Here is a 111,094-nt window from a genome sequence, read left to right as displayed (position 1 = left end):
ACGCACGCCATCCCCCCAGTCATAGGAGTTTAATATGCAGAATGGTCTGAGAACGACGCTTTCGCACCTAGCGTGGAAGCTCGCGCCGGTACACATGCACGATCGATATTTGGCTCATGATAAATTTGCTGAGAGAGAAGAGGACATCATCGGCGACATCGTCGATCCTAATCGTGGGAGCATAGATGTTGGCGCAAACCTTGGCCGCTATACGATCCTGCTTTCGAAACATACTGAGTTTGTCATCGCGTTCGAGCCGCATCTCGAAGTAGCGCGGCTATTGAAGGATCTTGTTCGCCGCAAGGGCATCGACAACGTCACAATTGTCGAGAAGGCCGCATCTTCGGCCGCCGATCAAACGCGCCCTTTCTTCCTTCCCACCGAAGGGACAGGGCACTCAACCCTCGAGCAAACTGCTCAAAACGGTTCAACAGACGTTACCGAAGTTACGACCGCCACGCTCGACCAACTGGCAGGCCATGATGTCGGCTTCGTAAAGATAGACGTCGAAGGCCATGAATACGACGTTCTTTGCGGTGCAAAGCAATTCATCGAGGCGAACTCACCCACGTTCCTAATCGAGATCGAGACGCTCGTCGCTCCTGGCCAAATTGCCCTCATCCGCGAGTTCTTCGAAGAGCGCAATTACGCTGGCTACTATATTTACAAAAATGCGCTTCATCCGATTGACGCGTTCGAGGACCGGCTGCAGGACCGCAAAGCTCTCGACTGGTCACGTTCCCGGCGGGACATGGACTTCGTCAATAATTTCCTTTTCGCCCCAAGAGGACCAGCTTCTGAGCAATTGGCTGAACGCATCGCGACTGGGCTAACCAGGTGAATTAGTTGAAAGCTATCCTGCACTCTAATGTGGACACGGCTCGCCGGAGAGAAGGAATTATTTGATGAGCACCATTTATCCAGTGATCTTGTCGGGTGGTTCGGGGACGCGGCTTTGGCCGCTGTCGCGCTCGATGTATCCGAAGCAATTCATTCGCTTCTTTAATGGTCAGAACACGTCGTTTCTGGGTTCGGCATTGGCGCGCTTGCCGCAGAAGGCCGGTTTCGAGGCGCCGATCCTGCTGTGTAACAACGATCATCGCTTTCTCGTGCGCGAGGAAGTCGACCGCGCCGGCATCGAGCCTAAGGCCATCATTCTTGAACCGATCGCGCGCAATACGGCGCCGGCGATTGCAGTTGCGGCGCTGATCGCGCTGCGTGACGATCCAAATGCGATCCTCGCCGTCATGCCGTCCGATCACGTCATCGGCGACGAGGCGCTCTTTGCGGAGAATATCCGGCGGGCCGCCGCCGTGGCCGAGACGGGCAAGCTCGTTCTCTTCGGCATCACGCCGACGGAGCCCCACACCGGCTACGGCTACATCAAGCGCGGCGCGGCGCTGTCAGGATTTGACGGCGACGCCTTCGAGGTTGCGAGCTTTGCCGAAAAGCCCGACCGCGCCACCGCCGAAGATTATCTGGCTGATGGCTCGTACTTCTGGAACAGCGGCATCTTCGCGCTCAACGCCAAGACGTTCCTCGCCGAGATCGAACGCTACGAACCGGGCATTCTGGACGCCGCGCGCGCGGCGCTCGCGGGCGCCAGCGAAGACCTCGGGTTCCTGCGGCTGGATAAAACGAGCTTTGCGGCCTCGCCAAACATCTCGATCGACTACGCGGTGATGGAGAAGACGAACAAGGCCGCGATCCTGCCGATGGATGTCGGCTGGAACGACGTCGGCTCATGGTCGTCGCTGTGGGATATCGCGCCGCGCGACGACAAGGGCAACTTCATCAAGGGCGAAGCCGTGCTGGAAGATACGTCCGGCTGCTATGTCCACTCCGAGAAGTCGATCGTGTCGACGATCGGGCTCAACGATCTCATCATCGTCAACACACCGGATGCGCTGCTCGTTGCCGACAAGACCCGCACGCAGGACGTTTCGAAAGTCGTGCAGCGGCTGAAGCTGTCGAACCGCAAGGAGCAGGAACAGCACCTGCGGAACTATCGGCCGTGGGGCTACTTCGAGACGCTGAACATCGGGCCGCGGTTCCAGGTCAAGCTGCTGCACGTCAAGCCCGGCGGCAAGCTGTCGATGCAAATGCATCATCATCGCTCCGAGCATTGGATCGTGGTGCAGGGCACGGCGCAGGTTTCGATCGGCGATAAGGAACAGCTCGTTCGCGAGAACGAGAGCGTCTACATTTTCGCGACGCAGTGGCACCGGCTGCAGAACCCCGGCAAGGTTCCCGTCGAGATCATCGAGGTGCAGATCGGGTCCTACCTCGGCGAGGACGACATTCAGCGCACCGACGACATCTACAATCGCCAGCCCGAAGAGACGAGATAAAGAGGGCGCCCACGGCGGCACGCGCAGCCTGAAAGAAGCAGACTGGCGGCTGCTTCCCAGGTCGGCCGGCTACAACGGAGAGAACCGCAGCCGATCAGCCAGTTCATCTAATGAACACGGACTCGTTCGGCTCTAGCCTGACAAGCCATCAGTAATCCCAGAAGAGCGGTACCCATCGAAAGGCATCACCATCTACCGCCACCCGGCCAACGGACGGAAAGGAAAGATGAGTGGCCACCAGCATTGAGCCGGTCTCTGCCAGCTCCCGCAGAAGACGGATGCGGACGCGGGCTGCTTCCTCTGGGTCGTGCTCGAACCCGTTGTGCCAGTCTGGGTGCTCGAACCCAACCGCGAACATGGCGTCGCCAGCAAACATCAGCCGATCGCCGCCAGATGCCAAGCGAACCACGCTGTGTCCGGGAGTGTGGCCGCCAGTGCGATAAACAATTACTCCCGGCGCCACCTCTTGCTCCTCATCGAACCGCTGTAGCTGACCGCTATACTCTTGCACGAACCGTTGGGCAGCCACCCGAAGTGCGTCCGGAAAACCCGGGGGCATCGCGGTACGAGAGAAATCAGGTGACTCCCAGAACGCAATCTCGGCGGCAGCAACATGTATCCGCAGGTCTGGACGCAGTCGGTCCTTCACTCCGTCCACAAGCAGTCCCCCAACGTGGTCCATGTGCATGTGTGTCAGCACCACATCGGTCACGGTCGAAAGATCAATGCCGGCGGCTTCCAGTCGCTTGATCAGTTGCCCCGCGCGCGGCAGGTGCAAGTCCGGATCTGATCCTAGACCCGCGTCGATGAGGATCGTCCTTCCGCCACTGCGGACCACAACCGCGTTCAGCGCCCAGTCGAAAGCATCTGGCGGCAGAAACATTTCTTTCAGCCAGTCAGCCCTGTCTGCTGCCTCGACGTTGGGTCCCAACATTGCCGTCGGTAGCGGGAGCACCCCGTCGCTGATGACAAGTACATCAATGTCGCCGACACGCACAGCATAACGCGAGGGAACAAGCTCTTCGGCAATCCGATTGTCGGATTGCAGTGGATTGTGCAGATTCATTTTAGTCTCCTGAAAGAAATGTGACGTCTTTCGTGAAATGTCGGGCGATGATGAAAGACAAAAGTTCTCCGTTCACGAGATGCGCGTGCGCCGTGTACATGCCGCGCGGTAATTTCTCGTAGATTTGATGCGCGCTTCACTGGAGCAGTTTCGGCGAAGCGGAGCAGGATGACGGCACGTGCAGTCTTTCAATCGCGAGACCTTCAGCGCCGCGCGCTAGAGTTTGCCGATCGCCTGAGAGCCTTTGGCTCCTAAGACGCGTGTCGAACACTTCTCAGTCATCGCCCAGGCGGTGATTGAAAGGCCAAGGATTGCCGGCAGGGTCACCGCAGGAAAGTCCCTAGGAATGACAGAAGCTGAGCAGATGCCAACCGCAACCTCCCAGAAGTGAAAGAGTGCATGCCCGGCGAGCCAGAGTGACGGCGCGGCCCAAAAGACGATCCGGAGATCGGCTCGCGCAACGCCGAGAAAAAACGCGGCGCCGATGAAAACGAAGATCAGTCCGATGTCCCGCACGAAGTGCTGGTTGAAGGGCCCGGTTGTCGTAACGCCTGGCACGGCGAAATACCAATTCTCCGGCGCAACAAGCATGAAGATGCCGTTCGCTATCGCGACAACGCCGAGGGCGACGGCAATGGCAAGAGAAATGATTTTCGGCATATCTATTTGATTTCCATTCGTTGAACGAGACGGAGACGACAATGGAGCGATAACGTTCATGCTGCAGACCGCTGCGCCAACCAATCCGCAAAGCGGACCTGTCCGAGGATCGCGTTGTCGTCGGCCGTCAAGGATTTGTCGTTGAGCTCGGTTCCAAAATAACGAGCATGGACGTCGGCAATCACCCGCCGGCGATCGCCCGTCGCGGAGAGATAGAGACGGCCGATTTCATCGAGTGGGACCTTTTCTGGCCCTGCCACCTCGACGATACCGTTCGCCGGCTTTCCGACAGTAAGATCAGCCAGTGCCCGCGCCACGTCGTCCGAGGCGATGGGTTGCAGAAACGCCGGCGACAAATGAACGTCGTTACCCTTGGTCGCCGATTGGGCGATGGCAGCGACGAATTCGAAGAATTGCGTGGACCGCAATATAGTGAACGGAATTTTGGAGGCCCTGATTAGCGCCTCCTGCGCAACTTTGGCGCGAAGATAACCGCTTTCAGGAAGGCGGTCAGCACCGACGACCGACAACGCCACGTGATGCTCAACTCCGGCCGCAGCCTCCGCGGCCAGAAGATTGCGTCCCGACGTTTCAAAGAATTCAAGAACAGCCTTGTCTTCGAACGACGGCGAATTGGCGACGTCGACGACAACTTGTGCGCCAGACAATGCCCCGGCGAGTCCCTCTCGCGTGATGGTATTAACGCCCGTGTTGGGCGATGCCGCGATGGTTTCGTGTCCTTTCTCCTGAAGATGACGAATAAGTTTCGTCCCGATGAGCCCACTTCCGCCGATGACCACGATTTTCATAAAGGCTCTCCAAATCAAGCGCAGCGCATCCGTCGCTGTCTTTGCGGAGAATGCCGGAACGCGGTCACGACGACTTTGCCGGCACCTTGAAAAAGGCTTGAGTTTCTCTTGAAAATCCGTCCAAGCTCGACTTTGAAGGCAATGCGCCCATTTTCGCAGACCGTGCGTATCAGAGCGTGCGGGAGTTCGCGTTGTGCGGCTTGGATGGAACGCTTACGTGCATTTTCTTTTCAGAGATTGCGTGCTCGATCCGGAGCGGCGGGAATTGACGCGGGCATCGCAAGCCATTGCCCTCGGCCCGCAAGTCTTCGATCTCCTGCTTTTTCTTCTCCGCAACCGTGATCGCGTCGTGAGCAAGGACGACTTGCTCGATACCGTCTGGGCCGGGCGAATTGTTTCGGAATCGACGCTCACCAGCCATATTAATGCCGTCCGCAGGGCAATCGGCGATACCGGAAGCGCTCAGCAGCTCGTGAAGACGATCCCGCGCAAGGGATTTCGCTTTATCGGCGATGTAAGGGAAGCCAATCCGCCGAACGGCTCTACAGCTCCTTCAGCGGATTTTCCGATCGGCTTTCCGCCCTCCGAACTTTCTAATCTCGGCAAACCTTCGATTGCCGTTTTGCCCTTTCAAAGTCTGTGCGGTGACCCCGAACAGGCGTATTTTGCAGATGGCGTCGTCGAAGAGATCATTACAGCCCTGTCGCGCGTGCGTTGGCTGTTCGTGATCGCTCGCAACTCAAGTTTCATTTATCGAGACTGCGCTTTCGATGTTAAGCAAATCGGGAGAGAACTCGGCGTTGGCTATGTACTTGAAGGCAGCATGCGTAAGGCGGCCGACCGCATTCGCATCACCGGCCAGCTCATAGATGCAACGACCGGATCACAACTCTGGGCAGAGCGTTTTGAAGGAACGCTCGACGATATATTCCAGCTTCAGGATCGTATCGCGGCCGGCGTCGCCGGAGCAATCGGCCCGCACGTCGAACTTGCTGAAATCGAACGCGCGAAACGCAAGCCGACGGCCAGCCTCAATGCCTACGATTTATATTTGCGCGGCCTTGCTCATGTGCATCGCGGAACGCGAGAATCAATTGAACTGGCCCTTCCACTCTTCGGAAAAAGCATTGAACTCGACCCCGATTATGCGGTCGCGCACGCAATGGCAGGTTGGTGCTATTTTTGGCGCAAGATCAATGGTTGGTGTGCAGATCGCGATACGGAAATTGCAGAGGGAACACGATTAGCACATAGGGCTGTCGAATTGGGACGCGACGATGCTATCGCTATAACACGCGGCGCCCATGCCTTGGCCCATCTTGCAGGCGATCTGGACGCTGGGATTGCCCTCCTCGACCGCGCGGTATTTCTCAATCCCAATCTTGCCTCGGCTTGGTTTCTCGGCGGCTTCCTGAGAACCTGGCACGGTGAAAGCGAAAGCGCCATCGCGCACTTCGAGCGCGCAATGCGGCTCAGTCCATTGGATCCCGAACTCTATCGTATGCAGGCGGGAATCGGCATGGCGCATCTCTTTGCGGGACGTATAGAGGAAGCGTCTCGCTGGGCGGAGTTATCCTACAGAAACTTGCCGAGTTTTCTCATGGTGATCGGGCTCATCGCAGCAACACGAGCGCTTTCCGGACGGATCGGCGAAGCCCAACAGGCAATGGCTCAGCTTCGGGAGCTGGATCCATCGCTCCGCATTTCAAATTTGAAGGATTGGTTATCCATTCGCCGCCAGCAAGACGTCGATGTCTTCTCAGAGGGCCTACGCATTGCGGGGCTGCCAGAGGTCTAAATCTCATGAGCGCCTAGCATCCCATATTGGACAGTAAGATCGGCTCCTACAGTCGCGAAAGACCCAAGCGACTTTGCAACTCTGGTGCAGAAGCGATTGCGCCTATTACGGCTGGCGATGCTCGCAGCTCAGAAACCTGAACTGGAATTGAAAGGACGTCGGTCGTTGACTTTTTTCGCCATTCGGCAAATTCGGCGGACTAGACGGCTTAGACGGCAATCTCGTGATAGACATCGCGATCGCCAAACACGTTACGGTGCCTAGCTGTTTTCGCCGACGACCGTTCTAAGGCTCCCCCAGAACGAACTACGTGAGGCGCGCGACATCGACTTGCACCGCAGCTGGAAGCGTCAGAACAACGCCAAGGCCGCCCATACCTGATTTTTGCAACTTGATATTGCCGCCATAGAGTTCTGCCAAATCGCGGACGATAGAAAGTCCAAGTCCGGAACCAGCCTCACGGGAGTCCCATCGTTCACCGATTTCGAAAACAACCTCAAATGCCTCAGGCGGAAGCCCTTTTCCATCATCCTCGACATATAAGCTAAAGCATTTGTCAGAAGGCCGCCCATGGCAAGAGATGCGAACATGCGAGTTGGCATGTTTGCACGCGTTATCGACGATATTCGCCAACATCTCGTTCAGGTCTTGTGAATCGCAGGCCACCAATAGCCCCTTCGAAACATCGTCTGATATCTCTATGCCGCTCTCCCGGTACAATCGGTCAAGGGCTCGAGAGACTTCTTCTGCAGCCTTGTGAACTTCAGCTACGGTCCCTGGCACCGAACGCAAAGCGACGGCGCGCGTGCGGGCGATCTGATAGTCAATCTGTGTTTGCATCTTGCGGCACTGAGCCAGTATCGTCGCCGACGATTGCGGCAGTCCTTGTTCATCAATGCGATAAGCCTCATCCACCATAACAGCGAGAGGCGTTTTTAATCCGTGCGCCAAGTTACCCGCTTGCGTCCGGGCTCTCTTAATCAACTCTCCCGTTGACACGAGCAACGCATTGAGGTCGTCCACCAGCGGACGAACTTCCGTGGGGTACGTTCCCTCAAGCCTTTTGGCAGCACCGGTTCGCACATTCGCAAGAGCCGTTCGCAATGCATCCAACGGCTTCAGTGCGTACAAGATCAGAAGCGCGGCGCCAAAGATCATCGAAAGTCCAAACACCGCAAGCGACCACGACAGGATGCCGCGAAATCGAGATACGACGTCATCGACGTGTCGCTGATCCGTCCCGACAATAAAGCGTATCGGACGAGCGCCGGGCGATATTGAGACAGCCCTTTCCGCGATGAGGACAGTCCCAGACGGCCCCGCGACTGCGCTGGTCCGCATTCCAAGGTCTGTCACATCATTAGCTGGAATTGAAAGCTGTTTGCCATTGAGAGAGGCAGACCTTGCGAGAACATCACCTGCCTTCGTGATTTCCCAATAGTAGCCGGACATCGGGATATCGTAGCGAAGATCGCTTAGACCACGCTTGAGCTGTGGCGACCCGGTGAGTTTAAAGTCCGTCAAATGAACAAGTTCGTCGAGGTGCTCATAGATTTCCAAATAAACCTGATTGGTCACATGGCGTTTGAAGATCCCCGAGAGCACGAAGCCCGCCGCAATCATGGCGATGGCAATCCAAAGCGTCGCAGCAACGATCAGCCGGCGTTTCAAACTGGTCATACCGCTTCAATCCATCCGGTAGCCAAGTCCGCGCACTGTCGTAATGACGTTCGGACCAAGCTTCCGCCTCAAGCGGCTAACGTACACCTCAATGGTGTTCGACTCTCGAGTATCCTCCAGAGCATAGAGATGGTCGATGAGCTCGGCCTGCGATACGACGCGGCCGATGCGGTGCATGAAATAAGAGAGCATCTTGAGTTCGCTCGCCGTCAATTCGACAGCTTTACCATCGAGCAGAACGCGACTTGAAGCCGTATCGAGCGAGAGGGCGCCATGGACTATGACCGGGCTTGCAATTCCCGAGGCCCGGCGGATCAACGCCTTGAGCCGTGCCGCGACCTCTGGGATGTGGAAGGGCTTCGTGATGTAATCATCCGCCCCTGCGTTAAGACCGTCGACTTTCTCTGCCCATGTCCCACGTGCCGTGAGAATCAAGATAGGCATCTTGCAATCGCTCGCACGCCAGCGCTTGAGAACGTCGAGACCCTGCATCTGCGGAAGGCCGAGATCGAGTATTGCCGCAGCATACTCATCTTCGATCCCCATAGCGTAGCCATCGCTGCCGTTGTCGGCGCGCTCGACGGTAAATCCCGATCGCCCAAGTCCTGTCACGAGGCGGTCGGCGATCTCGTCATCATCTTCGACTAGCAAAATGCGAATGGGCTTCTCCTGCACATTGCAGAAAAATTAGCACAGTCAGCCTGAAACGAACCTGAAAAAGTGTCGTCAGGTTTGCTGCAGGTTCAATTCAGCTTCTTTTCAGCTCGGCACCGCATGTCTCCGCGCACGGCATCGCCGTGAAAGGATTCATCGATGGACCGAAGAACAGTCCTCTCCCAGATATTTGCATTTATTGCACTTATATCGCCGGTAAGCGTCTACGCAAAGGACGTCCGAATTACCGAAGAGCAGATCCGAAATCTCAATATCCATGTCGAGCCTGCCCAGCCGGCGAGCAGGGAGACGATAGCGATTCTGCCAGGCACCGTCGTTCCTCCTCTGAATTCCCGTCTCGTTGCGGCAGCGCCATTCGCGGGTACGACTACACAGGTGCACGTGCTGCCGGGTCAGCGCGTGAAGAAGGGAGAGCCGCTGATCACGGTTTCCAGTCGTGAGCTACTTGATGCCCAAAGTCAGCTCGCGCAATCTGAGGCCGAATTGCAAACAGCCGAAGCTATCGCACGTCGAAGGCGCGCGCTCGCCGACAAGAATTTCCAGAATCCGACGCTGGCGGATGAAGCCGAAGCACAAGTGGCGAAAGTACGCGCCGTCCTTGACCAGCATAGGCGCGCGACAGCGCTGAACGGAATAATCACTCGCGAGAACGGACAGTACACCATTCCTGCGCCAGCTGACGGTACAGTCGCCGAGACGCTCGTCATGCCCGGTGAAAAAGTCGAGGCGATGGCCGGTGTCGCGACCATCGATACAAGCGACGAGTTGTGGGTGCAGATCCAAGTGCCCGTGGACATCATCGCGCTCGTGAAGCCTGGCGATGTCGTACAGATAATCAACGGGCCAGAGGGCCGGGTCGTTTCCGTCGGAGGCTCTCTCGATCGCGCCACGCGTTCGGCTGTGATGTTCGCGGCGATTCCGGGCAACTCTCACCTCTTCGCCGGCCAGATTGTTTCGGTAGCCATTCAACGCTCAACCGTCTCGGGAGCCGTGAACGTTCCGGCTTCGGCTGTTGTCCGGATCGGCGAACAGGCAGCGGTTTTTGTCCGCAGCCAAGGCGGGTTCGCAGTCGTTCCTGTGCGATTGCGCGGCAAATCCTCGAGCATCGCCACGATCTCAGGTTCGATCACAAGCGACGCCCAGGTCGCGGCAAGCGGACTGCCTCAGCTCGAACGTCTTTCGGCTGGGAACTAAAAGAATGCTTCGCCGTCTTATTGAGTTCTCTCTCACGCAAAGAGCCTTCACTTTGTTGGTGTTCGGCCTCGTCGCCGCGGCGGGAGGCTACGCGTTTCGAACGATCCCAATCGACGCTTTCCCGAACATCTCGCCGGTTCAGGTGAAGATGATTCTCAAAGCACCCGGCATGACGCCGGAAGAAGTCGAGACACGTGTCATCACGCCGATCGAGATGGAACTGCTGGGAATTCCAGGACAGGTCGTTTTGCGATCCGCCGCGAAATACGCCATCGCAGATATCACCCTCGACTTCGCGGACGGGACCGACATCTACTGGGCACGCCAGCAGGTCGCGGAACGCTTGGCGGGAATTCGCGGCGACTTGCCAACAGACGTTACAGGCGGCCTCGCACCGGTCTCAACCCCGCTCTCGGACGTCTTCATGTTCACCATCGAAGGTGGTGACCTATCGCTCGAACAGCGGCGAAGCCTGCTCGATTGGACAATACGTCCGGCGCTTCGAACAATTCCCGGCGTTGCTGACGTCAATGCACTCGGCGGCCTAGTCCGAACGTTCGAAGTCATACCCAATCACGCAGCTTTGGCAGCTTCCGGTCTCGGCGTCTCGGATATCGCTCAGGCCATAGAAGCGAACAATCGCAACGACGGTGCGGGGAGATTGAGCGAAGGCGAGAAAGCGCTTGTCGTACGCGTCCAGGGGGCCGTCCAAACCCCTAAAGATCTTGAGGCGATCATTCTCAAACGCGACGGCAACCGCGTGTTGCGCCTCCGCGATGTCGCGAAAGTTGAGGTGGGCAGCCTGACACGTTACGGTGCCGTAACCGAAGATGGAAAAGGCGAAGCCGTTGAAGGCTTGGTTTTATCGCTGCGCGGCGCTGACGCCAGCGCCATTGTCAAGTCCGTCCGACAACGGCTAGTTGATCTCGGCCCCAGCCTTCCCAAAGGGGCGCGGATCAACGTCTTCTATGACCGCTCCGATCTGATTTCCAGCGCGGTTGGCACCGTCAGGAAAGCTCTAATCGAAGCTACAGTGCTCGTGGTTGTTCTGCTTGTTGCCTTCCTGGGCAGCTTCCGCGCGGCATTCGTCGTCGCAATCACTCTGCCGTTCGCGGCTCTTATGACTTTCGTCATGATGCAGCTGTTTGGCATGTCCGCAAATCTGATGAGCCTCGGCGGCTTGGCGATCGCCATCGGTTTAATCGTAGATGCGGCTGTCGTCGTTGTCGAAAACACAGTCGAGCATTTGCAGCACAACAGAGAACTAGCTAGCGTTCCGAAGCTGCATACCGTCTACCGGGCGGCGAGCGAAGTTGCAGTGCCGGTTGCAGCTGGAATTCTGATTATCTGCCTCGTCTTCTTGCCGCTGCTGTCACTACAGGGACTCGAGGGCAAACTCTTCGGGCCAGTGGCGCTGACAATCATTTTCGCGCTGAGCAGCTCCCTCATCCTGTCATTGACCCTGATCCCGGTTCTTTGCTCGTTGGCACTGAAAGCTGGATCCCACCCCGAGCCGCCGCTCATGCGGCTTTTAAATCGAGGCTATCGCGCGTTGCTGGCTGCCTGCCTCGCCTTCCCGCTGCCGGTCTATCTGATCGCGGCGGCGGGCGTAGGTCTCATCGGAATTGCTTACAGCGCGATCGGAAAATCATTCATGCCGACCATGGATGAGGGAGCGGTGATCATGCAGATCACGAAGCATCCCTCCATCAATCTGAAGGCCAGTATTGAAGGCGACCTTCAGATCCAGCGCGTCCTCAAGGAGAAAGTCCCCGAGATCGAACGCATCGTCGCGCGTGTGGGATCGGACGAGCTGGGCCTCGACCCCATGGGGCTCAATGAGACCGATACCTTCATGGTCTTCAAGCCGAAGAGCGAGTGGCGGGTTCCCGACAAGTCTTGGCTGCTCGAACAGCTTCGCGAGGCGATGGCAAACGTACCGGGCTACGAGTTCGCGTTTACACAGCCGATCGAAATGCGGACCAATGAGATGCTGACGGGTGCACGCGGCGATCTCGCCATCAAGATTTTTGGTCCAGACCTGAAAACACTATCCGATCTTGCTGGTAAAATTCAGGAGACGTTGAGCAAGGTCCCCGGCGCCGCGGAAGTCTCTACGGTCGCTAACGATGCTGTTGACTATCTGAAAATCAATGTCGACCGGCTCCTAACGGGGAGTTCTGGGCTTTCGGCAACGAAGCTGCAAGACGAACTCCGCTCGACACTCGAGGGGACTTCCGCAGGGATCGTCGCGGAGCCCGGGCGTAGAACAAACATTATCATACGCGGCGAACGCGAGGTTCGCGATGCTCCCGAGATCTTCGCTGCAACGCAGCTCGCGACTGGCGACGGCGGCCTCATTCGTGTCGGCGATGTTGCAAAGCTTGAGCGCGTTGCTGGCCCGGTCAAAATCGATCGCGAAAACGCATCTCGGTTTGCCGTTGTTCAGGCTTATGTCACTGGCCGCGATCTCGTTGGGTTCGTTGATGATGCACAACGGGCGGTCGCTGCCCAGGTACAGTTGCCCCAAGGATATTATCTCGTCTGGGGCGGTCAGTTCGAAAATCAGCGGCGCGCCGCCGCCCGTCTGACGATCGTCGTTCCGATAGCCCTAGGGCTCATCTTCGGTGTTCTCTTCGCAACCCTGCGCTCGCTTCGCCAATCGCTCCTTATCCTTGCCAACGTGCCGTTTGCTCTCGTCGGCGGTGTCCTTGCGCTCTGGGTTTCTGGTCAATACCTGTCCGTGCCCGCTTCGGTCGGCTTCATCGCCCTTCTCGGCATAGCCGTTCTGAATGGTTTGGTCCTCGTCACCCATTTCAATGAGCTGCTGGCAGCCGGCGCGAGCGTTGGCGAGGCCGTATATGAAGGCGCTCTTCGGCGGCTTAGGCCCGTGATGATGACAGCCAGCATTGCCGCATTTGGGCTCGTCCCACTGCTGTTTGCGAATGGGCCGGGCTCTGAGATCCAGAAGCCGCTCGCGATCGTCGTCATCGGTGGCCTCGCAACATCGACAGCGCTGACTCTCATTTTACTGCCGATCCTCTTTCGGCGTTTCGGAGCAGCCGGAACACGCTCCACCAATCTCACCGGACAGCTCACATGGACAAATCCCTTTGCAAACTCACGCTCGTCTGCCCGCCCGATGCCATCGACAACATCATCGAACTGATGCTTTCGCGCGATCCGCCCATGCCCGGCTTCACGACATGGGAAGCTGAGGGACATAGCTTTGGTTTCTCCGGCACGACAGTGAACGAGCGCGTGCGCGGCCGTGTCAAAAGACATCTCATAAGCGCTGTTCTCGAGCGTGCCGAGGCCGACGATATTCTGGAAGCCATCGCACAACGAATGCCCATTTTTCATATGCTCTTTTGGATTGAACCCATTGAGCGCTTTGCCCGGCTCCAGCCGCTTGCATCAGCCAACGAGGCTATCCCTAAGAAAGGGAGCAAGCGATGAGCGTCAGCTTTTTTACCGAAACCATCCTGACCCTTGTCGGGCCAGCCCTTTTCGTCGGCGGCGTCTGGGCTCTGGCGGTGTGGGCACTCAATCTACCGGACGCGCAAACACGCCGATTTCATCATCTCCTTTCTCCGCACCGCAGGATTTCGACACCCCCCTGTGATCGATCTTCCACGCCTGAATCCAAATGCAATGTTGCCAAACTAAAGGAACATTAAATATGCGCAGGATCTCTGCTCTACGGTTATTTGCGATAGCCGCCTGTCTTTGCTTCGCCAATGGCAGCTTGGACATGGCAAAAGCTTCAATTGTCGAAACGCTGACGGAAAGGACAACTTCCGAAAAGTTCACTCGCCTTGCAGATGCTCGAAGCTATCGCCACTGCCACAACATCCACACGCGTGTTTACTGCCACAAGGGCGACAGGCTACCCGTGAATTGGCCCCCGCTTTCCGATACGCCGCGCCAAGACCGAATAGGTTCCTCAAACTCGATCGAATTTCCCGCGGCCGTAAAGCAAATGCGAGTGTTGAAATGAGTGAACAGGCAGAACCACGTAAATCGATTGCGTGAATGAAAAACCGCAGCAGCATTGACAGGTGTCAAGCACCGCTTGCAGAAATGCTTTCATACTTTCGGCACCATGCGCACAATCAAATACACATTTTGGATCTTCCTCACGGCGCTGACGGCGTTGTGGATACTCGCCGAGCCCGCGGCATTCACAACGAAAGACTTCTTCGGCCTCCGCTCCCTGATGATGCAATACACGGGCGTTCTCGCCGTCGGATGCATGAGCGTAGCCATGATGCTCTCGCTCCGTCCGCGATGGGTTGAGCCATGGCTCGGCGGTCTCGATAAAATGTACCGTCTCCACAAATGGCTCGGTATTGGCGCATTGGTTCTCGCCATATCACATTGGTTGTGGGCAAAGGGCCCCAAATGGGCCGTAGGCTTCGGACTTCTTGAACGGCCTCTCCGCGGGCCACGACCTCCGGCGGCCAACCAAATCGAACAGATTCTTTTAACACTTCGCCATAACGCCGAGGAACTCGGGGAATGGGCTTTCTATGCGGCAGTGATTCTCATCGCCATCGCCCTAATCCGCAGCATCCCTTACCGTTTCTTCTATCAGACTCATAAACTCCTTGCTCTCACATTTCTCGTGCTCGCGTTCCATTCCGCCGTACTTATCAAATTCTCTTACTGGTCTTCTCCAATCAGTATTGTCACGGCATTATTGATTGTTGGCGGTGTATGGTCAGCTGTCATCGTTCTTCTAAGGCGCATCGGGGTCGGGCGACAGGCGAAGGGCCGCATCACGTCTCTTGAGTATTATCCCGGCGTTCGGGTTCTTGAGACCGAGATCGATGTCCCTTCTGGGTGGGCAGGCCATAAACCAGGCCAATTCGCTTTTGTTGTATCGGATCCCTCTGAAGGCGCGCACCCATACACAATCGCGTCCGCATGGAATGATGCGAACCATCATATCAATTTTATCGTCAAAGAGCTTGGCGATCACACGCGACGGATCAAAGACAAGCTTGTCGTGGGGCAGGAGGTGAGAATTGAAGGTCCATATGGATGCTTTGCTTTCGACGACACCTGCCCGCACCAGATCTGGATCGGCGCAGGTATCGGCATCACACCCTTTATCGCGCGAATGAAATACCTCGCCAAATTGCGCGCCGATGGCCACACGCCTTCACCTCAAAGGATCGATCTCTTTCATCCCACTGCCGATTATGATGAGGTAGCGGAGCGCAAGCTGAGAGCGGATGCAGAGGCTGCCGGCGTGCGCCTGCATTTTCTCGTCGATGCACGCCACGGACGTCTTAGCGGCGACCGCATCCGTGCGGAAGTTCGCGGATGGGCGGCTGCGAGCATCTGGTTTTGTGGACCTGTCGGATTTGGAGAAGTCTTACGCCGGGATTTTGCAGATCATCAATTCCCGATCGAGAAGCGGTTCCACCAAGAACTCTTTACAATGCGTTAGGCATCAAATTCCGGAAGAACAAACCAAACAGTTTCTTTTTCTCGATCAAAAGCACCAACGCTCTCATTGCATTTCGCTCAGGATTTAAAGCGTAACAAATGCTGTCACAAGAAATTTCAAAAGCTGCGAGGGAAATTGCGCAGGCGCTAAAGCGCATCGCCTTCACCAACCCAGCCTACGTCGTTCTTTCATCCGAAGATGGAGAGCATTTAGAACAGCTCATAGGTAATGCAGCTGGCTTCACTAATTTATATGGCGACCGGTATATCTATCGAGTTACCACGATCTCTGGCGTAGAATTTCGCTGGATTTCCAGACATGCAAAAATAATTAAGTCCTGACGAGTTGCAAGGAAAGAGCGCACGTTTGCAATTTCGACTGGGGATTTCGCCTTAGGAACGATCGTTATTATTACTTCCATGGTGCACACTGGCGATCGCGTACAAAATGGCCTGGGACGTCGGTGTCTGTGTATCAACGAACAACACCAATCCCGCTGTGGCGTGACCAAAGTGCAAAAGAAGCAGCGACGGCGGTGATATTCTCACCGCCGTCGACCTAGCGGTCTTTGGTGTTTTCAGAGCACGCGGACCAGAGTGTCCCACCTGCAGTCATCGCCCGATGAAAAAGATTAGCATCCGTCATCGTGCTAAACTTAAATGTCCCTCTCCCGCTCAACGGAAGACCGTCAAGATGGTTATGGCTTCTGTGCGGATTCCACAACGGAACTCCTACTTCGCTTGACGCGCTCGCGGATTGTTTGAAAGAGCACATAAAGCATCGGAATGAGAAAAATGCCGACGATGCTTGCCCCGAGCATTCCTGCGAACACGGGAGTTCCGACATCGCGACGACTGATCATCGCGGCGCCCGTCGCGATAACGAGCGGATAAAGGCCGAGGATGAACGCGATCGACGTCATCATAACGGCACGAAATCTCATCTGGGCTCCCAGCACCGCCGCGTCCTCGATGGTATCGCCGTGCTCTCGACGTTCTTTGGCAAACTCGACAATGAGAATGCCATTTTTCGCGGCAAGTGCGATTAGGACGACGAGGCCGATTTGCGCATAAACGTCGAGGGACAAGCCCGCGATCTTGATACCGAGGAAGGCACCGAGTACGCCAACCGTGACCGACAACAATACCGGCACAGGAATCATCCAACTCTCATAAAGCGCGACCAGGAACAGAAAAGCGAACAGCACCGCAAGCGCCAAGACAATCGCTGTCTGCCCCTGCGCTTGGTGCTCCTGATACGCCGTCCCGGTCCACTCGAAACTATAGCCTGGCGGTAACGTCTTGGCGGAAACCTCCGTCATCGCCTCGAGCGCAGTGCCGGAAGCTACGCCCGGCGCCGGCGAGCCATTGATGGTGGTCGACCTGTAGTTGTTGTAACGACCTATGGTCTGCGGACCGAGAACTGTCGAAACGTTTGCAACTGAGCGCAGCGGTACCATCTGCCCTGTTTTATTGCGAACGAAGATCTTCCAGATAGCTCCGATATTGCTGCGATCGGCAATTTCGCCCTGCAGATTGACCTGCCAGACACGGCCGAAGAGATTGAAGTCGTTGATATAGGTACCGCCCAATGTCGACTGCAGTGCGGAAAAGATGTCGCTGATCTCCAGGCCAAGGGCCTGCGCCTTATCGCGGTCGATATTCAAATAGATCGATGGATTGGATGCCGTGAAGGTCGAGAACACGCGCTGCAATCGCGGATCCTGGTTTGCCGCAGCGATCAGACCTTGCATCACATTGCCCATGGTCGCGGGATCAGCGCCTTCGAGATTTTCGAGCTGATATTCGAAGCCACCGCTCGTCGACAACCCGATGATGGGCGGGACGTTGAATGCAAAGATTTGAGCGCTGCTTATTTGCTGCGCGGCCATCGTCACTTCGCCAATCAATGTCTGCGCTGAATCCTTTGCTGTCTTGCGGTCGGCGAAGGGTTTGAGACGGGCGACCATAAATGCTGAGTTTGGCTGTGCCCCGCTGTCCAGCAAGGAGAAACCAACAATTGCGAGACTATCTTGAATCTGGGGATAGCGCTTGAGAATCGCTTCAGTCTGCTCGACGACTTCCGTGGTTCGATTGACCGAGGCTCCATCCGGTAGCTGGATCATAATGAAGAAGGCCCCCTGGTCTTCCTCTGGCACAAATCCTGTCGGCGTTTCTTTAGCCACGAAGAAGACGGCGGCTGCAGCCGCAGCCACTGCTGCAAGGCTCAAAATCGAAACGCGCACAAGGCGACGAACGACGGCCGTATAGCCATCGCGGACGTGATCGATGCTGCGCAGTACATAAGCCATTGGGCCGCGCTTCTCCGAGCGTCGGAGCACGATGGCACAGAGCGCTGGAGATAGCGTCAAAGCATTGAGCGCCGATATAACCATGGCGGCGGAGATCGTGACGGCAAACTGTCGGAAGAGTTCTCCGGTCAGTCCCGGAATGAAGGCGATGGGCACAAATACCGACAGCAAAACAAGCGTGATGGCAATCACCGGCGCTGTGATCTGCGCCATCGCTTTCTTCGTCGCTTCGGCTGGCGAAAGCTCAGGCTCTTCCTCCATCACGCGTTCCACATTCTCAACCACCACAATCGCGTCGTCGACGACGATGCCGATAGCAAGCACCATTGCGAGAAGCGAAACGGTGTTGGCCGAATAGCCGAGCGCCAGCATAACGGCAAACGCACCAATCAGACTGACGGGAACAGCAATTGCCGGAATAATGGTCGCGCGGGCACTTCCAAGAAACAGGTAGACGACGAGAATGACCAGCACGAATGCTTCGCCGATTGTGCGGATGACTTCATCTATCGTGTCGCTTACAAACTCGGACGTGTCATAGACCACGCGCGTCTTAAGGCCCTCAGGAAAGCTCTTCGACATATCTTCTAGCGCTGCCGTGACGCGGGCCGCCGTTTGAACGGAATTGGCGCCAGGAGACAGATAGATTGCGATTGCCACCGCGGGCTTGCCGTTCAATCGCGAACCGACATCGAGATTCTGCGCTCCAAGCTCGGTCCGAGCAACGTCGCGAACGCGCAAGACCGACCCATCCGGATTGGCGCGGACGACGATATTGCCAAACTGCTCCGGCGTTTCGAGACGTCCTTGGGTCTGCACATTCATCTGGAACTGCTGATCATCCAAAGCCGGCTGAGCACCGATCCGCCCGACAGGTGCCTGAACGTTCTGTGCTTCGATGGCCGATACGATATCGGATGGTTGCAAACCGAGGTTCGTTAGACGCTGCGTGTCGAACCAAATGCGCATTGAGTAATTTTGCGTGCTGAAAAGGCTCGCCTGCCCGACGCCTTCGATCCGCTTCAAGCGATCGAGAACATTGATCGTGGCGTAGTTGGTGATAAAGAGCGGATCCTGTTTACCGCTTTCGGAATAGAGAAATATGAATTGAAGAATAGCCGATGACTGCTTCTGCGCGGTGATGCCTTGCTTCTGAACCTCTTGCGGCAGACGCGACAGCGCAGCTTGCACGCGATTGTTGACGTTCACCGTATCTATGTCCGGGTCTGTCCCGAGCGCGAATGACACCGTCAGATTATAGCTGCCGTCGTTGCCGCTGTTCGACTTCATGTAAAGCATCTTGTCGACGCCGACGATCTGGGATTCGAGCGGCTGGGCGACGGCGGCTTCGACAACGCTGGCGGAGGCACCCGGATAGGTCGTCGAAACTTGCACCTGAGGCGGCACAAGGTCAGGGAACTGCGCGACGGGAATACGCGATATTGCAAGCGCGCCCGCTATCGTGATGACAATGGCGATGACGATCGCCAGCCGAGGCCGGTCGACAAAGATTGCTGAGAACATGGCTTATTGACCATTCGCTTTGATTGGATCGGGCCCGGCAGGCTGCGGGGCGACTTTGAGATTGGGGCGAACGCGCTGGATGCCTTCGGTTACGACCTTTTCCCCTTCACTCAGTCCGGCAGAAATCATCGCGACGGCGGCCGTCGACTGGCCAAGTTGAATTCGCCGCTGGGTTACGACATTGTCAGCGCTGATAACGTAAACGTAATCGCCCTGCTGATCGGACAAGACCGCTGACCTTGGAATTGCCAGAGCGACGACCGGCTCGACGCCCTCGACGAGAGCAGTGACGAATTCTCCATCAATCAACGGGCGAAGCGATTCATTTCCAGACTTGCGAAGCGGATTGGGAATGGTTCCCCGTACCGTGACGGTGTCCGTATTGGTTGCGACCGAAGGATCGACGTAATCAAGCTTCCCTTTTTCAGCGTAGAGAGTGCCGTCCGGCAGGCGGATACGAAGAACAACCGCGTCGAAGCCTCCCTTTGACGCGTACATTCGCCCGAGTTCAAGCAACGTCGGCGATGGGACCGGAAATGTCACATACATTGGGTCTTGGCTGACGATGGTGGTCAGCGTGCCCGAAGTCGGTCCCACGATATTTCCGACCGTGACGGCGATGCGTCCAACCTTACCGTCGATTGGCGATCGGATGGTGGTATAGCCGAGGTTGATCTCGGCCGTCTTTTGCTGCGCTTGGGCGCCGAGCATCTGGGCTTCATAAGATTGCTGCTGTGCGAGCGCACTATCGACGCTCGATTGCTGGCCCGCGGGGCTGGACAAAAGTTTTTTATAGCGCTCCGTGGTCAAAACGGCGTTGCGAAGGAGCGCATGGAATTGATCGACAGATGCCTTCGCGCTTTCAACGGCCGCTTCATAGGGCGGCTTTTCTAGCTGATAAAGAATGTCTCCCTTCTTGACTTCTGTGCCCTCCTTGAACGGCGCTTCCTCAAGTTCCGCAGAAACACGCGCGACGACATTCACCTTATTGACGGCTTCGATGCGCCCGATGAACTCCTGTATTTGCGTGACCGGCTTCTTTTCAGCAACGACATAGCCGACGACCGGCGGACTACCCGGGACCTGCGCAAATACAGGGGAAGCGAGAAAAAAGACGAAGCTTGCCGCCGCAAATTGCTTGGCAAACCTCAATGCTATTGCTGACGTCATTCGTGGTCCTCAATTGTTCGTAGACACAGCTAAATCTCGAGCTTTTGTCTGGGAGATGGGTTGTTCTTCAAGACCCGGCGGCGCCTTCATCCATTTAAAACCGAGGCGTCCCGAGCGATAACCGACATCATAGAGTGCTCGCATGTATTTTTGATCGAACGGCGCCGGACTTTTCATTTCGAAGTTTGCGGGGATAGCTGCGAGATTGAAGTCCATGTGATCGCGCTTGGCGGTCGCATAGATGCGGTAGAGATCGCCGAGGCCTTCGTTCTTGATGAGCGTTGAGATCGAGCGCCCCGTAATGGATAGCGTGTTCGCCTCCACGGGTTGCCACTCGGGACTTATCTTGCCATTTCGGATGATGAAAACCCGTCTGGCCAATGGCTTTGATCCTAGTCCGGCACTTTTGAGCGACAAAGAAGGCGGTGCCACAAACACCTGCTGGGTCACGCCACCATCGACATGCATCTCGTCATACGTCCTGCCGTCCGCACGGACTTGAATGTGCACAGGGGGAAAGACGCCGGGAATAGAGGCGGAGGCCAATAAGACATTCCGAAACAAACCAAGAGCTTCAGGATTATCACTCATCGCAATGCGTCCCATGTCCCAAAGCACTGGACGCTGCGCATCGAGGTTCGTTGTTCCGACCAAGAGGATGCGCCCCTTAGCCCGCTCACGGGCAACTTCACGCAGGAACTTCTTGTCGACATATCTGGCGATAAGACGCGCAAGAGGAGAACTGTCAGCTAAAGCCGGGCCCCCAACCAACCCGGATATGACGTTTTTCGTGAAGATGTCCTGTTGCGTATACTTGGTGAAAATATCTTGGAGCTCAGCATCCTTCCGCCGTCCAAGAAATACGAACGGAGCGATCAGCGCCCCTGCGCTCACACCTGTGACGAGATCGAAATCGGGCCTCGTGCCAGCATCACTCCAGCCAACCAAAAGTCCTGCTCCGAATGCACCATCGTCGGCACCGCCCGATATAGCAGCGATATTGATGACAGGACGTTCGCCCTGACGCGTGCGCGATTGCATGAGGGCTTGCATTTTGGGAGCCTCCGCCCGCACCAGCTGCCGCAGAGATTCCTCAGACGCATCTCCCCAAATGCGAACACCTTCCATTCCACTTAGATGAGCTTCGTCGACTAGCGTCTCTGGAACGGTGATGCGAGGAAGCGTCGCTGCGCAACCAGCATTGAGAAAAGCAAGAAGCATCGCGGCCAAAAGCAACGTAGCGTGCACTACGAACCTGCTCCGGTCACCTTTGCTCTCCCCCCTCGAAAACATCGCCTACCTCAATCGCAATGGTCTTCGAACTCTGGATGGCAGGACCACGTCCCTTGTCCCATACGCCTTCAAGAACACATCGACACCGGCCTTGGCCCGCCGCCGGATCTCTTGGGAAGAGAGGTGAGATTCGACCCCGAAAAGAGCTTTGAGTTCCGTATCCCGACCTACCAGTGCCATAAACTGACCAGCTGCGAGGAAGGGATCGGCCAATTCAAGATTGCCGCTTTGCGCCTGCTCGCGAAGGTATAGCGCCACCGTCTCCTGCGCTCGGAGCGCACCAGCCTCGTAAACGGAAGGACCGAAGTCCGGAAACCGCGTGGTCTCGGTGAGCGTCAAGCGATAGAGGCCAACGAATTTGGGGCGGACCAAGAGATCAAGAGTGTGCTCGGCAAACGCAATTAGTGTCTCGCGAACACTCGTGCGTCGGCTCGACTTTGCCAAGGGCGCCAAGAACTCATCTACGAGATTGTCAATGATGGCGCGAAATAGCGCCTCCTTGCTCTCGAACTGATTGTAGATCGTCTGGCGCGAGACATCAGCCGCCTCAGCGATGATCTCCATGCTAGCGCCGTCGTACCCATACGAGACAAAGAGATCTGCCGCTGCGTCCATGATCGCATCGCGTTTGCTTGCGTGAATTTTTTGTTTTCTGCGCATCTCGGATCAAACCATCAAACAGACGCATGCTTATTTTTTAGATTGGACTGTAAAGTCCAAAATTGTGGCAAAATAGCGAACCCCTTTGCGCCGACGGCCGGCACGTTCAAGCGCACCGCCATCGGCCGCCAGACAATGTGAGCCTCGTTGGAGTGAAGCCGCTAGCGTAGTCCAGAAGCTCCAGCCACAGCGCTTCAACATGTCCTGGACATCGCGGGAAGTGTCCTGCATAGCATCAGGGCGGTACCGCGCGTACAGCAGGCGGGACCTCGACGACCGGTGGATCGGAGCGCCTTATGTAAGGACCGGCGCATAGCGGAATGAGTAGCGCCCTCGCCATTCGCGGATGCCGAGGTTTGCGGAAATTCACAATCGGGAGCACTTGGTGCAGCGACATCTTTCCGCCAGATGCATCTCGAAATATTCCTCGCCGTAATCGTAGGAAAGCTCTTCGCCGGGCGCGATGTCGCGGAGGGCAAAGACATATACGCGACGCTTGTGGATATCGACCTCACAATTCGGCGCGCAGGAGTGGTTGATAAAGCGCGCTGTATTCGCCGGTATGTTCCCGTCGATCATGCTCCTCTCGCTCGTCCAGAAAAGGTATTTTCCGCGATTCTCTTTCATCTGTTTGGCTGTGGCAGGGCGTCCGAGATATTCGACGACGCATGATCCTTTAGGTATGCGTTCCTCAGCGAAAAGACCTCTGCCGCTGAACGACCGGCGGATAGCAAGACGAAAGTGTGCAGGCACGAAGCGTCGCGTCATGGCGGAGGATGCCCTGCTCTGTTTTCTGGCAAGCAGCGCCATATTCCGAGCGTGGGAGTAGCATCAAGCGGAAAGTTGATGTGCCGCATCAATCCCTTGCTGAATCGGCATTTCTGGATTCGTCGATTTCGATGGCAACGTAGGCGCCAAGACCCATGTTCCGCCGCGCCATCCACGGAGGACACGTCTGGGGGATGTCTTGCACACGATGATGAGTTGCAAACCACTGCCGTCCTCGAGGACGCCGAGGATGGTTGCCTTGGTAATGGCATTTGCGGCGAGGCCAAGTAGTTTGGCGGTTCGCGCCTTGACCCACGTGCCGGGTCTGTTGGTGGAGAGGGATTCCTCCTATAGTTATTGATTTTATTTACTTTTTTCCAGCTCCCCGGATTAGTCCACAAATCAGTCCACAAACGAGCGCATGATGCGCACTTATCGCTCCAAATCGAAGGTTGGCCTGTCGCACCGGCATCTCGACATTGCCGCTTTATCCCAAAAGCGGTCATTTTGGTTTCCAAGCAAGTCATCATCACCGGTTACAGCAATGAGGGTACGGGTCTCACCTGGTTCACTATTGGTGTTATGAGATGCGTCGATGAGACTATTCTGCGTGCTCATCACGCCCATGTTTAGTTCTACGCGGCGGACTCGGTGTAGTTTGATGAGCTGAGGAGCGTGCTCGAAAAACAAGGGTATCAGGCACGCTTCGAGAGCCAGTTTTTTTTGGAAAACGTCATATGCTTCGAAGCGACGCTGAAAGCGCCGGCGCCTCCTCGCCATCCTGAACGAAACAAAGGCGATCTCGTAGGAGACGGCGAACATTGATGCGGCGGGAGGAACAAACGCTGGAGTCGACTTCAGCAGGATCTGCTACGAAATCCCGTGCTTCCTGCCAGTCTGATCGGCGCAGCCGTTCCACGCATGCAAACGCTACTGAGGTGTGATCGTTATCGTCAGCGTGTCAGCATAGGGTCCCGCCACCAGTGTTTTGCTGTTGAGCTGGGGGACAACGGACACAGATAGCGTTCCTGACGGAAGGCTCCCGGATGTGGACGCCGGACTGCCTGATTCTTGCGCGCCAGTCGCGGGATTGGTTGCAGTATCGATCGAGGCAGAGGCGCCCGAGAAGCTCGCCGACGCACTGTAATTTATGAAATTCTGGAGACCTGCTGCCGTGCTCGCTGTCGTCACGCCGCCATTCTGTGAGGTGAGCTGCAGTGACGACGGTGTATTGCAGACAGCATTGGCGTAGGACTTGTTGATCACGGCTGTCACCACTTGTCCGCCTGCTGTTATCGGAATCGTGGCGGTGTCTGCAGCGGGGTGAAACACGCCGCCGATAGTGCAGGACTTGGCAACTTGCCCTGTGACGGTGAATGTTTGGCTCGAAACCTGTCCCTGCAAGAGGCCAGCGAGTGTGCTGGAGAAAACGCGAACTGTCAGGTTGTCGAGGTAACTGCCGGCCTGCTGAGGATCGATCGGTTGAGCGAGCGCCCACACTGTTCCTGAGACGGAAAAAGTGGCGATGCTCAAGGTGGACGCGGGAAAATTTAAAAGCAGTGAGTTCGACTGGGCCGGAAGTCCACTGCCGGTGTAAAGCAGACTATTGCCTCCGGAGGACGCCGACTGCAGCGTATACGGCATCGAGGCTAAGCCGCCTGACGTAAGCGCCATCGATGCGGGCAAAGAAGAGCGGTTGAAGGCGACGGCGATCGCGCAGCCGCCGGCGAGGTCTCCCAGTGCGGCGAGATATGTGCCGCTCACAGTGATCGTGAGAGATTGCGGACTTGGCGCATTCGGCGGGGAATACGTTCCCGTGCTGATGCTCAGAGGGCTGACCGAAGAGGAAAGAATTGCGCAGACCGCCTGAGCTTGTTGCGATCCACATGCGCAGGCAATCGCTATCGCGAAGCTAAGAAATGCCGAGCGGGATGTCGCTTTGATTGTCATTTTGGATGGAGCGTTCCCGCTTTGAATAGGCCCTTCGTTCCCGGCGGAACGTCGAGGACAAATGTTGTCGGCGTTCCGTCGGTTTGCATTTCGATAAGCCAGCCTCCAGGCGCTAAACCGTCGGCACCGAAACGTCCGGCCGCATTCGTAAAAATCGTTACGGTTTTCTCGGGGTGATCGAACGATCGCGCGACACCGCTCACCAGCGAAACCGGCTCTCCGTTCGCAAAAACGAGCGTTCCATAGGCCGACACGGAGTAGTCCGAGCCAACTTCGAGGGCGTAACCGGCTTTGAACGGAGCAAATGTATCGAAAGCCGCAGCGCCGAGGCTGTATCCAGCCGGTAAATTATCCGCGTCCACGGGAATGGTGAAAGGCGCATAAGCCGGTAGCGACGTTACCAAGGCCGGTCCCCATTGATCCGCGATCGCCTTGATATTGTCGTTATCGCCGACGGTGATGTCATTGTTCTCTATTGACGGATGAGGATAGACAATCGCGAACGCGTCTCCGGTTATAGGAGCTCCGATAGCGATCTTACCGTCTGCAAAAGCAATCGCCGTACCTACTTGTAAAGATGTTCTCTCTGGTCCCGGCTCAACGTCAAAGTTCGAGTACGAGATGCCTTCAAAGCCGGAATTCTGAATGATCCTTACTTGCCCACGGTTGCCATAATAACCCGCGCTCGCGCTCACGGACGCCTGGGCGTTGTAGTCGCTATGCTGAACATAGACGCTCGTGTCCCAGCGACCGAGGCCGTTGCCCTGGCTGCGATAAGCCGAAACATCAGTCTGTGTATCAATCGAGTCGTAGCCGGCAGTAACACTTGTAAAATCGTCGGGCCTATCAAATAGACGGACGCCGATGCGGAACTCGGGGCTGGGATCGCGCACGCGCTCGAGAGTAGCCAAGAAGGTTTCGTTGGAAACACCGATGGTCAAGCTGCCCGAAAGTGATCGGGTCAGCGGACGGGAGAACGTCACGTCGGCGCCATACCGATCAGTGTTCCAGTCATAGATCGATTGGCCGAATTCTGCGTTGTTGACGAAATGGTAGCGCGCGGAGAGCGCCATGGTCGTCTCGTTGCTGACGGGAGCTGACCACGTCGCGCTGAGGTTCAGCCAATAATTCCATTCGGGAAAGAGAATGCCGGTGTCTGCTGTGTTGATGTCGCCGGGAGAGTGAAAATGAGGACTGCGATACTCGCTCGAGAAGCGAAAGCTTTCACCGCTGGCGGCAAGTAGGCCCGCAAAGTTTACGACGCTCCAGTCCAACCCGAATGCTGCGCCTATTCCGGGCTGTCCTGCCGACATCGCGGTGCGCAGATTTACAAGGCCGATGCTGGTATCGACCAAAGCGCCTGTTCCAGCCATCGCGACGTATTTGTTTGCCTGAATGTCGCCCTCAGCAGTCACTCCGTCGTAGATGCCATAACGAAAATAGCCACTCGCCATGTAAAGGTCTGGAAGGTAATCCCGGCTTTCGTCGCGCAAGTATGATGGTAGCCCTCCTGTGAGGCCCCATTCGCTTTTTCCGCGAGCCAGCAGGCTGGCGTCGAAGAATGCGGTAAATCGTACGGTTCGTTGCAAGCCTGCGTCGTTGGTGATGACGACATCGATATTGTTCGCACCCGTTGCCAATTGAAGATCGCGGAGATTGTATCTTCCTGGGTCCAGGCGGAGCTGTTGTTGAACGATTCCGTTGACGATTATCTCGACTTTGGAGGGCTGATTGATTGTGAAAGAGCCACCTCCTGCTGGTTCCAACGTATCCCCTGGCGTCAGCTTGCGACTGGATTTCTCAAACGAGAAGCCAAGAAGCTCGGGAGACTGCTGAAACCCGATGCCGAGCGGTTCGACATCGCCAAGCTCGGAGCGAATTCGCTCGGCAGGCATATCATAAACCAAGCGGGACATTTGGCGCTTGAAGCCGGGGGTATGCTGATAGGTGCAGATAGCCTGCGTCGGGCAGACGTTGACATCGACGGTTCCCGTCAGCACGCCGCTATTCTCGAACACGAACTGACCAATTCGTACGGCAGAGTTCATTTCTAGCCTGCCGCTTGTATCGCCCCCCTCATGCGCCGGATAGCTCGTCTCCCACTGATGGTCGAGGCTCGCATAGAGGTTCACATAGCCCGACGTGCGAGCCGGCTCGGCAAGCGTTGAGCTCAATGGCGCGCGACGCTGTTTCCCCAAAGAGATATCGGTCGTGGCCAACTGCACAACGCGCGGTTTGAACTGCAGTTCTTGCAAGGAGCGATCAAAACGAATGTCAAACCCAGCCGCTTCCACATCGGTCAGCGCGATAAAGTACCCCTTAGATGGAATGGCAGCCAAATCTTCGCGGGATTTCCCGTCGAGCAGAGTTGCCAGCATCGACATTATCGCGGAGCGGTTGATCAGCAGCGTGTCATCCGGATTAATTCGTATCGCGATGTCGCCCAGTTCTTTTCCATTGGTCGTGAGCGGCACCTCCATATCGATGGCTTTTCCTGTCGAGTTCAGGAGAGAAGAGATGGGCTTCGCGTATTCTACGGCGCCTGCGGTCGTGGCACTCACGGCGAACGTACTACTCAGCATCACTACCAGGGTAATCTGCAGGGGCAGCAGCGATACGTACTGAAATATCCTTTGTCTCTTGCCGGTACTCCGCGAGAATGGGGCTGCCGCAGACATGACGCATGCCTAGCGTCGAGGATCGAATTGAAGTCTGCACTGCACTGAGGTCGCGCCTGGTGGCAGGGGAACGGGCAATACGAAGCGTCGCCGATGGCCAGGCTGTACCAAACCGATACCTATGAACTGCGCGAGTTCACCGCTCGATATTGTGTCAGACCAACTCCCACTCGATACTTGGACAACGGATTTCGGAAATAACGCATGGACGTTCGTCGGGTTTTCCACGGTGATGGCGGGATAACGTCGGCCGCCTTTGTCGGTTACGATGCTGTTGCCGACGACATTCAGCGCGGGCTGGCCTCGCGGAGGAGCGACGTTCACCATGACTCCAACGCTGAAAACCAGTTGGACGTCGTGACGGCTCCCCGAGAGTTTGACTGGAATTTGATTGACGTAGAAAAAGTAACTCTCGCTTTTTTCGAGCAGTGGCTCTCCTAACCATTGAAGACGAAAATTTTGCGTGGCGCCGGGAGGGATCAGCGCTTGCGGGGGCATTACAAGAAACTCGTCACCCGCGTTGGAAAGGTGCGGCACGCCACGTGGATCGAGGTTTGCTCTTTTGACGACGATCTCGACGGGAAGCGGAACTTCGCTGTCGTTGACGACGGTGATCACGCTGCGGCTTAGCCGTCCGGTCGACGACATTTCGATCTGCATCGGTGTAACCGTCATCGCGAAGGACGGCGGGATCCCGCAGAATAGAAAGAAAAGATAGGCAGCAAAGCGCCAGCCGGGAAATCGCATTGAGTGCGCCCTATCATCGTCGTTCGATTTTTTTTACTGAAATGACGCGACTGGAATGCGCTTATTGAGGTGTCAAAAGTACCGTCAGAAGGTCTGAGTATGTCCCGCCAACGAGCGAGGATGAATTGGCTGCTGGATTAATGGTGACTTGGAGGGAGCCGGATCCCGCCGACACGGGTTGTGCCGTCCCGGACTCCGTTCCGGTTGCCGTGGGAATTGTAGCTGTGTCGATGGTCGCCGTCGCGCTGTTCCAGGTCGCTGACGCTTGATAGTCGATAATGTTGGTGTAGCCGGAAGGCGGGGTCGCAGTATTTTTTACGCCACCATTTTGAGACGTCAGTTGGATCGTCGAGGGAGCATTGCAGATTACATTCGCATAGGGCGCGTTAGCCGGAGTGATGGCTCCGGTCACGACATTGCCCGACGCATCAATCGGTATCGTGGCTGTATCGAGAGTGCCGGTCGACGCCCCGTTGATGGTGCAAGCCTTATTGACCGTCGCCGTAATTTGGATTTGCTGTTGCGCGGCCTGGGAAAAGGCCGGGCTAACAGCTGCCATCACCCCAACGGCGAAGACCCAAAATCGGATGGTGAGCATAATTGTCACCTTGAAATGTATAAAAATGCGATTCGATTACCATTAGAGGTTGCGATTGAACGCTTAACGGCGGGTTAATGCCTTTTTTAGGCGGCCCGAAAAGCTATGCCCGACCTTCATATCAACCGCGGTCTTGATGGGATCACAAGTCGTCAAGGGCAGGAGCGGTCTCACGCGATCTGCACTTCATGTCCGCTTTCTCGGCATCACAACGGTATCGATATGACCGCCTTAGGTCAGAAGCGGTAGTTGCCGGAACTCACTGCCACTTCTGCTAATTTTCAGAAGCAGACATAAAGTTCTCGCTCAGGAATTCGTACAATTTCCTAGAAGCGGTTTAGGCCCGTGGGGAGACATGTATGCCAGAGCCGCTTTGCCGAGATAGCGTTCATCGGCGGAGCGCGTCAGCAGGTATTTTCGCAGTTTTTGCGGATGTCTGCTTTGGCTAAAGACCGGCCTTCTGCTTCGTTCTCAATGCAAGCAGATTCCCTTGATAGCTGGCCAGGGCACATAGATGGTCGCAAATCCGGCTAGGGCTAAGGCCATGCCAGCTGCGAACCGCACAGGCCATTTGGCGTTTATCGTGCGCAGGAAGGTCAAACCACTCGCGGCAGCAAAGACAGCCGGTAATGTGCCAAGCCCAAATCCGGTCATGAATAGAAATCCGTGAAGGGCAGAGCCTGTCAGCGAAGAAAAGAATACCGCCCCGTAGAGCATCGGACAGGCATTGAGCCCCCACGCGACGCCTAACACGTATGGTCCGGCCGTTCGCCTCGTTCTGAGTGGCGCAGCGATCGTATCAAACCCTTGGGCGAGGTAAGACACTCCGCGTTCCAGGAAAGAAAGACGTGGCATAGCACCGGCAAGAACAAGCCCCATCCAGATTAGAGAGACGGCGGCGGCCCATTGCATGATCTCGAAGCTTATTCCGCCTCGGCGTGCTGCAAGTCCGGCGCCGATCGCGCCTCCGACTGCGCCTAAGGTTGCGTACGTCGTGATGCGGCCAGCCTGCATGATGGCCAATTGCCGATATCGCTCTTTGGGTGTCGGTGCGTCGAGCAGCAGCAACGCGCCGCACGCTATGCCACCGCACATCGCCGCACAATGAAGAGCGCTCACAAGCCCGAATGCGAACCCCGATATGAGCAGCGACTCAGGCATGGCGGTCCGTAGGTTTTTCCTGCATGGCCGTGTTCGCAGGCTCTCCATCATCCAGGGCGCGCCAACCGGCACCCTCCAGATCTTCGAACTGGCCGTTGCGCAGCGCCCATAAAAAACCGCCAAGTCCCATGAGACCGAGCGTCAATGCTGCCGGTATAAGCCACGCGAGAGATGTCATGCGCTCCTCCTGACTGGCCGCAGACGAAGTTTCTTTGTCCTGAGACGGAGCGCGTTTGTGGTTACGACGATCGACGATGTCGACATAGCGAGCGCAGCGACCAAGGGCGTCACATGTCCGAGCATCGCAATTGGAACGAAGACTGCGTTGTACCCAATCGCGATCGCAAAATTTTGAAAAGCCATTCGGCGTGCCGCCTGCGCAACCTTCAGTGTTTCGATAATCGGGCCCAAGCGATCGCCTTGAAATACGGCATCTGCCGCCGCCTGACTGATATCCATGGCCGAGGCGGGCGACATTGAGGCATATCCCGCCGCCAGTGCGGGGGCATCGTTCAGTCCATCACCAACCATCAGAGTTTTGTGACCATTCGCGCGCAAATCGGCGATGCGCTGAAGCTTCTCGGATGGGCGCAGCGCTCCCTGCCAATCGGTTACTTCGCACGCAGCCGCGGCACGCGCGACGGCTTGCGGCCGGTCGCCTGACAGCAATTCGACGGCATAGCCGGCATCTCGCAGTGTTTTGACCGTCTCACGCGCGTCGGGCCGAATGCGATCGATGAAACGGAAGCCGATCACCGCTTCATCGGCAGACCTATACCAGAGAGAGGCCTCGACATTCTGATTGATAGCGGCGCCGGCCCAATGCGCCGAGCCGAGCCGCTCTTCGTGTCCGTCCCCGACATATGAAAGCCCGGAGCCCGGAACCTCGCGGACGCCCTCGATCGCGTTGATGGCGATCCCGCGGTCACGCGCGGCGCGAACGATGGCTTGCGCATAGGGATGTCGGCTCGCAGCTGCGAGTGAAGCAACGCGAGCCAGAAGGCCAGACTCGATATTCTGGTCGTCGGCCAGCGCGATCTGCTCGAGTGTCAACGTACCCGTCTTGTCGAAGACCACGCTGTCGATTTCGCTCATCCGCTCGAGACCATCGGCCGCCTTCACGATGACGCCGCGACTGAAGAGCCTGCTGATCGCCGCGACCTGAACCGCAGGCACCGCGAGCGCCAACGCGCACGGACACGTTATGATCAACACCGCGATGGCGTGAGTGAGCGAAACTTCCCATCCGCTTCCAAGCATCATCCATATCGTGAACGTCAATAGCCCGAGAACGTGAACGGCTGGTGCGTAGAGCTGAGCCGCCCTGTCGGCGAGCCGCACATAGCGACCGCGGCTTTGCTCGGCCGAGAGCATCAGGCGGCCGATTTCGGCGAGCAACGTGTTCTCATCGGTGACGCTGACACGAATGTGCAAAGTTCCGCCGCCGTTGACGGTGCCGGCGTGAACGTGAGCGCCCAATGTAACGCTCCTGGGTACGGTTTCGCCGGTGATCAAACTCTCGTCGACTTCGCTGACACCTGAGGCAACGATGCCGTCGGCAGGGATACGCTCTCCAGCGGCGACGGCGACGCGCATACCAGGCAAAAGGGTGCGTGCGGGAAGCAAGCGCACCGAGCCGTCTTCGGAAACCACGGTCGCGCTCATGGCACGAAGGCTCAGCAGATTTTCTGCGGCCCCTCTGGCGCGCATGCGCATGCTTTCGTCAAGCGCCCGGCCGATTAAAAGGAAGAAGACGAGTGTCATCGCGGCATCGAAATAGACCTGGTCGGAGCCGCGTATCGTCTGAAATAGGCTCATAGCCGTCGCGAGGATGATACCGAGAGTGATCGGCACATCCATGTTGAGGCGACTGGCGCTCAGGGCCGAGAAAGCCGAGCGAAAAAATGGCTGCCCGGCATAAGCGATGGCCGGCAGGGCTATAAGCGCTGATACCCAATGAAAGAGATCGCGGACCGAGCTGTCCATGTCGGACACTTCGCCCGACCAGACAGATACCGACAGCAACATGATATTGGCCGCCGCGAAGCCTGCAACGCCGAGACGGGGAATGAGCTCGCTCGTTCGCCCTCGCGATGCGGATGTTTCGGCGCCTTCGACAAGCTCCGCGGCTGTGTAGCCTACGGCCTTTAACGCCGCGACGAGATCAGACACATCGGGACTCGAGCCGTCCGTCTGACGGCGGAGAGTGACAGTGACGCGGCGCAGAGCGAGGTTGGCTCGGGACGCTGAAACGCCTCGAACGCTTCTCAGCGCCGTCTCTACGGTGTGGATGCATGTTCCGCAGACGATATCCGGGACAGACAACGTTATCGTCTCGACGTTCGCCGTTGTGTTATCAGCCGGCGCGCGTCGTTGCGGCGATAGTGAATTGATCAGGGCTGCTTCCATAGCCGCACCTTGGATCGATAAACGACGCTACGATGAGCAGCGTCACCCTGGCTGGCGAACAGGGAAATGTCCCAGTTACCTTCGGCCAAATTCGGCAATGTGACCGTGTAGCCTCCCTCCCCCGCCGCGGCGAGAACGAGATTGCGATCCGCGACGTCCGTGGCGGGACGGCCGATGCTTCCGCTGATTTGCAGATCGTCGATGCTGCGTCCCTCGCGATCTTTCAGCGTGACACTGAAGACACCGGTGGCGCTGTCGAATTTTGTTGCTTCCGTCCAACCGAGCTCATCCTGCCGGCGCTCGTCGGCGATGCGCTGGTTGTAACGCAGGCCCGTCCGGTAAGCGTCAGGCGTGTCGCCTCCGAAGGTCGAAATGGCATCGTAGATCATCACGCTGTCGACCGCAGTGACGGTGACAAAGAAGGCGATCATGCCGAAAAGCACGTGCCAGCCATTGATCCCACTTCGTACGGGAAGGGCTTGTTTCATGGCAGCTCGTTTCATGACGGTGGCCCGCTGAACGTCGTTGAACGTGAAGTTGTGTGACCTGTTGCGGTGTCCGTCACAGTAATCGTGATGGGTGTCGAATCTCCTTTGAGTTCTCTCCGTTCCGATGGCTCGATCAAGACGAAGAACTTCACCGCCCGAACCTCCGCGGGTTTGACGTCGATCACTGGGTCCTGTTCGTCGAATTCCACGAACTGGAGCTGGGCTCTCTCAAGACCTAAAACGGAAATTTTGAAATGCCGTGTCGCTTGGAGCTTGTTGGTGATCTTCACCGTATAACCATCGCGCAGACCGCCGTCGCTCAGCGTAACGAACAGCGGATTGCGATCGGGCGCGACGCTTAGCTGTGTATCGGCGCGATTGAGCAGCGACCAGACCATCAGGCCTCCGACTGCAACAATCAGGACCGAATAGAGGATCGTTCGCGGCCGTACGATCCTCCATCCGTCACGAGGACCTTTGGTAGCGTTCGCAAGGTTGGCAGCCGTCGTATAGGCGATCAATCCGCGCGGACGACCCACGCGATCCATGATCTCGTCGCATGCATCTATGCATAGCGCGCATTGAATACACTCGAGCTGCGCACCGTCGCGGATGTCAATGCCCGTCGGACAGACGGCGACGCAAGCCTTGCAGTCGACGCAGTCGCCCCTCCCTTCCCAGCTTTCATCGCGCTTATGTGATCCGCGCGGCTCGCCGCGAACCTCGCGATACGAAATGAAGAGGGAATCGTGATCTAGCATTGCTCCTTGGATGCGTGGCCACGGGCACATGTAGATACAGACCTGCTCCCGCGCAATGCCACCAAGTATATAAGTCGTGAAGGCGAACACGCCGACAAAAGCATATGCTATTGGCGAAGCAGTCCCATGCACGAGCTCGACCGCGAGCGTCGGCGCGTCGCGAAAGTAAAAGACGAAAGCCCCTCCTGTTGCGATAGCAACGAACCCCCAGGTCAGATGCGTCGCCGCTTTCTTCCAGAGCTTTTCGAATGACCAGCCGCTCTGATCGAGACGCAGGCGCGCATTGCGGTCGCCCTGCCAGAACCGCTCGACAGCTATCATCAGATCCGTCCAGACTGTCTGCGGGCAGGCATATCCGCACCACATGCGCCCAGCGATTGCGGTTACAAGAAAAAGCGAGAGGGCCGAGATAACGAGCAGCCCCGTCACATAATAGAATTCCTGCGCCCAGATCTCGATCGGTCCGAACAGCAGGCGCTGATTGGCAAAGTCGAGCAGAAAAGCTTGATTAGGAAGGCCCGGTCCACGATCCCATCTGAACCACGGCAACATGTAATAAACGCCGAGCGTGAGCCCTAAGGCGACCCATTTAATGGCGCGGAATGTGCCGTGCGCTTCCTTCGGATATATCTTTCGATGTGATGCGTAAGCGCTTGTCTTGGACGCGGCAGCTTTCGCGCCGGACGATCCGTTGTCCGTATCAGCTATGGACTTGTTATGCCCACCCATCATCGTCATTTGGGCGCCTCATGGCCCTCTTTCTTATGTTCGGCCTCGCCCTCGTCGTCTTTTTTCGGCTCGGGTTTTCCGCCACCGAGCGAATGGACGTAGAGCGCGACCATCTTGATATCCACGGGATCCACGCGACCGTTCCACGCCGGCATCATGCCGCCACGGCCGGTCTCGATGCTACGCACGACCGCTTGCTGGCTGCTGCCATAAAGCCAGATAGCATCGGTTAGATTCGGCGCACCGACGTCGGTGTTGCCTTTGCTGTCGGTACCGTGACACGCCGCACAGTTGTCTGCGAATAGCGCACCACCTCGCGAGGCGGCCGCGGCATCGACATCAAGATGCGAGAGCGAACGAACATAATTGGCGAGGTCGCTGATCTGAGCTGGCTCGAGGATCTTGTCGAGGCCGAACCGTGGCATAGCCGTATCGTGGGTTTCGGGATCGCCGGACCTTGCGCCGTGCGTAATCGTCTTTTGGATGCTTTCAAGATCGCCGCCCCACAGCCAATCGTCATCGTTGAGATTGGGATACCCAATGGCGCCTTGCGCACCACGACCGTGGCATGGGGCGCAGTTGTCGCCAAAAATCGCGGCGCCGCCATCGCGAGCGAATTCGAATAGCTCGGGATTCTTCTTTATGTCGGCAATCGGCATCGCGGCGATCGCGGCGCGATATTTATCTTGCGCTGCCTTTGCTGACGCGACGTCTTTTGCGACCTCACCGCGCTGGCTGTAACCGAACAACCCCTCCGTATAGCCATTTAGCATCGGCCAAGCCGGATAGACGAGCCAATAACCGAACGCCCAGACGATACACGCGTAGAACGTGTAGAGCCACCACCGGGGTAGCGGCTTGTTGAGCTCCATCAGGTCGCCGTCCCACACGTGTCCCGTGGTTTCGGCGCCGGTTACTTCGTCGATGCGCTTCTCGCTCGCCATGGGCTGTCACTGCTTCTCTAGCTTGTCGTCCTGATCGATTGCTGCTTTCGCCACGCGCTCAAACTTTGCTTTGTTGGACGAGCGAAACGCGTAGACGAAGGCCGCGACGAGAAGAGCCATGAAAATCGCCATCGACACGAGTTGCGAGACGACCTGTGCTTCATCGTAAGTCATGGTCTCACCGCAAGTTGGGCCCGCTGGCGTCGAATTTCGTGAAATCGACAAGCGTGCCGAGCATCTGCAGATAGGCGACGACGGCATCGAGCTCACTCGGCGGAACGTCATCGCCGGGCTGACCGTCGAACCTTCTGACCTGCGCCTTCGGATAGCGTTGAACCAGCATCTTCGCTCCGCTTGTATCGGGAGCGATCTGAGCAAGGACGTCGGCTCTTGCATTGGCGATCATGTCGTCGCTGTAAGGCACCCCGACCTCTTGCAACGTCTTCATGCGAGCGGCGATGTTGTCATAGTTGAGGGGCGTTTTTTCCAGGAACGGATAGCCCGGCATAATGGAAACGGGAACAACCGAGCGCGGATCTCGCATGTGCTCGACGTGCCAAGCGTCGGAATACTTCCCGCCAACGCGGGCGAGGTCCGGACCGTTACGCTTCGATCCCCATTGGAACGGGTGATCGTACATGCTTTCGGCGGCGAGCGAGTAATGGCCGTAACGCTCCATCTCGTCGCGCAAGGAGCGGATCATCTGGCTGTGGCAGTTATAGCAGCCTTCGCGCACGTAGATATCGCGGCCAGCGAGTTCCAACGGCGAATACGGGCGCATGCCTTCAACCTTTTCGATGGTCGACCGCAACATGAAGAGCGGTGCGATTTCGACGATGCCTCCGATAGAGACAACGACCAGCGCACCAATCAAAAGTATGAGGGAGTTCTTCTCGAAAATAGCGTGGTTCATCGTTTGCTCCCGTCACTCAGCCGGCACGGCGACGACGCCGGGACGAAGTTCGGGAGCGGCCGCCACGCCAGGCTGATCCTTGATATCGACGGGTTTGTCGCCTCTGATCGTGCGCCACATATTGTAAGCCATGATCAGGCCCCCGAGCAGGAAGAGCATTCCCCCCGTTGCACGGATCACGTAAGGCCAATGAAGGGCCTCGACCGTTTCGATGAACGAATATTTGAGGAAGCCGAGGTGATCGTAGGCGCGCCACATCAATCCCTGCGTGATGCCGGCAACCCACATCGACGAGATGTAGAGAACGATGCCGATCATCGCGAGCCAGAAGTGCCATTCGACCAAACGCATCGAATAAAGACCCTCGCGCTTCCATAGCCAGGGAACCATGCAATAGACAGCACCGAATGAGATCATGCCGACCCATCCGAGCGCGCCTGAATGCACGTGTCCGATGGTCCAATCCGTGTAATGAGAAAGCGAGTTCACGGCCTTGATCGACATCAGCGGCCCTTCGAATGTCGACATACCGTAGAACGCGACGGAGACGACGAGCAGCCGGATCACGGCGTCGGTCCTAAGACGATCCCAAGCGCCTGAAAGCGTCATCAGGCCGTTGATCATGCCGCCCCATGACGGCATCCACAGCATGATCGAGAACGTCATGCCCAGCGTCTGCGCCCACTCGGGCAGCGCCGTATAGTGAAGATGATGCGGACCGGCCCAGATATAGAGAAAGATCAGCGACCAGAAGTGTACGATCGATAGCCGATAGGAATAGACAGGCCGCTCGGCGCGCTTCGGAATAAAATAATACATGATGCCGAGGAAGCCCGCCGTCAGCAGGAAGCCGACCGCGTTATGCCCGTACCACCACTGTGTCATTGCGCCTTGAACGCCGGGGAACAGCGGATAGCTTTCCGAGCCCAACAGCGAAACCGGCAGCGACAGATTGTTGACGATATGCAGCATCGCGATCGTCACGATGAAGGCGAGATAGAACCAATTGGCGACGTAGATGTGAGGTTCTTGGCGCTTTCTGAGTGTGCCGAGAAACACGAGCAAGTACGTGACCCATACGATCGTCAGCCAGATATCGGCATACCATTCGGGTTCCGCGTATTCCTTTCCCTGCGTGATGCCGAGCACATAGCCCGAGGCGGCTATCACGATGAAGAGCTGATATCCCCAAACGACGAACCAGGGCGCCCATCTGCCGGGAAGCCGCGCGCGGCACGTTCTCTGTACGACATAAAGCGATGTTGCGATCAGCGCGTTGCCGCCGAATGCGAAGATGACGGCGGACGTGTGCACAGGTCTCAGCCGACCGAAATTCGTCCAAGGCAGATCGAGATTGAACGATGGAAAAGCCAGCTGCCATGCAAGGATATCGCCAACGAGAAAGCCTATGACTCCCCAGAACACGCAAGCAATCGTCGCGACACGAATGGGTCCGTCGAAGTAGCCCGAAACTTTTTCTTGTCGAGTGGTCGGGTAAGAAAGGATGTAAAGGGCTGCTGCTGCGCTCGCACCTAGGAGAAAAAGCCCATGCAGACGCATACCGCCATCGACACCGGCAATGGCCAAAATCAATCCAACAATCGCAAAGAGCAGAGCCGCTCCAAGAGCCGGCATGTCGTTGACGCTGGATCTTCCTCCGCCCGCCGTGTTCTCCACGGTTATCCTCCCCGCTTCCGGTCCATTGGACGCGGACGTTATTTTTGACTAGCCCATTTGCTTGATCATTCCTGCGGGATTGAGCTTTGACTTGCGTCAAAGGGGGCGGAGCCCGCTGGCAAGCTGCGTCTAAAAACTTCGCTCAGCGCAGCATCAAGAGTCGATCCTTGCCGGGCGGCACTGGCGGCTCGGTCATCGACAAAACGCGGGCCTATGCTTTGCATCACTAGAGATGCTTATCCTGTGAACCTCTGCGCTTGCCACGCTGACGAAGGTAAGTGTCTGCTGGTGAGCCCTAGTCGGACATGTCAGATCGTGACTTCCATAGCGCAAGCACGGTATGCTCCAATGCTTGGAACCGTTGCGAACCAGCGTCGCACCACTCACGACCTCGAAAACACTCGATGTCCGCAGTGAAGCAAAAAATCGATTGTCGGCGCGCCGGAAAGGCTTCCGCTTTGCCCCCGAAAGCGGAGATCCGTGTTCGTGTGAATGCCCGCTTGGTCGAGCATCAAGTCGATGTCGGCTAATGGGATGTTTTACTCAAGTGCGGTGCAGTATGCACTTGGAGCGCTTCCGTCCGCTTTCCCGGCAAAGAAAACTTGAACGCGGGAGGCTGCTTTATCCCATAAGCAGACTCTGTGGTTCGGTACTCGATGGCAGGAGTTGGCTGGCGGCTACGTCCGGTTTCTGCGCAAAATGTACACACCGGCGATTTGAGAGTTGTTTGGCTCGCACAGCTTCGTCAGAACAGATCATCGCGACCCAGAAGCGAGGCCCGTGATTTGTTCAGCGGCGTCGTTTCGTGCCTTATTGAGTCCCTGCCCCGGAGCCAGCATTGGAGGCGGCCGCGTTGAGGAGGCGAAGCCATCGGGCATTCGCGATGGCGAGCACTGCCGCTAGAACAAACGACGTGATGATCACGCCGATGATGGCGAGGGCGCGAGATCCGCTCTCGATAAGCAATCCGCATCCCACCGAGCAGAGCACCGGGATGTGTGCCAGATAAAGCGGAAACGACATCTCCCCCAACAGCCGGGCAAAACGCGTTGAGAAGTAGCTATTGACTTGCGGGCAAAGTTCGATCGCACTGATCGCAAGGATTGCAGCCGCGCAGTGGGCGTAGATCTGATTAAATTTGCCGAGCCAAGCATAGTCGTGGGAAGCGATACCAGAACATTCTTCATGCTGCAGCGACTGACTTGGGAATCGCCGCACCAGGTTCGCTGAATTTTTCGACCGCAACAACCGACCACACGCTGGTCGACGCCCCGAACACCTATTCGCAATATAATATTTCCGTCCAAGATGTCGCTTCCGCCGAGAGCCATGTGATGTCTTCGGACACGGGCAGCATCACAAGCATCATCACCAGTGCGCTCGGCATCGGTCACCTGCCGTCAAGCGATCAAACGTCCAGCGACCACTCAAGCGATCACCAGTCGTCGCTGCATATCCTGAGTGACGAACTGAACGGAAGCACTCATCACAATCTGCTCGGCTGAGTGTGAGGGGCGCCGCTACCTCGGCGTAGAGGGAATTATGTGATGGCAAGCTCAGTCGGCGGTGTCCAGACGCAGGAAAGCAGTCTCGCGACCGATAGCGAAGGCGCACAATCCGTTGTGTCTTTGCCCGGGCAGGCCCAAATGGGCGGCGGTGAACTCTCAGGCATACATCCTGCGCTTCAGCACCTGCTAAAAATCAAAAGTGAAATCGAGCGAACATTTCGCGGCACGACAATCGTGGGTTCCTGCGTGCCGCCGCCGGAAACAGCAGACCCGTTGGCGCGTTGGCGCGCGACCGCGCGGCGTACATTCGTAACGGTCGCCGTCTTCTCGGTATTCGTCAACGTCCTGATGCTGACAATGCCGATCTATCTCTTCCAGATATCTGATCGCGTGCTGACGAGCCGCAGCCTCGACACGCTGCTTATGCTGTCAGGGCTCGCCCTCGGGCTTCTGGCAACGATGTCGATGCTGGACATTCTCCGCCGCCAAATTCTTGGACGCCTGGCGGCATCCATGGAGACCATTCTGGGCGGTCCTATCCTCGCCAGCATTTTGATGAGCGCGCCCACCGGTGAAGGCGGCAACGTCCAGGCTCTCCGCTCGCTGCATCAGGTGCGTGGCTTCCTCGCAAGTCCGACGATGCTCCTGCTTTTCGATGCACCTCTTTCGCCATTCTATTTCGGCGTCATCTTCCTCATCCATCCCAGCCTCGGTGCGATCGTGCTTATTTCCGGGTTCATACTTTCCGGCATCGCCGTTCTGAACCAGACCGCAACAGCCGGTCCAATGGGAAAAGCTGGCGCATTGGCGTCGAAAGCGGACACGCACGCTGAATCGCTGGCGCGCAATGCGCAGGTCATCAACGCGATGGGCATGCTCAATGAAGGCATCTTGCATTGGGGGCGCGAGCAGGCACAGGCGCTTTCATTACAGCTTAGCGCGCACGACCGAAACTTTTGGATCAGCGGAACGTCGAAATTTGCCCGTCTCGTCACCCAGGTCGCAATTCTGGGCTGGGGCGCGCACCTTGCCCTTTCCGGAGCGCTGACGGGCGGCATGATGATCGCGGCATCGATCATCGCAGGCCGCGCATTGCAGCCGCTCGAAGGAATGATAGAGGGATGGCGTTCGCTCGTGCAGGCACGCGGTGCGTATGCTCGTGTGCGCGCGACCCTTGAAGGGCTTCGAACCGAAAAACCCAAACTTCGTCTCCCCCGCCCCGCAGGCAAGTTGACTGTCGAGCGATTGCTATACATTCCGGCTGGGACCAGGGAGCCCATACTCAACGGCATCAGCTTTGAGGTCATGCCGGGAGAATCCCTGGCGATCGTCGGGCCCGCGGGTTCGGGAAAGTCGACGCTCGCGCGTATTCTCGTCGGCTGCCAGTTTCCGACGGCGGGACGCGTCCGGCTCGACGGCACCGAGCTTCGGAACTGGGATCGACGCCAGTTCGGCGAATACACCGGCTATCTCCCCCAGGAAGTCGAACTCTTTCCGGGATCGATAAAAGAAAACATCTGCCGCCTTCGTACCGATCTGCCGGACAACGACATCTACGAAGCAGCAGCAGCCGCCGGCGTGCACGACATGGTGTGCCAATTGACGGCCGGATACGAGACTGTGCTCGACCGCAACGGAGCGCCGCTCTCCGGCGGACAAAAACAACGCATAGCGCTCGCCCGAGCATTCTTCGGCAACCCGTCCCTGATCGTGCTCGACGAACCGAACTCCAATCTCGATTCCGTCGGCGAGCAAGCCCTTGCCGACAGCATGAAGAAAGCCAAGGCACGGGGCGTCACGATGGTGTTGATCACGCAGCGTCCTGCGCTCTTGAATTCGGTCGACAAAGTTCTCGTGCTGCGCGCCGGCCGGTTAGAAGGTTTCGGATCGCCTCGAGACGTCCTGCATCGCCTTGTGAAGCAAACGGCGTCCTCAGGGCCAACACCACCATGAGCAACCCCGATTTGACCCAGCGCCACGTGTTTCTCGGCTGTCCGAGTATAGATCAATGGCACGTCACCGTGCCGCGTAGCACGCGCATGCCGATTATTGCGGGGCTGGGCATTGTAGCGGTCTGTGCGCTCGGTTTCGGCGCGTGGGCGATGACAGCGCCACTCGACGGAGCAGTCGTTACGACCGGCACATTCGTGGCCGCGGGACAAAACAAGCAAGTCCAGCATCTCGAAGGCGGAATTGTAAGCGAGGTAAAAGTCAAGGAAGGCGATTTGGTCGAGGCGGGCCAGACGCTGGTGCGGCTTGATCCGACGCCAGCAATGGCGAAACTTCGTATGCTGACGCTTAGAAAATATCGCCTGGTAACGACGCAGGCTCGCCTCGAAGCTGAACTCGCCGGCAAGGCGACATTCCAATTGCCCTCAACTGTCACGATCGACCGCAACGATCCCGAAGTTCAAACCATTCTCACGCACCAACAGCTTGAACTCGATGCCCGTCGCGACCGGATGAACTCCGAGGAAGCGGTGCTGCGCAAGGAAATCGCAGGATTGCAAGAAAGCATCTCCGGCTACGAGGCTCAGATCTCCTCGACCAAAAAACGACTGAGCATATTCGGGGAAGAACTGAAGGATAAAAATGCCCTCCTCGACCGCGACCTTATTCGCCGGACGGAAGTCTTCTCGGTTCAGCGCGACGAGGCGGCGTTGAATGGTGAACTGGGCGGACTGATCGGCCGCGTCGCCGACAGTCGCCAGCAGATCGCACGCGCCGAGCAACAGATCGCGTCGATCCGCTCCACGGCAACGCAGAAATCCGTCGAAGAACTGCGCCAGGCCGAATCCGACCTGGACGATATTACGGAGCAGATCAGGTCCGCGACCGACGTCGTACAGCGGACTGACGTTAAAGCCCCTGTCCGCGGGATCGTCGTAAAGCTGAACCAGCATACGCCAGGCGGCGTTGTGCCAGCCGGCGGAACGATCTTAGAACTCTTGCCGGTGAACGATGACCTCATCATCGAAAGCCGGGTCAGTCCCGATCAGGTCGTGCACGTCAAAGAGGGACAGCCGGCAACAGTACGGCTCTCGGCGCTGAATCAGCGCGTCACTCCGATGATCGACGGCCGCGTTGTCTATCTCTCCGCAGATACCATTTCGGACAGGCCTGATCTCGTCACACAAACACCCTCCGTGACCGATCACGGCTCGTTTGTCGTTCGCGTGAAGCTTGATGAAGGAGATGCGGCAAGGAAGCTACCGAACTTCAAGCCAACTCCAGGCATGCCGGTCGACCTCTACATTCGAACCGGCGAACGCACGTTCTTTGACTACATCATGGAGCCAGTGATGGACAGCTTCTCCCGCGCGTTCCGCGAGAAGTGATCGGATTGGGCCCGTTCACTTGCATTCCGAATCCCAGCTGCCCGTGGCCGAAATATCGAATCATGGTGCGGGCTTCAATCAAATCTCAACCGCCATTCTTAATGACGAAGCCGCTCGGCAGAGTACATAGTTTAACCACCAGAGATTCATGACCTTGTCCGACGTCGGGCAGAGAAGTCCCGTTGGACGTTTTGATCTATGCTGGTGCTCTTTTCAGCCCAGGGTTTTATGTCTGAGTTTCGGCGAATGACCGACTTCTCGGGATTCCAAAAACTCTCGGGCGGAACATGACTCCATGACCGCTTTCTCGGCATCGCAGACGTCGGCGGCTCATGCTGCTCCGTCCTGCCCTCTCCAGGTGGAGACGGGGTCTTGGTGGAGAGGGCTGGATTCGAACCAGCGTAGGCGAAGCCAACGGATTTACAGTCCGTCCCCTTTAGCCACTCGGGCACCTCTCCCCGAAGCCGCGTGCCGCGGCCCAGAAATGAAAGCGCCCTGCCAAACGAGGCAGGGCCTTTCGTCGGGTTATCTTCACGACGGCCGCTCCTGTCAATCGGAAAAGCGCCAATGTGCTCTTGCGCCCCCATCCACGGCCGGGCAAAGAACAGTATTTCCCCAGGCGGAAAGAAACGACCGCCTATAGAGTTGAGGCCAAGCCCTGCAGAAACCACGTTTTAACAAGCCGTGGCGCGACAAGAAGCGCCCCAGTGGGTTTGCCTCGCGCGGACCAAATGCGCCATTTCGCGGCAAACCCCAACGCGCCGATGACCGTACCGGCGACGAAGACTTGCCCATACGCCTCTTTGGCCTCCACGCCGTCGAGGCGGCCCTGAAGAATCCCAATCGTCGCATCCTCCGCCTGCTGCTAACGGAAAACGCCGAGCGCCGGATCCGGGAAGCCATTGGCGAAATTAAACCGCCGATCGAACACGTCAGCCCGCGCGACCTGGACAAGCTCCTTGGCGCCGACACCGTCCATCAGGGCGCCGCGCTGGAAACGGAGCCCCTGCCCGAACCCGATTGGCATGATTTGGCTGCATCGGCCAACGGACGCCCGCTCATTGTCCTGGACCAGGTCACCGATCCGCACAATGTCGGAGCGATCCTGAGGTCGTCGGCCGTCTTCGGCGCCAGCGGTCTCGTTATGACGCGCCGTCATAGCCCGCCGCTAAATGGCGTGCTCGCGAAGTCGGCTTCCGGTGCGCTGGAACTCATTCCCGTGGCGCTTGTTGCTAACCTCGCCCGGGCGCTCGATGAGCTGAAAGAGGCCGGCTTTACCATCGTCGGGCTCGACGGCCAGGGTGAGCAGACCATTGAAGCTCTTGATTGGTCGAACCCCACCGCGCTCGTCATGGGATCTGAAGGCAAAGGCCTACGCGAGTTGACACGCAAGACCTGCGATTGCGTGGCGCGCATCACGACAGATGACGCGCTCGCCAGCCTCAACGTCTCCAATGCGGCCGCCATCGCGCTTCACACGGCGCTCCTCGCCCGAAAGCCGGCCTGACAAAAGCAAAGCCCGGAACAGATGTCCCGGGCGCCGCAAACTGTCCTCGTGACGAAACAGCAGACGCTGCTCACCAGTCTCCGCGACGATGGCCGCCATAATGCCGGCGATGCCATTCGACGTGATAGTACCGACGGTTCGGCGCGCCCCAAGCAGCATAATAGGGAGGCAGCTGCAGTCGGGAACGGCGGATTATTGGGCGCCCCCACTCACCTGAGTTGTAGTAGGGATAGTAGCCACGCGGCGAATAGAAGTACGAATAGTAGTCCTCCAGCGCGTCGTTCCGATAATATGGGCGGTCGCGGAGGTCCGGGCTATTGAAAAGATCGAACGCCGATGCCGGCTGCGCAGCCGCAACCCCGGCGGTTGCGATTACGGCGAGCGCCATGAAAGACCTAAAGCGCATTGGCAGAACTCCTGCGTGGTTCCAGTCAGAGCGGAACGATGCCCTGCAAAGGTTCGAGAATCATTGCCAGAGCTTATCTTAAGATCCCGTACGGGGCATCTTGCGATCGTCACCCGGCATCAAAATCTTCCGAGCCGTTACATCTCTGCCAAGGTGCATGAGTACGGACGCCTGCAGAAATGGCGGCGGCGTGCTCGCCGATTCAAATCTGACGGCTCAATACCCCACCAAGCCATAACAAATACCCGCCTCCCGGGGAACTTAAATACCCTTAACGCGTTTAGCTATGTCTTTGGAAAACAGATTACAAACGGAGATTGTCTTGCGCCTTAAAACCATCGCGCTGGTCGCAGCGTTTACTGTAGGCTTGGCCTCGGCTGCATCAGCGATGACTATCACGAAGCCTGCCGGCTTCGCGCCGCTCCCGAACCTGCAACAGGTCGACTACAAGAAAAATAAGCATCACTACGACCGTAGGAAATACCGGGCCGGCCACCGCTATGACAGGGCGCCCTCCAACTGGCATCGTTACAAAAAACGTCCGGGTGATTGGCAACGTCGTGGCTGCATCATCGTTGGCCCGATCTGGTGGTGCCCCTGAGGGTCCACGGAGCGCGAACTAAACCGCTAAGAGATGCGATCGGGAGTGGAAATAATCTCCGCTCCCTTTTTTCATGCTTTCAGGCCACGACCCTCAGTCTCGCGTGGGTAGCCTTCTCTTCATTGCTGCGCTAAACTCGCTGTTTGTTCTTGCGCATGACTGCGCCAGTCGCAGCTGCGCGCATTCCGAAATCATTCGCGCGGTCAGGTGATCAAAAATCAATTGATTTGCAGAACCGCCAGTGGAGGATGTCGAGCATCGCCTCGCCGGTTCTGAGGACGCACGTACATGATCCGGGCCGCCGGTCGCTCCGCCTTCAGTTTGAGGGCCGCTACAAGGGCATCGTCCCCCTCGACGACGACATGCCCAACCTGCCCGTCGTACTTAAAGCCGACTGTGAACTGCATGTGCTCGCCTCCTCTACTTTTGAAAGCCTAGCACGTAAGCGGAGAAGTCGCATCGTCGACTTGCACCCGGCACCCAACCTCCTGTATCAAGCGCCTTCGCTCGGCCTCGTTCGACCTGACAAATACGTGACAAAATCGAGCGTTGAAGTTTCGCTCCGACCTAAATTATTGATTTTCAAACGGCCGCCGGCTTAGCACAGTGGTAGTGCACCTGATTTGTAATCAGGGGGTCGTAGGTTCAAATCCTACAGCCGGCACCATTTATAATCAATGACTTAGCTGCTTCCCAATTTTCATTCTGACTTTCGCGCCTGATAGAACGGCGGCAAAGCGACTTCGGCAGCTTCGCAGACGGACGCTGCGCCGAGGAGCGCAAAGGAACTTGCCAGAAGACGGACAGCGAGCATTGAATTCACCTCGCTGCTATTAGCTGGAGCTTTCAGCATAGAGACTTTCAGCGTTGAGAACTACGAACGCTGACTGCCGCCGATCAGACTTTCCGGCGGTTCTGCAGATCCCTGATCCTTTTGAAAACCTGCAGCGTGTTGACTTCCACCAACGACTTCCCGGCCGTCATGTTGCCGTCGTGCCGGCGGACGAGGAGGACGTCCTCGGACAATTCCAGGATGCGCGCACCCACGAGGCGCGCGCGCGCAAACCACTCGGTGTCCTCGCCGAAGCGCAGGGTGGCGTCGAAGGCACCGGCCTTGTCGAAAGCGCTGCGCCGGTAAAGGCCAGCGCCGATATAGTAGGGGAAGGTCTCCTCCGGCGAGCCGAGATAGGCGTCCTCGGCGCCGTAGCGGACGAGCCGGGCGCGGGCATGGACAGCGTCCAGGTCAGGATCTGCGGCGAGCGCGGCGCCCAGCAGGTGAAGTGCGCCTGGCGTCCATAGATCATCAACGTCGAGGAACGCCACATAGTCACCTGCCGCCGCGGCAAGCCCGCGATTGCGGGCAGCTGACGGCCCGGCATTGGCCTGACGCAGAAGGCGAACATCCACCGGCAATGCCTCGAGCGCCGCCCCGACATCCTCCGTTGAACCGTCGTCGACGACAATGATCTCAAGCTTGCCGATATCCTGGGACACGACGTTTCGGATCGCGTCCGGAAGGAAGTGTGTGCCGTTGAAGACGGGGATGATGACGCTGATGAGCGGCAGCGTCGCGCTGGTGTCGATGCGGCGGGGCGGCATGGCGATCTCCTCGGCGAGCAGCGCCTCAATCGCGGCCGGAACAGCGCCGATATCTCGGCCGAGGCGGATTTCGCAACCGGGAACGGTCTCGACGAGCCGCTCGACGAACGCGTAAGTCTCCCGCCCGGCATGAGGCAATTGCGCGGTCGTCGTAAACACGGCGGCGCGGATCAGCGCGGCCGATGATGTCGGCGCGAAATTCGTCGCGGCGTCGTCGGCAAAGCGCGGCGTGAGGATCGCTTTAATCGGCAGGCGACGCACCAGGCGCGACCCGTGCTCGCCGGCGATCGCAACAACTGCCTTCTCTCCCGGCTTGGCCGCGTCCTGCGCCGCGCGGCCGCCGAAGCTGTCGAAGGCGGCGGCCTTTTCGGCGACCAGTTTGGCCGTGCCATAGAGGCTGTAGGCCATCGGCTCCGGATCGAGCCCGACGACAAGATAGTCGTCGCTCACATAGCGCATACCGGCATCGAGACACGACAGTGCCGTCGTGGACTTGCCGACGCCGCCCCGGCCGCAGATAAGGACGGCGCCGTCTTCCTGACCGACGCAAGCGGCGTGGATGAGTTGCTTGCCCTCTACGAGCATCAGCCAGTGGAACAGGGTGCGCAGCGGCGATGCCTTCGCCCAGTACGGAATCGCGGCAGGATCCTCAACCCAGTAGATCCCTTCGCCGATGGTGGTATCGAGCAAGGCGAGCGCGGATTCGCCCCAGAGGAACGCGCTGCGCACGACGCGGCTGTCATAGCCCCAGATATCGCCACGGTCCGTGAAGGCATCCCGCCCCACGGGCGGCGGCACCATGCGGAGCCCCGTACCCGCGGAGGTCCACAGGCGCAGCGTAGCGCCGGGCTCGTCGGTGGGCGGGATCTCGAGATGAGCAAGCGCCGGCCACAAGGCATCGTACATCGCATTGCCCGCATAGCGGATGCGCACCGGCAGCCCCGCGACGTCCACGAAGCGCTCGATCACGTCGATCCGCTTCTCGGCTTCTCGCGTCAATGAGCTCACGTCTTCAAAGAACCGGCGTTGCTCCGCCTCGCTGCGGCTGCCTCGGTCGGCGGGATGGTGAAGGCGTGAGGAGACGCCGCTCTCGCCGCTGCTTGCGTGGCTACTCATGCAGAGGCTTCCTCCGCTGGCGTCAACCGGCCCGCAGTCAGGTCGTAAACGGCGTCCGCCGTGCCGATGAGAGCCGAGGCATGGCTGATCGTGAGGACGGCCGTATCGGCCGATTCCCGTCGCAGCGTGTCGATGATGGCGGTCACCGCCATGGGGTCGAGGTGATTGGTAGGCTCGTCGAACACCAGCAGCCGTGGCCGCGCCACCAGTGCCGCCGCGATGGCGAGCCTCTGCCCCTGCCCGCCTGAGATTGTTACGCCGCCTTCGCCCACCAGCGTCTCGAGCCCATTTGGAAGACTGCGGACGAAGTCATCGATACCGGCCTTGCGGAGCGCGTCGTCAACATCTTCCGTCGTCGCTTCCGGACGCCCATAGATGATGTTCTCCAGGAGTGTACCGCCGAAAAAATCAGGCCGCTGTGGCACGAAGCCGATCTTCCGACGCAGCGCGGCCAGATCGAGTTCGTCATAGGGGACGCCGTCTGCGGTCAATCGGCCTTCGCTCGGCTTCAGCAGGCCAAGCACCAACTGCACCAACGTGCTCTTTCCCGCCCCGTTGGCGCCGCGGATCGCCACGTGGCGGCCCGGCCGGATCGTCAGGTCTACGCGCCGCAGTATCGGCCGACTGCCTCGCCGGAACGACACGCCTTCTAGCTCGATGCAGCCCTTGAAGGCCGGCAGCGCGGACCCGGCCCGCAGCGCCGGTGCGCTACGCTGGGGTAACTCGCGCAGGCGATCGACCACGTCGCGGATCATAAACACGTCCGGAATTACTGACGCCAGCCGGATGGACTGGCCACTCAGCATCGCCGCTGCGATGTACAGTGCCACGAAGTCACCGACCTTCAGCATGCCATGCTGAATGGCGATGCCGCCGCTGACCAGCAGCACGATGGCGATGACGCTCGTCGCGACGTTTTGGATCTGGTTGTGGATCTCGAAGCCCCGCGACATGCGGGCGCCGCTTTCACGCAGCCCGGCCAGAATGCTTGTCTGTCGATCTAGTTCCCCTTCCTCGAAGGCGCGAATGCGCGTGAGGTCCATGTGGCGCAGAACGAAGTAGATGCCCTTATTGAAGAGCTCGAACTGGGCCTGGAAGGCCTTAAGGTTGCGCTTCAGAAAGGTGTTCGAGAGACGCGTGGTGAACCAAAGCGGCGGCGCCAAAACCAGCAGAATGCCGGTGACCTGCCAGCTCATGCTGGCCATCATCAGGGTCAGCATCATCGCTCCTAGAAGAGCCGGCAGCCCGACCGACAGCACCGCCTGCATGTGGTTCTCGAGCTGCTCCGTGTCGTGGACGATCCGCTTCTGCAGCCGCCCGGGCGCGCTGAAGTCGTGGAACTCGCTTGGCTGATCGTAGAGGCCTGCGATGATCGCCCGGCGAATCTCCATCGTCACGCCGCGCGTCACGGTCAACGTCAAATGGCGCGACAGCAATGACAATGCGCCGCCGGCGAACCGTACCGCCAGCAGCAGAAGCGCCAGCCCCACCAGCAGCGCCGTATGACCTTCGGGGATGGCGTGATCGAAAATGAGCCGGACGATGTGCGGCTGGGCCGGCGCCAGCAGGGCCCCGGCCACAGCGACGGACACGATCGCCAGCAGCGCATTCCAGCTCCCCCGATAATAGGAAGCCATCCAGGCGAATTCGGCCCGCACTCCCGTTCCTCGCCATGATCCGCGCGCCGGTATGTGAGCGGCTTGGGTCGTGGACGCCTCCGTTGCCAAGCCACTCATTCCTTTGCCGGACCTGATATGTGGCGGGTCGCCAGTCGCTTCAGGCCGCGCCGCGGATAGCTGGCCAGGTAGGGCAGCAGGTCACGCTTGTGCGGCAAGTCGGCCCGGTAGCGCATATAGTCTGGAAACTGCGCGATGACTTGGCCGAGCGGCCAGATCCGCATCATGCGGGTGTACTCGATGAACTTCACCCAGCGGCGACCGAATGGGTTCTCTGCAATTGTCGTCGAGTCGCCGAGGAACACGGTGTTCTCGATCTTCTCAAGCAGGCTCGGGCGCAGCGCTTCCAGTTGCGTAAAGGCGTCTTCGGGGATGGCGCAATTGAAGCGACGCTTGAGATAGGCGAGCCCTAACGAGAGGCGATGGGTGAGCCGGCGCTCAATGGCGAAGCGCACGAGTTCGTCCCAGTCCACGCCCGGACTCGAGTCGATGAGCCTCGTCGCATCAGCCACCCAGCGCACCGGCGGTTCCGGGTTGGAGCGCAAGCCATGCAGGATCGTGTGCAGCAGCAGGGCCGTAGCGTCGGGCTGGAGCGTCGTGCACGGGCCGACGATCAGCGGTGTGCTCCGCGCCCAGAACCAGTCGTTCGCAGCTTTTGATCCATCCTCGACCAAGCAATGCCAGTGGAGATCCATCTCCTTGCCGGCCGCGTTCCTGAACGGCATGGAGTGCCTGTAGAGCAGGTCCTCGTCGCGGCAATATCCCAGGCGCGTCCAGCCCTGCGCTTCCACAATGGCCACGGCCCTATGCGACATGCTCGGCGGGACTGCAAAATCGAAATCCCGCATCGGCCGCACGGCAGGAGAGCGATAATACGAGAGGGCGAGCGGCACGCCCTTGATCATCATCGTCGGGATACCTGCGGCCTGCAGGTTCGAGAGCATCGACGCCGCCACATGCACGATGCTTTGCGTCTCGTAGAAGGCGAGGCGATAGATCCCCTTCAGGCGGCCCATCAATGGATGGTCGAGATCGAGACTGCGCAGGCGCTCATACAGGAGCGGCAGCAGCCGGAACGTGCCCCAGTCGAATTCCTTGTCCAGGTCCGTGGCCGCATTCCATTTCTCGAATGTCGCGACCACGTTTTCCTGCGGCCCCAGAGCGATATCGAGAAGCATTTCCTGGCCCTCGGTAGGCCAGACGAATGAGCGGAGTTTGCCCATCACGGCTTATCCCTTATTGCGTGGCCGCTCGCAGCGCGGCGATCGATCGACGCCTTGAGAGCGCGAAGATAGTCGCCCGTCCGCTGCTTTTCTCTGATCACGGTGTTATCACCATGGATGCGTCGTTCCAGGACGACAGGCTCCACGCATGCAATTCGGGCGCCGCTCTCCGCCGCCCTGGCCACCCAGTCGATGGTTTCGCCAATCCGGAACGCCTCGTTGAATAGGCCGATCCGGTCGAAAAAGTCTCGTCGGATCAGCATTGAGCCGGCCAGCCTGGCCTGCAACGGCTCGCCATGGGGCGCGCGGACCCTTCCGTTCGCAGCGTCGACCGAACGGAACTGGCGCACCGCTCCGTAGACCAGGTCGAGCCTGGGATCCGCCAGGAAGGCTGCGAGCCGGCAGTCTAGGCTCTCGGGGGTCCAAAGGTCGTCGCCGTCGAGGAAGGCGACCAGACCGTCGGTTACGGAGGCAATACCGCTATTGCGAGCCGCCGAGATGCCGCCGTTGCTCCGGCAGACCACACTCAGCCTGCCTCCATGGCGCGCGAGCACAGCCTGAGTATCGTCGGTCGATCCGTCATCGACCACTGTCACCGTGTGGGCCGTCGTTGTTTGGGAGAAAACGCTTGCAAGCGTTTCATCCAGGAACCGTCCGACATTATAGCAGGTCACGATCGCATGGATTGGGGGGCGGCCGCGATCCGAGCTCATCATGCCGTCTCTTTGCGCAGGGGCCATCCCGCTTCGCCGACATCATGGATGGGATCGATGAAAAGAAGATCCTGCATGTCCTCGTAGACCGCGAGCTGCGGCGCCTCATAGGCCTTGGCAATGACGACGAGGCTGGCAATAGCCGATGCCTCTTCGGCTGGCTGCTTGCACCGCTGGATCAGTCCGCGGCGATAGAGATCGTCAACGAAGGCCTCAACGTCTTCGGTCACCTTTGCAAGGTCGTGTTCGAACCGATCAGCGATGACCTGTGCTGTCGTCTCGACAGGAACGCCCGCGGACACCAGGCTCCAAACCGCGGCTCCGACATGATCCGCACTGAAATAGGAACCAGTGGTCAGATCCAGCAGAATAGCCTCGCCGTCGATGACTTCGCTGACAATGCGCCCCTCAGTTGGTTGAAAATAAATTGCCATCGAAAATTCTCCAACTCGCAAATTCAAAGGAGACCATTCTCCTATAGAGTTGGGCAACGCAATAAATCTGTGAGCGGATCAGATTGTCTTTTTATGCTTAAAATGATTAAGACTAAGCGTGGTCCGGTCTTGCAGTTATCTCGTTCGGACTGCGCTTCTAAGCTATTGAAACGTCATCACGAGAAGGACGCGCGAATAGTCAGAATGAGCTCTGTTGATATTGGAGTTGCCCCGAATTTGTAATCAGGGGTCGTAGATTCAAATCCTACAGCCGGCACCAATTCCTCGTATTCAATAATAGAAAATGCGGAGATGACATTGGTAGCGTTGATCACCTTGGCGCCGCGCTCGCCCAGCGCTTTTTCCAACGCACAAGGCGCAAGAAGCGAACCTTTGACGACGAGTACTCGCTTTCCCGAAAGTATCGCTTGCATGATCCCCTCTCATGCTGATCAGTTCGATGAGGCTTTGGAGACAATGGCGTCCAAAATCACGCCCAACGTCCCCTGCCCCGCCAGCGGCGACGCCAATAACTCTCAAACAGGCGCGCCGGGCGGACGACGTGGTAGTCGAGGCCGCGGGCCTCGGCGAAAGCGATTGCCGCTCTCAGCGATGTGAAGAATCTGCAGCTTCCAGGAATGCCTAAGCCGATGAGCCAAGCGCTATTGCGCTCAATCTCGAGGCCCCATCCCTTTCCCATCGGAAAGATCCGACACGAGGGACGGCCCGAAAGCCGTCCCTGTCGAGCGGAGATGCCGGCGCCATGTCCTGTCGCCACCGGCATCACGCTCTCAACGGCCGCAACTGAACGGTCGGAGAATGCCACCGCGTTCATCCCTGCCTCTTAGTAGATGATCTACGCGGCTTTCTTCTCGCTGCGCGCCGGCGCGTCGGAACCATTTCCAATCGTGATCGGGATGGACCGAGGCTTCATCGCCTCCGGTAGTTCGCGTTTCAAGGAAATGACGAGCAGCCCATTGTCGAGCTCCGCGCCTGTAACCTCGACGTAATCCGCGAGATCGAATTCGCGGACAAACTGCCGGGCGGCAAGACCTCGGTAAAGGTAAATTTTTTGATCGTCGTTCTTGGCCCCGCCTTTGATCGTTAGGCGATTTTCAGCCTGGACGATCTCAAAATCATCCGCAGAAAAGACAGACACCGCCATTACGATGCGAAATTCATCGACACCGGCTTTTTCAATGTTGTACGGGGGATATCCATCGCCCTGGCGCTGTAACGCCTGGGCCAGAAGATCGGGAATTCGCTCGAACCCGATGCTCGAACGAAACATCGGCGTGAAGTCGAATGTCGCCATAGCTATCCTCCTTCCAGAAGCGACAACCAGAGCAAGGGACGGCCACATCTGGCCCGTCCGAGCGGCGATTTAATTTCGTCGATTGGATCGTTCAAGAGGACAGATAGGAAAATTTTCAAGACTTAGATTGGATGTGCGACCAAGGCGGACCCAGCGTTTTGGCCTGCGGCGGAACATTCCTAAGGCCAATCGAATTTAAGTGCGGAGTGATTTCAATGATCTCACCGGATCTTCATTGCGGATGAGAGAAGGGACAATGTCGATCTCTACCGGAAAATTCTTCAAGACGTTGATTTGCGTACTGTCGCTCTGTTTCTTGCAGGTTTCTTTCGGAAGGGCGGCCGAGACAGCAAGCTTGGATGGTCGCTATTTTATGGTGGTGTGGGCCTATCAGGGGCCGGACGATGATCTGGTGCATGCCCATACATTCATCAGCTTCTATCGCGGAAATGACTTAGCGAAGGGCGTGGTCAGCCCGCTGACAATAAGCTGGCTACCTGCCACGAAAAAGGTACAGCCGTTCGGATCTGAGCGAGGCCATAACTTTTCACTTGCCGAAACTTTGCAAATGGCCTGTCACGCCGGCCGACGTGTCAAGTCATGGGGACCCTACGAGATCACTGCGGAATTATTCGAGAGAGCGAAGATGCGTCTTGCCCTCTTGCAGTCCGGCCGCGTCAGTTATTCGATGATCAACTCGCTTCCGAGATCTATGAACTGCATCACCGCGGCAGGAGACATCACGTCGATGCCGCTTGATACGGGAATTTTGTGGGGCGTTGCAGCGAGCGCGAAAGTCGTCAAGCACCTGTCGCCCTATATCGTGCGGAAAGAGGATGACCTCGAAGATCTTGTTGCGAGATCCAAATCCGAGGCCTGCCCCGGACGGGCAACGGAACTAAGCCATGGGACGATTAATAAATCGATCCCCCAGAGTATCGCCGCAGCACTTGGGCATTGAGCACAATAGTTTGGAGGTAAAAGAGATGGCGACCAGCTCTTTGAGCAAACGAAATTCAACACCAGAGCCCGCGCCGAAGTTCGCGTCGTTCGATGAATTCTGGCCTTATTATCTCAAGGCGCATTCCAAGCCTGAGACGCGCGCGATGCATATGATAGGAACGACGCTCGGCCTTCTTGGCGTCGCCGGATGGCTAAAAACCGGCCGAGGTCGATACCTGGCCGCAGGCATAACTGGTTCATACGCTAGTGCCTGGGCAGGCCACTTCGCCTTTGAGCGAAACAACCCTGCCGCTTTTGAAAATCCACTTTGGTCGCTGGAGGCAGATCTGAAGATGTACGGACTCTGGCTGACTCGCGGCTTGGAAGCAGAGATCAGGCGCGTCGCAGGCAGCAAAGAAAAATCCCCTCGCCAATAGCGCATCGCAGATTTCGAAGAGGACCCGGCGCACACCATCACACGCAACCAAAAGCAAGGCGCTGGCGTTGATGCTCTGCAGCATCGAACGAAAGCTCAAGCATGGATAGTGGTACTCCCCTTCCGGGAAGCGTGCTCGTCGATCTTTACATAAGACTTCGAGATGAGATCGACGGTGGCGAACGAAATCTCGATCCAAACCATAAGCAGCGGGCGAGAATTGTGATGACAATCCTCGCCGCCTCGGAGTCTGTTTTCGACATGGTCGCTCTTGAGGAACGCGTCCGCGCCTCGCTTGCCGACACGCTCAAGCCTCGGCCCTTGGCGGCATAGGTCGCATTACGACCTAGCCGTTCAAACGCGTCCCGAAGGCCTGCGAAAGTCGCTTGCCGGTCTTAGTATTTCTTGCAATCCAACCAGCCGAACATGCGACGGCCAAACGCCTCCGTGCGATACGCGACGCGTTTAACCATCGTCGTCGTCCCGTCGACCGCAGAGTTGAATTCGGATTTCATGTGCTTGTAACCGAGGCAATGAGCTTCTGAGACTGCAGGCAGCGAGACGAGCGCTGCAGCTCCCATTGCGGCGGCGAATAAGGTACGCTTCGACATGCGGGAACTCCTGTTTGCCTTCAACGATAGGTCGAATCTACGCCGAAAAATCAGGACAACACGTGACAACTGAGCGCTTGGTTAGCGCCGCGTGAAATCATCTCATCCGCCACAAGCGTTAATATCGCGTCGGCCACAACGTTCGCGAAAGCACGGCGGGAACTTTGCATTCTTGGCGTTCGTTGGCGAAAAAAGCCGCGCGGATAAAAGCTATGAAGTGGCCGATCATCATTCTGTCGATCATCATAATCGCTGGGGCTATTTTATATTGGCAGCGCCTTGATCTTTCGACGGTGGATGCTGCCAAGCCCGCACCTGCAGAAGCTAATCACTCGTCCCCAGCAAAGGCAGCGCCTGAGCCATATCCGATCAGCCCGACACCTCCTCCACCCGACGCGACGGTAAACACGAAGACGCCGTAACATTCCCTGTCTCGCGGTGGAACATTCGTTTTCCCCCCGGCGTTGCTCGTAGCATGGACGACATGCGTGTGCTCATCGTTATCGTGGTGATATTTGCCGGCATCGCCTTCGATATCGCATTCAATAACGCGGCGGCTCTAAGCTGGGTCGGTGCGCAGCTCGGACTGAATTGAGCTGCAAAAAAGCCGTCCAAACCGCAGCCGGGCGGCTTTGTCGATTTTACAGTGAAATCAAATGGCGAGCTTGCCGGCCTTTGCCGCCGCATAGCGATCGCCGACGACTTTCCAATTTACAACGTTCCACCACGCTTTCAGATATTCCGGGCGCCTGTTCTGATATTTGAGGTAATAGGCGTGCTCCCAAACGTCATTTCCCATCAACACGCGGCCGCCGTCCATAAGTGGCGTATCCTGGTTCGGCTTAGAGACAAGTGCGAGTTTTCCGTCCTTATCGACGGTGACAAAAACCCAACCCGAGCCGAAAACTTTTCCGCCTGCTGCATTGAACTGCGGCTGTAGCTTATCGAGCCCACCGAAATCCCTGTCGATGGCCGCTTTCAGCTCACCATCCGGCCCAGCGCCACCGGGCGGCCCCATGATCTCCCAGAACATGCTGTGATTGGCATGACCGCCACCGTTATTGCGAACGGTCATACGAATGTCTTCCGGCACGTCGCTGAGCTTGACGAGAAGCTCTTCCAGAGGAAGCGACGCAAGCTGCGAATGATCCTTCAGCGCCGCATTCAAATTCTTGACGTAGGCCGCATGATGCTTGTCGTGATGCAGCTCCATGGTTTGCGCGTCGATATTCGGCTCTAACGCTCCGAATGCGTACGGAAGCGGCGGAAGCTTGTACGGTCCACCGGCCCCGGTCGTTTCGGCGAAAGCTTTGACTGTCGCGGATGACGAAACTGCCGCAACAACGGAAACGGCACGCGCCGCCTTAAGAAACGATCGTCGGTCGAGGTTTGTCATGGGAAAATCTCCTGGGCTGATGTCGCTTCGAGGGCATCGCAAGGAGATGTAGAGCCGGATTACAAAATCTCCAGTCAGAAGATCGACAAAACGGCGCAGGTTGGCGCTTAGCGGCCGGCTATTGTCGTTCAATAGCCACAAAAAATGGCAGCCGCCTGTGAAGGCGACTGCCATCCGCGATTTCGGTCCCGCTTGGGATCACGAAGATGCAAGGAACTTGCCTCTCCGCGGATCGGGATCGTTTGCTATTTCTGCGCCAACGGCGAGGCGAGCGAATGCCAGAACGCGGCAAGGTTATCGATATCGGCATCGCTCAGAGGCTTTGCCATTTCCGCCATCGTCGGATTGGTGCGCTCTGTGCCGGCTCGATACGCCTTCAGCGCCGAGACGATATAGTCAGTGTCCTGTCCGGCGAGGCTTGGAATGCCCGGGATCTCGCTGATGCCCTTTTCACCATGACACGCCATGCAGACTTCAGCGCGTTTTCGGCCGGCGGCCAGATCGGCAGCCTGTGCGTACGAAGCAGTTTGAACGATCGCGCATGCAGCCACGATATAGCTGAATACGGCGCGCTGTTTAATCAACGCCATTGTATCCTCCGATCCTAAGCGAGAAACGCGTTGCGAAGCCAGATCGCGACGCCATAAACGAAAAACACGCCAATCCACACAACGAGGACAGCGACGGCCGCGGAGCCAAGCCGATCCACCCGCGGTTCTGCGGTATAGACGCCCTCAACCCGCCCTGCACGGTAGAGCAATGTCAGGTAGTACCCGCCCACCAAGCTGCCGACCCCAAGGATCGTCGAGAAGAAGAGGATCGTTGACGGCCAATCTGCGTGCACCGTGTAAGTGTCGGCGTTGTAGCCGAACGGCTTCAGATACGCGACGCGAATGACCTCACGCCAAATCGCAAGCAGAGCGACCATCACGAGGCCGAGACTGAGCATGGTGTAGCCATGAAGGCGCGGATGCCGTTGCGAGGCGAGCCAAGCCAGGATGACGAGACCAGCCGGGATCAACCATCCGAGCGGCTGTGAACGCAGACCGGTCGAAGCCGGAAGGTCAAATTGCCACCAGACGGCAAGAAGCGCCGAAATGATCGCACCGCGCGACGCGATCTTACGCCCGAGGTCGCGAGCGAACTCGAGGTATTCCCGCGTCTTGTCGCGACGCACCGTTAGATATTCGCTGTAGGCGAGCAGGAAGAGACCGACGGCGGGCGCCGACAGGCTCATGATGAAGAGATAGCGCGCCCACTCGATTGCGTGCAGCTTCGTGCCGCTTGTATCAACGACGCCACCCGGCGCGTACCACGACATCCACTCACCGGGCAGGATGGCCTGATAAGCCAGGACGTGCATGATCAAGCCATCGAGCGCGAAAATCGCCAAGCTCATCACAGCATAGAAGCCGACGTATTGCTTTGCGCCGTCGTGGTTCGCCTCATAAAAAACGAACCAAAGACAATAGCCGACGATCAGCGTGAAGATGAACCCGATCACCCAGGCCGCCGAGAGCACGTTGGACGTGTACCACTGCGGATCATAGATGACCTGGGTGAAGAGCAACGGCGAAACGCCGAGCACGATCAGCAGCGAAACGCTGACCTTTGCGACCTTCGTCATCGCCAGCGATAGCTGCTCCCAGAAGGGACCGGTTGCCCGCCTGAAAAACGCATATACGGCGAGCACACCGGTGCCCATCGTCAACATCACGAACGCGATGTGAAACACCCACGTCGCAACGGCAAGAATTTGAAACACGACGGGTGTCGCAGGCACGCCTGCCGGATCCCGCATCGTGTTTATGACTGTGCCGACATCCATGTCTGCTATTCCTTCTTAGTCTCGGGATTAGGCGCGGCGGCTGCAATCGGCGTCGTATCCTCCTTCAAAGGACCGGCCTTTGCATCCACAGTGGCGATGTAATGAGCGATCGCTCCGATCTCGTCGTCGGGAAGATCGATGCGCGGCATGTAAGGAATGCTGCCGTGCCGTAGCGGTCCCTTAAGGAACGCTGCGATCATGTCTTCATCCGTCGAGCGATGGAATATGTCGGGCAAGCTGCGAAGCGGCGCACCCGGATCCAGCGAATGACAATTCGAGCACGCAATCTTGGTCAGCAGTTCGCCGACCTCTAGCTTGTTGCGGTCAGTAATTTTTCGCAGCCGGTCCGGAATGAACGGATGGACTTTCAAGAAGCCCTTTTCCGCGATGGTATCCACTTCTCCGACGATGCCCTTGCCCGGAACATCGCGGGAGATCACCTGGTCGCCATAGATGTACTGCCCGGCCACGTAGGGCTTGCGCATGCTTTCACGCATGCGTTCCTCCGGCCAGACGCCAACAATGGCGATGAACAGGAATAGCGGTACCGCGACCCAAAGCCGAACCATCTGCGGCCAAAGCATCGCCGAGATGAGATAGACGGCCGTGACCGCCGCAACCCCGATCATGGCGTGGGCATAGACCGGCAGAAGATGCGCCTGCAGCATGACATGCGCATTATTCGGCAGCGTCTGCAAATAGTAGAGGAACATGACGACGGAGAAGAGGCCGCCGATGAGCCCAACGGGCGCAATCAAGCGAACGACACTTGCGCGGAGCGCCTTATCCTTGACGCCCGGGACAACCATCAGGCCGACGATAGCTGCCATGACCAGCATCGAACCTGTTCGCACGCCAAGGTGCGCGAAGAAGTTGATGTTGTAGAAGGCGTCGTTCGTCGAGCCAGTCTGATACCAAGTATCGCTTCCCGGCCACATCATGAACGACAGGATGCCGACGATCAGCAGCATCGTCCCCCAGGACGCCAGAGCAAACGACCACGTCAGCTTGAGATGCGAGATCGGATCAATCTTGCCCACAAGGTAGACCAGCGCGTATGCGCCGATGACCTCGACCGTGAAGAAGACCCACTCCGCTGCCCAGACCCAGACGAAGTTATGAATGAGGCCACTGACCCCGCGAGGGCTCGCGACTGTAATCGCGTACCAGATGCCCGGCCCGGTGATCGACCCGATGATGTAGGAGAAGACCAGAAGAAACAGACCGTAACGCTTGATGAAGTCGAGCAATTGCGGCTGCTTGTCCCGATAGGCTTTCGTCTCTAGCAGCGCGAACAAAAATGCTGCGCCGACGGAAGTGTGGGAGGCAACGACGTGAATGACGCCGATGATCCCCATGACCCATGCCGTGCCGATGTAGGGCACGTAAAAGGTCGGATACATGCCAAGCATGCTGTCCATGAGGGTTTCCTGAATCCTTAAGCTAGTGATTGTTGAGCGCTCGCGTACGAGCCACGTTGATGGCCAAGACTGCGAGGGCGCTTCCCTGTGATTGATGGCGCTTCAAATCATGGGTGGCCCTCGCGCGCCCAGCGCTGCGAAGCGCTGCGCTGGCTCGCGAAATGCGACATTCGCAATCGCCAGACGCTCGCCGGCACTTGAGGCCGGCACGAGATCTCTCGCGCCCGGCGGCTGCAACCCAGAGAGCTTGGCGACACAGCACAGCCCGCAGGCATCGCCGTACGCGCCGACATGCCCGTCCCTGTTCGCTGGCGAGCAGATTGGCGGTAGCGATCCATCGGGCAGGGCGTATGCACTTGCATCGATGGGTGGCCGGACAGGATGCGGCTTGGAAACGCTGACCGAGAACACACACGCCAGCGCATACAGCGCCAACAGCACGCTTCTGGTCGTCTGTGTCTCCGCGCGGCGCCCGATGCCTCCGAACGTCATGGCGCGTACGGCCCTTTGGTAAAGAGTGACCAGCCGAAGGCCATTTCGGTGCTGAGCGGAACGGAATAGCGCCGCAGGCTCTGCCACAATGCATCCGCAAAGCTCGCCCGCTCTGGTGGCGAGAGATCGCGCGCAATCTCTTCGCGCTTTCCTCGAACGGAAAATGCGAGACGGCGGCAACCAAAGTCAGGATCATCGGAACGGATAAGCTTCAGGCCATAACACGCAAGCCGAAGCTCGCGGACGGATTTTCCGAAGGCAAAACGGCGAATGTTGACGGCGCCATCTTCAACGACGATTTCCTCCCGCCGCTCCTGCTGGCAAAGCCGAAACGCCTGGATAGCAAGCACCGCTCCCAATAAATCGATGACGGAAAACATCGCAACCGGCCAGTAACCTCGCATGAGAAACGGCACCTGAAAAATAGCGACCGCTCCGCTAAGCGCGCCGTAGAGCATATAAGCCCCGCGATCGCTTAGACTTTGATTTGGAACAACAACAAACGATACGCGCTCCCGCGCGCAGCCCCTCTGTGACTGCGCATGCGCTGTTGCACATGGCGACGACATGACTGCCTCACAAATGCTGAATCCGATGCGACGCAGCTTTGCAGAGTTGAACTCCACGCCGCCGCGGCCTTAGCAATTAGACATCAGGATAAGGAGGCGCCCGCGAACGGAAGTTCGGCGGCCAATCGGTGCCGACATTGGCGCGATAACCATCAGGCCACGCATCAACGACAAAGCGTTGAGCGACAGATAGCAGCCTGTCGTGCTCGTTGATGAGTCCCGGCGCAGCCGACAACAGACATGCTGCACACGCCGAGCAGGCATGCTTACCGCCCGGCACGCCCTTGCCTCCTCCGCAAACGAAAGGAAGCGAGCCATCAGGCAACGCGTACGCGGCGAGGTCGACATTCGACGCAGGCGTGATCGGTTTATGCGCAAAGCCAAACGTCGCCGCTGCGAGCACATAGAGTGCAAACAGCAATCCGCGCGTCAGGTCATTGCGACGAAGCCCGCCCATGACGGCGACGTTCACAACCCGGTGAGGTTTAAGTCAAGCGCTCAAACGTCGCGACTGCACCGTCAATTTGATCGATTTTGCGAATGAAAATAAACTCGAGATCGCAGCTCGGATTTTGCGAGATCGAAAACGCTAGCCTACGACAATCGTTCGGACAGCAACGGGCCGACATCGCCGCTGTCCGATCGCAAACTTGCCAAGTCACGAAAACTGACACGCGTCAGTATTACTGCGCGTGCTCGTGCTTCATATCAGTGTCGTCCATCTTCATCGTGCCGTCCATTTTCATGGCACCGTGATCTCCGTCACCACTCGTCATTGCACCGATCGATTCCACTTTGTAGGTCACATCGATCGTGCCTGCATTTTTAAAGGTGAGTGAGCCCTTGATGTTGGGTCCCTGAGCAATCGGCGTCTTCAACCCCGTAAACATGAGATGATAGCCACCAGGGCTGAACTTGACCGTCTCGCCGGGCTTGATCTCCAGACCATCCTTCAGCTGACGCATCAGCATCTTGTCGCCGTCCATCTTCATCTCGTGAATTTCGACGTTGCCTGCGCCCTCGAATGTCCCGCCCGTCATCGTATCGGGTTCTTTGCCGGTGTTGGTGATCGTCAGATAACCGACGCCCACCGCGGCGCCAGGTGCCGTCGCGCGCGTCCACGGATGCTTGATCGCAATGCCGTCCTTTTCGAACTTGTGCGCCATTCCGGGCGTGCTGCACGCAACCACAACCGCCAACGCCATAATCAACCGTTTCATGAGTTCTCCAATGCGAATGTAAATGTTTGAGTTTGGACGCGCTGTATCCGCCAGACCCTTAGGGGCAGCGATACGAGGCCGGCACACTTTGGCGACAGTCTTGCGCGCGTAGTGCTTGATGTCTGCCGAACGCTCGGACGCTCAGGCACGCAGCGGTGGCGGACCGCGATTGAGAAGCCGGTCGGGCCGGCGGTCGAGAACGTGCGCCACTGCCGTCTCCGAGACGACGCGCATTGATGTGGCGCGCAGAGGAACATCGAGACCTGGATCGCTTAAAACGCCAAAGTGTAGCGCCGCCAAGCCTGAGCAGATGGGGCAATGCCTCCGAGGGACCGACTTACCGTCGTCGGACCAGGGGGCTGTCCTGGTTCCACTCTGGCCGCAAATGACGATCGCGCCGCCATTGGCTCGCATCGACGTCAGCGCGACAGATGTGATGTGGACCGCTAGAACCCACGCGTTCAAAGCAGCGCCCAGGATGGCAAAGGCGCCGACGAGCACTCGAAACCGCTGGATACGTCGTATCGTCATGCCGCTACTAGCAGCATTTGCGCGCCGATTAATCAATGCCTGGAATACGCCGAGCCGAAAAACCGGACGCATCCACCTGCGATCACTTCGCGCTCCGAGCTGGCCGACGGCCGCCACGAGCCATCGCCAAGCCGCCGGCCGATGCTCCAAAGATAAAGCAGCCGAGCAGGATTCCGAGCGGATTGAAGGTCATATCGGCCCACATCGGCATGATGATCTGCGCCGTGTTAAAAGGCTCAAAGCTGTTGCTGCAAATTTCGAGCGCGGTCGCATCTTCCAGCATCGCGAGATTGATCTGGTCAGCTAACGCGTCGGCCTTCGCGCGCGTGTCGTCCGCCCGCTGAAGCCGCTCCAAAAGCAACTTGGTCGCGGCAAGATATGCGTGCGAGCACTCGTTGAACGGGCTGGCCTCGTCGGAAATGCTTCCCGGCACCAAGCCCCAGAGGCAGTACGCCAACTGCAGGTTAACGAAATTCTGGAGCGTTCGAGCTTCGAGGCTTGGCCGGACTTGGCGGTTCGCAAGGCTCATGATTGCCGACTGATACCGCGTCAGAACGTGCAACTGTCCGTGCGTAAGATTCGGGATCGAGATACCAGAAGTTTTGTCCGTGCTCTTGCGGGTATGGTGCGCCTCTGCCGGGCAAGTGGCCACGAGTATCAGACCGACGGTAGCCAAAAAGACGGACAATCCTGCAGCCCACGATCGGGCATACCGCGACGCTTTCGGGAGCGCGAGCGTGCTAACAATGCAACTGGTCTGAACCACGGCCGATGCCACCTCGTTCGTCACCAGCCGATAGCAACACGCGATAGCAAGAAATGCAACGCGGCCAATTTATTAACGGTGGCTCAAGCCTTTACGCTCACTGCGGCTCCGTCGATTGCGCAAGCGCAAGCAAACGGCGAATATAGTCTTCGACGGCCTGTGGCTCATACGGTTTTTTGAGATGCGGCCCCTCTTCGCAAAGCTTTCCGGCCGCAGCGGATGCGCTCTTGGGAGAACCTGCCATTACGATTTTGGTCTGAGGATGGTTGGTCCGCACCCACCGGGTCAACGCGAACCCATCAAACGCCCCCGAAACATCGACGGCACTGAAAATTACGTCAACCCGAATGCGGCTGCGATCAAGCACAAGCAGCGCTTCATCGCTCGTCGACGCCTCAATGACGCGGTATCCGCACTCACGAAGGTATCCCGCAATCGCCATCCGCACGAGCACGGCACCTTCGACGACGAGAACCGTCGCAAGAGTTTCCTGTTTGGTAGCTTGTTCAATCACTCCCCACTAACGATCGTGGGAATGGCCCTGTTCCGTCTCGGGAAGCAACTTTCGAACGCATTGGATCAACTCGACGAAACGCACCGGTTTCGTAAAACAGGCATCGAATTCGACCGGGCTTCCAGCACGAATTTCCGTCGAAATGAGAACGATTTTGATCGAAGGGAACTGACTGCGTGTCCAGTTGGCCAGCGCTATACCATCGACATTGCCAGGCATGCGAATATCGGTCAACAGCAAGCCGATGTCGTCGACGCTCGACAACAGCGTTATCGCCTCATCCCCGCTGGCGGCTTCGATGACGTTGTATCCGGAATCTCGAAGCTCCTCCGCCAGATGCAGCCGGATAAGAACTTCGTCTTCCACGACCAATATCGAACGCTGTGCCAGGACCTGGCCCTTTCCTGCAGGCGCCGGTTCGATTTTGTGTCTCCCTTCCCCCATGCGACACTAAATGGCTCAGGCCCGTATTAGTTCCCGATCCAGGCCGCTGATCTCCGATTATACGTCGCGCTCCGAAGACGCAAGTCCGCGCCCGCCTTCATTCTCCAAACGTCGGCAATGGAAGACGAGAGCATTGGCAGTGCAGCAAATTTCTGCCTGACGGTCAGACGAGTTCGTGCACGCTGAAACGATTGCCTTCGTCGGTCCATACGCGATCTGCCTGCCAGCCGGCACGTACAGCCAGATCGCGAAATTCCGGGACGGTATACTTGTACGAATTTTCGGTGTGAATGCTCTCGCCTTCGCGAAAACGAAACACCCTTCCGCACACGCGAACGTCTTGCGCACGATCGCTGACGACGTGCATCTCGATCCGGCCCGCAGCCGAATTATAGATGGCACGATGCCTAAATGCGCTCAGATCAAACGTGCCACCAAGCTCGCGGTTGATGCGTGACAGCAAATTCAAATTGAAAGCCGCCGTAACACCTGCATCGTCGTCATAAGCGCGGGTGAGCGTCTGCTCGTCCTTCTTCAGATCGACGCCGATGATCAGCCGTCCGCCCTTGCCCAGAACACGCTTAAAGCCAGCGAGCAGCCCCTCGGCCTCCTCCGGCGCCAAATTGCCAATCGTCGAGCCTGGGAAAAAGCCAACCGCGCGACGCCCGGAAAGATCGCGTGGCAGACCTTTCATCTCGGAAAAATTTGCCACCAGCGGCCGTACTTCGAGCGACGGATAGCGCAGAGCAAGACGCACCACCGCATCTGCCAATGCCGTTTCCGATACGTCGATAGGCACGTAGACGATATCAGCATCGACACAATCCAGCAGGATCTCAGTTTTCAAGCTCGAACCCGAGCCGAATTCGACAAAGAGATTGCCGTCCGAAAAATCGGCCACGAGATCGCAGGCTGCAACCCGGAGAATCTGCGCTTCCGTTCGAGTCGGATAGTATTCGGGAAGACGCGTGATTTCCTCAAACAGCAAGCTCCCCCGCGCGTCGTAGAAATAACGGCACGGAAGCTCCTTTTGAAGGAGCGACAGCCCCTCGATCACCGCACTGGCAAATTCTCCGTCGGCTTTCGAAACGTCTGTCGGCGACCGTTCAAGGGTCGGAATGTAGCGCATCAATCGATCTCCGCTGCCAGGCGCAAGCCGAGGTACTGCCAGCGCTGATGAGGATAGAAGAAATTGCGATAGGTCGGCCGCGAGTGCCCGGCGGGCGTCACGCAGGACGAGCCGCGCAGCACGTGCTGACCGACCATGAACTTGCCGTTGTATTCACCGATCGCTCCCTCTGGAGGCCGATAGCCCGGATACGCGAGATAAGCACTCGCGGTCCACTGCCAGACCTCACCGAAGAGTTGCCGCGGCGGCGACGCGCCGTTTCCGACCGGATCCGCCGCACACGGACGATAGACATCCGCATTTCGTGCCGGCATCTCGGGATGCGCACGCGCAACGGCCTCCCATTCGAACTCGGTCGGCAGTCGCTTGCCAGCCCAGCGCGCAAAGGCATCCGCTTCGTAATATGACACATGCGCGACGGGCTCAGCGGGCACGACCGGCCGCAAACCCTGCAGCGACATCTGCGCCCAACCTGCATCCGTCTTGTGCCAATAGAGCGGACTGTCCCACGCCTCGCGATTGACGGTCATCCAGCCGTCAGCAAGCCAGAGCGATGCGGTCTGGTAGCCACCATCTTCGATGAATGCCAGCCATTCGGCATTCGAAACAAGCCGATCCGCGAGCTTGAATGGCCGAACGAGCGCATCATGAGCCGGAAGCTCGTTGTCCCAGCTATACCCCTCGCCACCGTGTCCGATCGAAATTATACCGCCGTCAATGTCGAGCCACCCCAGCGCATCGGGCGCCTTGGCATCGGTTTGCGTAGGCCCCGCTTGATAGGCCGGATGCAACGGATTTGCTGCAAAGAGAGCAAGAATATCGGTAAGCAACAGCTCCTGATGCTGTTGCTCGTGGTTGATCCCTATTTCGAGAAGTCGGGCAATCTCGCCGTTTTGCGCGTCGTCCCTGGCAAGAAGGCGCTGAAGCGCTTCATCGACGTGCTGGCGATACGCTAGAACGCGCTCAGCAGAAGGTCGGGTCAGCAACCCGCGGCGCGCCCTCGGATGCCTCGGCCCAAGCGCCTCATAATAAGAGTTGAAGCAATAATTGAAGTCGTCGTCGAAGATGCGATAGCCGTCGAGATGCGGCGCGAGCACGAAGTTTTCGAAGAACCACGTCACGTGCGCCAAATGCCATTTCGTCGGACTGGCGTCGTCCGAAGCCTGAACGGTCATATCCTCCGGCGACAGAGGCTCGGCGAGCTTTAAAGAATGGTTGCGTGTATCGAACAGGCGTCCATCGAGACTTGTTCCGGTTGTCCCGCTCTCCTGGCCACGCTTCGGCGATGCCGATGCGAAGCCACTGCCTTGGCTATCTGGTCGGTCGAAGCTGGCATGGTTCGGCGTGAATGGCATGATGTCCCATCCCCTAGCACATACGTGCGGCCCCTCGTTCCGGATTTGGTCGTCCGAAACGCGTCGCCACACAAATTGGTTCCAAGATTGCAGCGTCAATAGAAGGCTGTCGTTACGAATTGACGCTCACGTATTCCTCTTGCGTTTCTTCTCTTTCTCTTCGCCGTATTTCATGCCCTCGAGCTTAATGCCGTCGGGATCGAGGAAAAAAAGGGCATAATAGTCGTCGTAATATACGTCAGCCGGGTCCACGATCGTTACATGGTGGCGCCGTAAATAGTCTTGAAGGTCATCGACATCCTTCCGGCTCCGGAGTTCAAACGCATAATGATGGAGACCGACATCTCCTGTCCGGTGCTTATGGGTAGCACCCTTGGCATCCGCTTGCCCGATCCAATACCGCGTTTTTCCGTTGGTCCACCCCATAGCGTCTTCATATTCGTCGAGCACATCCAGCCCGAGAAAATCGAACAGCCCGCTATAGAAAGACTTGGAGCGGGCAAAATCGCTCACACGCACCGAAATATGATCGATCCCGACAAACCGCGCCATTCCGTCATTCCCGCATCGAGAGCCCGGACATGCGTCCACCCCGCTAAACTATGCCTGCTGAACGCGAAAGACACGCTCGGGTTCCAAATAACAACACCGCCGTCGCGAATGGCCTGCCTAGCGACCGAAGGCAGGCCCAATTTCCTAAATATTGGGTCTGAACCGCTTCAGCCGACTGCAGAGATCAACCCGGCCAGCACCTTGGACAGAGCTGTTGGGCCCTTCTCTATGCTTAACGGTTTGCCCTCAAACTGGATCCAGCCCTCGTTGAAACCATCGAGCATCTGCATCCGTGGTATCGGGTCCTTCATGCCTTGCGATGTGAAGAGAGGGCCCCATGTCTCTCGCGGCACGGCTTCTGCGCGAACAGGCCGCCCCAGAATGCTCGCAAATGCTGCTGCGACGTCGTTGGGGCTGTAGCGTCGTTCCGCTTCGAGCTCGACAATTCGACGGCCTTCCCAGTGCTCTCGGATGAGCTTCGCCGCCAGCCGGCCAATATCGACGGTTGCTATCATCGGAACGGGCTTATCGAGTGGTTGCAAAAAGGACTTGAAGACACCCCTGTCTCTCGCCTCGGCGATATCCCAGGCGAAGTTCTCCATGAACCACGCCGGCCGCAGAAAGGTTACAGGCATCGGCAGCGCGCTCAACGCCTCTTCCATCAACGTTCGCTGCGTGAGCAGATTGGGCTGCCGCGCTTGTGCACCGATCGTTGAGAGACAGACGACGTGAGAAGGACGCGCCGCATTCAACGCTTGCATTACGGCAGAGATAACCGCACGCGCCTCGGGAAAGCCGGGAGACGGATCGAACACGTTGGGCGGCAGAATGAAAATACCTTCCGCACCCATGAAGGCTTTGGCGAGCGCGTCGGCATCTTCCATCGTCGCGATCGCGATATCGCACCCTTTTTCGAGCCACGCAGCACCTTTTTCGGCTTTTCGCACGACGGCCCGAACAGGCTGCCCCGCATCAAGCAACGCTTGCGCCATCGCGCCGCCGACTTGCCCGGTAATTCCGGTGATTGCATACATAGCTCTTGGCTCCAGATCGAATAACCCGCACACAAGATCTCATGCGGCAGGTCGTTGACTGAAGTGCGCTTTTGTCCACATATTGTTGATTGAAAATCAACGGACAGAGGTGACGATGCCGTTCGACGGACGCTTGCTTTCAGGCGTATCGGTCCTGGCCGCAGTCGTCGAAGGCGGTAGCTTCGCCCGCGCAGCAGACGCGCTCGGTATCACAACATCGGGCGTCAGCCGTGCCGTATCGCGCCTTGAAGCGCGCATTGGCGCTCGCCTCCTGGACCGCACGACGCGATCTGTCTCCCTCACTGACGAGGGGCGTCGGTTCTACGAGCAGGTGAAACCGAGCCTCGCCAACATCGAGGACGCAGCGACTATCGCATCGGGCTCTGCAAACGTCGTGCGCGGCCGCCTGCGCGTGAACATCGATCCCGTCGTTTCGCAACTCATCTTGCCGGGACGGCTCGGTAAATTCCTCGACCTCTATCCCGACTTGTCGCTCGATTGTGTGACACGCGAACAAATCGGCGATCTCGTTGCCGACGGGATCGATGTTGCGGTTCGCTTCGGAGATCTTCCCGATTCATCTCTAATTGTACGCAAGCTCGTGAACCTTCAGGTGATTACGGTTGCAGCTCCGAGCTATCTGAAACGCCGCGGCCGTCCTCGAACGCCAAGCGATCTTGCTGCTGGCCATGCCTGTATCGACTACCGCGATCCGATCACGCGGCAGCCCTTCGACTGGGAATTTCACAAAGGGCGCAAGATTCAAACCGTGAAAACGAAAAGCCGCTTATTGCTAGGCGATGCATCAACAATGTTGACCGAATGCCTCGCAGGAACCGGCATCGCACAGGTCTTTGCCGTCGTCGCCAAAGATCACATTAAAAGCGGTAAGCTGATCGAACTTTTCCCTGATTGGGCCGATGAGCGCTTTCCGCTAAATGCCTACTACCCCTCACGTCACCATCCAGCAGCGAAGGTGCGCGCCTTCGTAGACTACATCGTGAAGGCAGTTCGTTGACGAGTCGGCGCTCGTCGTGAAAGAGCCTTCCAAATGCAACGCCACGTTAATCGCCGATCGCTTGTCTTCGACGATCCCAACTGATGCCGAAATCTCCGGAGGTGAAGAATGGCACGAATTGCGGCGGACTTTCTGACCGAGACATTGCAGCAGGCCGGCATCAAGCGCGTCTACGGCGTGGTCGGAGATTCCCTCAACGGCTTCACGGATTCTCTCCGCCGCCACGGCACCATCGAATGGGTGCACATGCGCCACGAAGAAGCGGCAGCATTTGCGGCGGGTGCCGAAGCCCAGCTGACGGGTGAGCTCACCGCTTGCTGCGGCAGCTGTGGTCCAGGCAACCTGCATCTCATCAACGGCCTCTACGATTGTCATCGCAGCCGCGTACCCGTGCTGGCCATCGCCGCGCACCTGCCCAGTAGCGAGCTTGGCATCGATTATTTCCAAGCCACGCATCCCGAGATCCTCTTCAGGGAATGCAGCCACTTCGTCGAACTCGTCTCGAACCCGAACCAGTTACCTCAAATCCTCGAACGCGCCATGCGCGTTGCCGTCGCCAAAAAAGGCGTTGCGGTTGTGGTGCTGCCCGGCGACATCGCCCTCATGCCGCTCGCTACTCCGGCACCAAAGTGGACCTCACCGAAGCCGCCCGTGGTGCTTCCCAACCCGTCGGATATCGAAAGCTTGGGCAAGCTCCTCAACGGCTCTTCGAAAATCACGCTGCTCTGCGGCGCGGGTTGCGCTGACGCGCACGACGAAGTCATTCAACTAGCCGAACGCCTCAAAGCCCCCATCGTGCACGCCCTGCGCGGCAAGGAATACATCGAATACGATAATCCCTACGATGTCGGAATGACCGGCTTCCTCGGCTTCACGTCGGGGTATTTCGCGATGGAAAGCTGCGACACGCTCCTGATGCTCGGCACGGACTTTCCCTACCGCCAGTTCCTCCCTCACCACGCTCGTGTTGCTCAGATCGACATTCGCCCGGAAGCACTCGGCAATCGCACACCAATCGAGATCGGCCTCCTCGGCGACCTCAAGGAAACAATTAAAACGCTGCTGCCTAAGCTCACCGTCCATGACGACCGCAAACATCTCGATGATGCGATCGAAAGCTATAAAACGGCCCGCCGCGATCTCGACGCCCTCGCCGACGAAAACGAGAAGAGTACGATCATCCATCCGCAATTCGTCACGCGCGTCGTGAGCGAAGTCGCAGCCGACGACGCGATTTTTACCTGCGATGTGGGCACGCCGACCGCTTGGGCAGCACGCTACCTCAAGATGAATGGAAAGCGCCGTCTGTTGGGCTCGTTCAATCATGGCTCGATGGCCAACGCCATGCTGCAAGCCATCGGTGCGCAATCGGCGTTCCCGAAGCGCCAGGTTGTATCGCTGTCCGGCGACGGAGGTTACACGATGATGATGGGCGACTTCATCACTCTGATCCAGAGTAAATTGCCGGTAAAAGTCATCGTGCTGAATAACGGCACGCTTGGCTTCGTCGAGATCGAGATGAAAGCCGCGGGCTTTCCCGATACCGGCTGCGATTTGCAGAACCCTGACTTCGCCGCAACCGCACGCGCGATGGGCGTCAAAGGCATCCGCGTCGAGCGCCCGCAGGATTTACGCAGTGCGATAACCGAGGCCTTCAATCATGACGGCCCCGCACTCGTCGATGTCGTCAGCGCTCGTCAGGAAATGATCATGCCGCCAAAGGCGACGCTCGCCGAAGCGACGCACTTCAGCATGTTCATGCTCAAAGCTGTTCTGGACGGCCGCGCCAAGCAGTTGATCGACCTTGCGAAGGTCAACATCACCCGCTAGCCGCTGCCCCCCCAAAACACAGGAAGCGCGTCACGATCAGTATTTCTGACGCGCTTCCTGCCCAAACGACGACAATGGCGCCGATCCCTCGGGCAATGTGATTTCGCCGCGCGCCCGGCGCTCCTTCAGATACGTGAAGCTCTGCATCGTCTGCGCGAAGAGATGCTCGCCCGCCTTGAGCGACTGCTTCTGTGGCACGTCGCCCGCAACATAACGCGGCAGCGGCGCGACGACCGTGTCGTAGTCGGCAGCAAAGAACAGCGGGAACGAATAGCGCTCTGCCGGCACCTTGCGCACGCGGTGCGACGTGGCTGCAAATTCGCCGTTCGTCCAGATCTCCATCATGTCGCCGATGTTCACGACGTAAGCACCCGGAACCGGCGGCGCATCGATCCACTCGCCCTTGCCGTTCATCACCTCAAGGCCGGGACACGTCGCCCTCAGCAGCGTGAAACATTCGTAATCCGTGTGCGCACCGATGCCCGGACGGTCTTCAGCACTCGAGTCGAAGGGATAATGGATCAAGCGCAACTGGCTCGGCGGCTTGGTCACGTATTGATCGAAGAACGTCGGCTCCTCACCGATCGCCATCGCAAATCCGCGCAGCAGCACGCGACCGAGTGCGAAAACGGCGCTGTAGTAGTCGTCGACCGCCTTCGCAAAGCCCGGCAGTTCGGGCCATTGATTTGGCCCGAGCAGCGGATTACCGGCGACGTAATCCGGATCGTCGGAGGGCAAATCGATCGAGAGGTCGTAGGCCTCTTTCTTGTCCTTCGAACCTGAGGCGAAGACTTCTTCACCTTCAGGAACGTAGCCGCGATGATTGCGCGAATTGCCGATATAGACCTTCATCTTCTCTTCGTAAGGCAGCGCGAAGAAGCGCTTGGTCGCATCGAGAACGCTCTCGAAGAGGGCCTCATCTACGCCACCACCGGTGACGTAGACGAAGCCGACGTTGCGGGCCGCATTGCCAAGCTCTTCCGCAACCATCATCTGCTCAGCGGGCGTGCCCGTACGAAGCTTGGTGACATCGACGATCGGAATACTCGAGAAGTTACCTGCCGTGCTCATCTCTTTCCTCTTAAAGCTAGCGACCACGCCAATTATTTTCAGAGCTTCTTGTCAGCCAAAAGCTGCATGTATGTATCGTCGAGCCGCAGCTTGACATTCGATGCATCGCCGAGCGTCTTGCCGGGAAGCGCGATGCCGATCGCGTCCTTCGACTTGGCGCCGGTTCCCATCAGCTGCTGATCGAAACAGAACGTGCGGACAAGGTCCATGGCCTTGACCATATCGGGTGACCGGACCGACGCCGCACCAGCTGCGGGATCGTAATAGAACGCCGTCGTCTCGATCTGCGAATTGAGGCTGTCGACCGTCGTTCCCGAAAGATCAGCCATGAACTTGCGGGCTTCCTTGCTCTTCTCGTCGTTCGCCTTGATGACGGCGAGCGTCTCGAACCACGCCCCCGTCAGCGCCTTCCCGAGTTCGGGATGCTCTTTCAGCGTTTGGGTGTTGACGAGCAGCGCATCGACCAGTTCACCTGGCATCTCTGAAGATTGATAGACGACGCTGACATTCGGCAATTTCTTCAGCTGTATGAAGGCAGGGTTCCATGCGACGACCGCATCCACATCATCGGTCTGGAAGGCCGCTACGAAATCGGCATCGGAAATGTTCTGCAGCTTGGCGTCCTTGAGATCCATGCCGTGCGTTTCGAACGCCCGCGCCAGCATGTAGTGCGAAACCGAGTACTGAACGAGATTGATCCGCTTGCCCTTGAGATCGGCGAACGTCTTGTTCGCACCCTTCAACACGATGCCGTCATTGCCGTTCGAATAATCACCGAGGATCGGAATGGTCGTATCGACACCGCCGACCGCTGGGATGGTCAGCGCGTCCATCGTTGTCGCCGCGACGGCGTCGACCTTGCCGCCCGTGTATTGATTGATCGACTCGATATAGTCGTTAACCTGCACCAACTCGATGTTGATGCCGTATTTCTTGGCCCATTTCTGCAAGATCCCAGCGTGCTGTGCGTAGGGCCACGGCATATATCCCGTATAGATCGACCAAGCGACTTTGAATGTCGGCTCGGCAGCGCGTGCCGGGTTCATGGACGCCGCAAAAAGAACAGCGACCGTACAAAGAACGAGTCGAAGCATTGAACGCATGGCCATCAGGCACTCCCTGTCATCGAGCGGAAAATGGAAAGCGCTCCTTCGTCGTGTCCTTGCCCTGGAATATTTTGTTGTTGCGCGCCGACATCGAGGTCGGCAATCGTCCATCGCCGTGCAAACGGCTCACCTGCCGAAGACACGTCGTGAATGGTCAAGCCGCTTCCGTCGCCATAGCCTTCAGGTGCGAGATCGGTGCCGATACGGAACGGCAGACTTGATCGCCCGATCATCCACTTCCCGTCGCGCACGCGGCCGAGCGAAATTTCGCAATCGAGCATCGCCCTGGCAGCATCCGGCGATGACGTCTTGACAAGATCGGTCAGCGAACCACCGTGCGGCAGCACAACCGCGCGGTTTCGCACATACATGAAGATTTCGCCGACCCTGACGAGAAAACCGTCGATGCCGGTTTCATCGCGCATCCGAATGGCGAAGTGCGGATTGAGGTTCGGCGACGTGTGATGCCAATGCTCAATGTAAGGGGTGTCCCGGCCGCGCTCGATCAGGACGCCGTCTGCGAACGAAAGATAGCCAGCGTCTGCCGCGTCGCTCGGGCACTGAAAATCAATCGCACGACGCCATTCGAAGGCGTCGCCTGAAAGGACGAAAATCCCGGCAAATCCTTCCTGCCGTGTAAGCCACTCGAAATGCTGGGCGTCGAGATGGTTAAGACAGGAGACGCCGTCAAACGACGGGCGATCGGGCGGTTGCCTGAGATCCGCAAACAACGTCGGTCCCTGGAGCCACGCGACGAACGTGGTGCGATCCTCTCGCCCGTCAGGCCACGCAATGAGCGAGCGCTCCCACAGACCAAGCGTATCTTTGATTTCGACCATCTGCGTATCTCCGATGACAAAAGACTGTCATCGAAGACCGAGCCTCAGAAGCCGTTGAGTGCAGATACGAGCCATAGATTTGATCTATGGCTCTATGCCTCGTCCGAACCATCCGGATCGGCGTCTTTTACGTGCATTTCGATCATGTCGAGAAGCGCCCGCGCGGGCGGGCTGAGGCTTTCGTCCCGGGTCACGAGATAGACCGGATAGGTCGGCAGAACGTCCGGGTGCAGCATCGGCCAAAGCTCGCCCGCCTCCACGGCCTCGGCCGCGACGACCGTCGGTAGAAAGCCGACGCCGATGCCGATCTGAATGAGCCGTTTGACTTCATGCAGCGTTTCGGCGGAACCGCCCGAGCGTTCACCTAAGCGATGGCGTTGGCGGAAGGCGGCAAGCTCGGCCGGCTCATCTTCTCCGGTCAAGACGAACGTCTCGTCGGCAACGCTCTCCGGCGAAACCGGCGCAGCACCGAAGGCTGGATGCGCCTTGCCGCAATAAAGCTGTTGCCATTCGCGCATCAATGGCCGATGGCGCAGCTCCATGCCGGTCGCCGCATCACAGGCGATGCCAATATCGGCGCTCCCGTCCTTCACCGACAAAACCACGTCACGCCACGGTGAAATGTCGAAACGGATTTCGACTTCCGGGTTGACCTGATGAAATGCCAACATCGCCCGATCGAATGCCGGAGCGACGAGATCCGAAATCACGCGCAACGTTACGACGCCTTGCAGTCGACCCGAAGACTGCGCGACGTCACCCGGCATACCGGAAATCAGAATTTCGATCTCTTCTGCGGATTTTAGAAGCGACCGCCCGGCGGGCGTCAGCGCGACACCGCGTGCGGAACGCACAAAGAGCGGCGCACCGACATGATCTTCAAGCCGCTTCAGCCCGGCGCTGATCGTCGGTTGTTGCTTGTTCAGCGTCCGCGCCGCCGTGCTGATCCCCCCTGAACGCACGATATCGAGAAAGAGCCGCACGAGGTTCCAATCGAGATTGCGCGCGAATTGCTGCCCCTTCCTCGATATGCGCGGCCCGCTTGCCATCATCCGTCCTCGCTTACGCCGATGCTTCGTGCCGAAGCGCCATGACCTTCGCGACATTCCCGCGATGGACGGCCTCATAAGGTTCGAAGAACGTGACGGCTCCGCTAGCAAGCGCTTCAGGAATAAAATCTGACAGTGCGACCGAAGCCAACCTCTCGTCGTCGGGCGCCTGAAGAAGTCGCTCGACATACGTTTGCGTCGCCCCGATCAGGCCCCGATCGTAGCCCTCGCCCATGATCCGCTCCTTCGCGCCATGGTTCGGCAGAATGCGCGAGAAATCCCAGGCCGACATACGCTCCAGATCAGTCAGATGCTGAGCGAGACGATCCGGCTCGACGACATACGTCACCGTGTCTTCCAGCGTATCGCCCACCAGCAAAGTCTTATCGCCGGGCAGGAACATCGCCACTCCGTCGCTACTGTGGATGTCGAGCGGACGTAATTCGATGCCAACGTTGCCACACGTCAGATCCAAGCCGCCGTAGAAAATCGTTGTCGGCATCACCAGCGGCGCGATCGCCGGCAATCCATCGTGCGTTCCAGCCTCAATAGTTGCCCTATGTTCGGACAACAGACGCGCGGTCTTTGCACACGCTATGATCTCACAATCATCGAAGACGGCGTTTCCGGCGACATGATCCAGATGCCAGTGGCTCAGCACGATGCGAATGTCCCGAACTCCACGCGCTTCCAGAATGTTGCGAATGTCCCGCGCATGCGCGATCGACAGATGCGTATCGTAAACGACCGCACTCGCCCCATCGACGACGGCATAGCTGCAAATGCCGAGCGCAAACCCGCCGTCATCGAGCCAATTCGGCGCGTCCGAATAATACCTCACGCCCGAAATGCGCCCGTCGTAAAATCCGAGCAAATGTTCGCCGAGATCCAAGACCGAGAGTTTCGTCAATTGTTCCATTGGTACCGCTCGTCCTGCGCCGCTGGAGACTGAAGGGCTGTCCCGACCGTATCTTTCCGCGGGAAAGTGTAGCATCTGGCCGCCGGGCGGCCCGATGCCATCGCGGCGACATAATCACGCTCGCTTTCCCTATGCCAGGGTAGGGCGTGCAAGAGAGGGATGGGCCGTGGTAACGTCCGCGCCGCCAGCGCACTTTCTCTCTTGTGCGATGACAAGGGCGAACGGCGGGAACGGACGCAGCGCAGCCGGAATCGGCGCGGCCCGCGTCTTTCGAGACTGGAGGGTGATATGCCGAACTTTGGAATTCCGCGCCGTGCCGCGGCTAACGATTTGAGGGCGGACACCCCTCCCCCGCTCAACTGGAAACGCGGCCTGTTTCGCGTTTGGATCCTGGTTTCGGCAGGCTGGATTATGGGCTGGACGATCTACCTGCTGCTTGAGGGCGTACAAGGCAGCCTCACCACGCGCGGTGATTTCGTCGAAGTTCCGATTTTGCTCTTCGCGCCCCCGATTGCCCTCTGGCTATTCGGCCATGCCGCAGCTTGGGCCATCAAAGGCTTCGAGGCGGAAAGATAAACAGAGGGCCGGACGCCAGCGCGCGCTGCAGCGGGCTATGCTCTCGCGCGTTCGGAAGAGCCGCTCGTCTTCCAGAACCGGTGCGCCCGCTGTTCCTCTTCCCGCGCATTACCCAACGCGATGTGATCGTTGAGTGTCTTGGCGTCCTTGATGACGTCGTTCCAGGTCAGATTGGCCGCTTTCAGCATTTCCGAGGCTTTCGCTGCGGCTGACGCACGCTCGCCTTCGTTGGGGGAAGCCAGCATGCCACAAAGCTTCATGAAGCGCGGGACATCGAAAGTCACCTGACGCGGCTCGACTGTCTCAGTCGGTTCGCTACGTCGACGCCACTTGGCCATTATACCCTCTGAATTCGTACACGACGTACTTTTACGTTTTGTTTTGAGATTGCGAAAGCAAACTTATAGCCGCCCAATTTCACCTAAAATAGGCAATGTCCGATCGCCCGGCCAGCGATCTCGCAGCAATTGCACGTTCGACCAAGAACGTGGTTCAGTTGCGGCGAGGTCATCCTGGCAACGGCCGCTGCAGTTATGCCGCAGGCGGTGTGTCCTCGGCAGCCTTGGTCGGAGCACCCTTGCGAGACTGACGCCACTCTTCGAAGCGCTGGATGACAGCGAACATCGAGGGCACGAACAGCACCGCAAGCAGCGTCGACGCCAGCATGCCGCTGAAGACCGTGATGCCGATCGACTTTCGTGCCGACGCACCGGCGCCGGTCGCAAACACCAGTGGCGCCACACCGAGAATAAAGGCGAACGACGTCATCAGGATGGGACGGAACCGGGCCCGCGCCGCTTCGACGGCAGACACAGCGATGCTCTTGCCCTCTGCGCGCAGCTCTCGCGCAACCTCGACGATCAGAATCGCATTTTTGGCCGACAATGCGATCAGCAGCACCAGACCGATCTGGACGTAGAGGTTGTTGTCGATGCCGAGGCCGAGCATGACTGAGACCGGTCCGACCAGCGACAGCGGCACCGCAAACAGCACCGAGAGCGGTGAGTACCAACTCTCATATTGTCCCGCGAGCACCAGATAGACGAGCAGCATGGCGAGCGCGAAGACGTAGTAGATCTGGCCGCCGACGATCTTTTCCTGATAGGACAGCGCCGTCCACGAGTAGCCGACGCCCGGCGGCAGCGTTTTTTCCGCAACTTGCTCCATCAGCGACATCGCATCACCCGACGAAAAGCCCTTCGCCGGCACGCCCACGATCGTTGCCGACGGATAGAGGTTGTAAAGGCTGATGAGCGACGGTCCGACGATCGGCGTAATATTCATCACCGTTCCGAGCGGGATCATGTCGCCGTTCTGATTGCGCACCTTGAGACGCAAAATCTCACTCGGCTCCATGCGGTAATCCGCATCCGCCTGCACGTAGATCTGGAAAATGCGTCCGAACTTGTTGAATTGATCGACGTAACTGGAACCCAGATAACTCGCCAGCGTCTGGAACACCTGGTCCGTCGTCAGCAGCAACGTCTGAATTTTTGCTCGGTCGATTGTGACCTTGTATTGCGGCGCCGTCGCACGGAATGTCGTCGACGCGCGTTGAATGCCCGACTGCGTATTGGCGGCATTCACCACGGCATCCACGGCGCTGCCAAGTTTCACGAGGTCAAAGCTGCTGTCGCGCAGCTCGATCTGCATCGTGAAGCCGCCGGCATTGCCGATACCTTGGATCGGCGGCGGCGGCAGCACCATCACGACGCCATCTTCGATGGCGGCCATCGCCCCGTTGAGCTTCTTATAAAGCGAGGCAAGATCCTCGTCTTTGCCGCGCTTGCTCCAATCCTTCAGCATGATGTACGCAACGCCCGCATTGGCGAGCGATGCGCTGTTATCGAGCGGCGAAATACCGGCGATGGTGATGACACGCTCAACGCCCGGCACCGCGTCGGCAATTTGCTCGACCTGCTGCAACGAGTTTTGCGTACGCCCAAGCGACGCCCCCTCGGGAAGCTGCACCGATGCAATCAGATAGCCCTGGTCTTCGATGGGCAGAAAGCCGGTCGCGACCCGGGTCATGCCATAGACAGCCCCCGAAATAATCAGCAAGGCGATGATGAACATCGCAATGCTGTGGTGAACCATCCAATCGATGACCTTCGTATACCAGTTCTCGAACCGCTGGTAGACGGCGTTGAAACCGCGGAAAAAGAAATTGCGTTCTTCAGGCGGTACCGGTCGCCGCAGCCACAGCGCGCATTGCGTCGGCTTCAGCGTGGCGGCGTTGATGGCGCTGATCATCGCCGTCGCCGCAATGACTAGCGCGAACTGCGCGTACATCTGCCCAGTCAGCCCCGGAAGAAATGATGCCGGCAGAAACACCGCCATCAGAACGAGCGTGATGCCGATGATCGGCCCCATTAACGCATTCATGGCCGCGATGGCCGCGTCGTGGCCAGACATGCCCTTTTCGATGTTATGCGCCGCGCCTTCCACGACCACGATGGCGTCGTCCACGACGATCCCGATGGCGAGCACGATCGCGAACAACGTCGAAAGATTGATCGAAAATCCCATCGCAGCCATCGCCGCAAACGCGCCGATGATCGTCACTGGCACAGTCGTCGCTGGAACAAGCGTTGCCCGCCAATCCTGCAAGAAGACGAGAATAACGATGAGGACCAGCACGGCCGCTTCGATCAGCGTGCGGTAGACCTCATCGATCGCCTGCTGCACGAACAGCGTCGTATCGAACGGGATCTGGTAGATCATGTCCTGGGGAAATTCCTTCGCCAGGACTTTCATCTTGTCCGACACTTCTTTCGCAACGTTGAGCGCGTTGGCGCCCGGCGTCAGAAAGATCGCTAGACCCGCCGCCTGCTTGCCGTCGAGATTGAAATACTGCGCATAGGTCTGCGCCCCGAGGACGACATGTCCAACGTCCTTCACGCGCGTGAGATCACCATTGGTGCCCGTCTTGACGATAACATTCGCAAACTGCTCAGGATCGTCAAAGCGGCTTTGCACGTCGATCGTATATTGAAACGATGGTGATCCGGAAACCGGTGGCATGCCCACCTGCCCGGCCGTCACCTGCTCGCTCTGCTGCTGCAGCGCCTGGATCACATCCTGCGCGTCGAGCCCGCGTGCCTGCATCTTGTCCGGATCGAGCCACACGCGCATCGCGTATTGCCCAGCACCGAAAACATTGACGTTGCCGACGCCCGGCAGGCGCGAAATCTCGTCCTTCAACCGGATGGTCGCATAATTGCTGAGATAAAGACTGTCGTAGGTGCTGTTCGGCGACGTCAACGTCACGATCTGCAGGATCGACGTCGATTTCTTTTGCACGACGACGCCTTGCACCTGAACCGCTTGCGGCAGCGATGCCATCGCCGCCTGCACGCGGTTCTGCACAAGGATCTGCGCCGCGTTGAGATCAGTGCCGATCTGGAACGTGACGGTCAGGTTATACGTACCGTCGGATGCAGCATACGACTGCATGTAGATCATATCTTCGACGCCGTTCACCTGCTGCTCGATCGGCAGGGAAACGTTATCGACGACGGTCCGCGCACTCGCGCCGGGATATCGCGTCGTAACCGACACGGTCGGCGGCACCACGTTCGGGTACTGCGCGACGGGCAGTTCAAAGACGCACACGGCACCGATCACGACCATCAGGATCGCAATGACGTTGGCGAGAACCGGCCGTTCGATGAAGAATTTTGAGATCATTGCGCGGTGTCCGCATCCGGCGCCGGGGCGCTGATCGTCTTCATGACGGGTTGGATCTTCTGGCCCGGCACGACCGTCATTAGCCCGGAGATCACCACGCGATCATCAGGAGCAAGCCCCGTCTCGATCACGCGCAGATCGCCCACCTGCTGTCCGAGCACGACCTTGCGCTGCTCGATGATATCATCCTTGTTGGCAACGAAGACGTAGCGACCGGCCTGATCGCTGCCGACGACCCGATCCGGCACCAGCAGCGCATCGTTGTCCTTGCCGCGCGGCACGCGCACCCTGACGAAATACCCTGGCAGCAGCGATTTATTCTCGTTCTGGAAAACGCCGCGTACCAGCAATGTGCCGGTATTTGCAGTGATGGTCGGCGCGGCGTAGTCGAGCGTGCCCTTGTGCGGATACCCCGTCTCGCTCTGCAGCCCGACTTCGATCGGAATTTTCTTCAGCTCCTCCGCGGTTATAGCGCGCGCCCGAATGTTATCGCGGATCGACTGCACATCCGATTCACTGACGTAGAAGTTGACGTAGATCGGCTGCAGCTGAACGATCGTTGCGAGCGTCGTCGGACTTCCCGCGCCGACAAGTTGTCCGAGCGAAACCTCACGCGCCGTCACGATGCCGTCGAACGGCGCCTTGACCTCGGTATAGCTGAGGTTGAGCTGCGCCTGATCGATATTGACCTGTGATTGCTTTTGCGCCGCGACGGCAGCGTCGTAGGTCGCGGTCGCCGCATCGAGCGTCGCTTGGCTGGAGATGTTTTTGGCGGCAAGATCGACTTGACGCTCGTAATCAGCTTTTGACTTCTTGGTTTGCGCCTCAGCGCTCGCCAACCCGGCCTGGGCCTGCTCCAGGGAAAGCTGATAAGGCTGCTGCTCGATGACGAACAGCGTCTTGCCCGCCTTGACGAAGTCGCCATCGTTATAATCGATGCTCTGGATGAAACCCTGAACACGCGCGACGAGCGTGGTCGTATTGACCGCAGCCGTGTTGCCCGTCGCCATGAGATAGCGCGTCACGGTCTGTTTCAGCGGCGACGCCAGTTCGATTTTCGGCGGGGGTGGCGGGATAAAGGTATTCCTGTCCCCGCATCCCGAGAGGGCCAGCGTCGCAGCAACGGCAAGAATGGGGGCCACCCGAGAAAACTGCCGCGAATTCTGCCACGCGCAGCCAGTTCGCGCCGGGCTCGACATCCCTGCCGGCCACGTTTGAAAATTTTCACCCATTCGAGCGCTCACCCCGACGTATGCGAATGCGGAACATCTAAGAACCATTGAGAGCATAGTAGGTCATCTCTCAATAGCCGTATAGGCGAGGAACATTTCAAATCGTAACTCCGACGCCCGAAAGACGATCTGAAAGCTGCACGAAGGTTACTTTCGCCCGAGTCGATTGCCGACAACTTTTGTGACATTGCTCATGAGATACCCGCGCCGCTTCCCGGCGAATAGGCTGGCCTTGCTATCCGCTCCAGGTTGTATCTCAGCCTAAAGGAGTTCGTTTTCGCGATCCCATCCGAACGGGCTGCCGTACCCCCTACCGCGCATGTGCTCAAAAAAGTGCCTGAACGATGTAACTCCGGCGTCCGCGCGCGCGAATGTCTTTTAAACGACACGTCTATGAGCGCCGTCCGCTCTTTTGCAGCGCGGAAGTTCGGCTGCTCCCTCGGAGTAGACATCAATTGAGAACGGAACAACTTATCAGAAGTCTTGTCGCCGACCTCCCGACCTCGCCCGGTTCGGTTGCGCGGATCATTACGGCGAGCCTTTTGCTTTCGATCATCTTTTCGCTGACGGTCATGGTCCTGTGGCTCGGACTCCGGCCAGAACTCGGCACGGCGATGCATTCCGCGCCGTTCTGGATCAAGGCTGGCTACACATTCATGATCGGTACGGCAGGCCTTTTCGCGCTGGAGCGTCTCGGACGGCCCGGTGCGAAAGCGACGTCGTCTTTTGCGTTGCTTTCCGCGATCTTCGCAATCGTCGCGCTGTCAGCGGGCATGGAATTTTTCATGTCTCCGCCAGACGAGCGAAGCCAGCTTTGGCTCGGGAGTTCCTCGTCGTTCTGTCCGTGGGCAATCGTTGCGCTTTCGATCCCACTTCTGGTTGCAGCTTTCCTTGCGCTTCGCCAACTCGCCCCGACGCACTACGCCGTCGCCGGCGCGGCAGCTGGTTTCATGGCAGGCGGCTACGGTGCCTGCATTTATTCCCTGCATTGCACGGAATATGGCATCCCGTTTCTGGCCACGTGGTATTCGCTCGGCGTGTTGATCGTGGTCGGCGGCGGAATGCTCCTGTCGGGGCTTTTGCGCTGGTAGAATTGCGCCGATACGCAAAGCGGGCCGGCAGTTTGCCGACCCGCTTTCAAAACTCTCAGTCAACCGCAAACGCGGTCCATCAATCATTATACTCTGAGCAGTACGTCGAGGTGCGATTATCGTCGACGTGTTCGCGACAAAACTGACCCGGCGTCTCGTCACGGGCTAGCACCGGATGCGAGGTCAGGTGCATCCCTTCCTGGCTCGCAACGTGTTTGGCGTGGACGCGCTGGCAATAGTTTGTTGCGATCCAGTTTCCGCCGACATTTTCAAAATCGCCCGAGCACGTGCCTTGCGCACTTGCGGCACTCGCCGCGGCGCCGAGCGCAATGAGCGAAACAACGAGGGCGACAGGAAGTCTGATCATTGCCTTCACCTTTCTCTGGTCAGGGCCACATGGCCACTTGCAAACCCGAGCCGGAATCGGCCGTCGCTGATGACGTCCACCAACACCGCCTTCTCTGTGCAATCGAGTTCGTCTTCGGTGAAAGCTAGATCGAAACCTCCGCACGCGTTATTCCGGCCGGTGCCATCGGGCGACCGCCCGCCGGACTCACACATCCGTAAAAATACCGATGACTAACGCCGGAGAGAGCGCCGTCGCGAACTTGGAAAATCCCTTGTTTTCCGTGCATCCATGCGCGGCACATCAGATGCCGGCCGGCTTTTTCGAACCGATGCGCAGGCGTTCAGGACAACTCAAAGCAGCCGGGCGGCAGAGTCCATCCGGCAACATACCGAGGGATACGATCTGGCGATAAGTCGTCCTGTCAAAGGCGTCGTCCCCCGACCGAGATAGCCACGACGAACCCAATGTAACGCCGGCACGTCGCAGTCCGTAGCTTCTGCACGCAGCGGAAGGTTATGCATCTCGGAGAACGCCTGTGCGCACATTGCAACGGATCCTGTTCGGGGCGGGACTTCTGATCCCCTTCCCTATGTCGCCTGCACCGGCTGCGGTCTCATCGCAGGCGTTTCGGGGTACCGGCATGCCCTACGATGCCTTCGACGAACTCCACGCCACGAAGTTGCATATTGGGGGAGCCACGCAAACGATCGCGTTTGCACCTGGCCCCCTCCGCCTAAGTCACGACCGAATTCTCAAATGGCTGACGACTTCAGCGAAGGCCGTCACCACTTATTATGGAAAGTTTCCCGTACCCAGCGCGAAGATCTTGATCGTTCCCGTTGAAGGTGAAGGCGTCGAAGGTGGGCAGGCGTTCGGCTATCGCGGCCCTGCCATCCGGCTTCTCGTCGGTGACTTTACAACCGACGACGATCTGATTGCCGATTGGAAAGCCGTGCACGAGATGGTCCATCTCGCCTTACCTGACGTCTCGCAGGACCACCTCTGGCTCGCGGAAGGGCTGGCCGTTTATGTCGAGCCGATTGCCCGCGTCCAAGCCGGCGATCTCAAAGCAGATAAAATCTGGGCCGACATGGTTCGGGACATGCCGAAGGGATTGCCGCAGGATGGAGACGAAGGCCTCGACCGCACCCCCACCTGGGGTCGGACCTATTGGGGCGGCGCCATCTTCTGCCTGCTCGCAGACATCACGTATCGCGAGCGAAGCCACAACAAGGTCGGATTGCAGCAGGCGATGCGTGGAGTCCTTGCCGCGGGCGGTACCCACGATCAGGACTGGCCCATCGAGCGCATCTTGAAAGTCGCCGACCAGACAGCTGGCTACCCGGTCATGGAAGAGCTTTACGCCAAGATGCGTGACAAACCTTATGCACCCGATCTTGCCAAGCTTTGGAACGATTTGGGCGTAACGCCAGCAGGAAACACGGTGATGTTCTCGCAAACGGCTCCGCTTGCTCATATCCGCGAAGCCATTACAGCGCTGCCGCGCGGAAGCTTATGACACCTCCGAGGATCCCTTGCGTTTTCCCCCCTGCTCATTACGTCATGCCAAGGAGGCAACGATGACAGAAACCAAAACGGAGGACCGTGTACAGCTTATTCCGGATAGCAAGCATCCAATAACGCTTGAGAAAAATCCGCGCCGCGTCGTCGTCAGGTTCGCGGGAAAGGTCGTCGCCGACACCACGAACGCGATCGTCCTAAAGGAGGCGAGCTACCCTGCCGTCCAATATATCCCTCGGACGGATGTCGATATGCAGTTTCTGCAAAGGTCCACCCACACATCGTATTGCCCGTATAAAGGCGACGCTTCGTATTTCAGTCTCTCCGCTCCCCGCGGTTCATCTGAAAATGCAGTGTGGAGCTATGAGGTGCCCTACGAGGCCGTTGGCGCTATCCAGGATCACGTCGCGTTCTATCCCGATCGCGTCGAGATCTCCGAGCAGGACGCCTAACGCAGCCGCTTCACAGCTACTACTGGAGAGCGGTTGGAGCGGGTGATGAGATCCAGCACTCCTCCAACGACCACACTAAACCACTGTAATTAAACCATCCTTGAAATTCCGCAAGAAGCCATGTTGACGTCCATGTTGACGTCCGCCTCATCACCGGTTCCCGTCCTCCTTCATCCACCGCAACACTTCGTCCAGCGAATAAAGCACCTTTGCGCATCCACCCTTCCCAAGGCGAATGTATTCGGGGCCTTTCTTTTGCAGCCGCCAATTTTCAAGCGTCCGCTCGGAGACCTTGATCATGCCCGACAGCTCCACCGGTTCCAGAAAAACCGGAAGCTTTGCTTTTCGGTCATCCCCGTCCGACATCCCCGCGTCCGCTTCCCCACACCCTCAACGCAATCCAGCCTAAACATCGCCGCCGCGATCTGCTACACGTGTTTCATCGTTCCACAACAGACGGCGCCCATGGATCAGGACCGTGACCTAACCGCAATCGAGCGCGACCTCAACCAAGCGCTTGCCACCTTCAACATGTCGCGTGGCGTGCTGAATTCAAAGCTCTCCATCTTCGCCGCAAGGGAAGGGGCCGAGGACAGGCTGATCAACATGGCGGACGAGTACGGTCCCGACCATGTGCTGGACGTCATGCGCGAAAACCCAGCCCTTGCAGGATTGCCCCGAGCCGCCACCTCCGCCGAGATCGCCGAACTCAGGAAACCGTTGACCGCCGCCTACAACAACGCGCACACCGTCTCCAAGCTCAATTCCGAAAAGCAAAACAAACTCCGCGAAGCCAACTCCACGCTGCCCAAGGCCGTCATGGTCAACGGCCGCCCCATGGTCTACGACCCCGAGCGCAACGTCGCCCTGTGGATGGACACCGGCGAAGAAGAAGACATGGACCACGAGGTCATCGAACCTTCCACCGAGCAGGACGACGAAGAAGAGCAAGAACGCGGGATGTGAACCGAAATTATCCCCCACTTCGTCAAATGACCAACTCCCCGATTTCTCCCAGCTGCTACTAAGCCCGGTGAACGGGCTCAGCCATGCACAACATCGTTCTTGACCGCGACAACATCGGGCGCCTGACGGTGGTGCAGGCCTCTTCTTCCACCATGCTCACCGACCCCTTGGAAAACATGCACAGCCGCGCCCGCCGCGACATCCTCCTCAAACCGCTGTCATCGGCCGAGCGTCAGCTGATGAGGGCCGCCAAGCACCTCGACATTCAACAACGCCGCGTGGTGACCCACTACATTCTCACCAACCGCCGCGCCGACTACGAACACCACCAAAGCTACCTGGAGCGCGAGGCCACGCGCCTGAGAAGACAGAACGCCATCGATACCGACAACAAGCGCCAGGCCGCGCATCTTCAAGCCCTCGCCCATCACGCCGAGAAGCAGGCCACGCCCACACCCGCCCCCGGAACCCACGACCCCGACGACCAGCACGAAGACGAAGAAGAAATGGGCCGCTAACGCGCGCATGAGCGCATGAGCGCATATGCGCACCTGCGCCAGTTGCCGACCGAAGGGCCGGGCTTTACCGGAAGGGCTGAAGGCGCGCGAGCAAAGGATGGCCGGGAAGGGTGCCCCGCCGGGGGTGAAGAGAGGGCTTCACCCTTCGCACCGGGCGACAACGAAAGCCCTCCACCCATGAACGCCCGCACCTTCAACACCCCACTCACCGCGACGACAAAAGACGAATGGCTGACGCCGCCGGACATTATCCGCGCCCTCGGCGACTTCGACCTCGACCCCTGCGCGCCGGTCAACCGTCCCTGGGACATGGCCAAGTCCCACTACTCCATCGCCGACAACGGTTTGGCGCTTCCGTGGTTCGGCCGCGTATGGCTCAATCCACCCTACGGGGATGAAACCTTCAAGTGGATCCAGCGCGGCGCCGCGCACGGCAACGCCATGTGCCTCATCTTCGCCCGCACCGAAACCAAGGGCTTCCACAACGAAGTGTGGGCCAAGGCCGATGCGATCTTCTTCTTCAAGGGCCGCCTCAAGTTCTTCCACGTCGATGGCCGCGAGGCCGGCGGCGCCGCCAATGCGCCGAGTTGCATCGTCGCTTACGGCAGCTCCAACGTCGAAGCCCTGCGCCGCGCCGCCAGCACAGGTTTGCTCCGTGGGCGGTTCATTCCGTTGAAATCCGCGATGCCCCCGGCCCTCCCGCCGCCCGAAGCAGAAGACGCCACCGGCGCATTCCCCAGCCTACCGTTTGCCGATCTCGCGCGCCCATCCGCGTTCAGGCCGGATGATCCGCCCCGCTTCACGGCCTGAGCCCAGAGGTCGGGGAAGGGGGTGAAGGGCGACCGGCCGGTGCGGGAGGAAAGACCACCTGCCACCGCGGCCGGGGTTCAAGAAAGCACCTCGTATGGGCCTCGACATGTTCGCCTACGCACGCGCCGGCCTCCTGCCCGCCGCCGTGGACTTCCAGCACATCTCCATCGACGAACAACTTTCCTATTGGCGAAAACACCCAGACCTCCACGGCTGGATGGAACGCCTCTACCGCACTAAGGGCGGCAGCGACCCCAGCTTCAACTGCAACGCCGTCGAACTCACCGCCGCCGACCTCGACCAGCTGGAAAAGGATGTGCGCGCCGGCGCGTTGCCTGAGACCTCCGGTTTCTTTTTCGGGGAGTCCACGCCTGAAGACGCCGAGGAGGATCTCGCCTTTATCGCGCGGGCCCGGGACGCGCTGAAAGCCGGCAAAGCCATCTACTACACCTCGTGGTGGTGAGCTTCGCCGCGCCGCCTTTCCAAATCACCGACAATCAAACGAAAGCTCACTTCATGGACGCCAACACTTTCATCGAACACTACTTCGAACAGCAACGGGCGCGCACCGCGCAGATGCCCTTCAAGCTCGCCGCCATCCTCGACGCCGCCCGCACCATGGGCCTCATCGAAATCCACATCGCCTATGATGGCATGGGCGATGAAGGCAACATCGACGAGATTTCAGGTTTCAAACCATCAAACCGCGACGCCCAAGTTGACCTCGCCGGCGCCATCCCTTGCGACCCCGTCGATTTGACGGCACCGCAAATTATCACTGTTGGCGACCGCACCTACCAAGCCCTCAACGACCTCATCGAGGACTACGGCTGGGACATCATCAACACGCAGCACGGCGGTTTTGAAATCAACGACGGCGGTTTTGGAGAGATCCTCATCACCGTTGCCACCGGCAAGGTGAAACTCGACATGAGCAACAGGTTCATGTCCCACGACACCACCGAAGTGGAGGTCGCGTGACATGGCCAACTACGTCTCCATCTGCCGCAGCAATTATTTCAAGGTCCAAGACGAAAAGCGGTTCATCCGCTGGTGCGCCTTTTGGGGCCTCGACCATTGGACCGATACCCCCGACGGCCTTGAGGGAACATTCCACGCCATCGCCAACGAGAACGGTGATGGTTGGCCTTCCTCCCACCCCGAAACCGGAGACGACATCGACTTCGAAGCAGAGCTGCAACAACAGCTACTCCCGGAAACCGTCGCCATCCTCGTTTCCGCGGACCACGAAGGCTTGCGGTTTGTTGGCGGACACGCATGCGCTCTCCACGCGGACGGGCGGAGTGAATACATCTCCCTCCGCTCGATCCAAGACAAGGCGCGCGACGTCTTCGGGCCAGACATCACCATCACGGAGGCAATCTTCTGATGGCAACCTTCCATATCGACGATGAAACCGCCGACGACGGCTTCCTCTACGTCAACGTGGACGACCTCGCCACGGTTCGCATCTACCGCATGGACGGCATGGTCGCTGTTGAAATCTGTCCCCTCAACAACACCGATGACTTCCTCGCGTCGGCCAACATCAACGAACTGGAGCTGAGCGCGTCAACGCCCGGCTAAAGAAAGAGCAAGCACGATGACCGACACCATTCACTACCGCGTCCGCTGGGAAATCGACGTCGACGCCGCCAACCCCACCTCCGCCGCCCGCAAGGCCGAGGCCATCATGCGCACCCCCGTCGACGGCACACCTGACCAGGCCCGCGTTTTCGACGTGCGCTGCGCCAAGGCCGCGCGGTTCGACCGCATCGATCTCGCCGCCCTTCGGCCGCCCAGACAGACACCAGCTCCTCATCAGCTCCGATGCATCCTCACCGTCACCCTCGAGGACGAGACGGGGAAAAAGCCGACGCGCGCACAGCTCGCCAAAGCAAGCGACGCCGTGCAGCGCGCCATCACCAACCGCCTGTTTGGCGAAGGGTTCCTGCCGGACGACGTGTGCGTTGCCGAGTGGGACCTCACCATCGACTAACACAACGAAAGCCAACACCATGGCCAACGCCTACCACCACGCCGTCTCCAGCAGCCGCCAATTCGGCGGCAGCCCCGATGACTACCAGCACATCCACGCCTGGTTCGACGCCTCCAAGGACCACCTCTGCGACTTCCGCCACCGCGCCTTGCGCCACCACGCCCAAGGCATCGAGGACATGGTGGCCGTCTTCGGACCGACCCTCACCCTCTCCACCGGCAAGGTCATCCCGACCCGGTGGGTGGGCGAGCAGCATGTCCGCGAAGACCTGGGCTGCATCCCGACCCTTGCCGACTGGTTCCGCGAGATCAGGCCGCAAAAATGGATGGGGGCCAGCAAAGCCCTGTCACGCGACCTCGAAGCCCAAACCAAGGTGATGGAGGTCGGCCATGACAACTGACACCCGCACCTATTCCGTTCTCGATGTGGAAGCGGCCCTCATCATCTGGGAATGCTTCGATGACTGGAGCCGCGACGAGACCTTCCATCCCGAAGTCGCCAAGTACCGCGCCGACTTCGGCACCGTCGAATTGCGCCATCTCGCCATCGCGCTCGCGCCGCACTGCCTCGCCGTCCACCGCCGGTTGCCGGCATCCCTGCTCGACGGCCTCGCCTACGATTGGGATGTCATCCCCGCCATCCTCGAAAACCTCGACTGGCGAAAATTCCCCGACGGCCAACAGGACCTCGCCCACGCCGTGACGCTTGCCCGGGCCGCGCTGATTGAGCTGCGCGACAAGGAACGCGCCGCGCAAAAACCGCTCGATACCGTTCCGGCCGATGCCGGGGCGCCGGTGATGCCGCCCACCACAATGCCGTCGCGTGCCTTACCTTTCCGGCTCTTCGATAAGCGGTTCGCGCCCATCCCCGCCAAGGGCCACGACATCTGCCGCGACCCATCCACCCTTCCGCGCCAGCCCCTCGAGCGCCACTGGTGGACCGTCCAGGACAACGGCGGCCCGCGCTGGTCCATCCGCCCGGGCATCCACGTGGCGAACCGCATGTTCCTCATCCACTGCCGCAACCCGTGGGGAGGCAACGCGGATGACCATCCGACCTACGCCTACTGAAAAAAGCATAGAACCATGACGACGATGAACCGCTACCAGATGGTGGCCGCCTTGACGTACGCGGGTGGCAAGCACACCGCCCTGGCCGACAACCCCAATTGGCCGTTCGAGCTGCCGAAGCTCGGCGACACCTTGTTCGCCTTCATCATGATCGCGCTTGCCGACGCCGAAGGCTGCACCACCACGGCCGAAGCCATCCTGCGGATGCGCACCGCCCGTCAGCACGTTGACGCCGTCCTCAACGCCCTGGCCGCTCTCTAATCCCATCATCCACAGCAGAACTCACCCCACTTCGTCATCCAACGGGTGAGTTCATCAGCCCAGCACGAATAACCTCGTACGGGCACAGGGAGGATGACAATGGCCTTAATCTCCGCATTCCGCAGGGACCCGAACGTGGCCGCCCAACGTGAGCGCGCACGGCAACAAGCCATCCAGGACCAACGAGACGCCGAGGCACGCGCGAAGGACGAACAGCGCCAAAAAGAGTACGACGCCTATTCGGAGCAGCGCCCCAAGGACATCATGAAGGCCCTGTCGCGACGGATCTCTACAGGCGATGGCGGAATGCCGTACATGATTTTGGACTCACTGGTGGCCTCCTCCATCACCGGTACCGCGAAAAATGAAGCGGCCGATGTCGACAGCGCCCTCGAGGAGGTGAAGAAATCATTGTGGTTCCAATGCCGCCATCTTGGTGGAGACGCGGTGCTGTTCACCACCTTCCGGTTCGAGAAAGGCATCATCTCCTTCACCAACAAGGCGGCGGTGGCGGTCAACATCGCCTCGGCGATGTTTGCGCGGGCAACGAGTGGGCACTTTCACCTTGGACTGCACAGCGAACAGGAACGCCAGACCGCAATCACCGTGACGGGCATGGGAACGGCGGTGAAGCTTTTCCCTTCCGGCTCGGCCATGACGCCGAGCATGTACCACAACATCAACCCGAATTGGTTGGACCTCCGATTGCCGGAGGAACTTTCCCACCTCAACCCACCGGTTGACTCTCCCCCTGTTCAGCCCACACCGGCAGAGCCCGTCAAGGACACCAGCCTTGTAACCCTTTTAGCCCCGCACCTGAACTCGATGGACGCTAACCTTTAGCCGCGTGCCTAGTGCCGAATAATCTTCCCCGCCCGGCGGAAGAACTTTCTCGCGTTGAAGCCCTTGCTCGCGGACATTTCCTGCGTGGCCGCAATATCCAAAATCTCTTCACGTATTTCCATCGGATCACCGTCGCCCCGAACGTAGGGTTTCATCCGACCATCCTTGATCAAGTCCATCAGCCCCGAAATGCGGTAGTGTTCTAGTTTGAGGGTGGCCTGTTCGCCACTGTAACAGTTTGAGCGCAAACAAAAGGCCCGGTTCCGAAGCTCCGGGCCTGTCTTCCGAGCAGCCTTCGCACTATTCCAAGAACGCCAGCAATTCGCTCAGCGTCCAGACGTGGTCGGTGATGCCCGCCGCCATCGCCGGCGTGACGCGGAGGCTCCCGTGCACAACGCAGAAGTTATAGGCGAACATGTTGAGCGCCACCGCATACTGGTGATTCTCCATGGATTTTGAGAACGCCAAACTCTTGCGGAAGTACCGTCGGCACATATTCCTGAGCGTGCCGTTAAACCTCTCAACATGCGATGTGCCGACCAGCTCCCGGTCGGGGCTGCCGCTGATGACCTGGATCACCGCCGAGGGCCGGTTGGTGATGCGGTCGGTGAAGACCACCTTGCGCGCATAATCGATGTCCTTGCCGAAGGCCGCCTCCACCGCCGCCAAGTAGGCGTCGTGGCCGTCCGTGGAAAGCTGGATGCGGTTTCTCAGTCGGCCACGCAGGTCGTGCATGAAGTCGGTGCCGGTGGGAATGCCGCGGCAGCCCAGCTTCCAGCTGACCACCAGCTTGGTGTCTGGACAAAGGGCCACCCACAGCCACACGTCGCCGCCGTCCTGGCCACGTTGCGCGTATTTCAAGTTGTCCCGCTTGACGCGAAGGTAGGTCCACACCTCATCAGCCTCAATCCGCTTGCACGGGACATCACGGACGTGCTGGTCGAGGATCTTCATGGCCGCCACGCCTGCGCGCTTGAGCAGGGACAGGCAGGTGGTGGGGCTGGCGCCGCTGAGGCGGCCGCTGCTTCGGATACTGTTGCCTTCAATAAAGCATTGAAGGATGGAGAGTTGGCGGTAAGCCGGTAGAGAATTCACATCTGTAACTTCCGTTGGGTTATTTGTTGGGCACAAAAATACGCTCAAGCGCCGCTTGAGCGTCGGAGAATTCTGGGATATAGGGATGTGGTGATCCCAGCTAGGACCACATCGCATATACCCACTCGGTTCTCGAAAGCGGGTGGGTTTATTTTTTGATCATGAACAACCTCCTCACCTTTTTGATGTGGTGTTTCTTCTTCAGCGCACTCAGCTGGGAAGAAAGGGAGGAAGCTTTGACCGTCATTCCGTATTTGGGGAATTCCGCGATGATACCCTCTTGGGTGATACCCTCGGGATGCGCCTCGATGATGGTGTAGGCGACGCCTTTCTGGGTTTTCAGGTCGGGAACGAACTTGGTGCGCTCAGCGCGGCGATCGCTTTCGCCGGTGGACAGGTCGCCCTCGATCTTGTCGAAGTTGCTCAGCAATTGTTGGTATAAATCGTAATCCCGCTTGAGGGTGTCGTACTCGGCGAGGCGGGCCTTCAGGGTCTCGCAGTGCCGCGCGATGGCGGTGTAACTCAGGGAGCGTGGGTCTTTCATACGGGGGCAATATTTAGAGTATCGCCGAATCGCAGGCAATCAAAAATCGTTCGCGGCGCGTTTGGGTTGCTCTCGAATGAATCGCAGAAGGGGCGATTATCCATCTAATCATATAGTTCGATATGATGCGGAGGTGTCGCATACCTTCGGACTCTTTCCTTCGGAACTTATGAAGTGGAGCAATCCGCGAGTGATTTCCTATATTCGTTTTATTTCAAACCATTGATGAATTGCGCCACTAATTACGCCACCAATTCCGACAAATAGTGGCGCAATTAATTGATGGTTTGGACGGGGCCGGGTAAATTCCAATTTGAAGGAAAGTCCCGCATGTGAAGCGTTCCCCAGCCGTACAAGAACAAGCGGACCGAATCCGTAAAGCGTTCGGGGAGGATGGTACGGCGCTCTCGATGGGAAAACTCAGGGCCGCCCTCGGCCGCTACGACATTAAGCCCCGCACCTTGAGCCGCCGGCTGCAGGAGCTGGTGGATGGCGGGGAGATCCTGGTGGAAGGCATCACCAAGGGGGCCCGCTACCGGCTCAAGCCGAAGAATGCCGATCCCCGCCACATACCGTTATCGGCCGCAGGCGAAGGGATCGAACGCCTGCTGGCCATTCCGGCGGATCAGCGCCTTGCCGTCGGCTACAACAGGGACTTCCTCGACGCCTACGTTCCCAACACCACCTTCTATCTGTCGAAGGAGGACCGGCAGACGCTTGCAGAGATCGGCAAAAGCCCCGTCACCGGCGCCAAGCCCGCCGGCACCTACGCGCGAGACATCCTCAACCGCCTGCTGGTGGACCTGTCTTGGAACTCCAGCCGCCTTGAGGGCAACACCTACAGCTTGCTGGACACGCAGCGGCTCATCGCTTTCGGCCAGGCGGCGGAGGGCAAGTCACTGCAAGACGCGCAGATGATCCTCAACCACAAGAACGCCATCGAATTCCTGGTGACTTCAACCGAGCCGCAGAAATTCACGCGTTACACCATCCTCAATCTGCACGCGCTGCTGGCCGAGGGGCTGCTCGGCAATCCGCGCGCGGCGGGCACCATCCGTAACGTCCCGGTGAGCATCGCGGGCTCTGCCTACACCCCGCTGGCGGTGCCTGCCGCGATCGACGAGGTATTCAACGCGATCCTCGCCAAGGCCTCAGCCATCAAGGACCCGTTCGAGCAGTCGTTCTTCGTCATGGTGCACCTGCCGTACCTGCAGCCCTTCGAGGACGTGAACAAGCGGGTGTCGCGGCTTTCCGCCAACATCCCGTTCCTCAACCGCAACCTCTCTCCGTTGTCCTTCATCGAGGTGCCGGAGGAGGCCTACATCAAGGGGATGCTCGGGATCTACGAGTTCCACCGCGTGGAGCTGTTCCGCGACGTCTACATCTGGGCCTACCAGCGCTCGGCCAACCAGTACGCCGCCCTACGCCACACCATCAGCCAGCCCGATCCGGTTCGCCTGCGCTACCGCAGCCTGGTGCTCAACACCGTAGCCGACATCGTGCGCGGGCCGTTGCGGCAAGCGGAGGCCAGGAAGCTCATCGACCGGCGGTCGGAAGATGTGAAGGCCTCCGACCGCGCGCGCTTCATCGAGATGGTGGAGTCGGAGCTGCTGGCGCTCCACGAGGGCAACATCGCGCCATACAAGGTGCTGCCGTCAGAGTTCGCGGCATGGCGGAGGGCGTGGGCCAGAGGGTGATGGTCAATGCTCCGCGTGCAGGCAATGTTCGTGGTGGGAGAGGGTGTCGATGATCCGGCACTTGGCGATGCGGCCCTTGGCGCAGGCCTTGATCATGCTTTCCACCTCGACCTTCAGCGCGGTCAGGCGCTCGATGCGGCTGGTGATGCTGCGGAGATGCTCGCGCGCCAGCGCGTCGACTTTAGCGCAAGAGCGCTGTGGCTGTTCCGCGAGGTCCAGCAGTTCGCGGATGGCCTCAACCTCGAACCCCAGCTCCCGCGCGTGACGGATGAAGCGCAGGCGATCCACCGCCTTGGCGCCATAAAGGCGCCGGTTGCCTTCGCTGCGCGGCGGGGGCGGCAGGAGGCCGATGCCCTCATAGTAGCGGATGGTGGGCACTTTCACCCCGGTTTTGCGTGACAAATCGCCGATGGCCATGAGGTCGGTCATAAAGTTCTTGCTCCTCTAGTCGCTAGAGATTGTACGCTCGCGGTCATGGAAACAAAAGGCCCGAACATGACCGACACCTGCCAATCCTCCGCCTGCGGTTGCCACGGCAATCCGCGCTTCGACGGCATGGACCCGCGCTACAAGCGCGTGCTGTGGACGGTGATCGCCGCCAACGGCATCATGTTCCTGGTCGAGATGGCGGCAGGCCAGCTTGCGGCGTCGCAGGCCTTGCAAGCCGACGCACTCGACTTCCTCGGCGACACGCTCACCTACGGCATCAGCCTCGCGGTGATCGGCAAGTCCTTGCAGGTCCGCTCCGGTGCGGCGCTGCTCAAGGGTGTGAGCCTTTCACTGATGGGGCTGTGGGTGTTCGGCAGCACGCTCTACCACGTTCTCATCCTTGGGCTACCCCGCGCCGAGATCATGGGCGGCATCGCGGTGCTGGCGTTGGCGACCAATCTCGCGAGCGTGCTGCTTCTGCTGCGTTACAAGGACGGCGACGCCAACGTCCGGTCGGTGTGGCTGTGCTCGCGCAACGACGCGATCGGCAACGTGGCGGTGATGATCGCCGCGCTCGGCGTATGGGGCAGCGCCAGTGCGTGGCCCGACCTGGTGGTGGCGGGCATCATGGCCTGCGTCTTCCTCACCTCATCCACGCAGATCTTGCGGCAAGCCTGGATGGAGAGGGAGGAAGCGCGTCTGGCCTAGCGCGTGTCACAGCCTTGTAAGGTTTGAGCGACGTCAAGGCGTTTGGGAGGTGCACGGCGCAAATTCCCGCAAAACATAACCAGGGAGTTTCAATCATGGCAAAGGCAGTCAAGTTAACCACCCTCTCCATGGTGCTCGCGATGGGGCTGGCCCCCGTGGCGCTCGCCCAAAGTCCCCAATCCCAGGGCATGATGGGCTACGGCTGGGGCCAGGGCATGATGGGCCCGAACGGCATGATGGGCTGGGGAATGATGGGGCCCGGCGGATGGTCCAACCGCATGGGTCCGGGCATGATGGGTTACGGGTTGATGGGCCCCGGCATGATGATGGGCTACGGTGCGGTGATGGACGGCCAGCTCGCCTATGTGAAGGCCGAACTCGGAATCTCGGATACGCAGGCCCAGGCCTGGGATGACTATGTGAAAGCCCTCAAGGACCGCGCAACGACGATGCAGACCATGCACACGTCGATGATGCAGGGCATGCAAACCGGAACCGCACTTGATCGTATGCAGATCCACATCCAGGCGATGCAAGGCATGCTCGACAGCATGAAAGCCATCGTGCCGGCGACGGAAGCGCTCTACAAGACGTTGAACGACGACCAAAAGAAGAAAGCAGACCTGCTGCTGGGAACGGGCTGCTGCATGATGTGAAGCAATCCTTAGCAAGGCGGGCGGTTGGAGAAGGCAGACAAGTTCCAAAGGCTTGGCAGGAAGAACGCGCGAACCATCTGTGCGCTCATCGGGCTTGTCATCGCGCCAATTCAACTGACCGGCGCCGAGCTTCCGCTGCACCAAGTTGTCAAGGAACTGTTTGATGCCAGGCCGGACGCACCACCCGACTTTTCAGGAAAAGATTTGTCGCTGCTTGACCTGAGCGGCGTCGACTTCAAGCGCGCGAATCTCGCCGGCGCCAACCTGCTGGGTGACGATCTTTCCGGAGCGAACCTCGCGGGCGTCAAGCTGGCGGGTTCCAAGCTCGACCGCACGACGTTGGCGCGAGCGAATTTCAATGGGGCGGACCTTTCCCGCGCCACGCTCTTCGATGCGGTGGGATCGCTGACCTTCGAGGCGCCCGCCGCCAATGCGCCGACCTTCGTGGGCGCCAATCTGTCCGGCGCCCGCATCTTTGCCCGGCTGAGCCGCGCTGACTTCCGCAACGCCAACCTCGCGGGTGCCCGGCTCGGCACCGAGCGCAACCAATTCAAGATGCCGAAGCAGACCGACCTTTCCGGCGCGCTCTTCGGCGGCGCCAATCTGGAGGGCGCCGACCTCACCGGCGCCAACCTGATCTTCGCAAATATGGCCGCCGCAAATCTCAAGGGGGCCATCTTGACCCGAAGCGATTTGTCCAATGCGGATCTCAGCGGCGCGGAGCTCGCGGGAGCCGACTTTGCCGGCGCCAATATTTACGGGACAATTTTCAGGGGCGCCAAGGGACTGGCGGGGGCGAAAGGCCTCGACAATGCACTCAACCGCGACAAGGCCATTTTCTGAGAAGCCGGCATTACGCATTATTCATTGGTCAGTGTTGGGCCAGAGCTTATGTTGCGTCGCAGCTGAAGCTATGGCAGTTTGATTTGGTGAGGAATCGCTTTTTCCAGCGCTGGTTCGTGACGCTCGGCATGTTCGCCATGCTCGGGGCTCTCATTTCCATGCCTCTCACCGCGACCTACGCGCTGGCCATGGCGGGCACCCACGCCACAGTCTCCCACGGCATGACGATGGCCGATGCCAAGGGCGAGATGCCCTGCCAGAAGCCGATGAAGTCGTGCCCGGACTGCCCGCAGAAGGTCTGCCCGGAGATGGGCAGCTGCCTCGTGAAGTGCTTCCAGCCCTTGCCCGCCCCGATTTCCGAGGCGCGGCTTTCCCGTGACGTAATCGCCGAGCGCCTTGTGCCGTTGCCGGTCGCCGTCACCACCGGCTCCTTGATCCCTCCGCTCCTCCGACCTCCCAGCGTCTGAACCGCGCCCATCGGGCGTGACTGCGGCTGCGGCTGACGCCGTGGCTTCGCGCGCGTCGGCCAATGATGGCCCGCGCCGGTTCACGACAACAGGAGATACCATCATGAAAAGTTACTCATTGCGCGCGGCCGCCGTCGGCGTCGCGTTGCTCATGGCCATGGCCGGTTCGGCGATGGCTGACACCAAGGACTACGAGTTCCAGCTTCTCGACAAGGACGTGAAGGCCGGCGCTGCGGTCATCGCGGTGAAACTGGTCCACAAGCCCTCCGGGCGCGCCATCGCCGATGCGGTGATCTTCGCCAAGCGCATCGACATGGGCCCCGACGGCATGGAGATGATGACCGCGCCGATCGAAGCGGTCTCATCCACCGAGCCCGGCGTCTACAAGTTCAAGACCGACCTCGGCATGGCCGGGGATTGGGCCTTGACCCTGGGCGCCAAGGTGCAGGGCGAGACCGGCACGGTCGAGAACAAGCTCATCCTCAAGGCCGTGCAATGAGCCCGCTCAAGGCATTGGTTTCCGTCGCAGCGATTGTCGCTGCGGCGGGAGCCGGCTTGTGGGCCGGCCAGACTGGCCTGCTCAAGCTGCCGATGACCGCCGCGGCGATGACCGAGGCGCACCCCGCCGCCAGCGGGCCCGTCATCTATTACCGCGACCCGAACGGCAAGCCGTTCTACTCGCTGACGCCGCGCAACACCGACGGCGGCCAAGCCTATGTGGCCGTGCTCGCCAGCGAGGACGTGTCGCTCGAGCCCAAGCCCAAGACCGATGCAGTTGCCCAAGCGGCAGCGTCATCCGGCGACAAGAAGATCAAGTATTACCGCAACCCGATGGGCCTGCCGGACACCTCGCCGGTGCCGAAGAAAGACAGCATGGGGATGGATTACATCCCGGTCTACGAGGGCGAGGACAGCGACGACGGCTCCATCAAGGTCTCTCCGGGCAAGATCCAGCGCACCGGCGTCGAGACCGTAGCAGTCGGCCGCCACCAAATGACCCGCACCATCCAGGCGCCGGGGTCGGTCGCCATTGACGAGCGCCGCGTCGCGGTGGTGGCACCGAAGTTCGACGGATACGTCGTGAAAGTCAGCGACGTCACCACCGGCACGCACGTCAAGGAAGGCGATGTGCTGGCGACGGTGTTCGGCCAGGCCATCCTCGACCAGGCCGCGCGCCTGCTCATCGAGCAGAACTCCGGCTTCGTGCGCGGCGACGACGCATTCACGCCCCCCGGCCTCAAGGGTCCCGGTGGCGTGGTTGGTGCCAGCCGCCGGCTGGAAAACCTCGGCGTCACGCAGGAGTTCATCGACCAGGTCAAGCGCAACCGGCAGGTGCCTGACACCTTCACCATCCGCGCGCCCATCAGCGGCGACGTGCTCGAACGCAACTGGAGCGACGGCCAGGGCTTCAAGGCGGGCGACGTCGGCTTCCGCATTGCCGACCACAGTGTAGTGTGGGTGATGGCAGACGTGGCCGAAGGGGACATCGCCCTGGTCAAGCCCGGCCAGCGCGTAAACGTGATGATGCGCGCTTATCCCGGCCGCGTCTTCGCGGGCAAGGTCACGGTTGTTTATCCGCACCTGATGAAGGAAACGCGCACCGCCCAGGTCCGCATCGAGTTGCCCAATCCCGATATGGCGCTGCTGCCGGACATGTACGGCAACGTCGAGATCGCCACCGGCGGCAACGCAGACACGTTGGCTATTCCCGCCAGCGCGGTGATCGACAGCGGCAACCGGCAGGTGGTGCTGGTGGACCTGGGCAATGGCCGCTACGAACCGCGCGACGTGAAGCTCGGGCGAACGGGCGACGGTTTCCGCGAGGTGCTGAGCGGCCTCACGCAAGGCGACAAGGTGGTGGTCAATGGCAACTTCCTCATCGACGCTGAGAGCAACCTGCAATCCGCCCTGAAAGGCTTTGAGGCGGCTTCGCCCACCATGCCATCCAACACGGAGGCCAGCCAATGATCGGCCGCCTGATCGCCTGGTCGGCGAAGAACCTGATGCTGGTGTTCATCGCCACCGCCTTCGCGGTGGTGGCGGGGGTGTGGGCGGTGAAAACCTTGCCCCTCGACGCCATCCCCGACCTCTCCGACACCCAGGTTATCGTCTACACCGAGTTCCCCGGCCAGTCGCCGCAGGTGGTGGAGGACCAGGTCACCTATCCGCTGACCACCTCGATGCTCACCGTGCCGCGCTCCAAGGTGGTGCGCGGCTTCTCGTTCTTCGGCGTGTCCTTCGTCTACATCATCTTCGAAGACGGCACCGACATCTATTGGGCGCGCTCGCGCGTATTGGAATACTTGAGCGCCGCCGCCAAGCGCTTGCCGACCGGCGTGACGCCGACCCTCGGCCCCGACGCCAGCGGCGTGGGCTGGGTCTACCAATACGCCTTGCAGGCGCCCAACAAATCCCTCGCCGACCTGCGCTCCATGCAGGATTGGGACGTCCGCTTCGGGCTGTCTAAAGCCGAGGGCGTGGCGGAAGTCGCCAGCGTCGGCGGCTTCGTCAAGCAGTACAACGTCATCGTCGACCCGAGCCGCCTGCGCAGCCTCGACATCCCGCTGGACAAGATCCGCGACGTCATCCGGGGCAACAACATGGACGTCGGCGGCCGCACGCTGGAGCTGTCCGAGCACGAGTTCATGGTGCGCGGCCGCGGCTACCTCAAGGGCGTGGGCGACCTCGAGAACATCGTGGTCAAGGCCGACGGCGGCGCGCCGGTCCTCTTGAAAGACGTTGCGCGTGTGGAATTGGCCGGCGACGAACGGCGCGGCATCGCCGAACTCAACGGCGAAGGCGAAGTGGCCAGCGGCATCGCCCTGCAGCGCTCGGGCGCCAATGCGCTGACCGTCATCGACAACGTCAAGGACCGGCTGAAGGAGATCATGCCGTCGCTGCCGGCGGGCACGCAGATCCTGCCCGTCTACGACCGTTCGCAGCTCATCGAGCGCGCCATCGAAACCCTCAAGCACACGCTGTTTGAGGAAAGCGTGGTGGTGGCGCTGGTGTGCATCATCTTCCTGCTGCACTTCAGGAGCGCGCTGGTCGCCATCCTGATGCTGCCGGTCGGCATCCTGATGGCGTTCACTGCCATGAAGGCGCTCGGCCTCGGCTCCAACATCATGAGCCTCGGCGGCATCGCCATCGCCATCGGCGCGATGATCGACGCCGCCATCGTGATGATCGAGAACGCCCACAAGCACCTGGAGCGCGCACCCAAAGGCAAACCGCGCCTCCAGATCCTGGTGGACGCGGCGGCGGAGGTGGGTCCGGCGTTGTTCTTCTCGCTGTTGGTGATCACCGTGTCGTTCCTGCCGATCTTCACGCTGGAGTCGCAGGAAGGGCGGTTGTTCGGGCCGCTGGCCTTCACCAAGACCTTCGCCATGGCCTCGGCCGCGCTGCTGTCGGTGACGCTGGTGCCGGCGCTGATGGTGATTTTCGTGCGCGGGCGGATCATCCCCGAGGAGAAGAACCCCATCAACAAGGCGCTCATCGCCGTCTACCGACCGGTGATCAAGGGCGTGCTCAGGGCGAAGACGCTGACCATCGTGCTCGCGGCGCTGATCCTCGCGGTGTCCGTGTGGCCGGTGACCAAGGTCGGCAGCGAGTTCATGCCCAACCTCAACGAAGGCACGCTGCTGTTCATGCCGACCACGCTGCCGGGCATCTCGATCACCAAGTCGGCGGAGCTGCTGCAGACCCAGGACCGCATCATCAAGTCGTTCCCCGAGGTGGCGTCGGTCTATGGCAAGGCCGGGCGCGCACAGACCGCCACAGACCCGGCGCCGACCGAGATGTTCGAGACGGTGGTCAACCTCAAGCCCAAGGAGGACTGGCGCCCCGGCGTGACCGTCGACAGCCTGGTCGCCGAAATGGACAAGGCGCTGCAGTTCCCCGGGGTCTCCAACGCCTGGACCATGCCGATCAAGGCCCGCATCGACATGCTGTCCACCGGCATCCGGACGCCGGTGGGCATCAAGGTGATTGGTACCGACCTCACCGCCATGGATGGCGTCGCCCGCCAGGTCGAAACCGTCCTCAAAACCGTCCCAGGCACCTCCAGCGCCTATGCCGAACGGGTGATGGGCGGCTATTACCTCGAGATCGTCCCCAACCGCGAGCGTCTGGCGCGCTACGGCCTGATGGTCTCGGACGTGCAGGACGTCATCTCGATGGCGCTCGGCGCCGAGCCGATCACCACCACCGTCGAAGGCCGCGAACGGTATACGGTCGCCTTGCGCTATCCGCGTGATCTCCGCTCGGACCCGCAGGCCATCGCCAAGGACGTGGTGGTCTCCTTGCCCGGCGGCGGCACGGTGCCGTTGGGCGAGGTCGCCGACATCCGGCTGACCCAAGGCCCGACCACCATCCGCACCGAGAACGCCAAGCTCGCGACCTACGTCTACGTCGACATCCGCGACCGCGATTTGGGCGGCTACATCGCCGACGCCAAGAAGGCGGTGGAGGCGCAGGTGAAGCTGCCGCCGGGAACCTACCTCGTGTGGTCGGGTCAGTTCGAGTACCTGGAACGGGCGGAAGCGCGCCTGCAGATGGTCGTCCCGGTGACGCTGATGATCATCTTCCTGCTGCTCTACCTCAACTTCCAGCGCCTGACCGAGACCCTGATCGTCATGCTGTCGCTGCCGTTCGCGCTGGTGGGCGGCTTCTGGCTGATGTGGTGGCTGGGGTTCAACCTCTCGGTCGCGGTGGCGGTGGGCTTCATCGCGCTGGCCGGCGTTGCCGCCGAAACCGGCGTGGTGATGCTCATCTACCTCGACCACGCCTCGCGCGAGGTCCAGGCCGAGTGCCTGCTTGAAGGTCGGCCGTTCACGCGGGAGGACCTCTACCGGTCCATCATGGTCGGCGCGGTGGAGCGCGTCCGGCCGAAGATGATGACGGTGGTGGCTATCATGGCGGGTCTCTTGCCCATCATGTGGAGCACCGGCACCGGCTCCGAGGTGATGCAGCGCATCGCCGTGCCGATGATCGGCGGCATGGTCTCGTCCACGCTGCTGACGCTCATCGTCATCCCCGCCATCTACGGCTTGGTGAAAGGCTGGCGGCTTCCGGCCAAGGCGGCGGTCCGCACCCACCGGCTTGAAGCGGAGCACCGGCCATGATGGGCGGCGGCATGAACGGCATGATGTGGGCCATGGACATCCTGGGCCTGTTGCTCCTCGCGGCGCTGGTGCTCGGCATCGCCGCGTTGGGCAAATATCTCTTTGCGCGGAAGTGATGGGCATATGCAGATGATACGCACGCTGATCATCGTGGTGCTGGCGCTGGCCTCGGCTTTCGCGCCAGTCGCGGGCGCCGCCATGGCCAAACCCTGCACGATGGCCACCGAGATGCGCGCGGGCAGCCCGACTGAATGCCCGTGCCACAGCGCGATGAAGGATTGCGCCTCGCTGCCGCAATGCCGGACTTCCGCCGGTTGCGCCAGCCAGTGCTTCACGGCTGGCGCTTGGCTGCCGACGGAGAGCGCCTTCACAGGCTCGGCGGTATCCCGTGAGCGGAGCATCTACGAGGCCCGTTTCACGTCGCTGATGCTTAAGCCGCCCGCCCCGCCCCCACGAGGATAGCCGCGCGTCGCACCACAGGTGCCGCGCGCTCGGGACACGTTTCAGAACCGGACGGCCTGCACGTTGCGACTCTGCGGAGCACCCGGCGGAGCCGTCATCCAAAACCTTCAATTCAAAGGACTACCAACCATGAAGATCCTCTCGAAAGCCGCCGTCGCGGCCGTTGCCCTAGTTGCCAGTTCGCTAGCCAGCCAGGCGAACGCGGAGACCACCGTGCGCTTCATGCCCAAGGGCGGCGTTCCGTACACCTACACGGTGCGACCGGAACAGCAGAAGGTCGCCGCGCGGCCGGTGCACTACCGGCATGTCGCCAAGGGCTACGTCAATGTGAAGACGGCCAACAAGGCGGACGTCGCGCACTAACGCGAGCTCAGGTGCGTCGGTCGGTGTCCGGCCGGCGCATTTGCTCTGGGCGAGCGAGGAATGAACGGGGGGGAGCTCGGCTTCTGCTACAGGCCTAGCGGATGCAAGTTGGAGCCTATTTAATACATCACCCACCGGGATCTGGATGAGAATGCGCCGTGAACTAGGAGTAACCGCCATGATCAAGCTTCAATCGACGGTCACATGCCCCGAGTGCGGTCATCAATCGGCGCAGACCATGCCCGAGGACGCCTGCCAATACATTTACGTTTGCGAACGCTGCGGCGTGCAGCTCAAGCCCAAAAAAGGGGATTGCTGCGTTTATTGCTCGTATGGCGACGTACCATGTCCTCCCGTGCAGCAAGAACGGACCAGTTCCATGAGCAAGGAATGAGCGGAAGCCGAGGCACTTTGCGGGGCAATCCCCGCGACGCGGCAACCACCATCTCCATCCGCTTGCGATCGTCAACTGATTTTGCTTCCTGGGCCCTCGGCGGGCCGCGCTAGATCGCGACGTTGAATTCAACCCGCTACAGCGCTAAACAGCTCACCTTCAAATTAGATCACTAGCGACACTGCGCGGGTTTATCCCCACGTTCGAGCGCCGGCATGCCGGTCGCGGCAGGCGGCCTCTACCCCTTCTTCGGCGTGCTGCTGTCTCCGATCATCGCGGCGGCGGCGACGGCGTTGTCCTCGGTAAGCGTGGCAGGCAACGGCCTGCGGCTCAACCGGAGACGGCTTTGAGGCGAAAGGGAGCATGCTTGACCGGGGACAATGTCCACCGGCATCCGCCCCGGCGTACTAGGTTGGACGGCGCTTGCAGGAGAAGAGGCCAATGAACCACCGCGAACCGGCGCCCTTCCAAGGCAACCACCTCGTGATCTTGCTCACCGTTCTGGCTGCGGTGGCCTTGGCCGTTCTTTGGCCCGCGCACGGCGGCCATTTCCTGAACCTGCTACCGATCTTCCTTGTCTTGATGTGCCCGCTGATGCACCTCTTCATGCATCACGGGCACCGGCATCATAAGGATGAGGCCAGGCCCAATAAGGCAACGGACGACATGGACGGCAAGGCTAAGCGCTGACGTCGATCACCACCATCAGTCCACCGCCGCCGTTGGTCTCCGTGTTGTTGTTGGTGGTGTGGTGGCCGATGTGGCAGTGGATCAGCCACTTGCCAGGATTGCGCGCGGTCCAGATCACATCGTAGCGCTGTCCGGGCCCGAGGTTGACCGTGTCCGCCAGGTACCGTGCGGAGGCCGGGAGCGTCTCGCCGTCCCGCGCCACCACCAGAAACGGTCCGCCATGGATGTGCATGGGATGGATGAAGCCGTTGCTTGATCCGATGAAGCGCACCTTGAGTGTTTCCCCGACGCGCATGTGGATCGTCTCGGTTGAGGGATAGGAGCGGCCGTTGATCGTGAAGTAGTTGGGCTGCGCGCCATCCATTGGCATGGCAGGATAGGTCAGGCCCTCGCGCATAAGCCACTCCTGCACCTGAAGCGTATACTCGTGCGTCGCGTCGAGACTGGGATCGGGCGTCTGCGGATCGATGATGAAGGCGCCGTAGAGGCCAAGCGCCTGCTGCCGATCAACGTGGTCGTGGGAATGGTAGAAAAACGTGCCGGCCTGCCCGGCGCGGAACTCGTAATGGTAGACCCCGCCCTTTTCAATGGGGTCTTGCGTGACCTTGGCGGGTCCGTCCATGGCATTGGGCAGGATTAGCCCATGCCAATGCACGCTCGTAGTCGTGGGCAAATGGTTGGTGACATTGATGCGGACCACGTCTCCCTGCCGCACGCGCAAAGTCGGCCCCGGCACCTGGCCGTTGAACGCATAGGCGTCGACCGCCACGCGCGGCAGGATCTGCCATTGGATCACCGCGGCATCGAGGTCGAATACCTTGACCCCATTTTCGAGGCGGGGCTGAATCTCGCGCGCACCGTTGACATCCATGCCGAACTTGGCTGTGACCAGCCTCGGGTCGATTGCCGCCATGTCGCGCATGGTGTCGGCTGAAGTATCCCGGTCCATAATCATACCCCGAGGCATGATGAGGTCTCCGACTTCGCGCGCGCTCAGCGACAGGTTGATCCAATTGGCCGGGGCGACGAGGCCTATCAGCAAAGCCACAAGCGACACGCCTGCCCACGCTGCCGTCTGCGGTGACGTGGCATCGCTTTCCATGTGATGATGTTCGCCTCCCGCCGCATCACCGTGCCGAGGTCCGTGACCGCCATGTTGCTGAGTGCGCACGGTCATGAGACCGTGCTTGAGGCGGAACGCTACCATCCAGATATTCGCCGGGTAGGCCACCGCGAAGCCCACAGTGACCCCAAGGGACATCACGCCCCAGAACAGCAGCTCCGTGGGATCCATCGCCCGCATGTCCCGCCCCATCATGAGGAAGCTCATCACGGGAGCCATGCCGGCCATCATGAAGTTCATGCTGATGAATTCGGGAAGGAAGCTGCGTTTCAGGTTTTCGAGATAGGTGCCGCCCATCATGCTCATCATGAAAAGCGACTGGAAGATGAAGAGCCCGAAAGCGAATCCCGCAAGATACTCGATGATGAGGTCGAGCCACATGGGCAAGCCGAGGGTGGCAGTCACCACGGCGGCAAGGATGATGCCCGTGGCGTCCCCGGCGACGCAGTGGATCGCAGAGCCGATACCCTGCTTCCACAATGGCCGCGTGAACTCCTCATGGGTTCCGGGCTGAGGTTCCTTGTCGGCGATCACGTAGAGCAGAAGCCCCAGCGGTCCCATGTACAGCGTGACGAGCACGAAGCCCCATTTCATGACCGCCGGTTCGGGATTGCCACGGAACTGGTCGAGGGCGACGTAGAGGGCGGACAGACCGGCGAGGAACAACCAGCCAGCCACGAAATAATCGATCGGTTGGACAAACATGGGTTTCCCGTGTGCTGTGAAGCTTGCAGATGGCGCTTACACCCGGCAAAGTGGTTTGAACAGAATTCACCGTTGATGTTTGCGGTGATCCGGCCCCCAATTGCCGTCGTGCCTCTTCCTATCGTGCGGGCTCACCGCCGGTTCACCGGTTTTTCGCGTGTAACATACCGCGAAGCGTCCCTCATTGTTGTGGCAGTGACGGTATGCCCGCGTATCGACGCGTTGAAAGGCTGCTTCGCCCGGCATGTTACCTCGAGGCAGCGGCATAGCCGCCGCGCCGTTGGAAGCCACGTTCAGCATAGCAAGCATCAGGCCTGTGCCACGCGCCATTGTTCTAGTTTTGCAAGTCATCGTTTAGTCCTCGCCAAGGAAACGGCGTCTAAGAAAATTGTACGATTAGCGGACGGCCTACGGGGGACGGAGGCCGCCCGCCGCGCGGTCACTTGGCCTTTTCGACTTTCATGACCGTGATCTGCCCGTTGACCTTGTCAGCGCTGAACTTGATCTTCTCGCCGGGCTTCACATCCTTCAGCATCGCGGGGTCGCTGGCTTTGAACACCATCGTCATCGCACCCATGTCGAGATTGGTGATGGCGTCGTGCTTGATGGTCATCTTGCCGGCGGACTCGTCCACCTTCTTCACTTCGCCATTGATCATCGGCAGTGAGTTGGCGTCCTCGGCGATGGCCAATGGGCTGAGCGACATCAGCGCCAGGGCAGCGGCAAGCAGGCTGGTAGTGGGTCGTTTCATAGTTACAAACTCCTCATGCTGTTTGGTGGTGGTGGGATTGGGGCCGCGTCATTTGACGAGGACCTTCCCGTGCATCCCGGCCTCGTAGTGGCCGGGGATCAGGCAGGCGAATTCGAACTCGCCGGATTTTGTGAACCGCCAGAGGATTTCCTTCTGCTTCCCCGGTTCGACGGTTTGGGCATTTGGATCGTCGTGCTCCATCTCGGGGTTCTTCTGCATCTCGACCCGATGGCTGGCGTTCTGGGCCACCGACGCGAGGTGGAACTCGTGCTTGAGCGCTCCCCCATTGTGGATGATGAACTTGATCTGCTCACCGCGCTTCACGTCGATTTCAGCCGGGGAATAAATCATCGCCCCGTCCTTCTCCGACATGGTGACCTCCAGCACGCGGAATGGCCGCTTGGCATCGCCGGGCTCACCGGCGGCGAAATCGTCATCATCCTCGCCTTCATGCGCGATGGCGCTTGGCGCCACCGAGGGCAGAACGCCGAGATGCGTGACGGCGCCGAGTACGGCCATTGCCGCGAGGACCTGGTACTTACGAAGCATGGACATCTTTTCTCCCTGTTGTTGACTCAGTGGTTCATCGGACCCGTGGGCTTCACCACATGCATCTCGACGTCATTCGGATTGTTCTTGATGGGGGGCGCCTCTGCCGCGCTTGCGAGCTCGCCCTTCCATTCCCGGGCCACCGTACCCTCGGGGTGCTTAAACCAGCCGGGGTCCTTGTAATCGTTGCGGTCGAGCCCCTCTCGAACCTTCAGCACGGTGAACATGCCGCCCATCTCGATCGGTCCGTACTGGCCGTAGCCTGTCATCATGGGCAGCGTGTTGTCGGGAAGCGGCATCTCCATTTCGGCCATGTCGGCGCCGCCCGCCTGGCCCATCGGCATGTAACCGTCCGGAATGACTTTCGAGATCTTCTGCTGCATGCTTTTGAGATCGACCCCGACGTAGGTCTTCACGTCATGGCCCATGGCATTCATGGTGTGATGCGACTTGTGGCAGTGGAACGCCCAATCGCCGGGATGCGCCGCGATGAACTCCACAGCGCGCATCTGTCCCACCGCGCAATCAACCGTCACTTCCGGCCAGCGCGCCTCAGGTCGCGTCCAGCCGCCGTCGGTGCACGTCACCTCGAACTCGTGACCGTGCAGGTGAATCGGGTGGTTGGTCATGGTGAGGTTGCCGAAGCGGATGCGGACCTTGTCGTCCTTGCCCACCACCATGTGGTCGATGCCGGGGAACGCGCGGCTGTTGAAGGTCCACAAGTTGAAATCGAGCATGGTGTTGACCTTGGGCACATACGAACCAGGCTCGATGTCATACGCGTTGAGGAGAAATACGAAGTCGCGGTCGACGCGGTGCAAGGACGGATCCTTGGGATGCACGACGAAGAACCCCATCATGCCCATGGCCATCTGCAGCATCTCGTCTGCGTGCGGGTGGTACATGAACGTGCCAGAGCGCCGGATCTCAAACTCGTAGACGAAGGTTTGGCCGGGTTTGATCTGCGGCTGCGTGAGCCCGCCAACGCCGTCCATCCCGTTGGGCACCGGCATGCCGTGCCAATGGATGGTGGTGTGTTCCGGCAGCTTGTTGGTGACGAAGATCCGGACCTTGTCGCCCTCAACCGTTTCGATGGTGGGCCCCGGCGATTGCCCGTTGTAACCCCAAAGATGCGCCTTCATTCCCGGCGCAATTTCCCTCACCACCGGTTCCGCCACCAAGTGGAATTCCTTCCAGTCCCCGTTCCGCCGCCAGGGCAGCGTCCAGCCGTTGAGTGTGACGACGGGCTGATAATCCTGCCCGCTTGAGGGATACAGCGGCGGCTGCATGAGCGGCGATGCCTGGGTCGGCGCTTCTGGAATCGCCGCCGCGGCGACGCGGCCGGTGACCTGGCTGACGCCCGCGAGCGCGAACCCGGATGCGGCGATGAAATTGCGGCGCGTGACTGTCATGCGCGGTGGTCCTTCCTAGTCGTTTTGTGCGCTGGCTTGTTGGCTCGGGGTCGGTCCGCCGCCCGCGTCTCCGCCACCGATGATCGCGGCCTGCATCTCGACATCCGCGAGCCAGAAATCGCGCTTGGCGTTGATGGCCTGGATGTTGGCGGAGATCCGGTCGCGGGCGTCGGTCAGCAGGCCGAACAGGTCGGAAAGCATACCGTTGTAATTGAGGAGGGTTTGCTCCGAGATCGTCTCCCTCAGCGGCAGGATGGTCTTCTCGTAATAGCGGGCGATGTCGTAGGAGCCGCGATAGGCCTGGTACGCTTGCCGGGCATCCGCACGGACATTGACAGCCTTGTCCACCAGTGCATTCACCGCGTGGAGATAGGTTTCCTCGGCACGCCTCGTCTTGACCTCCCCGAAATCGTAGATCGGGACCTGGAAACTCAATTCGTAGCCGCTGCGCGGCGTCCGCTCGCCCGGCTTGATCTCGTTGCGGTCGACGCCGCTCGCCTCGAGCACGTCGATGAAGCGCGTCGCGTGGGTGAGGCCGTAGTCCTTGGCCAGCGCGGCCAGCTCCATCCGCATCTGTTGGAGGTCGATGCGTGCGCCGACCGCCTCGGTCTCCACGTCCCGGGCGATGCGAGGCTTGGGCGGCAGGGCCGGAAGTTTCTCAGGCAGGCGATAGGAGAGCTGATCGCCCCACAAGCCGAGCGCGCGGTTGAGGTCCTCGCGGGCTT

119 protein-coding genes and 2 tRNA genes (2 of these 121 cut by a window edge) are annotated in these 111,094 nt (G+C 59.1%); 50 read left to right on the top strand and 71 right to left on the bottom strand.

Translation table 11 applies throughout. The features are described from left to right. From RLW41_RS19405 to RLW41_RS19395, 3 genes are all read left to right on the top strand, one after another. On the top strand, window positions 1–25 hold the 3' end of the coding sequence (locus tag RLW41_RS19405; protein WP_414462546.1) for a lipopolysaccharide biosynthesis protein. The gene continues 1,223 nt to the left of window position 1, outside the view; 25 of the gene's 1,248 nt are visible here — the last part of the coding sequence; its start codon lies off the left edge, out of view; the stop codon is at window positions 23–25. Window positions 26–34: 9 nt separating this feature from the next. Further along, entirely contained in the window at window positions 35–841 is an 807-nt protein-coding gene (locus RLW41_RS19400) for an FkbM family methyltransferase (protein ID WP_414462545.1), read from the top strand. Between the two features lie 64 nt (window positions 842–905). After that, window positions 906–2,351 carry a mannose-1-phosphate guanylyltransferase/mannose-6-phosphate isomerase gene (locus RLW41_RS19395; RefSeq protein ID WP_414462544.1) on the top strand — a complete coding sequence of 482 codons (1,446 nt, stop codon included), beginning with the start codon at window positions 906–908 and terminating at the stop codon, window positions 2,349–2,351. 148 nt (window positions 2,352–2,499) lie between these two features. Here RLW41_RS19395 and RLW41_RS19390 read toward each other — a convergent pair whose 3' ends face one another. From RLW41_RS19390 to RLW41_RS19380, 3 genes are all read right to left on the bottom strand, one after another. Then, window positions 2,500–3,417 (bottom strand): MBL fold metallo-hydrolase, encoded by a 918-nt coding sequence (locus RLW41_RS19390; RefSeq protein WP_414462543.1) that lies wholly within the window; start codon window positions 3,415–3,417, stop codon window positions 2,500–2,502. A 216-nt stretch (window positions 3,418–3,633) separates the two neighbouring features. Further along, window positions 3,634–4,077, bottom strand: a complete 444-nt coding sequence (locus tag RLW41_RS19385) for a hypothetical protein (RefSeq protein WP_414462542.1) — start codon at window positions 4,075–4,077, stop codon at window positions 3,634–3,636. Window positions 4,078–4,133: 56 nt separating this feature from the next. Further along, a complete protein-coding gene (locus tag RLW41_RS19380; protein WP_414462541.1) occupies window positions 4,134–4,886 on the bottom strand; it encodes an SDR family oxidoreductase in 753 nt (250 codons plus the stop codon). A gap of 217 nt (window positions 4,887–5,103) precedes the next feature. On the opposite strand from RLW41_RS19380, the gene RLW41_RS19375 reads away from it, so the two are divergent. Then, window positions 5,104–6,684, top strand: a complete 1,581-nt coding sequence (locus RLW41_RS19375) for a winged helix-turn-helix domain-containing tetratricopeptide repeat protein (RefSeq protein WP_414462540.1) — start codon at window positions 5,104–5,106, stop codon at window positions 6,682–6,684. A 306-nt stretch (window positions 6,685–6,990) separates the two neighbouring features. Here RLW41_RS19375 and RLW41_RS19370 read toward each other — a convergent pair whose 3' ends face one another. Together RLW41_RS19370 and RLW41_RS19365 are read right to left on the bottom strand one after the other, a co-directional pair. Further along, a complete protein-coding gene (locus RLW41_RS19370) occupies window positions 6,991–8,364 on the bottom strand; it encodes an ATP-binding protein (RefSeq protein ID WP_414462539.1) in 1,374 nt (457 codons plus the stop codon). 6 nt (window positions 8,365–8,370) lie between these two features. After that, window positions 8,371–9,024, bottom strand: a complete 654-nt coding sequence (locus RLW41_RS19365) for a response regulator transcription factor (RefSeq protein ID WP_414464616.1) — start codon at window positions 9,022–9,024, stop codon at window positions 8,371–8,373. 153 nt (window positions 9,025–9,177) lie between these two features. On the opposite strand from RLW41_RS19365, the gene RLW41_RS19360 reads away from it, so the two are divergent. The 3 genes from RLW41_RS19360 to RLW41_RS19350 are packed head-to-tail and all read left to right on the top strand — an operon-like array spanning window position 9,178 to window position 13,692. Next, window positions 9,178–10,233, top strand: a complete 1,056-nt coding sequence (locus RLW41_RS19360; protein WP_414462538.1) for an efflux RND transporter periplasmic adaptor subunit — start codon at window positions 9,178–9,180, stop codon at window positions 10,231–10,233. A gap of 4 nt (window positions 10,234–10,237) precedes the next feature. Further along, complete coding sequence (locus RLW41_RS19355; RefSeq protein ID WP_414462537.1) at window positions 10,238–13,402, top strand: efflux RND transporter permease subunit; 3,165 nt, start codon at window positions 10,238–10,240, stop codon at window positions 13,400–13,402. After that, a complete protein-coding gene (locus RLW41_RS19350; protein ID WP_414462536.1) occupies window positions 13,402–13,692 on the top strand; it encodes a DUF3240 family protein in 291 nt (96 codons plus the stop codon). Before RLW41_RS19355 ends, RLW41_RS19350 begins: the two co-directional genes overlap by 1 nt. 87 nt (window positions 13,693–13,779) lie before the next feature. On the opposite strand, the gene RLW41_RS19345 is transcribed toward RLW41_RS19350, so the two are convergent. Then, on the bottom strand, window positions 13,780–14,046 hold the full coding sequence (locus tag RLW41_RS19345; protein ID WP_414462535.1) for a hypothetical protein: 267 nt from the start codon (window positions 14,044–14,046) through the stop codon (window positions 13,780–13,782). A 292-nt stretch (window positions 14,047–14,338) separates the two neighbouring features. On the opposite strand from RLW41_RS19345, the gene RLW41_RS19340 reads away from it, so the two are divergent. Continuing rightward, window positions 14,339–15,691, top strand: a complete 1,353-nt coding sequence (locus tag RLW41_RS19340; RefSeq protein ID WP_414464615.1) for a ferric reductase-like transmembrane domain-containing protein — start codon at window positions 14,339–14,341, stop codon at window positions 15,689–15,691. A 98-nt stretch (window positions 15,692–15,789) separates the two neighbouring features. Next, window positions 15,790–16,032 carry a hypothetical protein gene (locus RLW41_RS19335; protein WP_414462534.1) on the top strand — a complete coding sequence of 81 codons (243 nt, stop codon included), beginning with the start codon at window positions 15,790–15,792 and terminating at the stop codon, window positions 16,030–16,032. A 356-nt stretch (window positions 16,033–16,388) separates the two neighbouring features. Here the strand turns inward: RLW41_RS19335 and RLW41_RS19330 are convergent, their stop codons facing one another. The 19 genes from RLW41_RS19330 to RLW41_RS19240 all read right to left on the bottom strand — a co-directional run bounded on the left by RLW41_RS19330 (window position 16,389) and on the right by RLW41_RS19240 (window position 39,720). Continuing rightward, complete coding sequence (locus tag RLW41_RS19330) at window positions 16,389–19,526, bottom strand: efflux RND transporter permease subunit (RefSeq protein WP_414462533.1); 3,138 nt, start codon at window positions 19,524–19,526, stop codon at window positions 16,389–16,391. 3 nt (window positions 19,527–19,529) lie between these two features. Next, window positions 19,530–20,696, bottom strand: a complete 1,167-nt coding sequence (locus tag RLW41_RS19325; RefSeq protein WP_414462532.1) for an efflux RND transporter periplasmic adaptor subunit — start codon at window positions 20,694–20,696, stop codon at window positions 19,530–19,532. A 9-nt stretch (window positions 20,697–20,705) separates the two neighbouring features. Next, the gene (locus RLW41_RS19320; protein ID WP_414464614.1) at window positions 20,706–21,917 is read right to left on the bottom strand and encodes a patatin-like phospholipase family protein; all 1,212 of its coding nucleotides are present in this window, start codon (window positions 21,915–21,917) and stop codon (window positions 20,706–20,708) included. Window positions 21,918–21,992: 75 nt separating this feature from the next. Further along, the gene (locus RLW41_RS19315; protein ID WP_409563138.1) at window positions 21,993–22,604 is read right to left on the bottom strand and encodes a TetR/AcrR family transcriptional regulator; all 612 of its coding nucleotides are present in this window, start codon (window positions 22,602–22,604) and stop codon (window positions 21,993–21,995) included. Window positions 22,605–23,015: 411 nt separating this feature from the next. Then, window positions 23,016–23,459: an SET domain-containing protein gene (locus tag RLW41_RS19310; protein WP_414462531.1), complete on the bottom strand. Its 444-nt coding sequence runs from the start codon at window positions 23,457–23,459 to the stop codon at window positions 23,016–23,018. Window positions 23,460–24,347: 888 nt separating this feature from the next. Next, window positions 24,348–25,367, bottom strand: a complete 1,020-nt coding sequence (locus tag RLW41_RS19305; protein WP_414462530.1) for a hypothetical protein — start codon at window positions 25,365–25,367, stop codon at window positions 24,348–24,350. Continuing rightward, window positions 25,364–28,045 carry a fimbrial biogenesis outer membrane usher protein gene (locus RLW41_RS19300; protein WP_414462529.1) on the bottom strand — a complete coding sequence of 894 codons (2,682 nt, stop codon included), beginning with the start codon at window positions 28,043–28,045 and terminating at the stop codon, window positions 25,364–25,366. Before RLW41_RS19300 ends, RLW41_RS19305 begins: the two co-directional genes overlap by 4 nt. A 9-nt stretch (window positions 28,046–28,054) precedes the next feature. After that, entirely contained in the window at window positions 28,055–28,792 is a 738-nt protein-coding gene (locus RLW41_RS19295; protein WP_414462528.1) for a molecular chaperone, read from the bottom strand. A gap of 61 nt (window positions 28,793–28,853) precedes the next feature. Beyond that, a complete protein-coding gene (locus RLW41_RS19290) occupies window positions 28,854–29,390 on the bottom strand; it encodes a hypothetical protein (protein ID WP_414462527.1) in 537 nt (178 codons plus the stop codon). Window positions 29,391–29,861: 471 nt separating this feature from the next. Then, window positions 29,862–30,551 carry a sulfite exporter TauE/SafE family protein gene (locus RLW41_RS19285; protein WP_414462526.1) on the bottom strand — a complete coding sequence of 230 codons (690 nt, stop codon included), beginning with the start codon at window positions 30,549–30,551 and terminating at the stop codon, window positions 29,862–29,864. After that, window positions 30,544–30,729, bottom strand: a complete 186-nt coding sequence (gene ccoS / locus RLW41_RS19280; RefSeq protein WP_414462525.1) for a cbb3-type cytochrome oxidase assembly protein CcoS — start codon at window positions 30,727–30,729, stop codon at window positions 30,544–30,546. Before ccoS ends, RLW41_RS19285 begins: the two co-directional genes overlap by 8 nt. Beyond that, entirely contained in the window at window positions 30,726–32,960 is a 2,235-nt protein-coding gene (locus RLW41_RS19275) for a heavy metal translocating P-type ATPase (RefSeq protein WP_414462524.1), read from the bottom strand. The genes ccoS and RLW41_RS19275 overlap by 4 nt, the downstream gene beginning before the upstream one ends. Continuing rightward, entirely contained in the window at window positions 32,945–33,448 is a 504-nt protein-coding gene (locus tag RLW41_RS19270; protein ID WP_414462523.1) for a FixH family protein, read from the bottom strand. Before RLW41_RS19270 ends, RLW41_RS19275 begins: the two co-directional genes overlap by 16 nt. A gap of 11 nt (window positions 33,449–33,459) precedes the next feature. Beyond that, window positions 33,460–34,947 (bottom strand): cytochrome c oxidase accessory protein CcoG, encoded by a 1,488-nt coding sequence (gene ccoG, locus RLW41_RS19265; RefSeq protein WP_414462522.1) that lies wholly within the window; start codon window positions 34,945–34,947, stop codon window positions 33,460–33,462. Continuing rightward, a complete protein-coding gene (gene ccoP / locus RLW41_RS19260) occupies window positions 34,944–35,882 on the bottom strand; it encodes a cytochrome-c oxidase, cbb3-type subunit III (protein WP_414462521.1) in 939 nt (312 codons plus the stop codon). Before ccoP ends, ccoG begins: the two co-directional genes overlap by 4 nt. 6 nt (window positions 35,883–35,888) lie before the next feature. Continuing rightward, complete coding sequence (locus tag RLW41_RS19255; RefSeq protein ID WP_414462520.1) at window positions 35,889–36,056, bottom strand: cbb3-type cytochrome c oxidase subunit 3; 168 nt, start codon at window positions 36,054–36,056, stop codon at window positions 35,889–35,891. A gap of 4 nt (window positions 36,057–36,060) precedes the next feature. Beyond that, the gene (gene ccoO / locus RLW41_RS19250) at window positions 36,061–36,795 is read right to left on the bottom strand and encodes a cytochrome-c oxidase, cbb3-type subunit II (RefSeq protein WP_414462519.1); all 735 of its coding nucleotides are present in this window, start codon (window positions 36,793–36,795) and stop codon (window positions 36,061–36,063) included. Window positions 36,796–36,807: 12 nt separating this feature from the next. Next, window positions 36,808–38,430: a cytochrome-c oxidase, cbb3-type subunit I gene (gene ccoN, locus RLW41_RS19245; protein ID WP_414464613.1), complete on the bottom strand. Its 1,623-nt coding sequence runs from the start codon at window positions 38,428–38,430 to the stop codon at window positions 36,808–36,810. A gap of 852 nt (window positions 38,431–39,282) precedes the next feature. Then, window positions 39,283–39,720, bottom strand: a complete 438-nt coding sequence (locus RLW41_RS19240) for a hypothetical protein (protein WP_414462518.1) — start codon at window positions 39,718–39,720, stop codon at window positions 39,283–39,285. Window positions 39,721–39,806: 86 nt separating this feature from the next. On the opposite strand from RLW41_RS19240, the gene RLW41_RS19235 reads away from it, so the two are divergent. From RLW41_RS19235 to RLW41_RS19225, 3 genes are read left to right on the top strand one after another with little or no spacing between them, the layout of a single operon-like run. Continuing rightward, window positions 39,807–39,977 (top strand): hypothetical protein, encoded by a 171-nt coding sequence (locus RLW41_RS19235; protein ID WP_414462517.1) that lies wholly within the window; start codon window positions 39,807–39,809, stop codon window positions 39,975–39,977. A 42-nt stretch (window positions 39,978–40,019) separates the two neighbouring features. After that, entirely contained in the window at window positions 40,020–41,933 is a 1,914-nt protein-coding gene (locus RLW41_RS19230; protein WP_414462516.1) for a type I secretion system permease/ATPase, read from the top strand. After that, window positions 41,930–43,318 carry an HlyD family type I secretion periplasmic adaptor subunit gene (locus tag RLW41_RS19225; RefSeq protein ID WP_414462515.1) on the top strand — a complete coding sequence of 463 codons (1,389 nt, stop codon included), beginning with the start codon at window positions 41,930–41,932 and terminating at the stop codon, window positions 43,316–43,318. The genes RLW41_RS19230 and RLW41_RS19225 overlap by 4 nt, the downstream gene beginning before the upstream one ends. Before the next feature lie 373 nt (window positions 43,319–43,691). Here RLW41_RS19225 and RLW41_RS19220 read toward each other — a convergent pair. Beyond that, a tRNA-Tyr gene (locus RLW41_RS19220) sits at window positions 43,692–43,776 on the bottom strand. Between the two features lie 329 nt (window positions 43,777–44,105). Between RLW41_RS19220 and rlmB the strand changes: the two genes are divergently transcribed. Continuing rightward, window positions 44,106–44,825: a 23S rRNA (guanosine(2251)-2'-O)-methyltransferase RlmB gene (rlmB, locus tag RLW41_RS19215; RefSeq protein WP_414462514.1), complete on the top strand. Its 720-nt coding sequence runs from the start codon at window positions 44,106–44,108 to the stop codon at window positions 44,823–44,825. Window positions 44,826–44,895: 70 nt separating this feature from the next. On the opposite strand, the gene RLW41_RS19210 is transcribed toward rlmB, so the two are convergent. Beyond that, on the bottom strand, window positions 44,896–45,231 hold the full coding sequence (locus tag RLW41_RS19210; RefSeq protein WP_414462513.1) for a hypothetical protein: 336 nt from the start codon (window positions 45,229–45,231) through the stop codon (window positions 44,896–44,898). A 322-nt stretch (window positions 45,232–45,553) separates the two neighbouring features. Here RLW41_RS19210 and RLW41_RS19205 point away from each other — a divergent pair, with 322 nt between their 5' ends. After that, the gene (locus RLW41_RS19205; RefSeq protein ID WP_414462512.1) at window positions 45,554–45,832 is read left to right on the top strand and encodes a hypothetical protein; all 279 of its coding nucleotides are present in this window, start codon (window positions 45,554–45,556) and stop codon (window positions 45,830–45,832) included. Window positions 45,833–46,050: 218 nt separating this feature from the next. Here the strand turns inward: RLW41_RS19205 and RLW41_RS19200 are convergent, their stop codons facing one another. Further along, on the bottom strand, window positions 46,051–46,239 hold the full coding sequence (locus tag RLW41_RS19200) for a hypothetical protein (protein ID WP_024275726.1): 189 nt from the start codon (window positions 46,237–46,239) through the stop codon (window positions 46,051–46,053). A gap of 185 nt (window positions 46,240–46,424) precedes the next feature. On the opposite strand from RLW41_RS19200, the gene RLW41_RS19195 reads away from it, so the two are divergent. Continuing rightward, a tRNA-Thr gene (locus tag RLW41_RS19195) sits at window positions 46,425–46,499 on the top strand. 230 nt (window positions 46,500–46,729) lie between these two features. Here the strand turns inward: RLW41_RS19195 and RLW41_RS19190 are convergent. The 7 genes from RLW41_RS19190 to RLW41_RS19160 form a co-directional block, all read right to left on the bottom strand. Continuing rightward, complete coding sequence (locus RLW41_RS19190) at window positions 46,730–48,547, bottom strand: glycosyltransferase (protein ID WP_414462511.1); 1,818 nt, start codon at window positions 48,545–48,547, stop codon at window positions 46,730–46,732. Continuing rightward, window positions 48,544–50,205 (bottom strand): ABC transporter ATP-binding protein, encoded by a 1,662-nt coding sequence (locus RLW41_RS19185; RefSeq protein WP_414462510.1) that lies wholly within the window; start codon window positions 50,203–50,205, stop codon window positions 48,544–48,546. The genes RLW41_RS19190 and RLW41_RS19185 overlap by 4 nt, the downstream gene beginning before the upstream one ends. A gap of 74 nt (window positions 50,206–50,279) precedes the next feature. Next, on the bottom strand, window positions 50,280–51,401 hold the full coding sequence (locus tag RLW41_RS19180) for a nucleotidyltransferase family protein (protein ID WP_414462509.1): 1,122 nt from the start codon (window positions 51,399–51,401) through the stop codon (window positions 50,280–50,282). Between the two features lie 44 nt (window positions 51,402–51,445). Then, entirely contained in the window at window positions 51,446–52,186 is a 741-nt protein-coding gene (locus RLW41_RS19175; protein WP_414462508.1) for a glycosyltransferase, read from the bottom strand. Continuing rightward, the gene (locus RLW41_RS19170) at window positions 52,159–52,593 is read right to left on the bottom strand and encodes a PqqD family protein (protein ID WP_409563108.1); all 435 of its coding nucleotides are present in this window, start codon (window positions 52,591–52,593) and stop codon (window positions 52,159–52,161) included. The genes RLW41_RS19175 and RLW41_RS19170 overlap by 28 nt, the downstream gene beginning before the upstream one ends. Window positions 52,594–52,769: 176 nt before the next feature. Continuing rightward, entirely contained in the window at window positions 52,770–53,027 is a 258-nt protein-coding gene (locus tag RLW41_RS19165; protein WP_414462507.1) for a hypothetical protein, read from the bottom strand. Between the two features lie 422 nt (window positions 53,028–53,449). Then, window positions 53,450–53,908, bottom strand: a complete 459-nt coding sequence (locus RLW41_RS19160) for an Hsp20 family protein (protein WP_414462506.1) — start codon at window positions 53,906–53,908, stop codon at window positions 53,450–53,452. 256 nt (window positions 53,909–54,164) lie between these two features. On the opposite strand from RLW41_RS19160, the gene RLW41_RS19155 reads away from it, so the two are divergent. The 3 genes from RLW41_RS19155 to RLW41_RS19145 all read left to right on the top strand — a co-directional run bounded on the left by RLW41_RS19155 (window position 54,165) and on the right by RLW41_RS19145 (window position 55,619). Further along, entirely contained in the window at window positions 54,165–54,869 is a 705-nt protein-coding gene (locus RLW41_RS19155) for a hypothetical protein (protein WP_414462505.1), read from the top strand. 25 nt (window positions 54,870–54,894) lie between these two features. Then, complete coding sequence (locus tag RLW41_RS19150) at window positions 54,895–55,287, top strand: Mpo1-like protein (RefSeq protein WP_414462504.1); 393 nt, start codon at window positions 54,895–54,897, stop codon at window positions 55,285–55,287. Between the two features lie 101 nt (window positions 55,288–55,388). Further along, the gene (locus tag RLW41_RS19145; RefSeq protein ID WP_013947326.1) at window positions 55,389–55,619 is read left to right on the top strand and encodes a hypothetical protein; all 231 of its coding nucleotides are present in this window, start codon (window positions 55,389–55,391) and stop codon (window positions 55,617–55,619) included. Window positions 55,620–55,681: 62 nt separating this feature from the next. On the opposite strand, the gene RLW41_RS19140 is transcribed toward RLW41_RS19145, so the two are convergent. Beyond that, entirely contained in the window at window positions 55,682–55,897 is a 216-nt protein-coding gene (locus tag RLW41_RS19140) for a hypothetical protein (protein ID WP_013947325.1), read from the bottom strand. A gap of 212 nt (window positions 55,898–56,109) precedes the next feature. Here RLW41_RS19140 and RLW41_RS19135 point away from each other — a divergent pair, with 212 nt between their 5' ends. Next, window positions 56,110–56,319 (top strand): hypothetical protein, encoded by a 210-nt coding sequence (locus tag RLW41_RS19135; RefSeq protein ID WP_414462503.1) that lies wholly within the window; start codon window positions 56,110–56,112, stop codon window positions 56,317–56,319. A 230-nt stretch (window positions 56,320–56,549) separates the two neighbouring features. On the opposite strand, the gene RLW41_RS19130 is transcribed toward RLW41_RS19135, so the two are convergent. The 16 genes from RLW41_RS19130 to RLW41_RS19055 all read right to left on the bottom strand — a co-directional run bounded on the left by RLW41_RS19130 (window position 56,550) and on the right by RLW41_RS19055 (window position 69,148). After that, complete coding sequence (locus RLW41_RS19130) at window positions 56,550–57,293, bottom strand: superoxide dismutase (protein ID WP_414462502.1); 744 nt, start codon at window positions 57,291–57,293, stop codon at window positions 56,550–56,552. A gap of 245 nt (window positions 57,294–57,538) precedes the next feature. Further along, window positions 57,539–57,883: a c-type cytochrome gene (locus RLW41_RS19125; RefSeq protein WP_409563099.1), complete on the bottom strand. Its 345-nt coding sequence runs from the start codon at window positions 57,881–57,883 to the stop codon at window positions 57,539–57,541. A gap of 14 nt (window positions 57,884–57,897) precedes the next feature. Further along, a complete protein-coding gene (locus RLW41_RS19120) occupies window positions 57,898–59,121 on the bottom strand; it encodes a hypothetical protein (RefSeq protein WP_414462501.1) in 1,224 nt (407 codons plus the stop codon). 5 nt (window positions 59,122–59,126) lie between these two features. Beyond that, window positions 59,127–60,542, bottom strand: coding sequence for a c-type cytochrome (locus RLW41_RS19115; protein WP_414462500.1), 1,416 nt, complete (start codon window positions 60,540–60,542; stop codon window positions 59,127–59,129). 102 nt (window positions 60,543–60,644) lie between these two features. After that, window positions 60,645–61,034, bottom strand: a complete 390-nt coding sequence (locus RLW41_RS19110) for a hypothetical protein (RefSeq protein ID WP_409563096.1) — start codon at window positions 61,032–61,034, stop codon at window positions 60,645–60,647. After that, window positions 61,031–61,603, bottom strand: a complete 573-nt coding sequence (locus tag RLW41_RS19105; RefSeq protein ID WP_414462499.1) for a DUF2244 domain-containing protein — start codon at window positions 61,601–61,603, stop codon at window positions 61,031–61,033. Before RLW41_RS19105 ends, RLW41_RS19110 begins: the two co-directional genes overlap by 4 nt. A 76-nt stretch (window positions 61,604–61,679) precedes the next feature. Beyond that, window positions 61,680–62,060: a hypothetical protein gene (locus RLW41_RS19100; protein WP_414462498.1), complete on the bottom strand. Its 381-nt coding sequence runs from the start codon at window positions 62,058–62,060 to the stop codon at window positions 61,680–61,682. 226 nt (window positions 62,061–62,286) lie between these two features. Beyond that, window positions 62,287–62,823 (bottom strand): copper chaperone PCu(A)C, encoded by a 537-nt coding sequence (locus tag RLW41_RS19095; protein ID WP_414462497.1) that lies wholly within the window; start codon window positions 62,821–62,823, stop codon window positions 62,287–62,289. Window positions 62,824–62,964: 141 nt separating this feature from the next. Continuing rightward, on the bottom strand, window positions 62,965–63,354 hold the full coding sequence (locus RLW41_RS19090; RefSeq protein WP_409563092.1) for a DUF2946 family protein: 390 nt from the start codon (window positions 63,352–63,354) through the stop codon (window positions 62,965–62,967). Window positions 63,355–63,436: 82 nt separating this feature from the next. Continuing rightward, window positions 63,437–64,030, bottom strand: a complete 594-nt coding sequence (locus tag RLW41_RS19085) for a hypothetical protein (RefSeq protein WP_414462496.1) — start codon at window positions 64,028–64,030, stop codon at window positions 63,437–63,439. 187 nt (window positions 64,031–64,217) lie between these two features. Next, complete coding sequence (locus RLW41_RS19080; RefSeq protein ID WP_409563090.1) at window positions 64,218–64,634, bottom strand: response regulator; 417 nt, start codon at window positions 64,632–64,634, stop codon at window positions 64,218–64,220. 6 nt (window positions 64,635–64,640) lie between these two features. Continuing rightward, window positions 64,641–65,000, bottom strand: a complete 360-nt coding sequence (locus RLW41_RS19075) for a response regulator (RefSeq protein ID WP_409563089.1) — start codon at window positions 64,998–65,000, stop codon at window positions 64,641–64,643. Window positions 65,001–65,241: 241 nt separating this feature from the next. Then, window positions 65,242–66,207, bottom strand: a complete 966-nt coding sequence (gene egtD, locus RLW41_RS19070) for an L-histidine N(alpha)-methyltransferase (RefSeq protein WP_414462495.1) — start codon at window positions 66,205–66,207, stop codon at window positions 65,242–65,244. Then, on the bottom strand, window positions 66,207–67,562 hold the full coding sequence (gene egtB, locus RLW41_RS19065) for an ergothioneine biosynthesis protein EgtB (protein WP_414462494.1): 1,356 nt from the start codon (window positions 67,560–67,562) through the stop codon (window positions 66,207–66,209). The genes egtD and egtB overlap by 1 nt, the downstream gene beginning before the upstream one ends. A gap of 126 nt (window positions 67,563–67,688) precedes the next feature. Continuing rightward, a complete protein-coding gene (locus RLW41_RS19060; protein ID WP_414462493.1) occupies window positions 67,689–68,114 on the bottom strand; it encodes a VOC family protein in 426 nt (141 codons plus the stop codon). Window positions 68,115–68,281: 167 nt separating this feature from the next. Continuing rightward, window positions 68,282–69,148 carry an NmrA family NAD(P)-binding protein gene (locus tag RLW41_RS19055; RefSeq protein ID WP_414462492.1) on the bottom strand — a complete coding sequence of 289 codons (867 nt, stop codon included), beginning with the start codon at window positions 69,146–69,148 and terminating at the stop codon, window positions 68,282–68,284. Window positions 69,149–69,263: 115 nt separating this feature from the next. Here RLW41_RS19055 and RLW41_RS19050 point away from each other — a divergent pair, with 115 nt between their 5' ends. Next, window positions 69,264–70,166: a LysR family transcriptional regulator gene (locus tag RLW41_RS19050; RefSeq protein ID WP_414462491.1), complete on the top strand. Its 903-nt coding sequence runs from the start codon at window positions 69,264–69,266 to the stop codon at window positions 70,164–70,166. Between the two features lie 108 nt (window positions 70,167–70,274). Then, a complete protein-coding gene (gene poxB, locus RLW41_RS19045) occupies window positions 70,275–71,996 on the top strand; it encodes a ubiquinone-dependent pyruvate dehydrogenase (RefSeq protein WP_414462490.1) in 1,722 nt (573 codons plus the stop codon). Window positions 71,997–72,032: 36 nt separating this feature from the next. Here the strand turns inward: poxB and RLW41_RS19040 are convergent, their stop codons facing one another. The 5 genes from RLW41_RS19040 to RLW41_RS19020 all read right to left on the bottom strand — a co-directional run bounded on the left by RLW41_RS19040 (window position 72,033) and on the right by RLW41_RS19020 (window position 76,980). Then, on the bottom strand, window positions 72,033–73,067 hold the full coding sequence (locus RLW41_RS19040) for an isopenicillin N synthase family dioxygenase (protein WP_414462489.1): 1,035 nt from the start codon (window positions 73,065–73,067) through the stop codon (window positions 72,033–72,035). A 38-nt stretch (window positions 73,068–73,105) separates the two neighbouring features. Next, on the bottom strand, window positions 73,106–74,176 hold the full coding sequence (locus RLW41_RS19035; protein ID WP_414462488.1) for a putative urea ABC transporter substrate-binding protein: 1,071 nt from the start codon (window positions 74,174–74,176) through the stop codon (window positions 73,106–73,108). Continuing rightward, complete coding sequence (locus RLW41_RS19030; protein WP_414462487.1) at window positions 74,176–75,012, bottom strand: hypothetical protein; 837 nt, start codon at window positions 75,010–75,012, stop codon at window positions 74,176–74,178. Before RLW41_RS19030 ends, RLW41_RS19035 begins: the two co-directional genes overlap by 1 nt. Window positions 75,013–75,104: 92 nt before the next feature. Further along, window positions 75,105–76,064, bottom strand: a complete 960-nt coding sequence (locus tag RLW41_RS19025) for a LysR family transcriptional regulator (RefSeq protein WP_414462486.1) — start codon at window positions 76,062–76,064, stop codon at window positions 75,105–75,107. A gap of 10 nt (window positions 76,065–76,074) precedes the next feature. Then, the gene (locus RLW41_RS19020; protein ID WP_414462485.1) at window positions 76,075–76,980 is read right to left on the bottom strand and encodes an MBL fold metallo-hydrolase; all 906 of its coding nucleotides are present in this window, start codon (window positions 76,978–76,980) and stop codon (window positions 76,075–76,077) included. Window positions 76,981–77,268: 288 nt separating this feature from the next. Here RLW41_RS19020 and RLW41_RS19015 point away from each other — a divergent pair, with 288 nt between their 5' ends. Then, on the top strand, window positions 77,269–77,556 hold the full coding sequence (locus tag RLW41_RS19015; protein ID WP_013947296.1) for a hypothetical protein: 288 nt from the start codon (window positions 77,269–77,271) through the stop codon (window positions 77,554–77,556). Between the two features lie 35 nt (window positions 77,557–77,591). Here the strand turns inward: RLW41_RS19015 and RLW41_RS19010 are convergent, their stop codons facing one another. The 3 genes from RLW41_RS19010 to RLW41_RS19000 form a co-directional block, all read right to left on the bottom strand. Next, complete coding sequence (locus tag RLW41_RS19010) at window positions 77,592–77,894, bottom strand: hypothetical protein (RefSeq protein ID WP_409563077.1); 303 nt, start codon at window positions 77,892–77,894, stop codon at window positions 77,592–77,594. Between the two features lie 193 nt (window positions 77,895–78,087). Beyond that, window positions 78,088–81,246, bottom strand: a complete 3,159-nt coding sequence (locus RLW41_RS19005) for an efflux RND transporter permease subunit (RefSeq protein WP_414462484.1) — start codon at window positions 81,244–81,246, stop codon at window positions 78,088–78,090. After that, window positions 81,243–82,445 carry an efflux RND transporter periplasmic adaptor subunit gene (locus tag RLW41_RS19000; protein ID WP_409563248.1) on the bottom strand — a complete coding sequence of 401 codons (1,203 nt, stop codon included), beginning with the start codon at window positions 82,443–82,445 and terminating at the stop codon, window positions 81,243–81,245. Before RLW41_RS19000 ends, RLW41_RS19005 begins: the two co-directional genes overlap by 4 nt. 488 nt (window positions 82,446–82,933) lie before the next feature. Between RLW41_RS19000 and RLW41_RS18995 the strand changes: the two genes are divergently transcribed. Next, window positions 82,934–83,569, top strand: coding sequence for an NrsF family protein (locus RLW41_RS18995; protein ID WP_414462483.1), 636 nt, complete (start codon window positions 82,934–82,936; stop codon window positions 83,567–83,569). Between the two features lie 79 nt (window positions 83,570–83,648). Here RLW41_RS18995 and RLW41_RS18990 read toward each other — a convergent pair whose 3' ends face one another. Next, complete coding sequence (locus tag RLW41_RS18990; RefSeq protein WP_409563074.1) at window positions 83,649–83,936, bottom strand: hypothetical protein; 288 nt, start codon at window positions 83,934–83,936, stop codon at window positions 83,649–83,651. Between the two features lie 517 nt (window positions 83,937–84,453). On the opposite strand from RLW41_RS18990, the gene RLW41_RS18985 reads away from it, so the two are divergent. Together RLW41_RS18985 and RLW41_RS18980 are read left to right on the top strand one after the other, a co-directional pair. Continuing rightward, window positions 84,454–85,437 carry a hypothetical protein gene (locus tag RLW41_RS18985; protein ID WP_414462482.1) on the top strand — a complete coding sequence of 328 codons (984 nt, stop codon included), beginning with the start codon at window positions 84,454–84,456 and terminating at the stop codon, window positions 85,435–85,437. A gap of 61 nt (window positions 85,438–85,498) precedes the next feature. Next, on the top strand, window positions 85,499–85,891 hold the full coding sequence (locus RLW41_RS18980; protein ID WP_409563072.1) for a DUF427 domain-containing protein: 393 nt from the start codon (window positions 85,499–85,501) through the stop codon (window positions 85,889–85,891). A gap of 150 nt (window positions 85,892–86,041) precedes the next feature. On the opposite strand, the gene RLW41_RS18975 is transcribed toward RLW41_RS18980, so the two are convergent. Beyond that, window positions 86,042–86,257, bottom strand: a complete 216-nt coding sequence (locus RLW41_RS18975) for a helix-turn-helix transcriptional regulator (RefSeq protein ID WP_414462481.1) — start codon at window positions 86,255–86,257, stop codon at window positions 86,042–86,044. Between the two features lie 99 nt (window positions 86,258–86,356). Between RLW41_RS18975 and RLW41_RS18970 the strand changes: the two genes are divergently transcribed. The 12 genes from RLW41_RS18970 (at window position 86,357) to RLW41_RS18915 (ending at window position 92,358) form a co-directional block, all read left to right on the top strand. Next, window positions 86,357–86,857 carry a hypothetical protein gene (locus tag RLW41_RS18970; protein WP_414462480.1) on the top strand — a complete coding sequence of 167 codons (501 nt, stop codon included), beginning with the start codon at window positions 86,357–86,359 and terminating at the stop codon, window positions 86,855–86,857. Between the two features lie 83 nt (window positions 86,858–86,940). Then, complete coding sequence (locus tag RLW41_RS18965; protein ID WP_414462479.1) at window positions 86,941–87,375, top strand: hypothetical protein; 435 nt, start codon at window positions 86,941–86,943, stop codon at window positions 87,373–87,375. A 177-nt stretch (window positions 87,376–87,552) separates the two neighbouring features. Then, a complete protein-coding gene (locus RLW41_RS18960) occupies window positions 87,553–88,185 on the top strand; it encodes a DNA N-6-adenine-methyltransferase (protein WP_414462478.1) in 633 nt (210 codons plus the stop codon). Between the two features lie 94 nt (window positions 88,186–88,279). Continuing rightward, window positions 88,280–88,648 (top strand): phosphoglycerate kinase, encoded by a 369-nt coding sequence (locus tag RLW41_RS18955; protein WP_414462477.1) that lies wholly within the window; start codon window positions 88,280–88,282, stop codon window positions 88,646–88,648. A gap of 53 nt (window positions 88,649–88,701) precedes the next feature. Further along, on the top strand, window positions 88,702–89,166 hold the full coding sequence (locus RLW41_RS18950) for a DUF6878 family protein (protein ID WP_414462476.1): 465 nt from the start codon (window positions 88,702–88,704) through the stop codon (window positions 89,164–89,166). 1 nt (window position 89,167) lies between these two features. Further along, window positions 89,168–89,575 (top strand): hypothetical protein, encoded by a 408-nt coding sequence (locus RLW41_RS18945; protein ID WP_414462475.1) that lies wholly within the window; start codon window positions 89,168–89,170, stop codon window positions 89,573–89,575. Then, complete coding sequence (locus tag RLW41_RS18940) at window positions 89,575–89,772, top strand: hypothetical protein (RefSeq protein WP_414462474.1); 198 nt, start codon at window positions 89,575–89,577, stop codon at window positions 89,770–89,772. The genes RLW41_RS18945 and RLW41_RS18940 overlap by 1 nt, the downstream gene beginning before the upstream one ends. Before the next feature lie 16 nt (window positions 89,773–89,788). Further along, entirely contained in the window at window positions 89,789–90,184 is a 396-nt protein-coding gene (locus tag RLW41_RS18935; protein WP_414462473.1) for a hypothetical protein, read from the top strand. 19 nt (window positions 90,185–90,203) lie between these two features. Further along, on the top strand, window positions 90,204–90,584 hold the full coding sequence (locus RLW41_RS18930; RefSeq protein ID WP_414462472.1) for a DUF6915 family protein: 381 nt from the start codon (window positions 90,204–90,206) through the stop codon (window positions 90,582–90,584). Then, the gene (locus RLW41_RS18925) at window positions 90,574–91,254 is read left to right on the top strand and encodes a hypothetical protein (RefSeq protein ID WP_414462471.1); all 681 of its coding nucleotides are present in this window, start codon (window positions 90,574–90,576) and stop codon (window positions 91,252–91,254) included. The genes RLW41_RS18930 and RLW41_RS18925 overlap by 11 nt, the downstream gene beginning before the upstream one ends. A 15-nt stretch (window positions 91,255–91,269) precedes the next feature. Then, a complete protein-coding gene (locus RLW41_RS18920) occupies window positions 91,270–91,515 on the top strand; it encodes a hypothetical protein (RefSeq protein ID WP_414462470.1) in 246 nt (81 codons plus the stop codon). Between the two features lie 99 nt (window positions 91,516–91,614). After that, window positions 91,615–92,358, top strand: a complete 744-nt coding sequence (locus RLW41_RS18915) for a hypothetical protein (RefSeq protein ID WP_414462469.1) — start codon at window positions 91,615–91,617, stop codon at window positions 92,356–92,358. An 8-nt stretch (window positions 92,359–92,366) separates the two neighbouring features. Here the strand turns inward: RLW41_RS18915 and RLW41_RS18910 are convergent, their stop codons facing one another. The 3 genes from RLW41_RS18910 to RLW41_RS18900 all read right to left on the bottom strand — a co-directional run bounded on the left by RLW41_RS18910 (window position 92,367) and on the right by RLW41_RS18900 (window position 93,997). Further along, window positions 92,367–92,513: a hypothetical protein gene (locus RLW41_RS18910; RefSeq protein WP_414462468.1), complete on the bottom strand. Its 147-nt coding sequence runs from the start codon at window positions 92,511–92,513 to the stop codon at window positions 92,367–92,369. Window positions 92,514–92,658: 145 nt separating this feature from the next. After that, window positions 92,659–93,501 carry an IS1 family transposase gene (locus tag RLW41_RS18905; RefSeq protein WP_414462467.1) on the bottom strand — a complete coding sequence of 281 codons (843 nt, stop codon included), beginning with the start codon at window positions 93,499–93,501 and terminating at the stop codon, window positions 92,659–92,661. 100 nt (window positions 93,502–93,601) lie between these two features. Further along, a complete protein-coding gene (locus RLW41_RS18900) occupies window positions 93,602–93,997 on the bottom strand; it encodes a hypothetical protein (protein ID WP_046847833.1) in 396 nt (131 codons plus the stop codon). Window positions 93,998–94,407: 410 nt separating this feature from the next. Between RLW41_RS18900 and RLW41_RS18895 the strand changes: the two genes are divergently transcribed. Then, entirely contained in the window at window positions 94,408–95,694 is a 1,287-nt protein-coding gene (locus tag RLW41_RS18895) for a Fic family protein (RefSeq protein ID WP_083984145.1), read from the top strand. A 3-nt stretch (window positions 95,695–95,697) separates the two neighbouring features. Here RLW41_RS18895 and RLW41_RS18890 read toward each other — a convergent pair whose 3' ends face one another. After that, window positions 95,698–96,123, bottom strand: a complete 426-nt coding sequence (locus RLW41_RS18890; RefSeq protein WP_046847834.1) for a MerR family transcriptional regulator — start codon at window positions 96,121–96,123, stop codon at window positions 95,698–95,700. Between the two features lie 66 nt (window positions 96,124–96,189). Here RLW41_RS18890 and RLW41_RS18885 point away from each other — a divergent pair, with 66 nt between their 5' ends. The 12 genes from RLW41_RS18885 to RLW41_RS18830 all read left to right on the top strand — a co-directional run bounded on the left by RLW41_RS18885 (window position 96,190) and on the right by RLW41_RS18830 (window position 105,829). Further along, window positions 96,190–96,831 (top strand): cation transporter, encoded by a 642-nt coding sequence (locus tag RLW41_RS18885; RefSeq protein WP_414462466.1) that lies wholly within the window; start codon window positions 96,190–96,192, stop codon window positions 96,829–96,831. 95 nt (window positions 96,832–96,926) lie between these two features. Then, on the top strand, window positions 96,927–97,487 hold the full coding sequence (locus RLW41_RS18880; protein ID WP_046847836.1) for a Spy/CpxP family protein refolding chaperone: 561 nt from the start codon (window positions 96,927–96,929) through the stop codon (window positions 97,485–97,487). Window positions 97,488–97,511: 24 nt separating this feature from the next. Beyond that, the gene (locus RLW41_RS18875; RefSeq protein WP_052750924.1) at window positions 97,512–98,330 is read left to right on the top strand and encodes a pentapeptide repeat-containing protein; all 819 of its coding nucleotides are present in this window, start codon (window positions 97,512–97,514) and stop codon (window positions 98,328–98,330) included. An 86-nt stretch (window positions 98,331–98,416) separates the two neighbouring features. Beyond that, window positions 98,417–98,797 (top strand): hypothetical protein, encoded by a 381-nt coding sequence (locus tag RLW41_RS18870; protein ID WP_046847837.1) that lies wholly within the window; start codon window positions 98,417–98,419, stop codon window positions 98,795–98,797. 103 nt (window positions 98,798–98,900) lie between these two features. Then, the gene (locus RLW41_RS18865; protein ID WP_046848456.1) at window positions 98,901–99,296 is read left to right on the top strand and encodes a FixH family protein; all 396 of its coding nucleotides are present in this window, start codon (window positions 98,901–98,903) and stop codon (window positions 99,294–99,296) included. Beyond that, window positions 99,293–100,765 carry an efflux RND transporter periplasmic adaptor subunit gene (locus RLW41_RS18860; protein ID WP_046847838.1) on the top strand — a complete coding sequence of 491 codons (1,473 nt, stop codon included), beginning with the start codon at window positions 99,293–99,295 and terminating at the stop codon, window positions 100,763–100,765. Before RLW41_RS18865 ends, RLW41_RS18860 begins: the two co-directional genes overlap by 4 nt. Beyond that, window positions 100,762–103,920 carry an efflux RND transporter permease subunit gene (locus RLW41_RS18855; RefSeq protein WP_046847839.1) on the top strand — a complete coding sequence of 1,053 codons (3,159 nt, stop codon included), beginning with the start codon at window positions 100,762–100,764 and terminating at the stop codon, window positions 103,918–103,920. The genes RLW41_RS18860 and RLW41_RS18855 overlap by 4 nt, the downstream gene beginning before the upstream one ends. A gap of 123 nt (window positions 103,921–104,043) precedes the next feature. Next, on the top strand, window positions 104,044–104,382 hold the full coding sequence (locus tag RLW41_RS18850; protein WP_046847840.1) for a hypothetical protein: 339 nt from the start codon (window positions 104,044–104,046) through the stop codon (window positions 104,380–104,382). 129 nt (window positions 104,383–104,511) lie between these two features. Then, a complete protein-coding gene (locus RLW41_RS18845; RefSeq protein ID WP_046847841.1) occupies window positions 104,512–104,745 on the top strand; it encodes a hypothetical protein in 234 nt (77 codons plus the stop codon). Window positions 104,746–104,923: 178 nt separating this feature from the next. After that, window positions 104,924–105,139 carry a GDCCVxC domain-containing (seleno)protein gene (locus tag RLW41_RS18840; protein WP_083984146.1) on the top strand — a complete coding sequence of 72 codons (216 nt, stop codon included), beginning with the start codon at window positions 104,924–104,926 and terminating at the stop codon, window positions 105,137–105,139. A 215-nt stretch (window positions 105,140–105,354) separates the two neighbouring features. Next, window positions 105,355–105,489: a hypothetical protein gene (locus RLW41_RS18835; protein ID WP_280136166.1), complete on the top strand. Its 135-nt coding sequence runs from the start codon at window positions 105,355–105,357 to the stop codon at window positions 105,487–105,489. A gap of 91 nt (window positions 105,490–105,580) precedes the next feature. Further along, on the top strand, window positions 105,581–105,829 hold the full coding sequence (locus tag RLW41_RS18830) for a DUF2933 domain-containing protein (RefSeq protein WP_046847842.1): 249 nt from the start codon (window positions 105,581–105,583) through the stop codon (window positions 105,827–105,829). Here the strand turns inward: RLW41_RS18830 and RLW41_RS18825 are convergent. The 5 genes from RLW41_RS18825 to RLW41_RS18805 form a co-directional block, all read right to left on the bottom strand. Next, entirely contained in the window at window positions 105,819–107,657 is a 1,839-nt protein-coding gene (locus tag RLW41_RS18825; protein ID WP_046847843.1) for a DUF4396 domain-containing protein, read from the bottom strand. The two genes, RLW41_RS18830 and RLW41_RS18825, sit on opposite strands and share 11 nt — an antisense overlap. A gap of 439 nt (window positions 107,658–108,096) precedes the next feature. After that, window positions 108,097–108,408 (bottom strand): copper-binding protein, encoded by a 312-nt coding sequence (locus tag RLW41_RS18820; protein ID WP_052750925.1) that lies wholly within the window; start codon window positions 108,406–108,408, stop codon window positions 108,097–108,099. A 48-nt stretch (window positions 108,409–108,456) separates the two neighbouring features. Continuing rightward, window positions 108,457–108,957 (bottom strand): plastocyanin/azurin family copper-binding protein, encoded by a 501-nt coding sequence (locus tag RLW41_RS18815; protein WP_414462465.1) that lies wholly within the window; start codon window positions 108,955–108,957, stop codon window positions 108,457–108,459. A gap of 26 nt (window positions 108,958–108,983) precedes the next feature. Next, window positions 108,984–110,369 (bottom strand): multicopper oxidase family protein, encoded by a 1,386-nt coding sequence (locus RLW41_RS18810; RefSeq protein ID WP_046847846.1) that lies wholly within the window; start codon window positions 110,367–110,369, stop codon window positions 108,984–108,986. Between the two features lie 15 nt (window positions 110,370–110,384). Then, a protein-coding gene (locus tag RLW41_RS18805) for a TolC family protein (protein ID WP_244466181.1) crosses the window boundary here: on the bottom strand, window positions 110,385–111,094 show its 3' portion. Its footprint extends 610 nt past the window's final position; the window shows 710 of its 1,320 coding nt (coding positions 611–1,320); its start codon lies beyond the right edge, outside the window; the stop codon is at window positions 110,385–110,387.

The organism is Hyphomicrobium sp. DY-1 (assembly GCF_047497105.1).
GTDB lineage: Bacteria > Pseudomonadota > Alphaproteobacteria > Rhizobiales > Hyphomicrobiaceae > Hyphomicrobium_B.
The sequence above is the reverse complement of the archived record's forward strand: the minus strand, read 5'-3'. Positions and strand labels throughout refer to the sequence as shown.

What these genes read in the sequence shown, in the direction of transcription:
- RLW41_RS19400 (WP_414462545.1), top strand. Translation starts at nt 35, where the DNA reads ATGCAGAATGGTCTGAGAACGACGCTTTCGCACCTAGCGTGGAAGCTC.
- RLW41_RS19395 (WP_414462544.1), top strand. Translation starts at nt 906, where the DNA reads ATGAGCACCATTTATCCAGTGATCTTGTCGGGTGGTTCGGGGACGCGG.
- RLW41_RS19390 (WP_414462543.1), bottom strand. Translation starts at nt 3,417, where the DNA reads ATGAATCTGCACAATCCACTGCAATCCGACAATCGGATTGCCGAAGAG.
- RLW41_RS19385 (WP_414462542.1), bottom strand. Translation starts at nt 4,077, where the DNA reads ATGCCGAAAATCATTTCTCTTGCCATTGCCGTCGCCCTCGGCGTTGTC.
- RLW41_RS19380 (WP_414462541.1), bottom strand. Translation starts at nt 4,886, where the DNA reads ATGAAAATCGTGGTCATCGGCGGAAGTGGGCTCATCGGGACGAAACTT.
- RLW41_RS19370 (WP_414462539.1), bottom strand. Translation starts at nt 8,364, where the DNA reads ATGACCAGTTTGAAACGCCGGCTGATCGTTGCTGCGACGCTTTGGATT.
- RLW41_RS19360 (WP_414462538.1), top strand. Translation starts at nt 9,178, where the DNA reads ATGGACCGAAGAACAGTCCTCTCCCAGATATTTGCATTTATTGCACTT.
- RLW41_RS19355 (WP_414462537.1), top strand. Translation starts at nt 10,238, where the DNA reads ATGCTTCGCCGTCTTATTGAGTTCTCTCTCACGCAAAGAGCCTTCACT.
- RLW41_RS19350 (WP_414462536.1), top strand. Translation starts at nt 13,402, where the DNA reads ATGCTTTCGCGCGATCCGCCCATGCCCGGCTTCACGACATGGGAAGCT.
- RLW41_RS19340 (WP_414464615.1), top strand. Translation starts at nt 14,339, where the DNA reads ATGCGCACAATCAAATACACATTTTGGATCTTCCTCACGGCGCTGACG.
- RLW41_RS19335 (WP_414462534.1), top strand. Translation starts at nt 15,790, where the DNA reads ATGCTGTCACAAGAAATTTCAAAAGCTGCGAGGGAAATTGCGCAGGCG.
- RLW41_RS19330 (WP_414462533.1), bottom strand. Translation starts at nt 19,526, where the DNA reads ATGTTCTCAGCAATCTTTGTCGACCGGCCTCGGCTGGCGATCGTCATC.
- RLW41_RS19325 (WP_414462532.1), bottom strand. Translation starts at nt 20,696, where the DNA reads ATGACGTCAGCAATAGCATTGAGGTTTGCCAAGCAATTTGCGGCGGCA.
- RLW41_RS19320 (WP_414464614.1), bottom strand. Translation starts at nt 21,917, where the DNA reads ATGCTTCTTGCTTTTCTCAATGCTGGTTGCGCAGCGACGCTTCCTCGC.
- RLW41_RS19315 (WP_409563138.1), bottom strand. Translation starts at nt 22,604, where the DNA reads ATGGACGCAGCGGCAGATCTCTTTGTCTCGTATGGGTACGACGGCGCT.
- RLW41_RS19310 (WP_414462531.1), bottom strand. Translation starts at nt 23,459, where the DNA reads ATGGCGCTGCTTGCCAGAAAACAGAGCAGGGCATCCTCCGCCATGACG.
- RLW41_RS19305 (WP_414462530.1), bottom strand. Translation starts at nt 25,367, where the DNA reads ATGACAATCAAAGCGACATCCCGCTCGGCATTTCTTAGCTTCGCGATA.
- RLW41_RS19300 (WP_414462529.1), bottom strand. Translation starts at nt 28,045, where the DNA reads ATGTCTGCGGCAGCCCCATTCTCGCGGAGTACCGGCAAGAGACAAAGG.
- RLW41_RS19295 (WP_414462528.1), bottom strand. Translation starts at nt 28,792, where the DNA reads ATGCGATTTCCCGGCTGGCGCTTTGCTGCCTATCTTTTCTTTCTATTC.
- RLW41_RS19290 (WP_414462527.1), bottom strand. Translation starts at nt 29,390, where the DNA reads ATGCTCACCATCCGATTTTGGGTCTTCGCCGTTGGGGTGATGGCAGCT.
- RLW41_RS19285 (WP_414462526.1), bottom strand. Translation starts at nt 30,551, where the DNA reads ATGCCTGAGTCGCTGCTCATATCGGGGTTCGCATTCGGGCTTGTGAGC.
- ccoS (WP_414462525.1), bottom strand. Translation starts at nt 30,729, where the DNA reads ATGACATCTCTCGCGTGGCTTATACCGGCAGCATTGACGCTCGGTCTC.
- RLW41_RS19275 (WP_414462524.1), bottom strand. Translation starts at nt 32,960, where the DNA reads ATGGAAGCAGCCCTGATCAATTCACTATCGCCGCAACGACGCGCGCCG.
- RLW41_RS19270 (WP_414462523.1), bottom strand. Translation starts at nt 33,448, where the DNA reads ATGAAACAAGCCCTTCCCGTACGAAGTGGGATCAATGGCTGGCACGTG.
- ccoG (WP_414462522.1), bottom strand. Translation starts at nt 34,947, where the DNA reads ATGACGATGATGGGTGGGCATAACAAGTCCATAGCTGATACGGACAAC.
- ccoP (WP_414462521.1), bottom strand. Translation starts at nt 35,882, where the DNA reads ATGGCGAGCGAGAAGCGCATCGACGAAGTAACCGGCGCCGAAACCACG.
- RLW41_RS19255 (WP_414462520.1), bottom strand. Translation starts at nt 36,056, where the DNA reads ATGACTTACGATGAAGCACAGGTCGTCTCGCAACTCGTGTCGATGGCG.
- ccoO (WP_414462519.1), bottom strand. Translation starts at nt 36,795, where the DNA reads ATGAACCACGCTATTTTCGAGAAGAACTCCCTCATACTTTTGATTGGT.
- ccoN (WP_414464613.1), bottom strand. Translation starts at nt 38,430, where the DNA reads ATGCCGGCTCTTGGAGCGGCTCTGCTCTTTGCGATTGTTGGATTGATT.
- RLW41_RS19235 (WP_414462517.1), top strand. Translation starts at nt 39,807, where the DNA reads ATGTCTTCGGACACGGGCAGCATCACAAGCATCATCACCAGTGCGCTC.
- RLW41_RS19230 (WP_414462516.1), top strand. Translation starts at nt 40,020, where the DNA reads ATGGCAAGCTCAGTCGGCGGTGTCCAGACGCAGGAAAGCAGTCTCGCG.
- RLW41_RS19225 (WP_414462515.1), top strand. Translation starts at nt 41,930, where the DNA reads ATGAGCAACCCCGATTTGACCCAGCGCCACGTGTTTCTCGGCTGTCCG.
- RLW41_RS19210 (WP_414462513.1), bottom strand. Translation starts at nt 45,231, where the DNA reads ATGCGCTTTAGGTCTTTCATGGCGCTCGCCGTAATCGCAACCGCCGGG.
- RLW41_RS19200 (WP_024275726.1), bottom strand. Translation starts at nt 46,239, where the DNA reads ATGCAGTTCACAGTCGGCTTTAAGTACGACGGGCAGGTTGGGCATGTC.
- RLW41_RS19190 (WP_414462511.1), bottom strand. Translation starts at nt 48,547, where the DNA reads ATGAGTAGCCACGCAAGCAGCGGCGAGAGCGGCGTCTCCTCACGCCTT.
- RLW41_RS19180 (WP_414462509.1), bottom strand. Translation starts at nt 51,401, where the DNA reads ATGCTTCTCGATATCGCTCTGGGGCCGCAGGAAAACGTGGTCGCGACA.
- RLW41_RS19175 (WP_414462508.1), bottom strand. Translation starts at nt 52,186, where the DNA reads ATGGCCCCTGCGCAAAGAGACGGCATGATGAGCTCGGATCGCGGCCGC.
- RLW41_RS19170 (WP_409563108.1), bottom strand. Translation starts at nt 52,593, where the DNA reads ATGGCAATTTATTTTCAACCAACTGAGGGGCGCATTGTCAGCGAAGTC.
- RLW41_RS19165 (WP_414462507.1), bottom strand. Translation starts at nt 53,027, where the DNA reads ATGCAAGCGATACTTTCGGGAAAGCGAGTACTCGTCGTCAAAGGTTCG.
- RLW41_RS19160 (WP_414462506.1), bottom strand. Translation starts at nt 53,908, where the DNA reads ATGGCGACATTCGACTTCACGCCGATGTTTCGTTCGAGCATCGGGTTC.
- RLW41_RS19155 (WP_414462505.1), top strand. Translation starts at nt 54,165, where the DNA reads ATGTCGATCTCTACCGGAAAATTCTTCAAGACGTTGATTTGCGTACTG.
- RLW41_RS19150 (WP_414462504.1), top strand. Translation starts at nt 54,895, where the DNA reads ATGGCGACCAGCTCTTTGAGCAAACGAAATTCAACACCAGAGCCCGCG.
- RLW41_RS19145 (WP_013947326.1), top strand. Translation starts at nt 55,389, where the DNA reads ATGGATAGTGGTACTCCCCTTCCGGGAAGCGTGCTCGTCGATCTTTAC.
- RLW41_RS19140 (WP_013947325.1), bottom strand. Translation starts at nt 55,897, where the DNA reads ATGTCGAAGCGTACCTTATTCGCCGCCGCAATGGGAGCTGCAGCGCTC.
- RLW41_RS19135 (WP_414462503.1), top strand. Translation starts at nt 56,110, where the DNA reads ATGAAGTGGCCGATCATCATTCTGTCGATCATCATAATCGCTGGGGCT.
- RLW41_RS19130 (WP_414462502.1), bottom strand. Translation starts at nt 57,293, where the DNA reads ATGACAAACCTCGACCGACGATCGTTTCTTAAGGCGGCGCGTGCCGTT.
- RLW41_RS19125 (WP_409563099.1), bottom strand. Translation starts at nt 57,883, where the DNA reads ATGGCGTTGATTAAACAGCGCGCCGTATTCAGCTATATCGTGGCTGCA.
- RLW41_RS19120 (WP_414462501.1), bottom strand. Translation starts at nt 59,121, where the DNA reads ATGGATGTCGGCACAGTCATAAACACGATGCGGGATCCGGCAGGCGTG.
- RLW41_RS19115 (WP_414462500.1), bottom strand. Translation starts at nt 60,542, where the DNA reads ATGGACAGCATGCTTGGCATGTATCCGACCTTTTACGTGCCCTACATC.
- RLW41_RS19110 (WP_409563096.1), bottom strand. Translation starts at nt 61,034, where the DNA reads ATGACGTTCGGAGGCATCGGGCGCCGCGCGGAGACACAGACGACCAGA.
- RLW41_RS19105 (WP_414462499.1), bottom strand. Translation starts at nt 61,603, where the DNA reads ATGTCGTCGCCATGTGCAACAGCGCATGCGCAGTCACAGAGGGGCTGC.
- RLW41_RS19100 (WP_414462498.1), bottom strand. Translation starts at nt 62,060, where the DNA reads ATGGGCGGGCTTCGTCGCAATGACCTGACGCGCGGATTGCTGTTTGCA.
- RLW41_RS19095 (WP_414462497.1), bottom strand. Translation starts at nt 62,823, where the DNA reads ATGAAACGGTTGATTATGGCGTTGGCGGTTGTGGTTGCGTGCAGCACG.
- RLW41_RS19090 (WP_409563092.1), bottom strand. Translation starts at nt 63,354, where the DNA reads ATGACGATACGACGTATCCAGCGGTTTCGAGTGCTCGTCGGCGCCTTT.
- egtD (WP_414462495.1), bottom strand. Translation starts at nt 66,207, where the DNA reads ATGCGCTACATTCCGACCCTTGAACGGTCGCCGACAGACGTTTCGAAA.
- egtB (WP_414462494.1), bottom strand. Translation starts at nt 67,562, where the DNA reads ATGCCATTCACGCCGAACCATGCCAGCTTCGACCGACCAGATAGCCAA.
- RLW41_RS19060 (WP_414462493.1), bottom strand. Translation starts at nt 68,114, where the DNA reads ATGGCGCGGTTTGTCGGGATCGATCATATTTCGGTGCGTGTGAGCGAT.
- RLW41_RS19055 (WP_414462492.1), bottom strand. Translation starts at nt 69,148, where the DNA reads ATGTATGCAATCACCGGAATTACCGGGCAAGTCGGCGGCGCGATGGCG.
- RLW41_RS19050 (WP_414462491.1), top strand. Translation starts at nt 69,264, where the DNA reads ATGCCGTTCGACGGACGCTTGCTTTCAGGCGTATCGGTCCTGGCCGCA.
- poxB (WP_414462490.1), top strand. Translation starts at nt 70,275, where the DNA reads ATGGCACGAATTGCGGCGGACTTTCTGACCGAGACATTGCAGCAGGCC.
- RLW41_RS19040 (WP_414462489.1), bottom strand. Translation starts at nt 73,067, where the DNA reads ATGAGCACGGCAGGTAACTTCTCGAGTATTCCGATCGTCGATGTCACC.
- RLW41_RS19035 (WP_414462488.1), bottom strand. Translation starts at nt 74,176, where the DNA reads ATGGCCATGCGTTCAATGCTTCGACTCGTTCTTTGTACGGTCGCTGTT.
- RLW41_RS19030 (WP_414462487.1), bottom strand. Translation starts at nt 75,012, where the DNA reads ATGGTCGAAATCAAAGATACGCTTGGTCTGTGGGAGCGCTCGCTCATT.
- RLW41_RS19025 (WP_414462486.1), bottom strand. Translation starts at nt 76,064, where the DNA reads ATGATGGCAAGCGGGCCGCGCATATCGAGGAAGGGGCAGCAATTCGCG.
- RLW41_RS19020 (WP_414462485.1), bottom strand. Translation starts at nt 76,980, where the DNA reads ATGGAACAATTGACGAAACTCTCGGTCTTGGATCTCGGCGAACATTTG.
- RLW41_RS19015 (WP_013947296.1), top strand. Translation starts at nt 77,269, where the DNA reads ATGCCGAACTTTGGAATTCCGCGCCGTGCCGCGGCTAACGATTTGAGG.
- RLW41_RS19010 (WP_409563077.1), bottom strand. Translation starts at nt 77,894, where the DNA reads ATGGCCAAGTGGCGTCGACGTAGCGAACCGACTGAGACAGTCGAGCCG.
- RLW41_RS19005 (WP_414462484.1), bottom strand. Translation starts at nt 81,246, where the DNA reads ATGATCTCAAAATTCTTCATCGAACGGCCGGTTCTCGCCAACGTCATT.
- RLW41_RS19000 (WP_409563248.1), bottom strand. Translation starts at nt 82,445, where the DNA reads ATGTCGAGCCCGGCGCGAACTGGCTGCGCGTGGCAGAATTCGCGGCAG.
- RLW41_RS18990 (WP_409563074.1), bottom strand. Translation starts at nt 83,936, where the DNA reads ATGATCAGACTTCCTGTCGCCCTCGTTGTTTCGCTCATTGCGCTCGGC.
- RLW41_RS18980 (WP_409563072.1), top strand. Translation starts at nt 85,499, where the DNA reads ATGACAGAAACCAAAACGGAGGACCGTGTACAGCTTATTCCGGATAGC.
- RLW41_RS18975 (WP_414462481.1), bottom strand. Translation starts at nt 86,257, where the DNA reads ATGTCGGACGGGGATGACCGAAAAGCAAAGCTTCCGGTTTTTCTGGAA.
- RLW41_RS18970 (WP_414462480.1), top strand. Translation starts at nt 86,357, where the DNA reads ATGGATCAGGACCGTGACCTAACCGCAATCGAGCGCGACCTCAACCAA.
- RLW41_RS18965 (WP_414462479.1), top strand. Translation starts at nt 86,941, where the DNA reads ATGCACAACATCGTTCTTGACCGCGACAACATCGGGCGCCTGACGGTG.
- RLW41_RS18960 (WP_414462478.1), top strand. Translation starts at nt 87,553, where the DNA reads ATGAACGCCCGCACCTTCAACACCCCACTCACCGCGACGACAAAAGAC.
- RLW41_RS18955 (WP_414462477.1), top strand. Translation starts at nt 88,280, where the DNA reads ATGGGCCTCGACATGTTCGCCTACGCACGCGCCGGCCTCCTGCCCGCC.
- RLW41_RS18950 (WP_414462476.1), top strand. Translation starts at nt 88,702, where the DNA reads ATGGACGCCAACACTTTCATCGAACACTACTTCGAACAGCAACGGGCG.
- RLW41_RS18945 (WP_414462475.1), top strand. Translation starts at nt 89,168, where the DNA reads ATGGCCAACTACGTCTCCATCTGCCGCAGCAATTATTTCAAGGTCCAA.
- RLW41_RS18940 (WP_414462474.1), top strand. Translation starts at nt 89,575, where the DNA reads ATGGCAACCTTCCATATCGACGATGAAACCGCCGACGACGGCTTCCTC.
- RLW41_RS18935 (WP_414462473.1), top strand. Translation starts at nt 89,789, where the DNA reads ATGACCGACACCATTCACTACCGCGTCCGCTGGGAAATCGACGTCGAC.
- RLW41_RS18930 (WP_414462472.1), top strand. Translation starts at nt 90,204, where the DNA reads ATGGCCAACGCCTACCACCACGCCGTCTCCAGCAGCCGCCAATTCGGC.
- RLW41_RS18925 (WP_414462471.1), top strand. Translation starts at nt 90,574, where the DNA reads ATGACAACTGACACCCGCACCTATTCCGTTCTCGATGTGGAAGCGGCC.
- RLW41_RS18920 (WP_414462470.1), top strand. Translation starts at nt 91,270, where the DNA reads ATGACGACGATGAACCGCTACCAGATGGTGGCCGCCTTGACGTACGCG.
- RLW41_RS18915 (WP_414462469.1), top strand. Translation starts at nt 91,615, where the DNA reads ATGGCCTTAATCTCCGCATTCCGCAGGGACCCGAACGTGGCCGCCCAA.
- RLW41_RS18910 (WP_414462468.1), bottom strand. Translation starts at nt 92,513, where the DNA reads ATGAAACCCTACGTTCGGGGCGACGGTGATCCGATGGAAATACGTGAA.
- RLW41_RS18900 (WP_046847833.1), bottom strand. Translation starts at nt 93,997, where the DNA reads ATGAAAGACCCACGCTCCCTGAGTTACACCGCCATCGCGCGGCACTGC.
- RLW41_RS18895 (WP_083984145.1), top strand. Translation starts at nt 94,408, where the DNA reads ATGGGAAAACTCAGGGCCGCCCTCGGCCGCTACGACATTAAGCCCCGC.
- RLW41_RS18890 (WP_046847834.1), bottom strand. Translation starts at nt 96,123, where the DNA reads ATGACCGACCTCATGGCCATCGGCGATTTGTCACGCAAAACCGGGGTG.
- RLW41_RS18885 (WP_414462466.1), top strand. Translation starts at nt 96,190, where the DNA reads ATGACCGACACCTGCCAATCCTCCGCCTGCGGTTGCCACGGCAATCCG.
- RLW41_RS18880 (WP_046847836.1), top strand. Translation starts at nt 96,927, where the DNA reads ATGGCAAAGGCAGTCAAGTTAACCACCCTCTCCATGGTGCTCGCGATG.
- RLW41_RS18865 (WP_046848456.1), top strand. Translation starts at nt 98,901, where the DNA reads ATGAAAAGTTACTCATTGCGCGCGGCCGCCGTCGGCGTCGCGTTGCTC.
- RLW41_RS18860 (WP_046847838.1), top strand. Translation starts at nt 99,293, where the DNA reads ATGAGCCCGCTCAAGGCATTGGTTTCCGTCGCAGCGATTGTCGCTGCG.
- RLW41_RS18855 (WP_046847839.1), top strand. Translation starts at nt 100,762, where the DNA reads ATGATCGGCCGCCTGATCGCCTGGTCGGCGAAGAACCTGATGCTGGTG.
- RLW41_RS18850 (WP_046847840.1), top strand. Translation starts at nt 104,044, where the DNA reads ATGCAGATGATACGCACGCTGATCATCGTGGTGCTGGCGCTGGCCTCG.
- RLW41_RS18845 (WP_046847841.1), top strand. Translation starts at nt 104,512, where the DNA reads ATGAAGATCCTCTCGAAAGCCGCCGTCGCGGCCGTTGCCCTAGTTGCC.
- RLW41_RS18840 (WP_083984146.1), top strand. Translation starts at nt 104,924, where the DNA reads ATGATCAAGCTTCAATCGACGGTCACATGCCCCGAGTGCGGTCATCAA.
- RLW41_RS18835 (WP_280136166.1), top strand. Translation starts at nt 105,355, where the DNA reads ATGCCGGTCGCGGCAGGCGGCCTCTACCCCTTCTTCGGCGTGCTGCTG.
- RLW41_RS18830 (WP_046847842.1), top strand. Translation starts at nt 105,581, where the DNA reads ATGAACCACCGCGAACCGGCGCCCTTCCAAGGCAACCACCTCGTGATC.
- RLW41_RS18825 (WP_046847843.1), bottom strand. Translation starts at nt 107,657, where the DNA reads ATGTTTGTCCAACCGATCGATTATTTCGTGGCTGGCTGGTTGTTCCTC.
- RLW41_RS18820 (WP_052750925.1), bottom strand. Translation starts at nt 108,408, where the DNA reads ATGAAACGACCCACTACCAGCCTGCTTGCCGCTGCCCTGGCGCTGATG.
- RLW41_RS18815 (WP_414462465.1), bottom strand. Translation starts at nt 108,957, where the DNA reads ATGCTTCGTAAGTACCAGGTCCTCGCGGCAATGGCCGTACTCGGCGCC.
- RLW41_RS18810 (WP_046847846.1), bottom strand. Translation starts at nt 110,369, where the DNA reads ATGACAGTCACGCGCCGCAATTTCATCGCCGCATCCGGGTTCGCGCTC.